At 67.1% G+C, this 112,034-nt stretch carries 98 protein-coding genes, 5 tRNA genes and 1 riboswitch (2 of these 104 cut by a window edge); of the genes, 55 read left to right on the forward strand and 48 right to left on the reverse strand.

Features of this window, described 5'->3' with window-relative positions; genetic code table 11:
• From Q8Z05_RS10995 to Q8Z05_RS11005, 3 genes are all read right to left on the reverse strand, one after another.
• Positions 1-372, reverse strand: partial view of a DUF6707 family protein gene (locus tag Q8Z05_RS10995; RefSeq protein WP_305939690.1) — the start only. 651 nt of this gene lie to the left of the window's left edge; 372 of the gene's 1,023 nt are visible here — the first part of the coding sequence; the start codon lies at positions 370-372; its stop codon lies off the left edge, out of view.
• A gap of 110 nt (positions 373-482) precedes the next feature.
• Entirely contained in the window at positions 483-1,022 is a 540-nt protein-coding gene (locus tag Q8Z05_RS11000) for an NUDIX hydrolase family protein (protein WP_028271117.1), read from the reverse strand.
• 69 nt (positions 1,023-1,091) lie between these two features.
• Complete coding sequence (locus tag Q8Z05_RS11005) at positions 1,092-1,808, reverse strand: VOC family protein (RefSeq protein ID WP_305939691.1); 717 nt, start codon at positions 1,806-1,808, stop codon at positions 1,092-1,094.
• Between the two features lie 93 nt (positions 1,809-1,901).
• Here Q8Z05_RS11005 and Q8Z05_RS11010 point away from each other — a divergent pair, with 93 nt between their 5' ends.
• Complete coding sequence (locus tag Q8Z05_RS11010; RefSeq protein ID WP_305939692.1) at positions 1,902-2,498, forward strand: YdeI/OmpD-associated family protein; 597 nt, start codon at positions 1,902-1,904, stop codon at positions 2,496-2,498.
• A 26-nt stretch (positions 2,499-2,524) separates the two neighbouring features.
• Here Q8Z05_RS11010 and Q8Z05_RS11015 read toward each other — a convergent pair whose 3' ends face one another.
• The 4 genes from Q8Z05_RS11015 to Q8Z05_RS11030 form a co-directional block, all read right to left on the reverse strand.
• Complete coding sequence (locus tag Q8Z05_RS11015) at positions 2,525-3,715, reverse strand: ABC transporter ATP-binding protein (RefSeq protein WP_305939693.1); 1,191 nt, start codon at positions 3,713-3,715, stop codon at positions 2,525-2,527.
• The gene (locus Q8Z05_RS11020; protein ID WP_305939694.1) at positions 3,712-5,304 is read right to left on the reverse strand and encodes an ABC transporter permease; all 1,593 of its coding nucleotides are present in this window, start codon (positions 5,302-5,304) and stop codon (positions 3,712-3,714) included. Before Q8Z05_RS11020 ends, Q8Z05_RS11015 begins: the two co-directional genes overlap by 4 nt.
• 40 nt (positions 5,305-5,344) lie before the next feature.
• Positions 5,345-6,400, reverse strand: a complete 1,056-nt coding sequence (locus tag Q8Z05_RS11025; protein WP_305939695.1) for an iron ABC transporter substrate-binding protein — start codon at positions 6,398-6,400, stop codon at positions 5,345-5,347.
• 164 nt (positions 6,401-6,564) lie between these two features.
• Positions 6,565-7,776 carry a glycoside hydrolase family 76 protein gene (locus Q8Z05_RS11030; protein WP_305939696.1) on the reverse strand — a complete coding sequence of 404 codons (1,212 nt, stop codon included), beginning with the start codon at positions 7,774-7,776 and terminating at the stop codon, positions 6,565-6,567.
• Between the two features lie 143 nt (positions 7,777-7,919).
• Here Q8Z05_RS11030 and Q8Z05_RS11035 point away from each other — a divergent pair, with 143 nt between their 5' ends.
• Both Q8Z05_RS11035 and Q8Z05_RS11040 read left to right on the forward strand, forming a co-directional pair.
• The gene (locus Q8Z05_RS11035; protein WP_305939697.1) at positions 7,920-8,762 is read left to right on the forward strand and encodes an SDR family NAD(P)-dependent oxidoreductase; all 843 of its coding nucleotides are present in this window, start codon (positions 7,920-7,922) and stop codon (positions 8,760-8,762) included.
• Positions 8,762-10,003, forward strand: a complete 1,242-nt coding sequence (locus tag Q8Z05_RS11040) for an acyl-CoA dehydrogenase family protein (RefSeq protein ID WP_305943538.1) — start codon at positions 8,762-8,764, stop codon at positions 10,001-10,003. The genes Q8Z05_RS11035 and Q8Z05_RS11040 overlap by 1 nt, the downstream gene beginning before the upstream one ends.
• Positions 10,004-10,081: 78 nt before the next feature.
• Here Q8Z05_RS11040 and Q8Z05_RS11045 read toward each other — a convergent pair whose 3' ends face one another.
• On the reverse strand, positions 10,082-10,906 hold the full coding sequence (locus tag Q8Z05_RS11045; RefSeq protein ID WP_305939698.1) for a DUF1684 domain-containing protein: 825 nt from the start codon (positions 10,904-10,906) through the stop codon (positions 10,082-10,084).
• A 197-nt stretch (positions 10,907-11,103) separates the two neighbouring features.
• Here Q8Z05_RS11045 and Q8Z05_RS11050 point away from each other — a divergent pair, with 197 nt between their 5' ends.
• The 3 genes from Q8Z05_RS11050 to Q8Z05_RS11060 all read left to right on the forward strand — a co-directional run bounded on the left by Q8Z05_RS11050 (position 11,104) and on the right by Q8Z05_RS11060 (position 15,368).
• Positions 11,104-11,784, forward strand: a complete 681-nt coding sequence (locus Q8Z05_RS11050; RefSeq protein WP_305939699.1) for an NADPH-dependent F420 reductase — start codon at positions 11,104-11,106, stop codon at positions 11,782-11,784.
• A 214-nt stretch (positions 11,785-11,998) separates the two neighbouring features.
• On the forward strand, positions 11,999-14,848 hold the full coding sequence (gene ppc, locus Q8Z05_RS11055) for a phosphoenolpyruvate carboxylase (protein WP_305939700.1): 2,850 nt from the start codon (positions 11,999-12,001) through the stop codon (positions 14,846-14,848).
• 214 nt (positions 14,849-15,062) lie between these two features.
• Complete coding sequence (locus Q8Z05_RS11060) at positions 15,063-15,368, forward strand: hypothetical protein (RefSeq protein WP_305939701.1); 306 nt, start codon at positions 15,063-15,065, stop codon at positions 15,366-15,368.
• A gap of 15 nt (positions 15,369-15,383) precedes the next feature.
• On the opposite strand, the gene Q8Z05_RS11065 is transcribed toward Q8Z05_RS11060, so the two are convergent.
• Both Q8Z05_RS11065 and Q8Z05_RS11070 read right to left on the reverse strand, forming a co-directional pair.
• On the reverse strand, positions 15,384-16,022 hold the full coding sequence (locus tag Q8Z05_RS11065; protein ID WP_305939702.1) for a DedA family protein: 639 nt from the start codon (positions 16,020-16,022) through the stop codon (positions 15,384-15,386).
• Between the two features lie 53 nt (positions 16,023-16,075).
• Complete coding sequence (locus Q8Z05_RS11070) at positions 16,076-17,020, reverse strand: RluA family pseudouridine synthase (protein WP_305943539.1); 945 nt, start codon at positions 17,018-17,020, stop codon at positions 16,076-16,078.
• 87 nt (positions 17,021-17,107) lie between these two features.
• Between Q8Z05_RS11070 and Q8Z05_RS11075 the strand changes: the two genes are divergently transcribed.
• A complete protein-coding gene (locus Q8Z05_RS11075; protein WP_305939703.1) occupies positions 17,108-17,740 on the forward strand; it encodes a winged helix-turn-helix domain-containing protein in 633 nt (210 codons plus the stop codon).
• Positions 17,733-18,425, forward strand: a complete 693-nt coding sequence (locus tag Q8Z05_RS11080; RefSeq protein ID WP_305939704.1) for an SRPBCC family protein — start codon at positions 17,733-17,735, stop codon at positions 18,423-18,425. Before Q8Z05_RS11075 ends, Q8Z05_RS11080 begins: the two co-directional genes overlap by 8 nt.
• A 115-nt stretch (positions 18,426-18,540) precedes the next feature.
• On the opposite strand, the gene yczR is transcribed toward Q8Z05_RS11080, so the two are convergent.
• Positions 18,541-20,031, reverse strand: coding sequence for a MocR-like transcription factor YczR (yczR, locus tag Q8Z05_RS11085; RefSeq protein ID WP_305939705.1), 1,491 nt, complete (start codon positions 20,029-20,031; stop codon positions 18,541-18,543).
• 61 nt (positions 20,032-20,092) lie between these two features.
• Between yczR and yczE the strand changes: the two genes are divergently transcribed.
• Complete coding sequence (yczE, locus tag Q8Z05_RS11090) at positions 20,093-20,749, forward strand: membrane protein YczE (protein WP_305939706.1); 657 nt, start codon at positions 20,093-20,095, stop codon at positions 20,747-20,749.
• Here the strand turns inward: yczE and Q8Z05_RS11095 are convergent.
• From Q8Z05_RS11095 to Q8Z05_RS11105, 3 genes are all read right to left on the reverse strand, one after another.
• Entirely contained in the window at positions 20,704-21,543 is an 840-nt protein-coding gene (locus Q8Z05_RS11095; protein ID WP_305939707.1) for an Fpg/Nei family DNA glycosylase, read from the reverse strand. The two genes, yczE and Q8Z05_RS11095, sit on opposite strands and share 46 nt — an antisense overlap.
• A complete protein-coding gene (locus tag Q8Z05_RS11100; protein WP_305943540.1) occupies positions 21,536-26,536 on the reverse strand; it encodes an ATP-dependent helicase in 5,001 nt (1,666 codons plus the stop codon). The genes Q8Z05_RS11095 and Q8Z05_RS11100 overlap by 8 nt, the downstream gene beginning before the upstream one ends.
• A 196-nt stretch (positions 26,537-26,732) precedes the next feature.
• Positions 26,733-28,235 carry an FAD-dependent oxidoreductase gene (locus Q8Z05_RS11105; RefSeq protein ID WP_305939708.1) on the reverse strand — a complete coding sequence of 501 codons (1,503 nt, stop codon included), beginning with the start codon at positions 28,233-28,235 and terminating at the stop codon, positions 26,733-26,735.
• A gap of 141 nt (positions 28,236-28,376) precedes the next feature.
• Here Q8Z05_RS11105 and Q8Z05_RS11110 point away from each other — a divergent pair, with 141 nt between their 5' ends.
• Complete coding sequence (locus Q8Z05_RS11110) at positions 28,377-28,847, forward strand: DUF4383 domain-containing protein (RefSeq protein WP_305939709.1); 471 nt, start codon at positions 28,377-28,379, stop codon at positions 28,845-28,847.
• A gap of 21 nt (positions 28,848-28,868) precedes the next feature.
• On the opposite strand, the gene Q8Z05_RS11115 is transcribed toward Q8Z05_RS11110, so the two are convergent.
• From Q8Z05_RS11115 to Q8Z05_RS11125, 3 genes are all read right to left on the reverse strand, one after another.
• Positions 28,869-29,501 carry a DUF4232 domain-containing protein gene (locus tag Q8Z05_RS11115; protein ID WP_305939710.1) on the reverse strand — a complete coding sequence of 211 codons (633 nt, stop codon included), beginning with the start codon at positions 29,499-29,501 and terminating at the stop codon, positions 28,869-28,871.
• A 100-nt stretch (positions 29,502-29,601) separates the two neighbouring features.
• On the reverse strand, positions 29,602-30,381 hold the full coding sequence (locus Q8Z05_RS11120) for a YcnI family copper-binding membrane protein (protein ID WP_305939711.1): 780 nt from the start codon (positions 30,379-30,381) through the stop codon (positions 29,602-29,604).
• A gap of 140 nt (positions 30,382-30,521) precedes the next feature.
• Complete coding sequence (locus Q8Z05_RS11125; protein ID WP_305939712.1) at positions 30,522-31,187, reverse strand: hypothetical protein; 666 nt, start codon at positions 31,185-31,187, stop codon at positions 30,522-30,524.
• Between the two features lie 458 nt (positions 31,188-31,645).
• Here Q8Z05_RS11125 and Q8Z05_RS11130 point away from each other — a divergent pair, with 458 nt between their 5' ends.
• A complete protein-coding gene (locus Q8Z05_RS11130; protein ID WP_305939713.1) occupies positions 31,646-31,984 on the forward strand; it encodes a hypothetical protein in 339 nt (112 codons plus the stop codon).
• A gap of 128 nt (positions 31,985-32,112) precedes the next feature.
• Here the strand turns inward: Q8Z05_RS11130 and Q8Z05_RS11135 are convergent, their stop codons facing one another.
• Complete coding sequence (locus Q8Z05_RS11135) at positions 32,113-33,486, reverse strand: aspartate aminotransferase family protein (protein WP_305939714.1); 1,374 nt, start codon at positions 33,484-33,486, stop codon at positions 32,113-32,115.
• Between the two features lie 26 nt (positions 33,487-33,512).
• Positions 33,513-35,000, reverse strand: a complete 1,488-nt coding sequence (locus Q8Z05_RS11140) for a CoA-acylating methylmalonate-semialdehyde dehydrogenase (RefSeq protein WP_305939715.1) — start codon at positions 34,998-35,000, stop codon at positions 33,513-33,515.
• Positions 35,001-35,121: 121 nt separating this feature from the next.
• Between Q8Z05_RS11140 and Q8Z05_RS11145 the strand changes: the two genes are divergently transcribed.
• The 5 genes from Q8Z05_RS11145 (at position 35,122) to Q8Z05_RS11165 (ending at position 42,324) form a co-directional block, all read left to right on the forward strand.
• Positions 35,122-36,807, forward strand: coding sequence for a PucR family transcriptional regulator (locus Q8Z05_RS11145; RefSeq protein WP_305939716.1), 1,686 nt, complete (start codon positions 35,122-35,124; stop codon positions 36,805-36,807).
• A 77-nt stretch (positions 36,808-36,884) separates the two neighbouring features.
• Positions 36,885-37,802 carry a LysR family transcriptional regulator gene (locus tag Q8Z05_RS11150; RefSeq protein ID WP_305939717.1) on the forward strand — a complete coding sequence of 306 codons (918 nt, stop codon included), beginning with the start codon at positions 36,885-36,887 and terminating at the stop codon, positions 37,800-37,802.
• Positions 37,803-38,188: 386 nt separating this feature from the next.
• Positions 38,189-39,595 (forward strand): MFS transporter, encoded by a 1,407-nt coding sequence (locus tag Q8Z05_RS11155; RefSeq protein ID WP_305939718.1) that lies wholly within the window; start codon positions 38,189-38,191, stop codon positions 39,593-39,595.
• 42 nt (positions 39,596-39,637) lie between these two features.
• The gene (locus tag Q8Z05_RS11160; protein WP_305939719.1) at positions 39,638-40,870 is read left to right on the forward strand and encodes a M20 family metallo-hydrolase; all 1,233 of its coding nucleotides are present in this window, start codon (positions 39,638-39,640) and stop codon (positions 40,868-40,870) included.
• Positions 40,867-42,324: an amidase gene (locus tag Q8Z05_RS11165; protein ID WP_305939720.1), complete on the forward strand. Its 1,458-nt coding sequence runs from the start codon at positions 40,867-40,869 to the stop codon at positions 42,322-42,324. Before Q8Z05_RS11160 ends, Q8Z05_RS11165 begins: the two co-directional genes overlap by 4 nt.
• A gap of 4 nt (positions 42,325-42,328) precedes the next feature.
• On the opposite strand, the gene Q8Z05_RS11170 is transcribed toward Q8Z05_RS11165, so the two are convergent.
• On the reverse strand, positions 42,329-42,919 hold the full coding sequence (locus Q8Z05_RS11170; protein WP_305939721.1) for an adenylate kinase: 591 nt from the start codon (positions 42,917-42,919) through the stop codon (positions 42,329-42,331).
• A gap of 378 nt (positions 42,920-43,297) precedes the next feature.
• Between Q8Z05_RS11170 and Q8Z05_RS11175 the strand changes: the two genes are divergently transcribed.
• Positions 43,298-44,074: a type 1 glutamine amidotransferase domain-containing protein gene (locus Q8Z05_RS11175; RefSeq protein ID WP_305939722.1), complete on the forward strand. Its 777-nt coding sequence runs from the start codon at positions 43,298-43,300 to the stop codon at positions 44,072-44,074.
• Positions 44,075-44,150: 76 nt separating this feature from the next.
• Here Q8Z05_RS11175 and Q8Z05_RS11180 read toward each other — a convergent pair.
• Positions 44,151-44,240: transfer RNA gene (locus Q8Z05_RS11180), tRNA-Ser, on the reverse strand.
• 105 nt (positions 44,241-44,345) lie between these two features.
• Between Q8Z05_RS11180 and Q8Z05_RS11185 the strand changes: the two genes are divergently transcribed.
• From Q8Z05_RS11185 to Q8Z05_RS11195, 3 genes are read left to right on the forward strand one after another with little or no spacing between them, the layout of a single operon-like run.
• Entirely contained in the window at positions 44,346-45,374 is a 1,029-nt protein-coding gene (locus Q8Z05_RS11185) for a zinc-dependent alcohol dehydrogenase (protein WP_305939723.1), read from the forward strand.
• A gap of 3 nt (positions 45,375-45,377) precedes the next feature.
• Positions 45,378-45,776: a 6-pyruvoyl trahydropterin synthase family protein gene (locus tag Q8Z05_RS11190; protein WP_305939724.1), complete on the forward strand. Its 399-nt coding sequence runs from the start codon at positions 45,378-45,380 to the stop codon at positions 45,774-45,776.
• Positions 45,777-45,783: 7 nt separating this feature from the next.
• Positions 45,784-46,911, forward strand: a complete 1,128-nt coding sequence (locus Q8Z05_RS11195; protein WP_305939725.1) for a glycosyltransferase family 4 protein — start codon at positions 45,784-45,786, stop codon at positions 46,909-46,911.
• On the opposite strand, the gene tadA is transcribed toward Q8Z05_RS11195, so the two are convergent.
• Entirely contained in the window at positions 46,904-47,410 is a 507-nt protein-coding gene (gene tadA, locus Q8Z05_RS11200; RefSeq protein ID WP_305939726.1) for a tRNA adenosine(34) deaminase TadA, read from the reverse strand. The genes Q8Z05_RS11195 and tadA overlap by 8 nt on opposite strands.
• A gap of 109 nt (positions 47,411-47,519) precedes the next feature.
• Between tadA and Q8Z05_RS11205 the strand changes: the two genes are divergently transcribed.
• The 5 genes from Q8Z05_RS11205 to Q8Z05_RS11225 all read left to right on the forward strand — a co-directional run bounded on the left by Q8Z05_RS11205 (position 47,520) and on the right by Q8Z05_RS11225 (position 50,575).
• Positions 47,520-48,251, forward strand: a complete 732-nt coding sequence (locus Q8Z05_RS11205; RefSeq protein ID WP_305943541.1) for a phosphatase PAP2 family protein — start codon at positions 47,520-47,522, stop codon at positions 48,249-48,251.
• A gap of 12 nt (positions 48,252-48,263) precedes the next feature.
• Positions 48,264-48,899 (forward strand): uracil phosphoribosyltransferase, encoded by a 636-nt coding sequence (gene upp, locus Q8Z05_RS11210; protein WP_018774274.1) that lies wholly within the window; start codon positions 48,264-48,266, stop codon positions 48,897-48,899.
• A 95-nt stretch (positions 48,900-48,994) separates the two neighbouring features.
• On the forward strand, positions 48,995-49,372 hold the full coding sequence (locus tag Q8Z05_RS11215) for a VOC family protein (protein WP_305939727.1): 378 nt from the start codon (positions 48,995-48,997) through the stop codon (positions 49,370-49,372).
• A gap of 45 nt (positions 49,373-49,417) precedes the next feature.
• A complete protein-coding gene (locus tag Q8Z05_RS11220) occupies positions 49,418-50,122 on the forward strand; it encodes an HAD-IA family hydrolase (protein ID WP_305939728.1) in 705 nt (234 codons plus the stop codon).
• A gap of 84 nt (positions 50,123-50,206) precedes the next feature.
• Entirely contained in the window at positions 50,207-50,575 is a 369-nt protein-coding gene (locus tag Q8Z05_RS11225) for a DUF7793 family protein (RefSeq protein ID WP_305939729.1), read from the forward strand.
• Between the two features lie 22 nt (positions 50,576-50,597).
• Here the strand turns inward: Q8Z05_RS11225 and Q8Z05_RS11230 are convergent, their stop codons facing one another.
• From Q8Z05_RS11230 to Q8Z05_RS11245, 4 genes are all read right to left on the reverse strand, one after another.
• The gene (locus Q8Z05_RS11230) at positions 50,598-51,503 is read right to left on the reverse strand and encodes a glycosyltransferase (RefSeq protein ID WP_371745854.1); all 906 of its coding nucleotides are present in this window, start codon (positions 51,501-51,503) and stop codon (positions 50,598-50,600) included.
• 127 nt (positions 51,504-51,630) lie between these two features.
• Positions 51,631-52,419 carry a hypothetical protein gene (locus Q8Z05_RS11235; RefSeq protein ID WP_305939730.1) on the reverse strand — a complete coding sequence of 263 codons (789 nt, stop codon included), beginning with the start codon at positions 52,417-52,419 and terminating at the stop codon, positions 51,631-51,633.
• Positions 52,419-52,596, reverse strand: a riboswitch (cyclic di-AMP (ydaO/yuaA leader). Its footprint overlaps the gene before it by 1 nt.
• Positions 52,597-52,743: 147 nt before the next feature.
• Entirely contained in the window at positions 52,744-54,276 is a 1,533-nt protein-coding gene (locus tag Q8Z05_RS11240) for a HAMP domain-containing sensor histidine kinase (protein WP_305939731.1), read from the reverse strand.
• 3 nt (positions 54,277-54,279) lie between these two features.
• On the reverse strand, positions 54,280-55,020 hold the full coding sequence (locus Q8Z05_RS11245) for a response regulator transcription factor (RefSeq protein ID WP_305939732.1): 741 nt from the start codon (positions 55,018-55,020) through the stop codon (positions 54,280-54,282).
• A gap of 138 nt (positions 55,021-55,158) precedes the next feature.
• On the opposite strand from Q8Z05_RS11245, the gene Q8Z05_RS11250 reads away from it, so the two are divergent.
• From Q8Z05_RS11250 to Q8Z05_RS11275, 6 genes are all read left to right on the forward strand, one after another.
• Positions 55,159-55,335, forward strand: a complete 177-nt coding sequence (locus tag Q8Z05_RS11250) for a hypothetical protein (RefSeq protein WP_305939733.1) — start codon at positions 55,159-55,161, stop codon at positions 55,333-55,335.
• A 531-nt stretch (positions 55,336-55,866) separates the two neighbouring features.
• On the forward strand, positions 55,867-56,739 hold the full coding sequence (locus tag Q8Z05_RS11255; RefSeq protein WP_305939734.1) for a winged helix-turn-helix domain-containing protein: 873 nt from the start codon (positions 55,867-55,869) through the stop codon (positions 56,737-56,739).
• A 168-nt stretch (positions 56,740-56,907) separates the two neighbouring features.
• Positions 56,908-57,111 carry a dodecin family protein gene (locus Q8Z05_RS11260; protein WP_305939735.1) on the forward strand — a complete coding sequence of 68 codons (204 nt, stop codon included), beginning with the start codon at positions 56,908-56,910 and terminating at the stop codon, positions 57,109-57,111.
• Positions 57,112-57,168: 57 nt separating this feature from the next.
• The gene (locus Q8Z05_RS11265) at positions 57,169-57,696 is read left to right on the forward strand and encodes a SixA phosphatase family protein (RefSeq protein WP_305939736.1); all 528 of its coding nucleotides are present in this window, start codon (positions 57,169-57,171) and stop codon (positions 57,694-57,696) included.
• A gap of 89 nt (positions 57,697-57,785) precedes the next feature.
• Positions 57,786-58,607 (forward strand): hypothetical protein, encoded by an 822-nt coding sequence (locus Q8Z05_RS11270; RefSeq protein ID WP_305939737.1) that lies wholly within the window; start codon positions 57,786-57,788, stop codon positions 58,605-58,607.
• 45 nt (positions 58,608-58,652) lie between these two features.
• Positions 58,653-59,741 carry an EamA family transporter gene (locus Q8Z05_RS11275; RefSeq protein ID WP_305939738.1) on the forward strand — a complete coding sequence of 363 codons (1,089 nt, stop codon included), beginning with the start codon at positions 58,653-58,655 and terminating at the stop codon, positions 59,739-59,741.
• A gap of 530 nt (positions 59,742-60,271) precedes the next feature.
• Here the strand turns inward: Q8Z05_RS11275 and Q8Z05_RS11280 are convergent.
• The 4 genes from Q8Z05_RS11280 to Q8Z05_RS11295 form a co-directional block, all read right to left on the reverse strand.
• The gene (locus Q8Z05_RS11280; RefSeq protein ID WP_305939739.1) at positions 60,272-60,889 is read right to left on the reverse strand and encodes a TetR/AcrR family transcriptional regulator; all 618 of its coding nucleotides are present in this window, start codon (positions 60,887-60,889) and stop codon (positions 60,272-60,274) included.
• Positions 60,886-62,922, reverse strand: coding sequence for a YhgE/Pip family protein (locus Q8Z05_RS11285; protein WP_305939740.1), 2,037 nt, complete (start codon positions 62,920-62,922; stop codon positions 60,886-60,888). The genes Q8Z05_RS11280 and Q8Z05_RS11285 overlap by 4 nt, the downstream gene beginning before the upstream one ends.
• On the reverse strand, positions 62,919-63,656 hold the full coding sequence (locus tag Q8Z05_RS11290; protein ID WP_305939741.1) for an ABC transporter ATP-binding protein: 738 nt from the start codon (positions 63,654-63,656) through the stop codon (positions 62,919-62,921). Before Q8Z05_RS11290 ends, Q8Z05_RS11285 begins: the two co-directional genes overlap by 4 nt.
• Before the next feature lie 152 nt (positions 63,657-63,808).
• Entirely contained in the window at positions 63,809-65,272 is a 1,464-nt protein-coding gene (locus Q8Z05_RS11295) for a dihydrolipoyl dehydrogenase family protein (RefSeq protein WP_305939742.1), read from the reverse strand.
• 139 nt (positions 65,273-65,411) lie between these two features.
• On the opposite strand from Q8Z05_RS11295, the gene Q8Z05_RS11300 reads away from it, so the two are divergent.
• The gene (locus Q8Z05_RS11300) at positions 65,412-66,140 is read left to right on the forward strand and encodes a FadR/GntR family transcriptional regulator (RefSeq protein WP_305939743.1); all 729 of its coding nucleotides are present in this window, start codon (positions 65,412-65,414) and stop codon (positions 66,138-66,140) included.
• A gap of 78 nt (positions 66,141-66,218) precedes the next feature.
• Here Q8Z05_RS11300 and Q8Z05_RS11305 read toward each other — a convergent pair.
• Positions 66,219-66,292: transfer RNA gene (locus Q8Z05_RS11305), tRNA-Arg, on the reverse strand.
• Positions 66,293-66,570: 278 nt separating this feature from the next.
• On the opposite strand from Q8Z05_RS11305, the gene Q8Z05_RS11310 reads away from it, so the two are divergent.
• Positions 66,571-68,403, forward strand: a complete 1,833-nt coding sequence (locus Q8Z05_RS11310) for a phosphoenolpyruvate carboxykinase (GTP) (RefSeq protein ID WP_305939744.1) — start codon at positions 66,571-66,573, stop codon at positions 68,401-68,403.
• A 176-nt stretch (positions 68,404-68,579) separates the two neighbouring features.
• Here the strand turns inward: Q8Z05_RS11310 and Q8Z05_RS11315 are convergent, their stop codons facing one another.
• From Q8Z05_RS11315 to Q8Z05_RS11330, 4 genes are all read right to left on the reverse strand, one after another.
• Positions 68,580-69,740, reverse strand: a complete 1,161-nt coding sequence (locus tag Q8Z05_RS11315) for a globin domain-containing protein (protein WP_305939745.1) — start codon at positions 69,738-69,740, stop codon at positions 68,580-68,582.
• A gap of 126 nt (positions 69,741-69,866) precedes the next feature.
• Positions 69,867-70,316, reverse strand: a complete 450-nt coding sequence (locus tag Q8Z05_RS11320) for an RrF2 family transcriptional regulator (protein ID WP_305939746.1) — start codon at positions 70,314-70,316, stop codon at positions 69,867-69,869.
• A gap of 20 nt (positions 70,317-70,336) precedes the next feature.
• The gene (locus tag Q8Z05_RS11325) at positions 70,337-70,807 is read right to left on the reverse strand and encodes a hypothetical protein (RefSeq protein WP_305939747.1); all 471 of its coding nucleotides are present in this window, start codon (positions 70,805-70,807) and stop codon (positions 70,337-70,339) included.
• Positions 70,808-70,816: 9 nt separating this feature from the next.
• Entirely contained in the window at positions 70,817-72,235 is a 1,419-nt protein-coding gene (locus Q8Z05_RS11330) for a phosphomannomutase/phosphoglucomutase (RefSeq protein WP_305939748.1), read from the reverse strand.
• 135 nt (positions 72,236-72,370) lie between these two features.
• On the opposite strand from Q8Z05_RS11330, the gene Q8Z05_RS11335 reads away from it, so the two are divergent.
• Positions 72,371-74,560 carry a RecQ family ATP-dependent DNA helicase gene (locus tag Q8Z05_RS11335; RefSeq protein ID WP_305939749.1) on the forward strand — a complete coding sequence of 730 codons (2,190 nt, stop codon included), beginning with the start codon at positions 72,371-72,373 and terminating at the stop codon, positions 74,558-74,560.
• 175 nt (positions 74,561-74,735) lie between these two features.
• The gene (locus Q8Z05_RS11340) at positions 74,736-76,181 is read left to right on the forward strand and encodes an MFS transporter (protein ID WP_305939750.1); all 1,446 of its coding nucleotides are present in this window, start codon (positions 74,736-74,738) and stop codon (positions 76,179-76,181) included.
• Here the strand turns inward: Q8Z05_RS11340 and Q8Z05_RS11345 are convergent.
• The 3 genes from Q8Z05_RS11345 to Q8Z05_RS11355 form a co-directional block, all read right to left on the reverse strand.
• Positions 76,178-77,818: a phytoene desaturase family protein gene (locus Q8Z05_RS11345; protein ID WP_305939751.1), complete on the reverse strand. Its 1,641-nt coding sequence runs from the start codon at positions 77,816-77,818 to the stop codon at positions 76,178-76,180. The two genes, Q8Z05_RS11340 and Q8Z05_RS11345, sit on opposite strands and share 4 nt — an antisense overlap.
• Positions 77,819-77,909: 91 nt before the next feature.
• Positions 77,910-77,997 (reverse strand) — tRNA-Ser (locus Q8Z05_RS11350).
• 101 nt (positions 77,998-78,098) lie between these two features.
• On the reverse strand, positions 78,099-80,402 hold the full coding sequence (locus Q8Z05_RS11355) for a prolyl oligopeptidase family serine peptidase (protein ID WP_305939752.1): 2,304 nt from the start codon (positions 80,400-80,402) through the stop codon (positions 78,099-78,101).
• A 61-nt stretch (positions 80,403-80,463) separates the two neighbouring features.
• On the opposite strand from Q8Z05_RS11355, the gene Q8Z05_RS11360 reads away from it, so the two are divergent.
• Positions 80,464-82,449 carry an FAD/NAD(P)-binding protein gene (locus Q8Z05_RS11360; protein ID WP_305939753.1) on the forward strand — a complete coding sequence of 662 codons (1,986 nt, stop codon included), beginning with the start codon at positions 80,464-80,466 and terminating at the stop codon, positions 82,447-82,449.
• Positions 82,450-82,716: 267 nt separating this feature from the next.
• Here Q8Z05_RS11360 and Q8Z05_RS11365 read toward each other — a convergent pair whose 3' ends face one another.
• From Q8Z05_RS11365 to Q8Z05_RS11375, 3 genes are all read right to left on the reverse strand, one after another.
• On the reverse strand, positions 82,717-87,297 hold the full coding sequence (locus tag Q8Z05_RS11365; protein ID WP_305939754.1) for an ExeM/NucH family extracellular endonuclease: 4,581 nt from the start codon (positions 87,295-87,297) through the stop codon (positions 82,717-82,719).
• Positions 87,298-87,670: 373 nt separating this feature from the next.
• On the reverse strand, positions 87,671-88,492 hold the full coding sequence (locus Q8Z05_RS11370) for a VOC family protein (protein WP_305939755.1): 822 nt from the start codon (positions 88,490-88,492) through the stop codon (positions 87,671-87,673).
• A 193-nt stretch (positions 88,493-88,685) separates the two neighbouring features.
• Positions 88,686-88,773: transfer RNA gene (locus Q8Z05_RS11375), tRNA-Ser, on the reverse strand.
• Between the two features lie 123 nt (positions 88,774-88,896).
• Between Q8Z05_RS11375 and Q8Z05_RS11380 the strand changes: the two genes are divergently transcribed.
• The 7 genes from Q8Z05_RS11380 (at position 88,897) to Q8Z05_RS11410 (ending at position 95,400) form a co-directional block, all read left to right on the forward strand.
• Entirely contained in the window at positions 88,897-89,880 is a 984-nt protein-coding gene (locus Q8Z05_RS11380) for an NAD(P)H-quinone oxidoreductase (RefSeq protein ID WP_305939756.1), read from the forward strand.
• Positions 89,881-90,013: 133 nt separating this feature from the next.
• Entirely contained in the window at positions 90,014-90,556 is a 543-nt protein-coding gene (locus tag Q8Z05_RS11385) for a PadR family transcriptional regulator (RefSeq protein WP_305939757.1), read from the forward strand.
• A 149-nt stretch (positions 90,557-90,705) separates the two neighbouring features.
• Positions 90,706-93,006 (forward strand): carbon starvation CstA family protein, encoded by a 2,301-nt coding sequence (locus tag Q8Z05_RS11390; RefSeq protein WP_305939758.1) that lies wholly within the window; start codon positions 90,706-90,708, stop codon positions 93,004-93,006.
• Between the two features lie 13 nt (positions 93,007-93,019).
• Complete coding sequence (locus Q8Z05_RS11395; protein ID WP_305939759.1) at positions 93,020-93,211, forward strand: YbdD/YjiX family protein; 192 nt, start codon at positions 93,020-93,022, stop codon at positions 93,209-93,211.
• Positions 93,212-93,390: 179 nt separating this feature from the next.
• The gene (locus tag Q8Z05_RS11400; RefSeq protein WP_305939760.1) at positions 93,391-94,014 is read left to right on the forward strand and encodes a bacterial proteasome activator family protein; all 624 of its coding nucleotides are present in this window, start codon (positions 93,391-93,393) and stop codon (positions 94,012-94,014) included.
• A 7-nt stretch (positions 94,015-94,021) separates the two neighbouring features.
• The gene (locus Q8Z05_RS11405; protein ID WP_305939761.1) at positions 94,022-94,477 is read left to right on the forward strand and encodes a hypothetical protein; all 456 of its coding nucleotides are present in this window, start codon (positions 94,022-94,024) and stop codon (positions 94,475-94,477) included.
• A gap of 77 nt (positions 94,478-94,554) precedes the next feature.
• Complete coding sequence (locus tag Q8Z05_RS11410) at positions 94,555-95,400, forward strand: aldo/keto reductase (RefSeq protein WP_305939762.1); 846 nt, start codon at positions 94,555-94,557, stop codon at positions 95,398-95,400.
• 62 nt (positions 95,401-95,462) lie between these two features.
• Here the strand turns inward: Q8Z05_RS11410 and Q8Z05_RS11415 are convergent, their stop codons facing one another.
• Together Q8Z05_RS11415 and Q8Z05_RS11420 are read right to left on the reverse strand one after the other, a co-directional pair.
• Positions 95,463-95,711 (reverse strand): hypothetical protein, encoded by a 249-nt coding sequence (locus Q8Z05_RS11415; protein ID WP_371745855.1) that lies wholly within the window; start codon positions 95,709-95,711, stop codon positions 95,463-95,465.
• 39 nt (positions 95,712-95,750) lie between these two features.
• On the reverse strand, positions 95,751-96,788 hold the full coding sequence (locus Q8Z05_RS11420) for a hypothetical protein (RefSeq protein WP_305939763.1): 1,038 nt from the start codon (positions 96,786-96,788) through the stop codon (positions 95,751-95,753).
• A gap of 78 nt (positions 96,789-96,866) precedes the next feature.
• Here Q8Z05_RS11420 and Q8Z05_RS11425 point away from each other — a divergent pair, with 78 nt between their 5' ends.
• Entirely contained in the window at positions 96,867-99,710 is a 2,844-nt protein-coding gene (locus tag Q8Z05_RS11425; protein WP_305939764.1) for a cation-translocating P-type ATPase, read from the forward strand.
• Here the strand turns inward: Q8Z05_RS11425 and Q8Z05_RS11430 are convergent.
• On the reverse strand, positions 99,660-100,952 hold the full coding sequence (locus tag Q8Z05_RS11430; RefSeq protein WP_305939765.1) for an MFS transporter: 1,293 nt from the start codon (positions 100,950-100,952) through the stop codon (positions 99,660-99,662). The two genes, Q8Z05_RS11425 and Q8Z05_RS11430, sit on opposite strands and share 51 nt — an antisense overlap.
• Positions 100,953-101,044: 92 nt before the next feature.
• Here Q8Z05_RS11430 and Q8Z05_RS11435 point away from each other — a divergent pair, with 92 nt between their 5' ends.
• The 4 genes from Q8Z05_RS11435 (at position 101,045) to Q8Z05_RS11450 (ending at position 104,336) form a co-directional block, all read left to right on the forward strand.
• Entirely contained in the window at positions 101,045-101,452 is a 408-nt protein-coding gene (locus Q8Z05_RS11435; RefSeq protein WP_305939766.1) for a hypothetical protein, read from the forward strand.
• Positions 101,453-101,566: 114 nt separating this feature from the next.
• Positions 101,567-102,658, forward strand: coding sequence for a hypothetical protein (locus Q8Z05_RS11440; RefSeq protein WP_305939767.1), 1,092 nt, complete (start codon positions 101,567-101,569; stop codon positions 102,656-102,658).
• Between the two features lie 21 nt (positions 102,659-102,679).
• Complete coding sequence (locus tag Q8Z05_RS11445; RefSeq protein ID WP_305939768.1) at positions 102,680-102,829, forward strand: hypothetical protein; 150 nt, start codon at positions 102,680-102,682, stop codon at positions 102,827-102,829.
• A gap of 1,315 nt (positions 102,830-104,144) precedes the next feature.
• Positions 104,145-104,336, forward strand: a complete 192-nt coding sequence (locus tag Q8Z05_RS11450) for a three-helix bundle dimerization domain-containing protein (protein WP_305939769.1) — start codon at positions 104,145-104,147, stop codon at positions 104,334-104,336.
• Between the two features lie 207 nt (positions 104,337-104,543).
• Here the strand turns inward: Q8Z05_RS11450 and Q8Z05_RS11455 are convergent, their stop codons facing one another.
• On the reverse strand, positions 104,544-106,205 hold the full coding sequence (locus Q8Z05_RS11455; RefSeq protein WP_305939770.1) for a phosphodiester glycosidase family protein: 1,662 nt from the start codon (positions 106,203-106,205) through the stop codon (positions 104,544-104,546).
• A gap of 561 nt (positions 106,206-106,766) precedes the next feature.
• On the opposite strand from Q8Z05_RS11455, the gene Q8Z05_RS11460 reads away from it, so the two are divergent.
• The 3 genes from Q8Z05_RS11460 to Q8Z05_RS11470 are packed head-to-tail and all read left to right on the forward strand — an operon-like array spanning position 106,767 to position 107,418.
• A complete protein-coding gene (locus tag Q8Z05_RS11460; RefSeq protein ID WP_305939771.1) occupies positions 106,767-106,970 on the forward strand; it encodes a hypothetical protein in 204 nt (67 codons plus the stop codon).
• Positions 106,971-106,976: 6 nt separating this feature from the next.
• A complete protein-coding gene (locus Q8Z05_RS11465; protein WP_305939772.1) occupies positions 106,977-107,162 on the forward strand; it encodes a hypothetical protein in 186 nt (61 codons plus the stop codon).
• A 10-nt stretch (positions 107,163-107,172) separates the two neighbouring features.
• Positions 107,173-107,418 carry a hypothetical protein gene (locus Q8Z05_RS11470; RefSeq protein WP_305939773.1) on the forward strand — a complete coding sequence of 82 codons (246 nt, stop codon included), beginning with the start codon at positions 107,173-107,175 and terminating at the stop codon, positions 107,416-107,418.
• Between the two features lie 387 nt (positions 107,419-107,805).
• Here Q8Z05_RS11470 and Q8Z05_RS11475 read toward each other — a convergent pair whose 3' ends face one another.
• Positions 107,806-108,237 carry a hypothetical protein gene (locus Q8Z05_RS11475; RefSeq protein WP_305939774.1) on the reverse strand — a complete coding sequence of 144 codons (432 nt, stop codon included), beginning with the start codon at positions 108,235-108,237 and terminating at the stop codon, positions 107,806-107,808.
• 280 nt (positions 108,238-108,517) lie between these two features.
• Here Q8Z05_RS11475 and Q8Z05_RS11480 point away from each other — a divergent pair, with 280 nt between their 5' ends.
• From Q8Z05_RS11480 to Q8Z05_RS11490, 3 genes are all read left to right on the forward strand, one after another.
• Entirely contained in the window at positions 108,518-108,826 is a 309-nt protein-coding gene (locus tag Q8Z05_RS11480; protein ID WP_305939775.1) for a helix-turn-helix domain-containing protein, read from the forward strand.
• Between the two features lie 139 nt (positions 108,827-108,965).
• Positions 108,966-109,346 (forward strand): hypothetical protein, encoded by a 381-nt coding sequence (locus Q8Z05_RS11485; RefSeq protein ID WP_305939776.1) that lies wholly within the window; start codon positions 108,966-108,968, stop codon positions 109,344-109,346.
• Positions 109,347-109,432: 86 nt separating this feature from the next.
• Positions 109,433-109,816 (forward strand): hypothetical protein, encoded by a 384-nt coding sequence (locus Q8Z05_RS11490; RefSeq protein ID WP_305939777.1) that lies wholly within the window; start codon positions 109,433-109,435, stop codon positions 109,814-109,816.
• A 246-nt stretch (positions 109,817-110,062) separates the two neighbouring features.
• Here Q8Z05_RS11490 and Q8Z05_RS11495 read toward each other — a convergent pair.
• Positions 110,063-110,135 (reverse strand) — tRNA-Thr (locus Q8Z05_RS11495).
• A 237-nt stretch (positions 110,136-110,372) separates the two neighbouring features.
• Here Q8Z05_RS11495 and Q8Z05_RS11500 point away from each other — a divergent pair.
• Positions 110,373-111,158: an HAD family hydrolase gene (locus tag Q8Z05_RS11500; protein WP_305939778.1), complete on the forward strand. Its 786-nt coding sequence runs from the start codon at positions 110,373-110,375 to the stop codon at positions 111,156-111,158.
• A gap of 48 nt (positions 111,159-111,206) precedes the next feature.
• Here the strand turns inward: Q8Z05_RS11500 and Q8Z05_RS11505 are convergent, their stop codons facing one another.
• On the reverse strand, positions 111,207-112,034 hold the 3' portion of the coding sequence (locus Q8Z05_RS11505; RefSeq protein WP_305939779.1) for an alpha/beta hydrolase. The gene runs 747 nt beyond the window's last position; only the last 828 of its 1,575 coding nucleotides appear in the window; its start codon lies beyond the right edge, outside the window; its stop codon occupies positions 111,207-111,209.

Raw genomic sequence — 112,034 nt, forward strand, 5'->3', positions numbered from 1 at the left:
CGCTGCGGCCGGTGTGGTGGCCGGCAGGGGAGGAACGACGACGGCGGGAGCCGCCGGGGCGGTGTCCTCACCGGCGTCGGGGTGATCCAGCAGCTGAAGCGGGGCGGCGGCCTCGGACGCTACGGAAACGGCGTCCTCCGGGCCCGTGCCGGGGCCGGCCACGAAGACCGTGGAGCCGGCCGCGATGCGCAGGATCCCGCCGCCGGTGAGGGTTGCAAGGACCACCGCCGGCGTGCCGAAATCGTCATCCTCAACAAGGACGCTCTGGACTTCGGCGGACCGTTCGCCGTCGGGAAGGAGGAGCAGGTGGCCGGTCTGCAGAGAGCCAGCCTGGAGCTCGCTGTAGTGCTGGGCGGCTGGGCGGTGGGTCATCGGGAGTCCTTAAGTTCTCTTGCGGTCCGCCCTACAGTCTACAAAGGACCCTGCCCGAAATCGGGGACGCCCGGGTTCCTTCGAGCGTCCCGCGCAACGGCCCTCGCGTCCTAGCTGCCAACCCCCGCGAACGCGAGCGCCTGCCGGACAAGCGCCCCGCGGCCGCCGCTGAACTCCAGCTGCACGTCCGGGCTCAGGACCTCCTCCGGGGTCATCCAGGTGAGCTCCAAGGCGTCCTGGCGGGGTTCGCATTCACCCGTGACCGGGATGATGTAAGCCAGCGAAACGGCATGCTGCCGGTCGTCGGTGAATCCGGTGTGGGACGGCGCCGGGAAGTATTCGGCCACGGTGAAGGGCACCGGGCTGATGGGAAGCTGGGGGAAGGCCAGCGGGCCGAGGTCTTTCTCCATGTGGCGGAGCAGTGCCGCGCGGATGGTCTCGCGGTAGAGGACGCGGCCGGACACGAGGGAGCGGACCATCGTGCCGTCCTCGTCGGCCTGCAGCAGCGTGCCCACTTCGTTCACGAACCCCAAGGGATCGAGGCGGACGGGTACGGCTTCCACGTAAACCATGGGAAGCCGGCCCCGGGCTTCGAAGAGGTCCTCGTCGGACAGCCAGCCGGGATTCGGGTCAGGGGTGCGCACGTTCATGCTTAAGTTCTACCCCATCCCTGCCCGAACCCCGCGCCGGACCGTCACACGCCCCGCAGTCAGCACCCGTCAGTGGCGCGAAGAAACCCAGAGCGCCGGGGCGTCCCCGCCCGCTGCATCGGGGCTGGCCACGTGCAGGGTCCGGCCGAAGGCCTCTTCCGTCATGGTCACCGTGATGCCCGCAGCCGCCAGCCGGTCCCGCAGGGCCGACAGTTCGCCCGTGTACTCAAATCCAAGCCCGGTCCGCGGAGCGCCGCTTGCGGGCCGCGCCATCAGCACCCCGCCGTTCTTGGCGGTGAAATCCGCGGTTTCGTCGTCATCCGGCACCGGCCGGAGCCGGGCGCCCATGTTCCGCAGGGTCTGCGCGGCCGCCTCGGCGTCCGGCGTGAACCAGACTTCGACGACGGCGAGTCCCGGATCGGCATCAGCGCACTGGGCGCCGTGGGCGGCTTTGTCGGCGAAGAAGCTGAAACCGTCCTCGCCGGTGATCCGGCAGGCGGCGCCGTGGTCGGCGTCGACCAGTTCGGCCGGCGACGTCCCGGACTCCGCACCGGCCTCGTTGGTGCGCCGGGCGAATTCGGCGAGGTCGCCCACTTCGACGCCGAACGACGTCGTGCCGTCTTCGGCGGAACCTGCCCCGGCGGCGTGCAGCGCCAGGCGGCCGGAACCGGAGTCGTACTCTTTCCACGGGCCGTCATCGACCGTCTTCACCATTCCCAGCTCCGTCAGGAGCTGCTCCCAGTGGTCCAGGCGGGACGTGAAATGGACGGGGCGGACACGCAACATTGGATCTCCTGGGCTGGTTGGCGGTGACAACGACGGCGACAAGGCCATGATGCCACGCCTTGAATAAGGAATCCCCGGTAGCAGAATGGTGCCATGGCCATCGAACTTGAGGAACTGCTGGTGAAGGATGCCGCCGAATGGCGCAGCTGGCTGGAACAACACCATGCCACCAGCCCGGGCGTCTGGCTCGTGCTGCACAAGAAGGGCGGCAACACCACGGAGCTGGACTACGAGGCTGCGCTGCAGGAGGCGCTGTGCTTCGGCTGGATCGACGGCCAGGGCAAAAGGCGCGACGACGACAGCTCCCTTCAACGGATGACGCGCCGCGGACCCAAGAGCGTATGGTCGGCGCGGAACGTGGACCGCATCGGCAAGCTTGAGGCTGCAGGCAGAATGACTTCCGCGGGCAGGGCCGCCGTCGAGGCTGCCAAGGCTGACGGGCGCTGGGAAGTGGCGTATTCCGGAGCAGCCTCCGCCGAAGTGCCGCCGGATCTTGCTGCCGCCATCGCGGCTGAGCCGCGGGCGCAGGCCATGTTCGATGTGCTGACGTCGGTGAACCGTTACGCCCTGATTTACCGCACCAACGCGGTCAAGCAGGCCGCCACCCGGGAACGGAAGATCCAAGGATTCGTGGAGATGCTCGCGCGCGGCGAAACGCCCTACCCGCAGAAGAAGCGCCCCGCCGTGTAGCGGGGCGCCAGACGGACCATCACGCGTCAGGCGCTGGCGTCCTCGTCCACCGGGAAAGCCACGGCTTCGCCCACCACGCGCAGGCAAAGCTCCATGCCCGGCCGCGCGATGGAGGCGTTCCAGTGCCGGATGGTGATCACTTCGCCGCCGCCCGGGAAGCGGTAGTCCGGGGTAGCCCCGGCTGCCAGTTCCGGCGGGACGGCCAGCTTCAGGCGCACTGTGGTTTCCGGCCCGAAGTAGTCCGTATCGACCACCACGCCGCGGATGGGTCCGTCCTCTGCAATACGGATCTGCTCGGGCCGCAGCATGAGCTGCACGCGGCCCTGGGCCGGGGGCCTGCGCACCGGAATGCCGCCGAGCGAACAGGTGGCGAGCGAGCCCTCCATCCAGGCGTCCAGAATGACGGCGTCGCCCAGGAACTCCGCGGTGGCGCGGTCCGCGGGGCGGGTGTAGACCACAAAGGGATTACCGATCTGCGCCAGCTTACCGCCGCGCATCACCGCCACCTGGTCCGCGAAGGACAGTGCCTCGGCCTGGTCATGGGTGACCAGGATGGTGGTCACCCCGGCTTCGTTGAGCACCTTGGCCACGGCGCGGCGCGTGGCCACGCGAAGGCCGGCGTCCAGCGCGGAGAAGGGCTCGTCCAGCAGCATCAGTTCCGGCTCGCGGGCCAGGGCGCGGGCCAGTGCCACGCGCTGCTGCTGGCCGCCGGAGAGCTGGTGCGGCCGGCGCTTGGCCATCGAGGGATCGAGGGACACCATTTCCAGGAGCTCACCCACCCGGGCCGCGACCTCGCGCCTCCCGCCGGAAAGGTGGCCGGCACTGAGGCCGAAGGAGATGTTCTGGCCCACGGTGAGGTGTGGGAACAGGGCGCCGTCCTGGGCCACGTAGCCTACATGGCGTTTGTGCGCCGGCACCCAGCTGCCCTCACCCGCCACCTTCGCGCCGTTGAGGGAAATGCTGCCGGTGTCGGGATGCTCGAAGCCCGCAATGAGGCGCAGCAGGGTGGTTTTGCCGGAACCCGAGGGGCCCACGATCGCGGTGGTGCCGCCCTTGGCCACGGACAGGTTGACGCCCCTGAGGACCGCCTGTGAACCGAAGTTCTTGGTGACGGCCTCGATCTCCAGGTGGTTGTTGGTGCTGGGCGCCACGGACGGGGCTATCCGCGGTTCCGGAAGCCTGGAGGGGGCATCACGCGAAGTGTAAAAGTCGGTCACTGTCCGGCCACTTTCTTGGACTGCTGGAAGAGAAGGTAGGTCATGGGGGCGGAGATCAGGATCATCAGCAGGGCATACGGTGCCGCGCCGGCGTAGTCGATCTCGCTGCTCTTGCTCCAGAATTCGGTGGCAAGGGTCCGCGTGCCGTTGGGGGAGAGCAGCAGGGTGGCCGTGAGTTCGTTGACGATGGCCAGGAACACGAGAGCGGCCCCGCCAGCCGCGGCCGGCGCCGTGAGCCGCAGGGTGACGCGGATGAAGGACACCAGCGGCGGCTTGCCCAGCGCCTGGGCGGCTTCGTCGAGTTCCTTGGGAGCCTGGGCCAGCCCGGCCCGGATGTTCACCAGCGCGCGCGGCAGGAACAGCAGCACATAGGCCGCGATGAGCAGCGCAGTGGTCTGGTAGAAGCCCGGCGCAACCCGGATGCTCACGGTCACGAAGGCCAGGCCCACCACAATGCCCGGCATGGAGCTGGTGACGTAGTTGGACAGTTCCAGCGCCTTGCTGAACCAGCCGGGGTGCCGTACGGCCAGGTAGGCCATGGGGAAGGCCACCACGGTGGTGGCCAATGCGCCGGCCAGGCCGTAGCCCATGGTCTGCAACAGCGCGGGAAGGAACTCGTCGGCCACCCAGATCTGCGTTCCGCCGGCGAAGATCCAGCGCAGCACGAACACCAGCGGCAGGCCGAAGGCCAGGGCCGTGAGGCACATCAGGAAGAGCTGGGAGGGAGCCTGGTAGGCGTGCAGCGGCAGCCGCAGCGCCCTGGCCTGCGCGCCCGAACCCACCCGCGCATAGCGCGCGGTTCCGCGGCTCCGCACCTCCGCCAGGAGCAGGATGAGGCAGAAGAACACCAGCACGCTGGCCAGCATGTTTCCGGCCGTGCCGTTGAACGTGGACTGGTACTGCACCATGATCGCGGTGGTGAACGTGTCGAAGCGGATCATCGCGAACGCACCGTATTCGGCCAGCAGGTGCAGGGAGACCAAAAGCGCGCCGCCCGTCATGGCGATGCGGAGCTGGGGGAGGACCACGCGGAAGAACGTGCGCCACGCGCCCAGGCCCAGCGACGCGGCGGACTGCTCGATCGCGGGGTCAAGACGGCTGAGCGTGGCGGCGGCGGGGATGTACACCAGCGGGAAGTAGGAGAGCGTGGCGATCAGGACGCCGGACCACAGCCCGCCCAGGGACGGAATGGCCGAAACCCAGGCGTAGCTGTTGACGAAGGCGGGGATGGCCAGCGGCGCAGCCAGCAGCACGGCCCACCACTTGTGCCCGCGGAGCGTGGTCCGTTCCACCAGCCAGGCTCCTCCCACGCCCAGCGCCACGCAGAGCGGCACCGTGATGGCCATCAGGAGCAGCGTGTTGAGGAGCAGTTCGCCGACGCGCTCGCGGAAGATCAGCCCGACGGCGGTGTCCCACCCCGTGGCGGCCGTCATCACGATGACGTACCCCAGCGGAATCAGCGAAAACAGGGCAATCAGGACGGCGATGACGGATACTGCGGAAACGCCGAAAGGCGGGCGGGGGCGCTTGCCCCTACCCGCCGTCGTCGTGCTTCCGGAAGTTTCCGGCGCCGCTAGGTCAATTGGCACAGTATTTCCATTTGACACTGAATTGCTTTGTTGGCACGGGTTACAGCAGTCCTGCCTTGGTCATCAGCTCGGTGACCTTTTCGGAATTGAGCTTTGCCGGGTCAACAGTGGGCGCCTGGAGTTCCGTCAGGGGAACCAGCTTGTCGTTGGCCGGGACGTCGGAGGCAATCGCGTACTCGAAGGAGTTGCCCTTCTGGAGGACTTCCTGGCCCTTCTTGCCGGTGATGAACTTCAGGAAGGACTGGGCTGCCGCCGCGTTCTTGGAGGACTTCAGCACGCCGCCGCCGGAGACGGAGACGAACGCGCCCGGGTCCTGGTTCTTGAAGTAGTACGGGGTGACGTTCTTGGAGTTCTCGCCGGTCTTGGCCTGGTCGCCGTAGTAGTAGTAGTGGTAGATCAGGGCGGCGTCCACTTCGCCGGCGTTGACGGCCTTCATGGCGGTGCTGTTGCCCTTGTACGCCTTGAAGTTTTCCTTCATGCCCTTGAGCCATTCCTCGGCTGCGGCTTCGCCCTTGAGCTCAAGGAGCGCGGAAACGATCGCCTGGAAGTCGGCACCGGACGGTGAAGCGGCCCACTTGCCCTTCCACTCCGGCTTGGCCAGGTCCAGCATGGACTTGGGCAGCTGGTCTTCGCTCAGCTTGGCCTTGTCGTACACCAGCACGGTGGAGCGGGCAGCGATGCCGGTCCACTTGCCCGTGGAGGGACGGTACTCTGCGGGCACCTGGTCGATGGTGGCTGTGTCCACGTCCGCGAAGAGGCCGGCGTTCTCAACCTGCGCCATTGCGGGGGAATTCTCGGTCAGGAAGACGTCGGCCGGGGAGGCTGCGCCTTCCTGGATGATCTGGTTGGACATTTCGGTGTCCGAGCCCTGGCGCAGGGTGACCTTCACACCGGTCTCCGCAGTGAAAGCGTCGATCCATTCCTTGGTGAGGCTTTCGTGCTGCGCGTTGTAAACCGTGATTTCGCCGGCATTGCTGCCGCCCGCTGCGGCGCTGCTGGCGGCCGGGGTGGAGCTTCCGGAGCCGCAGGCGGCCAGGCCGAGGGCTGCGGTGGCGGCGAGTGCGATTCCTGCCAGCGCGTTGGTGCGGATCTTCATGGGGGCTTCTTTCTGGAAAAAAGTCTTGGTGGACCGGAGTCCGCGTGAGGGGGAAGTTAGGGCATGCTCACTGCCAAAAACTGTAGGTTAGCCAAACCTAAGGAACCAAGCCGAAGCGGGCTTAAGTGATCAGGATCACATCAATTACGGAACTTTTACGTGACTTAATTACTGGCCGGCCGGACGGTGGCTGCCGCCTCGAGCACCATCCAGGCCTGGAGCTGGGTGGAAAGTTCGACGGCGGCGCCCGCCGGATACGACCGGCTCGCCGGTGTCTCGGCGAACACTGGGAACACCAGGTGCGCGCCGTGCCGTGCCAGCGGCTCCTCCTGATCCACGGCGCGGCGGCCGTCCCAGAGTGCCTGCGCGGTCTCCGTCACCAGGGCAGCCGCGGTGGCCCTGGTCCGGTCCGGGAGCCGTTGGTCCATGGCCGCCAGCGCCAGGTAGCGCGCCAATATCCCGGTGAACAGGCCGCCGTCGCCCGTTCCGTCGCAGCGGAGCACGGCGGCGGTCCTGCCGGACGCCAGGGTGGCGGGGCGCGTCAGGTTGCGGGCCACGGCATCCACCAGCGCGGCGGCCCGGTCAAGGTTGGCCGGGCCGCCCAGCTCCAGCAGCGCGCCGAGGACCGGGCCCTGGTTGTAGGTGTAGATGGCGGCTTCCAGCACCACCTGGCCGTCGGCGCCGATCCGCAGGCCGTCCTGGTACATGCCCTGGACGGGGTCGAACAGCTTCGCGTGGAGCCAGTCCACCAGCGCCTGTGCCCTGGCGGTGTTTCCGGTGCGGGCATAGTAGAGCGCTACGGGCGCGGTGGCGGGCGTGTTCTTGAAGTCCCGCTTCTTGCTCCAGAAAGTGCCGCCGCCCAGGTCATCCGTGGAGGCGGAATCGAACTGCAGTGTCAGGCTTTGCCGGATCCTGGCGTTGCGGCGGGCCCCCGGTTTTCGCGTCTGTTCGGCCAGTTTCTCCAGCCGGAGCGTGGACAGGGCGAGCCAGGCCATGTCGTCGTAATAGTTGTTGACCACCGTCAGGAAGTTGCGCAGCCGGATGCCGGTGACCAGCTGCGAGGCCAGCCGTCCGGCGCTGGGGCGGCTCCCGCCGTCGAACCTTGCAGCCCGCGCCAGCTCCCGTCGTCCGGCGTCCACCAGGCAGTCCACGTAGTGGGCCTGCCACCAGTAGTGCCAGGGCCGCATCAGGTTTTTCAGCCGGCTGGACGGGCGTTCGATCGCCGCAATGTGCGTTCCGGGGAGGAAGAACAGCCGCTGTCCGAACATCCTGGTCACGGACCGGGCGGCCTCGTCGGCGCAGGCGGACCAGTCGGTTGGTGCGGACGAGTCGGTTGGTGCGGACCGGTCCGCGGATCCGGCGTCGGGGGAGGTCATGCTGCCAGCCTAGCGGGCACTCCCTCGGCTGGCTCCCGCGGCTGGTCCCGAGGGTGTCCGCCGAGTGTGCGGTTTGCGCCCATTCCAGTTAACATTCATTAACTAGCGTTACGCCGGGTTCGGTTCCACATCAAGGAGGATGCATGGACATAAAAGGTACTGTCGCGCTCATTACGGGCGGAGCCTCCGGGCTGGGCGCCGCCACAGCGCGGCGCCTGTTCGACGCCGGCGGCTCGGTGGTGCTGCTGGACCTGCCGTCGTCCCGGGGCGAGGCATTTGCCGCGGAGCTGAACGGTGGCTCCGGTCCGGGCGGAACGGCCGGGGCCGGCGCGTCGGGTGGTGCCGGAGCCGGGACCGGCCGAACGGCCGTCTTTGTCCCTGCCGACGTGACCCGCGAAGACCAGGTGCAGGCCGCCGTCGACGCCGCCGTCGCCGTGGGACCGCTGCGTATCGTGGTGAACTGCGCCGGCATCGCCACCCCGGGGAAGGTCCTCGGCCGCGAGGGCGTGCTGCCGCTGGACACGTTCAACCGGGTCATCCAGATCAACCTTGTGGGCACCTTCAACGTGATCCGCCTCGCGGCCGCCGCCATGGCTGCCACCGAACCCGTTGTGACTGAACTGGGCGGGGCCGAGCGCGGCGTCATCATCAACACCGCATCCGTCGCCGCGTTCGACGGCCAGATCGGCCAGCCCGCCTACGCCGCGTCCAAAGGGGCGGTGGCAGCCATGACCTTGCCGATCGCGCGTGAACTGGCCCGGTCGCTGATCCGCGTGGTCACCATCGCGCCGGGCATCTTCGAAACCCCCATGATGGCCGGACTGCCGCAGGATGCACAGGATTCGCTGGGGAAGCAGGTCCCGCATCCGTCCCGGCTGGGCAAGCCTGCCGAGTATGCGAACCTGGCCGCGCACATCGTGGACAACGCCATGCTCAACGGCGAAACCATCCGCCTCGACGGCGCCATCCGGATGGGGCCGAAGTGATGCATCCGGTGACCCCGGGGCAGGAGGCCCCGGCCGCGAACGCGGCGGATTCCCTGCCCACGGCCGACTTCTTCGGGTTTGAGGCGCTGCTCAGCGAACGGGAGCGTTTGAAGCTGGCTGAGCTGAGGCAGTTCCTGGCGGCCGAGGTGGCGCCGTTCGCCACCGAGTGGTGGAACAACGCCGAGTTCCCGGCCCACATTCTGCCTAAGCTGGCTGCCCTGGAACTCAGCGCCCCTGCCCAGCGGGGCTACAGCCACCTGTTCGCGGGCCTCGTGATCGCCGAGATTACCCGGGTGGACACGTCCATCGCGACGTTCTTCCTGGTGCACCACGACCTCTTTGTGGAATCCCTCTACGGATTCGGTTCCGAGGAGCAGAAGGGCCGCCTGCTCGACGACGCCGCCAGCCTCCGCACCACCGGCGCCTTCGCGCTGACCGAACCGGAGCACGGCTCCGATGTGGCCGGTGGCATGGAAACGCGGGCGCGCCGCGTTTCCGCGGCAGCGGACGACGGCGGCGACTACTGGATCCTTAACGGAGCCAAACGCTGGATCGGCAACGGAACGTTCTGCGACTACATGCTCGTCTGGGCCCGGGACGAGGCTGAGGGGCCGGACGGGAAGGGCGCCATCCGGGGATTCATCGTGGACGCGAACCTCCAGGGCGTCAGCCGGAGCCGGATCGAACACAAGATCGCCCTGCGCACGGTGCAGAATGCGGACATCGTTTTCCGGGACGTGCGGGTGGCGGAGGCGGACCGCTTCGCCGGCATCGAAAGCTTCGAGGACACCAACGAACTGCTGCGGGGATCGCGGATCATGGTGGCGTGGCAGGCGGTGGGCCAGCAGCTGGCGGCGTTCGACGTCGCCCGGCAGCACGCCGTCGAACGCCAGCAGTTCGGCCGTCCGCTGGCCAAATTCCAGCTCATCCAGCAGCAGCTGGTCACCATGCTGGGCAACGCCGTGGCCAGCATGGGCATGATGGTCCGGATCGCCCAGCTGCAGCAGGAAGGCAGTGCGGACATGGCGCAGGTGGCGCTGGCAAAGTCGTACACGAGCGCCCGGATGCGCGAAACCGTGGCCATGGGGCGGTCCATCCTCGGCGGGAACGGGATCGTGTCGGACTTCCGGATGGCGAAGATCTTCGCCGACGCCGAGGCTATTTACACCTACGAGGGGTCGTTCGAAATCAACACGCTGATCGTGGGCCGCGCCGTCACCGGGGTATCGGCGATCGTCTGAGGAATCAGCGCGAACGGACACTTGGGGCCCTTCGGAACCGCCCGGGGCCGCAACTGTCCGTTCGCGCTCAGTTCGCGCTCAGCCGGCGATCATCGGGTCCTTTTCGCCGGCTTCGATCCGGTAGTCCAGGCTGTTGTTCTTCACCGGCATGGGGCATGTGCCGTACGGGGTGAAGGCGCTCGGGTAGTTGATGGCGCGGTTGAAGTCCAGGACCACTGTGCCGTCAGGGCGTGGCTTTGGCGTTGACACCTTGCGCCAGTCATCGGTCGAGTCCCCGTTGGTTTCGTCGTGGAATGTGACCGTCAGGGCGCCTAGCTTCTCCTCTTCGGCGTGCAGGTGGAACTCGTGGTCCTTCCCGGGCAGCCGGAACACCAGCTCGCCGACCGTCCGGTGCACGCCGTCCACCAGCGGGTTGGCGGTGCTGATCGGAACGTCCACCGGCTCCGGATAGGGGCGGAACTCGGCCTCGATCACCAGGTCCGGGCGGTAGTCAAAGGTGGGCACGCCGTCGAACTCCGTAAACACCGGCGAGCGGGAATCGCGGGTGCGGATGGCGTACTTGTCCGCCCGCATGGCGAGTTCCACCACCACCTGCTTGCCGTCACCGCCGCCGTACTGGACCCACATCAGCGATTCCTCATCGGCCAGCACCGCCGACACCGCGCCGTCCACGGCCTCGCCCGTTTCCACCAGCGTCAGCCCGTCCGCCGCCGTTGCGGTGAGGAACGCCGTCGTGCCGTCCGTGGACCAGAGCCCCGGGGCAAGGTCGACGGCGGCGGGCCGGCTTTCCAGCCACTGGAACGACGTGAGCGTCAACCAGCCGTATTCGCCGGCCAGCGCCTTGTTGCGGTTCGCGCGGAAACGGTTCCAGCGTTCCAGCTGGGCGTCAGGGGCAGTGTTCATGGGTCCTCCAAAGGGAAGTCTTTTGGCCCACCGTACAACCGCACGCCGCCCCGCAGCATTCCGCTCAGTTCGGGCGACGCCCACGCACCGCAGGTCGATTGCCGCCTTTTCGCCTGCCTGATACGGTCAAGCAACGCGTGCGGAATGCACGGCCAGACAGAGTTGTCGACGTCGACGGATTGCGGGAATTGATCGCCATGAAAATTGCTGTACTGGGAACCGGCACTGTGGGCCGGGCGATGGCCGGAGCGCTGGCGGGACTTGGCCATGAAATCGCCATCGGAACCCGCGACCCGCAAGCCACACTGGCCCGCACGGAACCGGACGCCATGGGGGCTCCTCCCTTCGGTCAGTGGCTCAAGGACCACCCGCATGTCCGCCTGGTTGCGTTTGCCGATGTCGCGGCCGACGCCGAGCTGGTCATCAACGCAACCGAGGGGGCGGGTTCCGTCGCTGCGCTTTCCGCCGCGGGGTCGGAAAACCTTGCCGGCAAGATCCTGGTGGATATCGCGAATCCGCTGGACTTCTCACACGGCATGCCGCCGACGCTTAGCCCCGTGAACACGGACAGCCTGGGCGAGTTGATCCAGCGGACGTTCCCCGAAGCCAAAGTGGTCAAGACCCTTAACACGATGAACGCGAACCTGATGGTTGACCCCGGACGCGCGGCCGGTGGCGACCATTCGGTATTCGTCTCGGGCAACGATTCCGAGGCCAAGCGTGAGGTGACCATGCTCCTTAAGAGCCTCGGGCACCAGGACGTGATTGATCTGGGGGACATCACCACGGCCCGCGGCGCTGAGATGCTCCTGCCCGTCTGGCTGCGGCTCTGGGGGGCGCTGGGGACGGCAAACTTCAACTTCAAGATTGCACGCTGAGCAGGGGCGAGGGCGTGGAGTTGGTGCTGACGGTGCGGGCCGGCGGGGCCTAATAAAACAGGCGCCGCCGCGGACGTCAAGGGCACGAACACTATCTGAGACAAATTCCCACGCCGCAGGGGTGCCGGGTAACATCCCATAGGAACACGTAACCCGGCTCACAGTATCCAGCGCAGTGTACGAGCCAAGTCCGAACCCTCGAAAGATAGTTTCCATGGCTGACACTGCAGTAAATCCAGGCTCCCATCTCGCGGGCACTGACCTCGCCAGCGCCGATCTGGCGTCCGAACTCCGGGCGGACGTCCGGCGCGTCTCCACGTTGCTGGGCGAATCGCTGGTCCGCCAGCACGGCCCCGAACTCCTCGACCTTGTGGAGCAGGTCCGCCTTCTGACCAAGGAATCCAAGGAAGCCGCCCGCGGCGGCGCTGATGCCACCGGACCCTGGAGCTCGCACGACGTCGTTGCCCAGGTCCGCGAACTGCTGGGCTCCCTGCCCATCGACCAGGCCACCGACCTGGTCCGCGCCTTTGCGTTCTACTTCCACCTGGCCAACGCCGCCGAGCAGGTCCACCGGGTCCGCGGGCTGCGGACGCGCCAGGAAAAGGACGGCTGGCTGGCCAAGGCCGTGGCGGAGATTTCCAGCCAGGCGGGTCCGTCCGTCCTGCAGGAAGTGGTCAACGAGCTGGATGTCCGCCCCATCTTCACGGCCCATCCCACGGAGGCCTCCCGCCGCTCCGTCCTGGACAAGATCCGCCGGCTTTCGGATGTCCTGGCGGTGACCACCGAGGAAGGCACCTCCGCCCGCCGGCGCCAGGACCGCCAGCTCGCCGAAGTGATCGACCAGATGTGGCAGACGGACGAGCTCCGCCAGGTCCGGCCCACCCCGGTGGATGAGGCCCGCAACGCCATCTACTACCTGAACAGCATCCTCACTGACGCCATGCCCGAAATGCTCTCGGACCTGTCCGAACTGCTGGAGGAGCACAGCGTCACGCTGCCGTCGCAGAAGGCCCCCATCCGCTTCGGGTCCTGGATCGGCGGCGACCGCGACGGCAACCCGAACGTCACCGCTGCTGTCACCCGCGAGATCCTGCAGATCCAGAACCAGCACGCCGTCCGCATCAGCATCGCCATGATCGATGAGCTCATCGCCATCCTGTCCAACTCCACTGCGCTGGCCGGGGCGGACCAGGAACTGCTGGACTCGATCGACACGGACCTGACCAACCTCCCGGGCCTGGACCGCCGGGTGCTGGAGCTCAATGCGCAGGAGCCGTACCGGCTTAAGCTCACCTGCATCAAGGCAAAGCTGCTCAACACGGCCAAGCGCGTCGGGGCCAATTCGTCGCACCAGCCGGGCCGGGACTACACGTCCACAGCCGATGTCCTCGCCGAGCTCGGTCTGCTGGAGAAGTCGCTGCGCAACCACCACGCCGGACTCGCCGCCGACGGTGCGCTCGCGCGCGTACGCCGCGCCATCGCCTCCTTCGGGCTGCACCTCGCCACCCTGGACATCCGCGAGCACGCCGATCACCACCATGACGCCGTCGGTCAGCTCATGGACCGCCTGGGCGGCCCCGGCCTGCGGTACTCCGAACTCAGCCGTGCGGAGCGCCTGGAAGTTCTGGGGGCGGAACTCGGGTCCCGCCGTCCGCTGTCCGGCCATCCGATTAAGCTCGACGGCGTCGCTGACGGCACGTACGACGTCTTCCGTGAGATCCGCCGCGCCCTGAAGACCTACGGCCCGGACGTCATCGAGACGTACATCATTTCCATGACCCGCGGCGCGGACGACGTCCTGGCAGCCGCTGTGCTGGCCCGCGAGGCGGGACTCGTCAGCCTCTTCGGAGATGCGCCGTACGCCAGGATCGGCTTTGCGCCGCTGCTGGAAACCGTGGAGGAGCTGCGGGCTTCGGCGGAGATCGTGGACCAGCTGCTGTCCGATCCGTCGTACCGTGAACTGGTGCGGCTGCGCGGGGACGTCCAGGAAATCATGCTTGGCTACTCGGACTCCAACAAGGAATCCGGCGTCATGACCAGCCAGTGGGAAATCCACAAGACCCAGCGGAAGCTGCGCGACGTCGCGGCCAAGCACGGCGTCCGGGTGCGCCTCTTCCACGGCCGCGGCGGGTCCGTGGGCCGCGGCGGCGGACCCACCTACGACGCGATCCTGGCCCAGCCGAACGGCGTCCTCGAAGGTGAAATTAAGTTCACCGAACAGGGTGAAGTCATCTCGGACAAGTACTCGCTGCCGGAGCTGGCACGCGAAAACCTCGAGCTGTCCCTCGCTGCCGTGATGCAGGGTTCCGCCCTGCACCGCACGCCCCGCACGTCCGAGGACGAGCGCGAGCGCTACGGCCACGTCATGGAGACCATCTCCGATGCCGCCTTCGCGCGGTACCGCTCGCTGATTGACGACCCTGACCTGCCGGCCTACTTCATGGCCTCCACCCCGGTGGAACAGCTCGGTTCCCTCAACATCGGCTCGCGTCCCTCCAAGCGCCCGGACTCAGGCGCCGGGCTGGGCGGGCTGCGCGCCATCCCGTGGGTGTTCGGCTGGACCCAGTCGCGCCAGATCGTGCCGGGCTGGTTCGGTGTCGGTTCCGGGCTCAAGGCTGCCCGCGAGGCCGGCAACACGGAACAGCTCGCGGAAATGATGGACCGCTGGCACTTCTTCCGGTCGGTGCTGTCCAACGTCGAAATGACCCTGGCCAAGACGGACATGGACATTGCCGGATACTACGTCTCCACCCTGGTGCCGGAGGAACTGCACCACCTGTTCCGCGCCATCCGGGACGAATACGAACTCACGGTCACGGAAATCCAGAACCTCACCGGCGAGCATGTGCTCCTCGACGCGCAGCCCACCCTCAAGCGCTCCCTCGAAATCCGCGACCAGTACCTGGACCCCATCAGCTACCTGCAGGTGGAACTGATGCGCCGCATCCGGGCCGAAGGTTCCGAGGACGGGAGCATGTCCGGGGCCGAGATCGACGAGCGGCTCCAGCGGGCCATGCTCATCACGGTCAACGGCGTGGCAGCGGGCCTCCGCAACACCGGATAACCCCCCGACGCTCTCTCACTTCCTGCGGGTTTTCATCAAACGCTCTCTCACTTCCTGATGGCAATTTCCGGACGCTCTCTCACCAGTGAGTGCGCTTCCGGAAATTTCCGTCCAAATATGAGAGAGCGTTTGGGTTTAAGCGGCCAAAAGTGAGAGAGCGTTTGGGTTTAAGCGGCGTGAAGTGAGAGAGCGTCCTGGGGCTAGGGTTGATGCCATGCCTTCGTTCCAGACCAGACTGAAAATCACCGGGCTGAAGCCTGGCAACGCCCCCGAGGCCGTCATGGCCGCCGCCGTCGAAGCCCTCGGAACAAGGCACCACGTCGAATCGAACCAACTGCAGATTGCAGGCGGCGTGCCCGAGCTGAACCTCCGCTTCCTGGTGGAGCCAACGGAGTACACAGGTGAGAACAGCCATGCGCGGGAGTCGGCCGCGATGATGCGCGACGCCGTCGAACGCGTTGCGGTGACGGGCTCACTGTTGGTGCTCCGACGCCGCCGCGGCCGCTGGGCTCCCGTCTAGCCGGAAGGTGCAGCGTCAGGCCGGCGTCCCTGCATCGGGGCGGGGGCCGCCGGGCTCGTCCACGGGCGACCGGCTGCCGCGGCGGCGGGTGACAATCATGCCTATCACCCCGCCGATCACCAGCCCGACGGCGACGCCGATCAGCGAGCTGGCCCAGAACGGCAGCTTGGTCGCGGAACCGGTGAAATAGCCGAGCCCCGTGAGATAGGTGGCCCAGAGGACGGCTCCGAGTGCGGCGCAGAAGCTGAACGCCCGGGTGGTGACGTCGGCGATGCCGGCGGCTGCCGACGTCGCCAGCCGTCCGCCTGGGATAAACCGCACGCCGATGATGGCTCCGTAGGTGGTGGAGCGGCCCGCCTTGGCGATAGCCGCATGGATGCCGCTGTGGAATTTGCGGCCCCACCGCCAGCGGTCCAGGACGTGGCTGAGCCGGCGCTTGAAGAGCTGGAACACCACCACGTCGCCGATCCACGAAGCCAACGCGGCCAGGAGCCCCACCAGCAGGTAGTTCGCGCGGCCTTCCGCGGAGAGTGCTCCGCCCGTGATCACCACCATTTCGGACGGGACGGGCGGGAAAATGGCGTCGCCAAGGACGATGGGGATGATCCAGAAATAGATCGCGGCGCCCCAGGTATCGGCATTGGCGAGGTCCATGGGCACAAGGTACCGCATTTTCGCGCCCGCGGATTGCCGGCCGTAAGGCAGGGCTAGGCCGGGGCCTCGCTGAGTTGGAGCCGGCTGCGGTACTCCACCGGCTGTTTGGTGATGGGGTCCACAAATCGGATCCCGCGGGCCAGGAGCTGGAGCGGCCTGGTGTAATCGTCCGGCGCCTTGTCCAGCAGGTCCGGGTAAAAAGCATCGTTCACAATCCCCAGCCCCAACGATGCCATGTGCACCCTGAGCTGATGGGTCTTTCCCGAGTGCGGCTCAAGCCGGTACAGCGCGCGCCGTTCCGGGGCACCCGCTGAAGTGCCGGCGTCGAACGTTTTCAGCAGTTCAATGCGGGTTTCCGCATTGGGTTCGCCGTCGACGACCTCCGCCAGCAGGTAGCTGCGGGACTTGGTCATGCGGTTCCGTACCACGACGGGAAAGTCGACGGCGGGATGTCCCGCTGCCGGTTCCGCGGCGGAGACGCACTCGTACTCCTTCTGGACCTGGCGCTTCTCGAACAGCACCTGGTACTTGCCCCGGGTCTCCGGGTTGGTGGAGAGCAGGAGGATACCGGCCGTCATCCGGTCCAGCCGGTGCATGGGGATCAGGTCCGGGAGGTTCAGCTGGTTGCGGAGCCGGACCAGGGCCGACTCCTGGATGTAGGTGCCGCCCGGGGTGGTGGGCAGGAAGTGGGGCTTGTCCACCACCAGGATGTGGTGGTCCTGGTGCAGGATGCTGAGCTCGACCGGCAGCCGCGTCTCCGGCGGGAGCGTGCGGTAGTACCAGATGAACGTGTGGTCCTCGAGCCTGGTGCGCCGGTCCAGGGGGATGCCGCCCTCACCCACGATTTCGCCGGCGTCGAACCGGTCCTCGATGCCCTGCGGGTCGATGTGGCCCCAGCGGTGCATCATGTAGTCCATTGCGGTGTCCCACGGCCCCTCGTCGGGTAGGCGCAGGCGGGTCGCGTTCACGCCGTCGCGCACGGGGAGGGGGGATTGCATCACCGGTCCATTCTACTTTGCCGGGATCGTGTACCGACGGAAAAAAAGTTCTTGACAAATAAAATTGTCGGTAACGATACTTAAACCATGTTGGACATCGAAGTGATCGAGGACCCGGCGGCGGCGGAAGCCTCCCTGGATCCCATCCGGACCCGCATCCTTCGGGAGCTTGCGGAGCCGGGCTCGGCCACGCAGCTCGCCGCGAAAGTGGGGCTGCCTCGGCAGAAGGTGAACTACCACCTCAAGGCTCTGGAGCGGCACGGCCTGGTGGAGCTTGTCGAGGAGCGCCGCAAAGGAAACGTCACGGAGCGCGTGCTGCAGGCCACCGCGGCGTCCTACCTCATTTCGCCCGTTGCCCTGGCGTCCGTGGCACCCGATCCGCACCGGTTTGCCGACCGGTTCTCGGCTTTCTGGCTGCTCGCGCTCGCCGGACGCATGGTCCAGGAAGTGGGGAAGCTCATCGCCGGGGCGGCCGCCGCGCGGCAGAAACTCGCCACCTTCGCGATCGACGGCGAAATCACCTTCCGCACGGCCGCGGACCGCGCTGCCTTCGCCGAAGAGCTCGGCGTTGCGGTCACCCGGCTCGTGGACAAGTACCACAACGACGGCGGGACGGCCGGGCGGAAGCACCGGCTCGTCGTCGCGCTTCACCCGGCACTCAAGGAACCACACAAAACCACCCCGCGCGGGGACAAGGAACAGGAGCAGGACAATGACTGACAACCGGAAATTCGAGATTGTTTACGACACCGAGCTGCCCGGTACTCCGGAGCGGGTCTGGGAGGCCGTCACCAAGGGCACCCCCGGCTGGATGTTCCCCACTGACCAGTGGCCGGATGTGAAAACCGTCGAGGAGTACCCGCAGCACCTCGTGTCGCGGATGGAGGGGCCGGACGGCCGGTTCAACCAGTTGGAGCATGTCCTGGAGCCGCTCGAGGGCGGGCGTGCCAGGCTGCACTACGTGCACAGCGGCATCTTCGCCGACAACTGGGACGAGCAGTATGACGGCGCCAGCAAGCACACGGAGTTCTACCTCCACACCCTGGGCCAGTACCTGCAGTACTTCGACGGCCGGCCCGTGGTGTTTACTGACATCCAGGGTCCCGCGGCTTCGCAGGTGCCGGACGGCTTCGTGCGGCTGAAGAAGGCGCTCGGCGTAGACATCGCGTCGCAGGGGGACACCTTTGATGTGGAGCTCGACGGCGTGGGGCGGCTGAGCGGCCAGGTGGACTTCTCCAACGAGAACTTCCTGGGCCTGCGGACCGCCGATGCCATGTACAGGTTCTTCGGCCGTAACGTCTTTGGCGCCCCGGTGGGCATGACCGTCCACGACTTCAGTGGTGGCGGGGACACCGAAGCCACGGCCAGGGCCTGGGGCGAATACCTCGGGAAGGTCTACGCGTAGGACCCGGCGACGCGCAAAGCGGCTGGCGACGCGCAAATTACCTGGCGCCCCTGGAATACCAGGGGCGCCAGGTAATTTGCGCGTCATGGGAGGTCCCCGCGCGTCAGGGGCAGCGCTAGGCGATGGCGACGGCGGGCGTGTGCCGGAGGCTGCGCCGGAGCTGGGGTGCGGCGTCGAGCTTTTCCTGGGCCGAGCGAAGGGCGAGCACTGCCGTCTCCAGTTGCTCGGGCGGCAGCGTGAAGGGGATGCGCAGGTAGTGTTCGAAGGCTCCGCCCACGCCGAACCGGGGGCCGGCCGCCAGCCTGACCCCGAAGTCCGGGCCGATGACGGTCAGTGCGGTGCTGATCGGAGCGGGGAGCCGGCACCACACGCTTAGGCCGCCGTCGGGCCGTTCCGCCTGCCAGCCGGGGAGGATGCGGCCGATCAGTTCAAGCAGCGCAGCACGGTTTTCGCGAAGGGCCGCCAGCCGGGCGGGAAGCGGCTCGTCGAGCGACCGGACCAGGTGTGCCGCCGCCAGCTGTTCCACCACGGCCCCGCCGAGGTCCATGGTGGTGCGGGTTGCGGAGAAGCGCTGAATTAGTGCGCTGCCTGCCCGGATCCACCCCGTGCGCAGGCCTGCCCAGTGCGACTTGCTCAGTGAGCCGATGGTGACCACCGCAGGACTGAAGGCGGCCAGCGGGGCCGTGCGCACGTCGTCGAGGTTCAGTTCGCGCAGCGTTTCGTCCACCACCAGCACCGTTCCTGCAGCGGACGCGGCCTGGACCAGCCGGCGCCGCTGGGGGTCGGTCATCAGCCGGCCGGTGGGGTTGTGGAAGTCGGGCACGACGTACGCCATCTTGGGGCGCTGCTGGGCCATGGCAGCTTCCAGTCCGGGCATGTCCCAGCCTGATCCGTGGGGGAGGGCTACCGGAACCGTGCGGGCTCCGCTGGCCCGGATGGCATCAAGTGCGTGCGGGTACGTGGGGTGGTCCACGAGTACCTTGTCCTGCCGGCCAGCCAGGGTGCGGAGCACGATGTTCAGGGCGTGCTGCGCGCCGGATGTCACCAGGATCTGGTCCGCCGTGGTGGGGACGCCGGCTGCCGTGTACCGCGCAGCGATCGCCTCGCGGAGGGGAGGAATGCCGATGGCGTCGTAACCGAAACCCGGAAGCAGCGCAGGGAGCTCGGTCAGTGCGGCGGCGAACGCTCGGTGCACCACCTCGCCGCTGGCCGGCAGGGACGCGTAGGCGAGGTCGAGCAGGCCCGGCGGCGGCGCCAGTCCCGGGGCGCCGGCCAGGGAGTTCGGGCTGATCAGCTCGGCGGCACCCGGCCCGGCTGCGCCCCCGGGCAGATGGCGGGGAATGCAGGTCCGGCCGCGGCTGCCCTGCCGGCTGCTGAGGAAACCCTGCTCCCGCAGTTCGGCATAGGCGGCCGTCACGGTGGTCCGGCTGACGCCAAGTGTGGCCGCCAGGGCCCGTTCGCTGGGCAGCGCGGTGTCCAGCGGGACGCGGCCGTCCAGGATGAGGAGGCGCACGACGTCGGCCAGCTCGCGGTACGCGGGCGCCGCGCCGAGGTTCCACCGGCCGAGGAGGCGTGCCAGTGCAGTGGGATTCAGGGAGCCGGACATGTAGCCAGTATCTCAAACTGGATATGGATTACAAGGCCAGTTTCAGCGGAGGATGGTTCCCATGATGACCCGCAGACTCCTTCAACTGTTCACCGGCCTGGCCATGTACGGCATCTCGCTGGCCATGTTCATCCGGGCCGGCCTCGGCCTCGACCCCTGGGATGTGTTCCACCAGGGCGTGGCCGGGAAGACCGGGCTCACCATCGGAGCGGTGGTGGTCATCGTCAGTTTCCTCGTCCTGCTTCTGTGGATTCCGCTGCGGCAGTGGCCCGGGTTCGGCACCTTGTGCAACGCCGTGCTGGTGGGCGTCTTCGCGGACATCGGCCTGGCGCTGATCCCGGAGTTCGCGCATCTCGGCGGCCAGATCGGGATGCTGGCCGGGGCGGTGCTGCTGAACGGGATCGCGTCGGCCTGCTACATCGGCGCACGCTTCGGCCCCGGCGCCCGCGACGGACTGATGACCGGGCTGGCTCGCCGGACCGGCTGGTCGGTGCGGACGTCCCGGACGGGAATCGAGATCGTGGTCCTGGCCGCCGGCTGGCTGCTCGGTGGATCGGTGGGCGTGGGAACCGTGGTCTACGCCCTGGCCATCGGACCGCTGGTGCAGCTGCTGCTGCCGTGGTTCACCGTGCCGGAGGCCGCGCGCGCGCCGGCACCCGGAGCAGGGGCGGGTCAGGCGGTTCCGGCCGGCAGCGGCTGGCAGGTGGGACAGAAGTAAATGTCCCGTTCCTCGGTGCCGGCAGCCTTGGCGAGCACGCCCCGGCGGATGGGCGTGCCGCATTTGAGGCACGGCTGGTGCTCGCGCCTATATACCCAGTATCCAGGCCTTCCGGCCATCCGGCCGACAGGCATTCCCCGCGGGTTGAGCACGGTGGTGCGCCGGCCAGGCCCCAGGTTGGCCTCCAGCAACTGCTTGGCGGTGGCCATCATGGCGGGCAGGTCCGTTACGTCAGCAACGGGCGCCGCGGGATGGATGCCGGACAGGAAACAGACCTCGCAGCGGTAGATGTTGCCGATGCCGGCGAGGTTGCGTTGGTCCAGCAGGGCCACGCCGATGGGAACGTCCGGCGCCGCACGCAGCCGCCGTTCAGCCTCCGCCACGTCCCAGTCCGGCCCCAGGAGATCCGGCCCGAGATGGCCGACGACGGAATCCTCGTCCGCGGTGCGGACTACTTCCAGGATTCCGAGGGAGAAGCCGACGGCGTCTGCCGTGGCCGTGCGCAGCACGCACCGGGCCGTGAAACCCGGTTTCCGCCAGCGGCCGCCGGGCGGGTAGACCTGCCAGGCCCCTTCCATTTTCAGGTGCGAATGAATGGTCAGCCGTTCGTCCGCCGGGCCTTGGAGCCGCATGAGCAGGTGCTTGCCGCGCGGAACCACTTCGTCGACTGTCCAACCCGCCAGCTTGAGGGTGGCGAACCGGGGCACACGGAAGTCGGAGGCCGTGAGCTGGTGTCCGGCCAGGGCGGCGTGCAGCTGCGCTGCCGCCCGCCAGACGGAATCACCTTCAGGCACGGATCCTCAGTCCTTTCGGAGTCGAATAGGCGCCGGCGTGGGTCAGGGCGGCGGCTGCCGGAGTGTCCAGGATGCCGTGGCCGTTGACTTTCTCCATGATCAGCTTGTCCACAGCGCCGCGTTTGACCACTCCCACCAGGGCTGCTGCTGCGGCGGCCAGCACCTCCGGGGCGTCGTCGAAGGCGAGCAGCGTCTTCCCGCCGCGTTCCACGTAGAGGGCCAGGGCGCCGTCGACCATCACCACCAGTGCCCCGGCCTTCCTGCCGGGCCGGTGGCCACTGCCTGCTTCGACGCTGAGCGCCGGCCACGGCAGCGCCGCGCCGTAAGGGTTGGCGGGGTCGGTGGCCGCAAGCGCCAGGGCAACCGGCTCCGGCTTGGCCAGCTGGGAATCCTCCGAATAGGACCGCAGCCGGTCCACCGTGGCCGGAACGGCAAACTGGGCAGCGCCCAGGTGTTCGATGAAGTAGCCGCGGCGGCACCGCCCGGCCTCTTCCAGCCTGGCCAGGACCTTGTACATCAGGCCGAATCCGCCCAGGATGTTCTCGGCCATGACGGAGCCGCGGGTGACCACGCCGTACCGGTCCAGGAGGAGTTCCGCTGTGGCACGGGCGTGGATGGTCGGATCCAGTTCCGGCGACGGCAGGGCGGACCAGCGGCCGGCCGCCAGCGGCGGAGTGGGGGCTGCCCCGGTGGCCGACCCGTAGCGCCCGCCGGTCAGTCCGGCAGATCCCAGCAGGCCCGTGCCGTGGGCGCGGCCCAGCCGGCTCATCCGGGGTGCGCGTGCCCGCGGAGCCCGGGCCACCTGCCGGTGTGCTGTGTGGCCGCCGGCGATCATGGCCCGGACGGGAGCGAACGTATCGCCGGTGATCCGGCCGGCCCACGCCAGGTCCCAAAGGGCCGCCACCACATCCTGGTCGCTCAGCACCGAGTCCATGCCGCCCGCGATGTCGGTCAGCTGGCGGAAGAAGTAGCCGCCGCCATTGTTCTGCAGGTGCTCCAAAAGCCGCCGCTGGGCGTCTCCCGGCTCGTAGTCCGGCGCGGGGTTCAGCGTGAGGTCGGCCGAGTCCGCGAGGTGCAGGCTCACCCAGCCGTCATTGCCCGGCAGGGCACCGGCACCGGACCAGAGGACCTCGCCGGCGGCCATCAGCTCATCCAGCATGGCGGGCTGGTAGTCGCTGACGCGGCTGGCGAGGATGAGGGGTTCCCACGCTGACGCCGGAACAGGCACACCCGAGAGCTGGTCGACGGCGGTGATGATGCCGTCCAGCCCGCGCAGGGCGGACTGGCCACGGCTCTTTCCGGGTGTCCGGACGTTCTGCCAGGCGGGCAGGAACCGCCCGTAGGCCGCCGCGTCCACGGGCTCGACTTCCGCCCGGAGGGCGGCCAGTGACCGGCGGCGGAGCTTCCGCAGGACCTCGGCGTCGCACCATTCACTGGTGCCGGCGAGGGCCGTGACCGAAACCGCAGGCTGTGCCTGGGGCTCTGCGGCGCCCGGTTCCGCGGCGTCGGGGGAGGGGGCCTCCCGGGGCGGCGGGGCGTGCGGGCGGAACTCGCCTTCCACCACGCGGCCGTCCGCGGCGAGCCGCTTGAGCGCCGTGCTAACGACGGCGACGCCGAGTCCCAGCCGGGCAGCGGCTTCCGTTGCGGTGAAGGGCCCGTGGGTGCGGGCGTAGCGGGAGACGAGGTCGCCAAGGGGGTCTGCCACAGGCTCGATGAACGCCAGCGGCACCCCCATGGGCAGCGGCACCCCGATGGCGTCCCGCAGGCGGGCAGCGTCCTCCACCGCCGCAAACCGCTCGACGCCGCCGATGTTGACCCGGAGTGCGCGGTTGGCCCGCTGCAACGCGGCGAGGTGGGCAGCCGCGTCCGCTACGGTCGCTTCCGCGGACTCGGCCGCAGCCGACTCGGCCCCGGCGGTTCCGGCGGGCTCCACCGCCGCGGGCTCCGCCACCGGGGCGGCGGGTTCCAGGCGCGCGGCAACTTCCTCGGGCGTCAGCGGGCCGAGGAGGCGCAGCAGGTCAGCGACGCCCTCCATGCCGCGGACCCGGCGGTCCGGAGCCAGCCGCTGCAGTTCGCGCTCGGTGGCTTCGATGACCTTGGCGTCCAGCAGTTCGCGGAGCTCCACGCGGCCCAACAGCTCATTGAGCAGGGTTGAATCCAGGGCAAGTGCGGCGGCCCGGCGCTCCGCAAGCGGGGAATCGCCCTCGTAGAGGAACTGAGCGACGTAGCCGAACAACAGGGACTTCGCGAACGGGGAGGGCTGCTGGGTGGTGGTCTGCAGGATCCGCAGCTCACGCCGCTCAATCGACGCTGCAATGTCCTTCAGCGCCGGGAGGTCGTAGACGTCCTGCAGGCATTCGCGGACGGTTTCCAGCACGATGGGAAAAGTGGGGTACTTCCTGGCCACGTCCAGAAGCTGGGCGGACCGCTGGCGCTGCTGCCACAGGGGCTGCCGCTTGCCCGGGTTCTGCCGGGGCAGCAGGAGGGCCCGGGCGGCGCACTCCCGGAAGCGCGAGGCGAAGAGGGCGCTGCCGCCCACCTCCGCCGTCACGATCTGCTCCAGTTCTTCTGGTTCGAAGAGGAACAGTTCGGCACCCGGCGGCTCGTCCTCCATCATGGGTACGCGCAGCACAATGCCGTCGTCGGCGGCCATCGCGGAACCGTCCATCCCGTAGCGCTGGTGCAGGCGCTGCCCCACGGCCAGGGCCCAGGGCGCGTGCACCGGCATGCCGAACGGGCTGTGCAGGACCACCCGCCAGTCACCCAGCTCGTCATGGAACCGTTCCACCACCAAGGTGGTATCGCTGGGGACCACTTCGGTGGCGAGCCGCTGTTCGGCGAGGTACTGGATCAGGTTGTTGGCGGCGAAATCGTCGAGACCGCTGGCCTTGCACCGCTCCGTGGCAGGGCCGACGTCGGACGCTGAAAGTTCGCGCACGAACGCGCCCAGGGCGCGGCCCAGGTCCACCGGCCGGCCCAGCGAGTCACCCTTCCAGAAGGGGAGCTTGCCCGGCTGGCCGAAGGCCGGGGACACCAGCACGCGGTCGTGCGTGATGTCCTCGATCTTCCAGCTGGTCGCACCCAGGGCGAAGACGTCCCCTACGCGGGATTCGTAGACCATCTCCTCGTCGAGTTCGCCCACCCGCCGCCCGCCCCTGGCGGCCGAGGCGCCCGGGCTGGCAGCCTTGCCCTCGGTGGAAGGCGACGCCGAGCCTTCCACTTCGGTGCCGATGATGTAGACGCCGAAGAGACCGCGGTCCGGAATGGTGCCGCCGGACGTCACGGCCAGCCGCTGCGCACCGGGGCGGCCTTCGATGGTGCCTGCGTTGCGGTCCCAGATGATCCTCGGGCGGAGTTCGGCGAATTCGTCGGACGGGTAGTGGCCGGCCAGGAGGTCCAGCGTGGCCTCGAACGCGGAGCGGGGGAGGGAGGCGAACGGCGCGGACCGGCGGACTGTGGAGAACCATTCCTCGACGTCGATGGAGCCCAGTGCGGTGGCGGCCACGGTCTGCTGCGCCAGGATGTCCAACGGGTTGGCGGGCACGCTGAGCCGTTCGATTTTGCCGCCCAGCATGCGTTCCACGGTGATGGCGGTGTGCACGAGGTCTGCACGGTGCTTGGGGAAGAGGACGCCCTGGGACACCTCGCCCACCTGGTGCCCGGCGCGGCCCACCCGCTGCAGGCCGCTGGCCACGGAGGGCGGCGACTCAACCTGGACCACCAGGTCCACCGCGCCCATGTCGATGCCAAGCTCCAGCGAGGACGTGGCCACAACACACCGCAGCCGGCCCGATTTGAGGTCGTCCTCGATCAGTGCCCGCTGGTCCTTCGACACGGAACCGTGGTGCGCCCGCGCCAGCACCGGGTCGGCACCGGCGGTGCTGCCTGCCTGGGCCATCATGTGCGCCGGTGTTGCCGTGGACGTCGGAGTGCCGCCCGCCGGTCCGCCGGCAGTCACCGCTTCGAAGTCCGGCGCCCCGGCGCCAAACTCGCCCCAGCCGCCTCCCGCGGCCACCAGCTGGCGTTCGGCATAGATTTCATTAAGGCGCGCAGTCAGGCGTTCGGCGAGGCGGCGCGAATTTGCGAACACGATGGTGGACTGGTTGGCCAGTACCAGGTCCACAATTTTCTCCTCCACATGCGGCCAGATGGACGCCTGCGGCTGCAGCCCCGAAGCAGGGCCGGAGTCGAAGGCGCCTGCTGCCCCCTGCAGATCGGACATGTCCTCGACCGGCACGGAAACCGTCAGGTCCCAGTTCTTCTTTGACGGCGGGGCCACGATTTCCACCGGGGCGGAACCGGCCAGGAACTGGGCCACAAGTTCCCGCGGTTCCACCGTGGCTGACAGGCCGATCCGCTGCGCTGGTTTGGGCAGGAGCGCGTCCAGCCGTTCCAGTGAGACGGCCAGGTGCGCGCCGCGCTTCGTTCCGGCGACGGCATGGACCTCATCCACGATGATGGTGTCCACCTCGGCCAGCGTTTCCCGCGCCCGGGACGTGAGCATGAGGAACAGGGATTCCGGCGTGGTGATGAGGATGTCCGGCGGGTGGCTGAGCAGCGCGCGGCGGTCCGCCGTCGTCGTATCCCCGGACCGGACGCCCACAGTGATCAGAGGGGCGGGCAGGCCCAGCCGTTTTGCTGTCTGGGTGATGCCGATGAGCGGCGCGCGGAGGTTGCGTTCGACGTCGACGCCAAGCGCCTTCAGCGGCGAAATGTACAGGACGCGCGTTTTCCGCTTGGGCGCCTTCGGTTTCCTGCCTTTGGCCGTATCAGGGTCCAGGCCGGGAAGTGCCTCAGGCTCGGAAGGATCGGCGGACTGGAGCCTGTCGAGCGCCCACAGGAAGGCCGCGAGGGTTTTGCCGGAGCCGGTGGGGGCGACCACCAGCGCGTGGGAGCCGGACGAAATGGCGTTCCAGGCGCCGTTCTGGGCGGGGGTGGGCGCGGAAAACGCGCCGAGGAACCACTCGCGGGTGGACTGGCTGAACCGGTCCATGGTCGGCGCGGCAGAAGGCCCGCCCGCCAGCGTCCCCGACGGTGCCTTGCCTGACGGCGTGCCGCCGGACGGTGTCTTATCCGACGCGCCGCCGGCGGGCTCCTTCCCCTGCATTCCTCCATCATGCCCTACGCCACTGACACGATTGGCGGCGCCCCTGGCGCTGCCGGCGGGTTCATGCCGGGCCGCTGCCGGGTCAGTCAATCTGCCGCAGATCGCGCGTGGCCGGCCCTTCCAGCACCGTCCCGTCGCTGCTGAAGCGGGAGCCGTGGAGCGGGCAGTCCCAGGATTTTTCGCTGTCGTTCCAGCGCACGATGCCGCCGAGGTGGGTGCAGACGGCGGACAGTGTGCAGCGGACGCCGTCCACCGTGGACACTGCCACAGGCTTCCGGCCGCGGCGGGACACAATGCCCGCACCTTCCGGGGGTTGCTCCCGGGCCTCATCCATGCGCTTGAGCCCCACCTGTCCCCAGTCCCTGGCCGCCGTAGCCGCAACAGCCGCATTGAGTGAGGCGGCGGACGCGGCTCCGGCAGGGGAGGTGACGCGGTGGTGGATGGTCTCTGCCCAGGGAAGCCGCGTGCCGAGGATATTAGCGGTGACATCCAGCGCGGCGGCCACGGAGTTGGTCATGCCCCACTTGTTGTAGCCGGTGGCGAAATAGACCCGCCCCCGCCCTCGAGGCAGCCTGCCGAAGAACGGCATCAGGTTGGTGGCCTGGTAGTCCTGGGCGGACCACGAGTGGGTGAGGCTGGCCCCAGGGAATTGTGCCGTTGTCCAGGCGATCAGGGTGTCGAGGTAGGCCTGTGTTGATCTGGCCCTGCCCACCGGGTGCCCGTTGCCGCCCACCAGGAGCAGCCGCCGGCCGTCGGCGGGGTAGTCGCGCAGGGACCGGACCGGCTGCTCAACGGATAGGAACATGCCGTCCGGGACGGCGGTTGTTCCGGGCAGTTCGAACGCCGCCGCATAGGAGCGCAGCGGCTTGAGCTTGGCGAAGTAGAGGCCCCGGTCCAGGACCGGTGTGCCCGTGGCCAGTACGACGTTCCGTGCCCGCACCGGCCCATGATCTGTCTGGATCCCCACGGGTCCGGAGCCCTGTGGTCCCCGGAGCCCGATCAGCCGCACCCCCGAAACGATGCGGCCGCCGTGCGAGCGGACGTCGTCCACCAGGGAATCGATGACTTCCAGGGGATGGATCTGGGCCTGCCCGCCGAGGCGGATCGCACCTTTGACGGGAAACGGCAGCCCGGGATCGTGCACGTACTCCGCAGCAAGCCCCGTGGCCTGTGCCGCGGCCAACTCCCGTCGGAGTACTTCGGTTCCCTGCGGGGAGGTGGCGTAGGAATAGGCATCCCGGTGCTGGAACGGCACGCCCCGGTTTGCCAGGTACCGGAGCAGCCAGGCCTGTCCCTCGCGGTTCATCTCGACGTAGGCAGCCACCACTTTTTCCGAGTACTGCCGCCGCAGCGCCTGCAGCACTGTGCCCTGCAGGAGGGAGACCTTCGCCGTGGTGTTGCCGGTTGTCACGGCGCCCGGGCTCCTGGCTTCGACAACCAGCACGGTCTGGCCGGAGCGGGCCAGGAGCAGTGCAGCCACCAGCCCGGTCAATCCGGCCCCTGCCACCACGGTGTCGAAGGTGCCGTGGGGAGTGAACTGGTCGCTGTGGAAGGCGTGGTTGCGGTCCAACCAGAGCGAGGTCATGGTCCTGCCTGCCTTTCCCCGATCCCGCGGGTCCCAGCCCCGCGCTCTCCGTTTCCGGGAGTCAGCGGCGGGACACCAAGGGAGTTGCTAAGTAGACTTATCATGTCATGAGCAGCGTGACCGGGGAACAGGAGCGGCACCATGAAAACAACCGAGGCCGCCAGCGCCGCATACGGCTTTCGGAAGAACGTCCAGAAATCGTCACTCCTGGTGGGGGTGGCGCTGTTCGTTCTCGGACTGCTGGGGTTTATTCCGGGCGCCACCGCGAACTACGGCTCGCTGGCATTCGCCGGCCACGGATCAGAGGCGATGCTCCTCGGCGTCTTCCAGGTGTCCGTGCTGCACAACCTCATCCACCTGCTGTCCGGGGTTGCCGGCGTACTTATGTCACGGCGTCCGTTGTCCGCCCGGAACTTCCTCATCGGTGCCGGGGTTTCCTACATGGTTCTGTGGACCCTCGGGCAGTTCCTGGCGCAGGACTCGCCCGTGAACATCCTCCCCGTGAACAGCGCAGACAACTGGCTTCACCTCATTCTGGGCATGGCAATGATCGGGTTCGGTGTGGCGTTCTCCCGCGATGCGCCCGCCAAGTTGCGGGAATCCCGGGTCTAAGGGCCTACCGGTCCAGAGTTCCTAGCGGGTGTGGAACGCGCCAATGGTCAGGAGCTCGATCGAGTCGTCGGTGCAGGCCGTGCGGGGCACAGCGAGGAACAGCGATGCGGTCTCCTCCGGCGGGTACACCCGGTAGCCGGCGGCCTGCGCGGTGGCGCAGTCCGGGTAGTTGCCCGCCTGCGTGTAGCGCATGTCCGCGGCTCCCGCCTGGCCGGGGGCAAGCAGCACGTCCGCGACGGGCGAGGCGCCGTCCTGCCGGGCCGGAGCGCCGAGGGGCTCACCGTTGGCGTCCGCGGTGAGCGAGACGCCCGGGAAGCCGCGCAGCAGGCAGGGTTCGGCGCCGGAGTTGGTGAGGATGAGCTGGGAATAGACGCTGCCGGCGGCGCCCCCGCCGGTGGCGTCCTGCGACACCGTCAGGTTGGCGGCCTTGCAGCGTGACGGACCGGCGGGCGCAGCGGACTGCGACGACGGCGGCGCGCTGGTTGGCGACTGGCTGGCGGGTGCGGAGGAGGCGGCTGTGGTGGTGGTAAGTGTGGCCGGTCCGGGAGTTCCCTGGGACTGCGGCTGGCTGGGACCGCAGGCGGTGAGCAGGAGGGCGGCGGCCGCGACCGCCGTCGTGATGGCAAATCCGTTTTTAGTTGGCTGAGACCTCATGGCTCAACCTTCACGCCCGCGGTTGCCTGAGTCAACGATGCCACGACCGCTGCCGCGGATTGATGCCCGGATTGTAATTTCCGGGCATCAATCCGGAGCACTACTTCCGGGGATCCGAAGCGTTGCCGGGAGCCGGGGCTTCGGCGGGCGTCCGGTTCCGGCTGCGCATCAGCGCGGCCCCGCCCAGGGCAAGTCCGCCGACGCCGGCCACGAGGCCTGCCCAGCTTCGCGCCTGTGCGCCGTCGTCGGACACGGAGCCGTTAACGGAGGAGGCCTGCGCAGTGCCGGCGGTTTCCGCTGCTGTATCGGTCGTTGACGCGTGGCTGCCGTGCCCGTCAGCGGCTGCGGCCGTGACGGTGAGCGACGGTGCCGGGGCCTTGAGGGAATGCGGGTCCTGGCCGTCCTTGGCGATCTCCGACCAGTCCGTCTGCCCCTGCTCGCAGTTTTGCAGGGTGGGGAAATGGAGGGTCTTGCCGGCGGTGTCGGGCAGCTTGACGGAGAGCACCAGGGCGTCGCGGAGTTCGGGCTTCAGCGGTGCCTTGGCAGTGTAGACGATCTGGCTGGTCCGCTTGGTGATGGTTGCGCCGTCCGCCAGCTTCTTCGGTTCCGGCAGCTGTTCCACGACCTTCTCCACGGTCCAGTTCGGGTTCACCGTGGGCTGGGCGTCGTTGAGTTCCCCGGGCAGCGTGATGGTCACTTTGGTGGTGCCGTAATCGTCGCAGCCATGCGGGATGCCGAAGGTGAGCAGCGCGTAGGCGTTGGCGTCGGTTTTGTCCGGGGTGACGCCCACGTGCGCGGAAGCGGCGGTGACGCCGGCGAGCATGAGGGCTGCGGTGCCGCCGGCCACCGCGGTTGCGGAGATGGCGCGGCGGAAGGACATGGGTGAGGACTTTTTCAAAGGAGGGCCTTTCAAGGGTGCACGTCGCGCAGGGGCGGTGCACAAAACAAGGGGGTGGTGTCCGGCTCCGGGCGGAGGCATGCCGGCAAGGGCGGGTCAGCTCGGGCGGGGCCGAGAAGGTGTCAGGAAAGTACGACGGCGGCGGGCGGGCCGCGCAGGCAGTCGGCCCTGAGGTTGCGCCAGGGCAGGGGAGCGGAATCCGCCGGCCAGCCGGCGGCGGCAGGCGCCGCCACGGCGTCGGGCATTGCCACTTCGGGGAGTTGCGCGAGGGGCCGGAGCCAGGCGGCGAGTGACCAGAGTGCTGCCTCGCCCTTGGCCAGCAACAGGGCGCACGAGAGGGTGGCCAGGGCATGTCCGGCCAACATCAGGCCTGCGGCCCAGGCGGAATCGAACAGGTGCAGGTGGACGGCCGCGCTGCCTCCGCCGTCCAGCGGGCCGCCGGTGAACGGCACGCCTGTCAGCGGGGCGAAGGCGGGGTGGTGCCCCGGGTACTGCCCGGCATCGACGGGCTGTCCCGGTCCGGCGGGCGGGCTGAAGGCGCTGAAAGCCTCGTGGAGGACCAGTTGGCCGGTGCCCAGGAGCGCAGCCATGGCGGCGAAGTTCAGTTTGAGCCGGGTGGCGGCAGTCGCTGCCATGCCGGTCAGCGCCAGGACGGCAGCCATGATACCGGGCGCCGGCAGTTCGCCGCCGCCAACGACGTGGGCTGCCGCTGCCAGCGTCACGATCATCGCGGCGACCATGGCCGCGCGGAGGGAATGGAAAGGAGCCCGGGCGTGATGGGTGCGCACGGAGTCCTCCCTCGGGATCGGTTCGTTGCCGGCTTGGTTCCGCGCGACCCTGCCAAAGCGTCGGTGGCCTAAGGCGGGGTGGCGGATCCCTGTAATTCTAACCGGGGAGCAGGGCCGGTCCGGCTAGTCCGTTTCGGGCCCGGAGCAGTAGTGGCAGTCATCCTCACAATGGGTGGAGCCATCCTGGTCCCAGCCTGCAGTGCTGGCCGCCAATTCATTCTGCGAAGTCACGTATGGTCCCCGTTGCCGTTCCTGAAGCCTGGTTGATTCCCGGTGCCGGCGGTAGGTAGTCAACGCCGACAGTGTTCATCTAAGCCGCCGGGCGTGAAAGCGCTCAATGGATGAAGGGCCGAGGGGAGACGGACAGGATTGTGCAAGCGCCCAGCTTCCCCCTATGCGGCACCCGGAGGCCGCCCTAGACTGCTGGCGTACGCTGCCACTATCCCCAGGAGAAGACCATGGACTATTCAGGTACGGGTAATGAGAAAGCCGTTGCGGCCAGCGAGCTCAACAGGACGCACATCGGGCACACCGTGAGCTTCCAGCCGGATGAATTCACGCTGGTGTTCGGCCGGATCGGGGCGATTGCGCGCAAGGAAGGCGGAGTGACCATCGCACTCGACGGCGTTGACGGAACGGCCGGCCTGCAGTCGCACTACAGCCTGCCGCCGGCGCAGAACGTCTACGTCCAGCCGGACATGCTCACCAACACGGAGTCCACCATCAAGGACCTCTTCGGGAAGGTCCAGGACAACCTGCGCGGCCATAAGGGAGACCAGCGTCCGGACGCTCCCTAACCCGGACGCTCCCTAACCCGGACGGACCCTAGCCCGGCGGTTTAGCGCACGCCAGTCACCAGCCGGGCCCGGGTTTCCGTCGGTAACGGAACCCGGGCCCGGCCAGCGGACGGCTGCCGCGGGAGCGGTCAGGCGATGGCCTGATCGGCGATGTCCAGGACGTCGTCGAGGATTGCCAGGCCGGCCTCGATGTCCTGCACGCTGGTGTTGCACGGCGGGACCACGTGGATCCGGTTGAAGTTGGCGAACGGCAGCAGGCCCTTGGATTTGCACGCCGCGACGATCTCGTTCATCACCGGGCTGGAGCCGCCATAGGGTGCCAGCGGCTCCCGCGTGCTCCGGTCCCTGACGAGCTCGATGGCCCAGAACACGCCGGTTCCCCGGACCTCCCCCACTGAGGGGTGCCGTTCGGCGAAGCCGGCCAGTGCAGGACCGATGACGGTTTCGCCCAGGAACGCGGCATGTTCCACGATGCCCTCGCGTTCCATGGTGTTGATCGTGGCGACGGCGGCTGCCGTGGCCAGCGGGTGTCCGGAGTACGTGAGGCCGCCGGGGTACGCGCGCTTCCCGAAGGTCGCGGCGATTTCGGGGCTGATGGCCACACCGCCGAGCGGGACGTAGCCGGAGTTGACGCCTTTGGCGAAGGTCAGCAGATCCGGAATGACGTCGAAGTGCTCGACCGCGAACCACTTGCCGGTGCGTCCGAAACCGGCCATGACCTCGTCCGCGATGAACACAATGCCGTACTTTGTGCACAGATCCCGGACGCCTTGCAGGTAGCCGGGCGGCGGCATGTAGATGCCGGCGGTCCCTGGAACGGATTCCAGGATCAGCGCCGCGATAGTGGCGGGCCCCTCCAAGCTGATCAGCTGCTCGAGGTGCTCCAGCGCGCGCTGGCTTTCCTCCTCTTGCGTGGTCGAGTGGAACGCCGTGCGGTAGAGGTAGGGCGGGAAGAAGTGGACGGTGCCCGTGCTGGCGGTGTCGCTGGGCCAGCGGCGGGGGTCGCCGGTGAGGTTGATAGCGAGCTGGGTGCCGCCGTGGTAAGAGCGGTAGGCGGAGAGGACCTTGTGGCGGCCGGTGTGGAGCCGGGCCATGCGGACGGCGTGTTCGTTGGCGTCCGCGCCGCCGTTGGTGAAGAATATCCGGTCCAGTTCCCCGGGCGTGCGTTCGGCGATGAGCCGGGCCGCTTCGGACCGGGCGTCATTGGCGTAGCTCGGGGCAATGGTGCACAGCTTTGCTGCCTGCGCCGCGATGGCGGCGACGACGGCGGGGTGCTGGTGCCCGATGTTGGTGTTGACCAGTTGGGAGGAGAAGTCGAGGTACTTGTTGCCGTCGCCGTCCCACACGTGCGAGCCCTCGGCCGCGGTGATGACCATCGGATCCAGGAGGTCCTGGGCGGACCAGGAGTGGAAGACGTGCTTGCGGTCCAGTTTGTAGGCGCGGCGGGCCGACCCGGCATCATCGGACAGGGGCAGGACGCCGCTTTCAATCGTGGAAGTCATGACTGTTCCTTTCGAAGGAGCGCCGGTCAGGCGTTCTGCGGGAAGCCGAGGTTGATGCCGCCGTGGCTGGGATCGAGCCAGCGGGACGTGACGGCCTTGCCGCGGGTGAAGAAGCCGACGCCCTCGGTGCCGTGGGCGTGGGTGTCGCCGAACAGTGAGTTCTTCCAGCCGCCGAACGAGTAGTAGGCCATCGGGACCGGGACAGGGACGTTGATGCCCACCATGCCCACCTCCACTTCGTTCTCGAAGCGGCGGGCCGCGCCGCCGTCGTTCGTGAAGATCGCGGTGCCGTTGCCGTACGGGTTGCTGTTGATCAGCTCGAGGGCCTGGTCATAGGTGTCCACCCGGACCACGGAAAGGACCGGGCCGAAGATCTCGTCCTGGTAGATGGACATGTCAGTGGTGACGTTGTCAAAGAGGGTGGGACCTACGAAGAAGCCTTCGCCTTCGGCGTCCGGGGAGATGGTGCGGCCGTCCACGACGATCGTGGCGCCGGCCGCTTCGCCGGCATCCACGTAGCCGGCAACCTTGTCCCGGTGCTGGGCAGTGACCAGCGGACCCATGTCACAGCCGCGCAGGCCGTCGCCGGTGCGCAGCGAATTGGCGCGCTGGGCAATCTTGGCCACGAGGTCGTCCGCGATGTCGCCCACGGCAAGAAGCGCCGAGATCGCCATGCAGCGCTCGCCGGCGGAACCGAAGCCGGCGTTGACCGCAGCGTCCGCCGCGAGGTCCAGGTCGGCGTCGGGCAGCACGATCATGTGGTTCTTGGCGCCGCCGAGGGCCTGGACCCGCTTACCGTGGGCAGTGGCTGTCTGGTAGACGTACTTGGCGATCGGCGTGGAACCGACGAAGGAAACGGCCTTCACGTCAGGGTGGGTGAGGAGGGCGTCCACGGCCACCTTGTCGCCGTGTAGGACGTTGAAGACGCCGTCCGGCAGCCCGGCTTCCTTCCACAGTTCGGCCATCCAGTTGACGGCCGTCGGGTCCTTTTCGCTCGGCTTGATGATGACGGTGTTGCCGGCGGCGATGGCGAGGGGGAAGAACCACATGGGGACCATGGCCGGGAAGTTGAACGGGCTGATGATGGCCACCGGGCCGAGGGCCTGCCGGACGGAGTGGACATCCACCTTCGTGGAGGCGTTTTCCGTGTAGCTGCCCTTGAGCAGGTGCGGGATGCCGCAGGCGAACTCGACCACTTCCTGGCCTCGGGTCACTTCGCCCAGGGCATCGTCGAGGACCTTCCCGTGTTCCGAAGTGATAATCGCGGCCAGCTCGTCCTTGCGGGAGTTGAGCAGCTCCCGGAACGCGAAGAGGACCTGCGTGCGGCGGGCGAGGGACGTGTCGCGCCAGGCCGGGAAGGCGGCTTTCGCGGCGGCGATGGCGGCGTTGCTGTCCTCGGTGCTGGCCAGTGCCACCTGCGCGGTGACTTTTCCGGTGGCCGGGTTGGTGACGGGCGCGGTGCGCTCGCCGACCGGGACGTAGCTGCCGTTGATCCAGTGCTCGACGATGTTCAAGGAATCTCCTCAGGTGGTGGCTTGTGGTCGCTTCATGCGTTGCGTCCAGTCTGTCGCCGGCCGACGGCCGCCATAAGGGGCGATGTGTAAAGGAAAACGTGACCGCCGTTACACTATGTAAATGCTGCCAACCCTCCGCACGATTCTGGGCCTCCCCGTGCTTCGCGCTGCCTCGCCGCAGATCCTCGGCGGCGCAGCCGGCCTCGATGCACCGGTGCGCTGGGTCCACGTCAGCGAGTTGCTGGACATTTCCAGCCTCCTCTCCGGCGGTGAACTGGTGCTTACCACCGGACTGGAGCTGGAGAAGGAGCCGGACGCCACGGCGTCGTTCATCCGTTCCCTGGAGGAGTCCTCGGCCGCCGGGCTGATCGTGGAACTGGTGGGGGAGCGGGGCCGCAGCCTGGCGGCGCTGCAGGCGGCGGCGAAGTCATGCACGCTGCCCGTGACCGTGGTGCAGCGGCGGGTGCGCTTTGTCGAGGTCACCGAGGTGGTGCACCGGATGATCGTGGCGGAGCAGCTCGAACGCGTGGAACGCGCCCGCGATGTCCACGAGGCGTTCACGGTCCTCAGCCTGGAGAGCGCAGGCACGGAGCGGGTGGTGGAGCAGGCTGCCGGGATGATCGGAGCGCCGGTGGTGCTGGAGGACCTGTCCCACCTGGTCCTCGCCTATTCGGCGCAGGGCCTTGCCACCACAGAGCTGCTGCATGACTGGGAGCGCCGTTCCCGGACCACGCCCTCGTCTGGGAGAACGGTGCGCACCGGGCCGGAGAACTGGCTGCAGGTTCCGGTGGGTGTCCGGGAGCAGCTGTGGGGACGGCTGGTCCTTCCGGTAACCCCGGACGACGAGGAGACCGCGGCCATGGTGCTTGAGCGCGCGGCACAGACCCTCGCCATCAACCGGCTCGCCGAACGGGACCGGCGGGAGCTCGGCCAGCAGGCCCAGGCCGGGCTGCTCAACGCGCTGCGGCACCCGCGGGGGCTCAGCGAAGCGGAAGCCCTGGCGCGCGCCGGCGCCCTGGGGCTGAAACGTTCGCCGCTCTATGTGCCGATCGTCTACCGCATGGGCGCGTCCGCGCCGGCTGCAGCAACATCCGATGCCGCACCGTCCCGCGATCCGCTCGCCGGCCAGCAGGAGGAACGCGCCCTCCTGGAATTACTGTCCAAGGTGGTCAAGTCCACGGCGGGCAGCGCGCTGACCGCCAGCATCCAGTCCGGGTCGGTGGGCATGATCCTCGCCCTCCCGGCGAAGCAGCTTGAGGACGCCACCCTGCAGCGGCTGGCGGACGCGCTGGCGGTGCAGGCGCGTGACGGTGGTCCGCAAGCAGCAGACGACGACGGCGCCCGCCGGCGGGGGGCAGCGGCACCGCCCTGGACCATCGGCGTCGGACGCCTGCGGACGTCCCTGCTGGAGGCAGCGGCGGGTATTGATGAGGCTGCCCACGTCGCCGAAACGGCGGCGACGCTGCGGGGCACTAAACCGTTCTACCGGGCCACCGACGTCCGGCTGCGGGGGCTGCTGGCCCTCCTGCGCAATGATCCGCGCGTCCAGCAGTTCGTGGAGTCCGAACTGGAAAGCCTGCTGCAGGCCGAGGCCCGGGGGAGCGCCGGGCACCTGGACCTGCTGGGCCAATACCTCGAATCCGGCGGAAACAAGGCAGCACTCGCACGGAGCGGCTACCTGAGCAGACCCACGTTGTATGCCCGGCTTGCCCGGCTGGAGGAGCTCCTGGCTGTGGACCTTGATGACGCCGAATCCCGGACCTCGCTGCACGTCGCCCTCCTGCTGCACCGGCTCCGGATGCCGTGATCCCGGCGCCACCCGACCACTCCCGACACTTCCCGACCCCGAACGCGGCGCGTGCCGCAGAATGCGAACCTTGACGGATGGCTAAGCCCTTTACCCTGACCCAGCTGCGGTATTTTGCGGTGGTAGCGGAGCTCGAAAACATGACGGCGGCCGCGGACCGGTTGCTGGTGACCCAGTCCACCCTGTCCACGGCCATGGCCCAGCTTGAAGCGAGCCTGTCCACCCAGCTGTTCGTGCGCCTGCGGACCAAGGGGCTGCGGCTCACGCCGACCGGCCGGCAGCTTGCCCAGGACATCAAGGTGCTGCTGGAGAACGCGGATTCGCTCTACGAATCCGCCCGCGGCCTGGCTGCCAGCCTGGTGGGTGAGCTCAAGGTCGGCGTGTTTGCCCCGCTGGCGCCCTTCAGGCTGCCCGCGATCCTCCAGACGTTCGAGGTGCAGCACCCGGGCGTTGAAGTGTCCTTCCTGGAAGCCGACCTGGCCAGCCTGCAGACGGCCCTGCTTGAAGGCCACTGCGACGTGGCACTGACCTACGGCCTCGGCCTGGGGCGCGGCTTCACGCACCAGGTGCTGGAACGCGTTCCGCCGCACGTGCTGGTCCATGCCGAGCATCCTGCCGCGGCGCGGCCCGAGAAGACCATTTCACTCAAGGAACTCGACGGCGAACCCTCCGTGGTGTTGGACCTGCCGCACAGCCGGGAGTACTTCGAGCAGCTCTATGTCATTGCAGGCGTGGTGCCAAACGTCCGCCACCGCTTTGCCGGGTATGAGACCGTCCGGTCATTTGTGGCAAAGGGGCACGGATACGCATTGCTGAATCAGCGGCTCCACAGCGATATGACCTATTCCGGGGGCAAGGTGGTGGCGTTGACGCTGACGGATAATTTCCCGCCCATCGAGGTGATGCTGGTCCGCCCCGAGGGAGTGCAGCCAACCCGGCGGGCGCTGGCTTTCGAGGAAACCTGCCTCAGGCTCTATGGGGCGTCCCGCAACTGACCCTGCATGGCCGGATACGCCGCCTTCGCGCGGCTATATCTCGCGGCTTCATCCCGTGGCTTTGGCATTGGCAAAATCGATCGATCTCCCAAAAACAATCAATTGGACAGATGTGAACGGGATCACACACAGTTGATGCAACCGGGTGGATCCGGGGATCCCCCAGCGGCGAAAACCCCGCAAACACGGCTTTGGCCGAAACCCCAAAGCGAGCTGACCATGTTGATCAAAGGAGATTCAATGGTTCCGAATCACACACAATGTGTCCGAAGCATGTCCGGACCGGTGTATCGCAGCAACAGTGCGGCAATGTCCGCGGAAAATTCTTCAAACTCCCGTAACGCGGCATCGGGTACCGGAAACACGGCGAACCTAGCGTGGCTCTCATGACCATCAACGACATCAAGAACCAGCCGCAGCCGGCCGCGGAGCCGGGCCCCAACACATCCTCTGTGGGCCCCGCCGGCCCCGGCACTGCAACCCTCGAGAAGGACACCGCCCGCCTCGGAACCGGGCAGCCAGGCACCACCAAGATGCAGAAGCGCGTTCTGCTGGGCGGAAGCATCGGCCAGTTCATCGAGTTCTACGACTTCACCCTCTACGGCCTTACCGCCGTGATTTTCTCGCAGCTGTTCTTCCCCGGCAGCAACCCCGTCGCTGCCCTGCTGGCCACCTTCGCCACGTTCGGCGTCGCCTTCGTGGTCCGGCCCATCGGCGGCCTGTTCTTCGGCGCCCTCGGCGACAGGATCGGCCGCCGCCGCGTCCTGACCATTACCCTGGTTGCCATCGGCGGCGCCACCGCCCTGATGGGACTCCTGCCCACCTACGGCCAGATCGGCGCCTGGGCTCCTGCCCTGCTGGTGCTCTGCCGCCTCGTCCAGGGCTTCTCCGCCGGTGGCGAATCCGTGGGTGCGCCGTCCTTCGTCTTCGAGCACGCCCCGGTCAACAAGCGCGGATTCTGGCTCAACATCACCATCGCCGCCACCGCGCTGCCCTCCGTGGTTGCCGGCACCATGATCCTGGTCCTCAGCCAGTCGATGCCCAACGAAGCTTTCATGGCGTGGGGCTGGCGCCTGCCGTTCCTCCTCGCGCTGCCGCTGGCACTCTTCGGCGTCTGGATCCGCAGCCGCACGGTGGAAAGCGACTCGTTCAACGAAGCGAAGGCAGCACGGACCAAGGAATTCAGCCCTGTCCGCGAGGCCTTCCGCGAGAACCGCCTCCGCATGGTCCAGGTCATCTTTGTGATGGGCCTGACAGCCATGGGCTTCTACTTCCTCTCGGCCTACTTCGTCTCCTACGTGCAGACCACCGGCCACCTCAGCCGCGAACAATCGCTCATGGTGAACGCCGCAGCACTGGCCCTCTACGCCATCCTCCTTCCGATCGGCGGCCGCCTCGGGGACCGCTTCGGCCGCAAGCCGATGCTCATCGTCGGCTCCCTCGCCCTCGCCATTCTGTCCGTGCCGAGCTTCATGCTGGTGACCAGCGGCAGCCTGCCCCTGGCCCTGCTGGGACAGTCCCTGTTCGTGGTGGCGCTCTGCATCTACGGCGGCGGTTGCTACACCTTCTTCGTCGAGATCTTCACCACCCGCACCCGCTTTACCTCGGCAGCCATCAGCTACAACGGCGCCTACGCCCTCTTCGGCGGCACCGCACCGTTCATCGGCACCGCCCTCGTCGGAGGAACCGGAGTGCCGCACGCGCCGGGCTTCTACATGGCGGCCGCAGCCGTCGTCGTACTCCTCCTGGTGCTGTTCACCAAGGTGCCCGAAACCCGCGGACGCATGGGCTAAGCCCCACCCGCCCTCTTCACAGCAATACACAAAGGACTTCCCATGACTTCTGCAGCTTTCCTCTCCGACTTCCACCACGTGGCCAGCATCGGGGCCACGCCCAACAACGGCGTCGACCGCCAGGCGGCCACGGCCGAGGACGCCCTGACGCGCGACTGGTTCGCTGCCTGGGTGCACGACGCCGGGTGGGAACTGCGCGTGGACGGCATCGGCAACATGTTCGGGCTGGTGGAGTGGACGCCGGGTGCTCCCTACGTGCTGATCGGATCGCACCTGGACAGCCAGCCGCTGGGCGGCCGCTTCGACGGCGCCTACGGAGTGATCGCCGCACTGCACGCGGCACGCTGGCTGGCTGCGGAGGTTGCGGAGGGCGGTGCATCGCCCCGCTTCAACCTCGCGGTGGTGAACTGGTTCAACGAGGAGGGCGGCCGGTTCGCACCGAGCATCATGGGAAGTTCTGTTTTCGCCGGCCTGCTGGAGCGGGAGCGGATGCTCGACGTCCGGGACCTGCAGGGCGTCACGGTCCGCGAAGCCCTGGATGGCATCGGATACCTGGGTGCCGCCGAGGGACCGGACGTGGCGGGCTACGCGGAGATCCACATTGAACAGGGCCGGATCCTGGAGCGCGAGGGCATCAACATCGGCCTGGTGGACAGCAGCTGGTACACGCAGAAGCTGGACATCGAGGTGCTGGGGGAGCAGTCCCACACGGGTGCCACCGCCATGGCCGACAGGCACGACGCGCTGGTGGCGGCATCGAAGATCATCCTGATGGTGCACGACGTCACTGGCGACTTCGAGGACGAGGCCCTGGTTTCCTCCGTGGGCCAGCTGACCCTGGAACCGAACTCCCCGATCGTGGTGGCACGCAGGGTGCACCTCGTGGCGGACCTGCGCTCGGGCGACCCGGAGATCGTCCAGGCCGCCCGGGCCACCCTGCTGGAGAAGATCGAGGTCCTGGCCCGCGAACACGACATCAAGGTCAACGTAAAGGACTTCGACATCCGCCCCATCCGCCGCTTCCCTGAAGCCGGCCTCGAGCTGGCCGACAAGGTCGCAGCCAACCTGGGGCTGTCCACCCGGCGGATCCAGACCATGGCCGGCCACGACTCCGTCGCGATGAACACGGTGGCGCCATCCGTCATGTTGTTCATCCCCAGCGTGGACGGTGTCTCGCACTGCGAACGCGAGTTCACCACGGACGAGGACATGGTGGCCGGCGTAGACATGCTGACCGGTGTGGCGCGGGAGCTCGTTGGCGGAGCGCTGGCGTGACGGAGCTGCACTACCTTGACGCCACCACGGCCCTGCGGCTCTTCCGTACCAGGGAGCTCTCCCCGGTGGAGCTGATGGAAGCCGTGATTGCACGGACCGAAGCCGTCAACGGGGAAATCAATGCCCTGACGGAAACGCTCTTCGAGGAAGCCCTGCCCGCGGCCCGGCAAGCGGCCGCCAAGTACGCCCGCGGCCGGGACATTACACCGCTGCTGGGCTTGCCGGTGGCCGCCAAGGAAAAGCACGGGCTCAAGGGCCGGCGGCTTTCGCAGGGACTCATGTCCCGGAAGGACGAGCTGGCTGCGGAGGACCACCCGGTCATCGACCGGATCCGGCGTGCGGGCGGCATTATCCACGCCCGCACCACCACGCCCGAATACAGCTGCGCCACTGTCACCCACAGTCAGCTGTGGGGAGTCACCCGAAACCCGTGGAACCTGCAGTTGTCGCCCGGAGGATCCTCGGGCGGTTCGGGGGCCGCACTGGCCGCCGGGCTGGCGCCGCTGGCCACGGCCTCGGACATCGCCGGTTCAACCCGGCTGCCGGCGTCATTCACGGGAACGGTGGGCTACAAGGCGCCGTACGGGCGGATCCCCGGACTGGCGCCGCTGTCCGCCGACCACTACCGCGGCGACGGGCCCATGGCCCGGACCGTCGCGGACACCGCCCTGCTGGCCAACGTCATGGCGGGAAGGCATCCGGGGGACCACACGTCACTCGCGGACTCGCCCGGGATGGCGGTCCCGGGACGGGAAACGCCCGACGGCGGGACTTCCGTCGCGGAGTCCGTCGCCGGGATGCGAATCGCCTTGTGCATCCGCCTGGGGAACTATCCGGTGGCGCCCGACGTCGAGGCCAACACCCGCGCCGTGGCAGCCGCCTTGCGGGACGCAGGAGCTGTCATTGAGGAGGTCGGGCTGCCGTGGACCACGGAGTCCATCAGCCGCACGATGTTCACGCACTTCGGCTACCTGCTCGGCCCGGCCATGGAGGACGAAACCCAAGGGACAACGGAACTCCTGGCACCCTACACCCGCCGCTTTATGGCGGACGCCCGGCGGGCGGCTGCAGAAAACCGCTACCTGGACGGCATCCGCGCCGAGACGCGCCTGCAGGCTGAGCTGGCCGCCGCGATGGCCGGTTTTGATGCCCTGATCTGCCCCGCGTCCGCCGTCGCGGCCCTGGATGCGGACGGCATGTACCTTGAGGGGATCGACGCCGGCGGGCTGCAGCTCGAGCACTACTGGCAGGGGCATATGACAGCGCCGTTCAACATCGCCAACCGCTGCCCGGTGCTGGCTGTGCCCAGCGGCATGGCGGACTGCGGCATCCCCACCGGCGTGCAGGTCGTGGGGCACCCCTACGACGACGCCACGGTGTTCACAGTTGGTTCGGCCGTGGAGGCGTTGCGGCCCTGGGCGGCGAGACGGCCGGACATTCTGGCGATGGCGTAGCGGCTCAGTCGGGCACAGTTGAAGGGAATGACTCCCGGAGTGCTGCGAGCAGTTGGTCGAAGACCTCGTCCTCGCTGCCCATGCCGTCCACGCTCAGGAGGATCCCGCGCGCTGAGTACATCTCGGCCACCGGCGCGGTCTCGCGGTAGTACAGCTTCAAGCGGTGCCGGATAACATCCTCGGTATCGTCGCTGCGTCCGGTCAATGTGGCCCGCTGGAGGACGCGGCGGACGAGTTCAGTATCGTCCGCCGTCAATTGCAGTGCCACATCCAGGGACTGCCCTAAGGCGGTAAGCATCGCGTCCAGTTCAGCCAGCTGAGAGGTGTTGCGGGGATACCCGTCCAGCAGGAAACCGTCCCGCACGTCGTCCTGGTCCAAGCGGTCACGCACCATGCGGTTTGTCAGGCCGTCCGGGACGAGATCGCCCCCGTCCAGATGCGCCTTGACGTCCCGACCCAGCGGCGTCAGGTTCTTCACATGTTCGCGGAAAACATCTCCGGTGGACACCCCGGTGATGCCCAGGTGCCGTGACAGGCGGTCCGCCTGGGTACCTTTTCCGCAGCCCGGAGGACCAATAATCAGCATTCGCAGCATCGAGTCCACTCCTTGGTGCTGTTGAAGGGTGTCCCTCCATGGTGTCCGGCGGGACGCGGCAGCACAAGGGAAGCGGTGCAGCGCCGGACCCGTAACCCAATTGTGAGCAAAGCCCGCGGCGATCCTGCGCTAACCCGGAGGCTGGGCGGGTAGCTTCGGTGCACCACTAGATGGAAGGTGTACCGAAATGACGATCACTGACTACTTCTCAGGCGTAGCCATCATGCTTGGATCCCTGATAGCCGCAGCGGGGCTATCAGCCGGGATCATCCGCGCCAGGTCCCACCACTAGGAGTCCAGGCAAGAGGGGACGGTGCTCCACCACTTACCGCCCACAAGGCTGGGCGTAGGGTGGAAGTCGGACGATAGGAGCATTTCATGAAGAAAATCCTCATGGTACTGACCAGCGTTTCCGAGATCGGCGATACCGGAGAGAAGACCGGCTACAACGTGGCCGAGGCGGCGCATCCCTGGAAGGTCTTCAAGGATTCAGGGCATTTCGTCGACTTCGCGTCCGTCCGGGGCGGCCAGCCCCCGCGCGACGAGGTGGACTCAGGCGATCCCATCCAGGTTGCCTTTACGGAGGACGAGACCACGCGCGCCGGTCTCTACAACACTGCCCGCGTCGACGTCGTTGATCCCGAACAGTACGACGCCGTCTACCTCGTGGGAGGCCACGGCACCATGTGGGACTTCCCCGACAGCGAAGGCTTGCAGAACCTCGTAGCCAGCGTCTACAACGCCGGCGGCGTGGTGGGCGCTGTCTGCCACGGGCCGGCCGGACTGCTGAACGTCGAACTGGCCAACGGCTTTCGGCTGGTCGAGGGCAGGAAGGTCGCTGCCTTCACCAACGACGAGGAGGTCGCCGCAGGGAAGGACAAGGTCATCCCGTTCTTCTTGGCAGACCGGCTTGAGGAACAGGGCGCCACGCACGTCTCCGCTGGTGTCTTTGAAGAGAAGGTCGTGGTGGACGACCGGCTGGTGACCGGCCAGAACCCGGCGTCAGCGGCCGGCGTCGCCAAGGAGATGGAGAAGCTCCTGGCAGAGGTCATCCACAAGGAAAAAGCCGAGGAACAGCACGATGCGGAGGCTCTGCGCGCCGAGAAGGACGCCGAGAAGAACGCCAAGAAGGCTGCCGCGGAGGCGGAGCACTAACGCCCGCAGCGGGCCAGCTTCCGGGCAAAGCAGAGGCCCCGGGTTTTCATCGAAGAAAACCCGGGGCCTCGCTCATTGGCGGTGACGGTGGGATTTGAACCCACGTTGGCTTTTACACCAAACAACATTTCGAGTGTTGCACCTTCGGCCGCTCGGACACGTCACCAACCTGAATAGGTTACCGGAGCAAGGCTCGCTTCCCCAAAACGAGGGCGCGCCGGGAACTAATGTCTTCCGCGGACACAGTGCGGGGACTAGATTCGTAAGCAAGATGATCACTTCCCAGCAGCACGCCCAAGCCCGCTCCCAAGCCAAGGCCTATTGGACCGTCGGCCACGAAAAAGGCGAGCTCCGCACCGAGGAGCTGTCCGCGCCGGGTCCCGGCGAAGCCTTGGTCCGTGCCCTGTACTCGGGTATCAGCAAGGGAACCGAGACGGTGGTCCACTGCGGCCACGTGCCGCCCAGGGTCGCGGAGCAAATGCGGGCACCCCTCCAGGAGGGCTCGTTCCCTTCGCCGGTGAAGTTCGGCTACCTGTCCGTGGGAATCGTGGAGGAAGGCCCCGCGGACTGGGTGGGCCGCACGGTGTTCTGCCTGCATCCGCACCAGGACCGCTACATCGTTCCGGTCGAGTCCCTGACGGTGGTCCCGGAGAACGTCCCTGCCCGTCGGGCTGTCCTCACCGGAACCGTGGAAACCGCCGTCAACGCGCTGTGGGAAGCCGGACCGCGCCTGGGCGACCGCGTTGCAGTGGTGGGCGCCGGGCTCGTCGGCGGCATGGTGGCCACCCTTCTGCGGACGTTCCCGCTGCAACGCCTCCAGCTGATCGACGTCGATCCCGCGAAGCGCGCCTTCGCCGACGCCCTTGGCGTCGAGTTCAGCCACCCCGACGACGCCCTCGCCGACTGCGACATCGTCATCCACTGTTCAGCATCCCAGGAAGGGCTCGAACGGAGCCTGCAGCTGGTGGGCGACGAAGGGGACGTCATCGAGATGTCCTGGTACGCCGACCGCAAAGTCACCATCCCGCTGGGGGAGGACTTCCACGCCCGTCGGCTTTCCATCCGCGCCAGTCAGGTGGGCGTGGTGGCCCGAGCCCGCCGCCACCGCCGGACCAACGCCGACCGCCTCGCGCTCGCTGTGTCCCTGCTCAGCGATCCCGTCTACGACACGTTCCTGACGGGGACGTCCCCCTTTGCGGAACTTCCCGCCGTCGTCCACGAACTGGCCGAAGGCCGGCGTGACGCGCTCTGCCACGTCATCGAGTACCCATCCGAAACCGCCGCCGAAGACAAGAGGTAACCGTTGTTCAGCCTGACCGTCCGCCGCCACTTCATGATTGCCCACAGCCTTCCCCGGGAAGCCTTCGGGCCCGCCCAGGGCCTGCACGGGGCCACCTTCGTGGCGGAGGTGACCTTCCGCCGTCGGACGCTGAACGACGACGCCATCGTCCTGGACATCGGCGCCGCCGGTGGGCTCATCGAAGAAGTACTGGCGGGCCTGAACTACAAGAACCTGGACGAGCACCCTGACTTTGCCGGGAAGCTGAGCACCACCGAGGCACTGGCGCAGTACATCGCCGAGGCCGTCGCAGCCAAGGTCCGCGGCGGCGTGGACGGCCGGGAGCTGGCCGGACTGGCTGTCACGCTCCGGGAGAACCCGGACGCCTGGGCGTCGTTCTCCCTTGACTTCGACGCCGAGTAGCGCGGCAGTGCCTGGGTCCGGAGGGGCTAGCCTGGCGGTCCGGCTGATCGTGCCGGGCAATGTGCGGCACAACTCCGGGGGAAATGCGTACAACGCCGCCCTGGCCCGCGGGCTCACCGGACTCGGGGCAGCGGTGGACATCCTCCCCGTTGACGGCCACTGGCCGGTGGGCAGCGGGGAAGAACGACGGCGGCTGGCCGGCGTGCTGCTTGAAGGTGGCCCCGAAGGGGCGGCCGGCGAACCGGTGACCATCGTGGACGGCCTGATTGCGCTGGGTGCGCCGCACGCTTTGGAAGAGGCCGCTGCGGCCGGGAAGCAGGCCTGGATCCTGGTGCACATGACCCTCCCGGAGCACCCGGACCTGGAGGGGCGTGCCCTGGCCGCCGCTGCAGGCGTCATCTGCACAAGTTCGACGGCGGCCGCCGAGCTCCGGTCCCGGCACGGTTCAGCGCCGAACGGTTCAGCCCCGATCCACGTAGCGCTGCCCGGCACCTCTGCCGCTCCACTGGCGGCAGGCTCCAGCCCACCCCACGTGGTGGCCGTGGCAGCCCTGCTGCCGAACAAGGACCAGCTCCTGCTGCTGGAGGCACTCGCCGGGATCAGGGATCTGCGCTGGACCGCCGCTCTGGTGGGTTCCGACTCCGCGGATCCGGCGTACGCGGACGCCGTCCGCGGCGCGATCATCCGGCTGGGGCTGGCAGACCGGGTCTCCGTTCGCGGGGAGCTCACCGGGCAGGCCTTGGAGGCGGAGTGGGACCGCGCGGATCTCAGCCTGCTGATTTCGCGGGCAGAAGCCTACGGAATGGTGGTCACCGAGTCCCTGGCCCGCGGAATCCCGGTGGTGGTGCGGGCCGGCACCGGCGCCGTCGAGGCGCTCGCAGCCGGATCGCCTGGCCGGTCAGAAGCTCCCGACGGCGGTGCAGCTGCCGACGGCGGTGCGGAACGCGCCCTGCCGGGCGCCGCCGTCGTGCTGGGCACGGACCCTGCGCCGCTGGAGGCTGCACTGCGTACCTGCCTTACCGACCCGGAGCTTCGCTCACGCTGGCGCGAAGCGGCCCAGGCCGCACGGAAACGGCTGCCGGGCTGGGACGCCACGGCCAGGATCGTGCTGGACGCCATCGCAGCGGCTAGCTGATCTGCCGGTGTCCAGCGAAGAAATCCCGGAGCAGCGTGGCACACTCCTGCTCACGGACTCCTGCGTAGACCTCCACCCAGTGGTTGAGGCGGCGTTCACGAAGAATGTCGAACACCGAGCCGGCGGCACCCGCTTTCTCGTCCCATGCCCCGAAGACCACCCGAGGAATCCGTGCCAGGACAATGGCTCCGGCGCACATGGCGCAGGGCTCCAGGGTCACCACAAGGGTGCAGTCCGCCAGCCTCCAGCCGTCACCTGGCGTACCGCCCCGGGCACCGATTTCCTGCAGCCGGGCGGCCGCCTCACGGATAGCCACCATTTCGGCGTGCGCGGTGGGGTCGCCGTGCGCCTCCCGTTCGTTCCTCCCGGTTCCCAGGACATCGCCGTCGGGACCGATGACGACGGCGCCGATCGGCACGTCCTCGGTGCCCAGCGCCCGCCGCGCTTCCGCGAGGGCAAGGCCCATCCACTGGGCATGGCGCGGCTCCGGGGAAGTCATGGCTCAATGATAGTTTCGAAGATACGGCAGGCGCAGGCAACGGATGAGCTTGGGAGACGACGTGAAGACCTTTACTGACCACTTCAACGATCGGTGGGGGCGGTGGGTCATGCCTTACGCGGCCCTCTGGATCACCATGCTGGTTGGCGGTGTGATCGTTGTGACCCTGGCGTTCCTGGGCGCCGAGGTCTACGACGACGTGGTGGACGAGGCCGGACTCGCCAACCTCGACAAGCCTGCGCTTGCGCTGTCAGAGGACCTGAGGACCCCGTGGCTGAATTCCGCCGTCACTGCCTTCACCAACGTTGGCGGCGGGATCGGCATGCCGATCGTCGGCAGCGTCCTGACGGCGTGGCTGACGTTCGCCGGACGCACCTGGCGCCCCCTCATCCTGGTGGGCGGTGCAGCGGCTGCTTCGGTCAGCGCCACCACGTTTGGCAAGAAGCTCGTTGGCCGCACCCGCCCCGACCATACAGACGCCGTGCCGCCCTACGAAGATTCGCCGTCGTTCCCCAGCGGGCATACGCTCAACACCACCGTCGTGATCGGGCTGGTGGTCTACCTGGCGTGCCTCCAGATCCAGCGGACCATTGCGCGGGTGTCCATGATCACGGCTGGCTCCCTGTTCATCATTGCCATGGGGCTGAGCAGGGTGTTCCTTGGCCATCACTGGCTGACGGATGTGATCGCCGGGTGGCTCCTTGGCCTCGCCTGGGTGGGCATAGTGATCCTGGCCCACAGGCTCTTCCACCACATCCGGCACCGCGAGCACGCAGGACCGGCGCCGACGTTCGACCACCCGGTACTCCGGGAGGAACCGGGTGCGCACCGCAGCGGGTGATAGTTTTGACGCATGCGCACACTCGTCGTGGACCACCCGCTGGTCGCTCACAAGCTAACCGTTCTGCGGGACAAAAACACCCCCTCCCCGGTCTTCCGGCAACTCACCGAGGAGCTTGTCACGCTCCTTGCCTATGAGGCCACCCGGGACGTCCGCACCGAGCCCGTCACCATCGAAACTCCCGTCAGCACAACAGTGGGCACCGCGTTCACCAAGCCCACGCCGCTGGTGGTTCCCATCCTCCGCGCAGGCCTGGGCATGCTCGAGGGCATGACCAAGCTCGTGCCCACGGCCGAGGTCGGCTTCCTGGGGATGGCCCGTGACGAGGAAACCCTGGACATCATCACCTACGCCGAGCGCCTCCCCGAGGACCTCACGGACCGGCAGATCTTCGTCCTGGACCCTATGCTCGCCACCGGCGGCACGCTGCGCGAAGCCATCAAGTTCCTCTTTAAGCGGGGCGCCTCGGACGTGACGTGCATCTGCCTCCTGGCCGCACCCGAGGGACTGGCCAAGCTTGAGGAAGAGCTCTCCGAGGCCAACGTGACCATCGTCCTGGCGTCCATTGACGAGAAGCTCAACGAGAAGTCCTATATCGTGCCCGGGCTCGGCGACGCCGGAGACCGCCTTTACGGCATCGCCGGCTAGTTTCCGGCTGACGCCGCCGGACGTCGCCGGCTGACGTCGCCGCCGGAGGCGGGCGCCTCTTCCCGTTTCCGGCGGCCGCAGCTAGCCTGTGGCCCATGGACTGGAAACTTGAACTGGTGTTCGTCCCGGTGTCCGATGTGGACCGGGCCAAGGATTTTTACGTCAACAAGGTGGGCTTCAACGCCGACTTCGACGAACGTCCCATGGATGGCATCCGCTTCGTCCAGCTGACCCCACCCGGCTCGGCCTGTTCCATCGCCATTGGCGAGGGCCTCAGTGATGCTCCTCCTGGCACTGCCCCCAACCTCCAGATGGTGGTGGGGGACATCCGGGCGGCGCACCAACAGCTGAAGGAAAACGGAGTGGACGTCAGCGACATCGACATCCAGGACTGGGGACACTTCGTCTACTTCGCCGATCCCGACGGCAACAAGTGGGCAGTCCAGTACCTGCCCAACCGCCCGAACGGCTAAGTCACACAATCCTCCGCCGCCGCCAGGTGGGGGAGGATGGAAGGCATGAGCTTTCATCCCGACGCCACCGCCCCGGCCGCCCGCGCATCATCCGCCGCCACCCTGACCGCGCGCGCAGTACTGTTCGACATGGACGGAACGCTGGTTGATTCCACGGCGATTGTGGAGCAGGTGTGGGGCGAATTCGCGGCCCGGTACGGCCTGGATATCGCCGAGATCCTCCGTACCTCGCACGGTGTCCAGGCCGGGGATACGGTGCGGCGGTTTGCGCCTCCAGGCACTGACGTTGTGGCCTTGACCGCCGAACTCGGCGCCATGGAGCGGGTTCGCACCGAAGGAATCGTCGCCCTGCCCGGCGCCGCTGAACTGCTGCGCAGCCTCCCGGTGGATGCCGTGGCGCTGGTGACTTCAGCGGACCGGATCCTGGCGGATATCCGGATGGGTGCCGCGGGCCTGGCCATGCCGGCCACCGCCGTCACGGCCGACCTTGTCACCCGGGGCAAGCCGCACCCGGAAGGCTACCTCCGTGCCGCCGAACTGCTCGGCGTGGACCCGGCCGATGCTGTGGTTTTTGAGGACGCTCCCGCAGGGATTGCCGCCGGACTTGCCGCCGGGATCCGGACCGTTGCCATCGGGACCAACACCGGTCCGTTGCCGGACGGCGTTCTGCACCTGCCCGATTACTCCGCGGTGTCCGTGGCAGTGGACGTGGACGACGCCGGAGCCAGGGCGATCCGCTTCCGGTTCTGACGGCTAAACGGCTCTTCGGTGGTCCGGCTCTGCTTGGTCAAGTACTCTCAGGAGGGACGGATGACTCTATCTTGGGGGGATAGGATGACCGAGATTCCAATTGACGGCGCCCGGGGCACCGTGGAACTGCGACACGGCGTTTTACATGTGCGGTGGATTCCAGACCTGGCCATCTGCGAGGAAGCGGCTGTGGCCGTCATGTCGGCCGTCAACGAGCTGAGCCGCGGGCGTTCGTTTCCGATGCTGGTGGACATGGCTGCGACGGCGTCCATGAGCCGCGGTGCCCGGCGTGTTTTTGCCCGTCCCAGTTCGGTGGCAAAGGTGGCGCTCCTCGGAGCATCCCCGGTGGACCGCACAATCGCCAACTTCTTCCTCGGTATTCACGCTCCTGCGGCTCCGACGCGGTACTTCACCTGTGCGAAGGAAGCCATGGGTTGGCTTAAGGAGGCTTAGGCGCTAAAACCAGCGATGGTGTTCACCGGGCCAGTCCCGAGCGAAGCGCTGCTACGGGAATGCGGCCGCCGGCCAGGTTCCGGGTGAGGCGGACGATGCCGCGCAGGTCGGCGAGGGCCGTCTGCACGAGATCCACGCCGGCGTCGGCAGCGCTTGCCCAGTCCACAGGGACCTCGTGCACACGGAGTCCGCATCGTTCGGCAAGGACAAGGAGTTCGGTGTCGAAGAACCACTCATCGTCCGCAGTGTAGGGAAGAATGTGCCGGCCAAGATCTGCGCGGATGGCCTTGAAACCGCATTGCGCATCGCTGAAACGTGCTCCCATCAGCACATACAGGAGAAGGTTGTAGCTGCGGGAAATGAACGCCCGCCAGCGTCCGCGGACCACCCGGGACGTCCGCGCCAGCCGGGTTCCAGCCGCCACATCCGAATGTCCGGAAAGCAGCGGAGCCACCAGCGGAGCGAGCGCGGCGAGGTCGGTGGAAAGATTCACGTCCATGTAGGCCAGCACGGGGGAAGGCGAGTCCAGCCACACAGTGCGCAGGGCGTTTCCCCGGCCCCTGGCGGACAGCCGGACAACCGCGACTTCACGGAGTTCCCGAGCCACACGCTCGGCGGCTTGGAGGGTGCCGTCGGTGCTGGCATTGTCCGCCACGGTAATCCGGAAGGGGTACGGAAAAGTGGCGAGCAGGTAGGCGTGCAGCCGCCTCAACGACGGCTCCACATCCTGTTGCTCGTTGAACACCGGGATGACCACATCCAGGACCGGGATGTCGGTTCCTGCTGCTGCCATGGCCCGTGTGTCAACAGGGGAACGGCGGATGGATCCCGGTCCGGGAAGCATCGGTGCCCTTTCGTGCGAGGCATCGACGGCGGCCCGCGGGTGCGGGCGCGGCAGGGTTCCCGTGGCCTGGTGTGTGAGCGTCATGGTTCAACAATGGGGCCGCTGCATTTGAAGGATTTAGGCCAAAGCTGTGCACCTGCTGTGGAGTTGCCGGAGGCCCCGAATCCGCATGGATTCGAGGCCTCCGGTAAAACGGGACAAGCCGGCTGGCTTAGTACCAGTTGTTGGCGTAGTGGAAGTTCAGGGCATCGCAGGGGGAACCGTACCGTTCCTTAACGTAGTTCAGGCCCCAGTTGATCTGCGTGCGGAAGTTGGTGCGGTAGTCCGCTCCGGCACTGGCCATCTTTTCGGCCGGCAGGGACTGGACAACGCCGTACGCGCCGCTGCTGGGATTGGTCGCCGTGGTCTTCCAGTCGGATTCCTTGGTCCACAGCGTGACCAGGCACTGCATCTGGTCGGCAGCCCAGCCGTAGCTTCCGAGCTGCGAAGCGGCATATGCCTGGGCCGCCGCGGGGTCGTCAACTGCAACGGGCGGTGCAGGGGCAGGGGCAGGCGCGGGTTCGGGAGCCGGTGCAGGGGCAGGCGCAGGTGCGGCTGCCTCCGGTGCGGCCTCAGGAGCCTCCTGCTCTGCCGTCTTTTCCTCTGACGATTGCGGAGTCACGCTGACGGAGGCCGGGGCTGGCATGGCGGATACCAGGATTTTTTCGAATGCGAGCTTCGACTCGATATCGGCCGAGGTTGATGCGCTTTCAGCACCTGAGGCCGATGTTGAGGGCGCTGTGGGCTCGGAAGCCTGGCCGGCGGCGCCGACACCAATCAGCACGGCGCAGGCCGTGGCCACTACTGCGGCCCGGCGGCCGGACCCCTGCAGGCCGGCGGTGAACCGGGACGGCGGGGATGCCTTGGTAGCCGGTTCGGCGCGGTGGCGTGACCGTGCCGCAGGCGCTGCAGCGTTGGCGGAGTTTGTATCAGGGCATACTTCTGGCGTGGATTCAGTCATGGTTGCCTCTCGATGCCGGCGGAGTTAGCTGTCGGGTTCGGATGAGGTCACACCCGGCCGCACGGAACTTCACGTGTCGGCTTCACCCCAAGGGCTGCTGCTGCAGCATGCCCGGAGACCTGGGTCCCCCGCCTCTGCCTGATCATGAGGAAATCCGGGTAGCGGCAGAGTTTGGCGTCCATCCGGATATGCGGCCCGAACGATGGCCGCACCCTAAAAACCGTACAGGAGATCGGCGCTTAAGTCACATTTCGGTAACGAGGATCACGTGTGCGGCGCGTTGACTTGCGCTGGAACTGACTGCGCAGCGCTGCCGGCGCGGGGCTAGGCTGCCGCAGGTTCGCCAGGGAGGCGCAACGCGAATTCCGTACGGCCCGGGCGGGAGTTCACCTCCACGGTGCCGCCGTGTGCCTCCACGATCGACTGCACAATCGACAGTCCAAGTCCGCTGGTTCCCTCGGCGGCCGCGGCCCCGCCAACACCAGGTGCCGATGCGGCTCCGGCCGGGCTGGTGCGCGCGGCGTCCGCCCGGGCAAACCTGGCGAAGACCCGGTCCACGAATTCCGGCGGGATCCCCGCCCCGTTATCCGTCACGGTCAGCACGGCACTGCCGTCGGCCGACCTCATCACCCCGGTGACCACCGTGGTTCCAGGGTCCGTGTGCTTGCGGGCGTTGGATAGGAGGTTGGCCAGCACCTGATGCAGCTGTTTGGCGTCCCCGCGGACCACCACGGGCTCATCGGGCAGTTCGAGCTGCCAGATGCGGTCCGGTGCCATGACCTTCTCGTCGCTGACAGTTTCCACCGCCAGCTGCGTCAGGTCCACATCGCTGATCTTGAGCGGCTGGCCTTCATCCAGCCGGGCCAGGAGCAGGAGGTCCTCCACCAGTGTGGTCATCCGTTCGGACTGGCTCTGCACCCTGGCGAGGGACTTCTTGCCGTCCGGGGTGAAGTCCTCGGTCATCCGCATGAGTTCCGTGTAGCCGCGGATGGCGGTGAGCGGCGTGCGCAGTTCGTGCGATGCGTCGGCCACGAACTGGCGCACCTTGGTCTCGCTCTGCTGCCGTGCCTCCAGGGCTTTGGCGACGTTGTCCAGCATGAGGTTCAGCGCGTGGCCCACGCTGCCCACTTCAGTTCCGGGATGGGCGTTCGACGGCGGCACGCGCACCGCAAGTGCCACCTCGCCGGCGTCGAGCGGCAGCTGGGAAACCTGCGTGGCCACTTCGGACAGCTGTTCGAGCGGTTTCATGGTCCGGCGGATCAGCACCGTTCCTGCCATGCCGATCAGGACCAGCCCGCCGAGGGAAACGAACACAAAGGTCCACACCAGTGAGCTGAGCGTGTTCTGCTTTTCGGCGAGGGGGAGGCCGGTGACGATCACATCTCCATACGGGGCTTCCACCGCCACCAGGCGGTAGGACCCGGTGGACAGGGTCCGGTCAACGGGCACTCCGTCGTGTTCGAGCGCCAACAGGACCTGGTCATCCGCGGGGGACAGGGATGCGCGGGTAGCGTCACTGGCCAGGAAGCCGGAACTGCTGACGTTCCCGTCATCGATGCGGGCGAACAGGGTGCCGATCCCCTGGCCCCGTGCATCCAGGGGATCGGGCCTGTTGCTGGGGTTGCCCTGCGGCGGACGGCCGAAATCACTGGACCGCCGGGATGCCTCCGTGAGCTGCTTGTCCAGCTGCTGCGTCAGGAACGAATCCATGGAGGCGTAGCTGAAGAGACCCACCGCCCCGCAAATGGCAACAAGCAGTGCCATGGCCACCAGGACCAGGCGGGTGCGCAGGTGCCAGGTCGAAGGATCAAGCCAGCGGCGGCGGTCGCGGCGGATTTCACCCGAGAGGGTGGGCACCGCTCAATCCGCCGGTTTGATGACGTAGCCCGCGCCGCGGACAGTGTGGATCATCGGCGGGTGCGTGGCATCCACCTTCTTGCGCAGGTAGGAAATGTAGAGTTCCACGATGTTCGCCTGGCCGCCGAAGTCGTAGTCCCACACGCGGTCAAGGATCTGGGCCTTGCTGACCACGCGCTTGGGGTTTTCCATCAGGTAGCGGAGGAGTTCGAACTGAGTGGCCGTGAGCTGCAGTTCCTCCCCGGCCCGGGTGACTTCGCGGGTGTCGATATTGAGCACGAGGTCGCCCACCACCAGTTCAGCGGTGTCCATGGCGGCCGCTCCGGAACGCTGGACCAGCCGGTGCAGGCGGAGGAGCACTTCTTCCATGCTGAAGGGCTTGGTGACATAGTCGTCCCCGCCGGCGGCCAGGCCGAGGATGCGGTCCTGGACGGCGTCCTTCGCAGTCAGGAAGAGCGCAGGCACCTCCGGCGCGAAGGCGCGGATCCTGGTGAGCAGCTCAACGCCGTCGAACCCGGGGAGCATCACATCCAGCACCAGGACATCCGGGCGGAACTCCTTGGCCAGTTTCACAGCTTCGGGGCCGTCCCCTGCGACAGCAACGGACCAGCCTGCCATGCGCAGGCCCATGCTCATGAGCTCGGAGAGGCTGGGTTCGTCGTCAACCACCAGGGCGCGGATGGGGGAGCCGTCCGGATGAGTGAGCTGGGGAAGGTTGTTAGTCATGGAGTGCGAAGTGGCCATGGGACAACTCTCCGATCTGCGGTTTAGCCGGCGCTATGGGGATCCTGTGGGCCAGCTGTGAATCCCAGCCTAGCGAGCTGGACGCACCCGCGGGCCCCCTTCCCGGCCGGTTCGGCTGCACTGGACTCGGATGTGGCGGTGAGCAATCAGCAGCAAAGGCGCCAGCAGGCTGGCGGAGCCTCCGCCAGCACCCTGACCGTGGCTGACATCGTGAGCGGCGCCAAGGTAAGAATCGTGGCCTCGAAGGACGCCGAGAGCTTCCCGGCCGAGTCCGTCCGGCTGGTGGCTGCGACGCTGACGGGCCAGTCCAACTGAGCCGGCCGGGCCGCGGGAGTGGAAATTTTTCCGTGAAGTCCGGACGGGGGCTGGACATGTGCCATAAGCGGGTACCGGCATTTCAGCAATACCCTTGCCGCTGAATTTTTGCCTTGGAAAACGGCAGCTGGGGAAAGAATATTCGGCAATGAGGAAATTCTGATCGATCGTTCTGAAAAACACCTGTTATTTTATTGGCATTTGAGAATCGTGATTTGAGCCACAATGCGGGATTTCGTCTCACGATGCGGACGATAGCGTCCATTGTTACTTGCAAGTTTTCATTGTTACGTTGCACACTTCAATTGTGAACAAGAACTCAACAGCACCTGCAGCCGCAGAATCCTGGACCAGCCCACCTGCTGGCGAAGACATGCGCTGTTGTCGAATGCACGCCTAACTTTCCTACCCCGAGAAGTTTTTAGGCATTCGCCCTTAGCCCAGCGTCGGGCGCCCCTCCCCAGATCTCATTGCGGGGAAAGACAGCATTCGAGCCGCGATGACGGCCATTCACATTGAGGTAAGCATTCCATGTCAGTTGCATCTGGATACGTCCACATCTCCGTCCGAAACGCCAACAAAGGCGGCCAGCCGTCCGGTCTCCGGCAGGGATTCGGTGCCCGCCCGGCGTTTGCTCCGGCAGCTCCCGGCAACAGCTTCCCTGCGCCCGGCTACGCGCCGCAGGGCTACAACCCGAACTCCTACGGCCAGCTCCGTGCCGTTCCCGCCGCCGAGTCCGCACCGCAGACGGAGCCCACCCCCGTGATTGCACCGGCCAACGGCAGCGCCGTCCGCCCCGTGGCGAACGAAAATGTTGCCCGTGGATTTGTCCTCTACATGGGCATTGACGAGGAAACCGCAGCAGCAGCCGGTACCTCCATTGCCAAGCTCGCCCAGGAAATCCGCGCTTACGCACAGTCCCTCGTCTCCGGCGCGGAGAGCTACGCTGCCGTGGCGGTTGCCCCTGCCAGCGCCCCGGGTACCGCGCTCGACGTCGTGCGGTCCACCTTCGGCGACCCCACCGTCAACTCCCGCCAGCGCACCGAAACCGCCCGCCTGCCCCAGCCGCAGGATCCCCGGCCGTCGGGCGTCCTCATCGACCTGGCCCGCCGCGAAGTGCACCTCGACGGCGAATCCCTGAACCTCACGTTCAAGGAGTTCGAACTCCTCAACTACCTCGTGGAAAACGGCACCCGTACCGTAGGCCGCGACGAACTGCTCGAAGGTCTGTGGCGCAACGCCGAAGAGGTTCCTAACGAGCGCACCATCGACGTCCACATCCGCCGCCTCCGCTCCAAGCTGGGCCGCCTCGCCAACACCGTCCGTACGGTCCGCGGCCAGGGGTACCGGTTCTACGAGCACCCGGAGGTTGTGGTCTGGGCCGCTCCGGAATACTCGATCTAGTCTTAGCTCCGCGTAAAAGCGCCCGTTCCCTTTCTTGGGGACGGGCGCTTTCGCTTTCGCAGCACGATCCCTCGGGGGTATGTGCCTCCGGCTTAGTTCCTATGGCCCTGTTGGCTCCATGTGGGGCGGCGTAGGCTCTGAGCGTCCATCCGACGATCAGGAGGAGCTATGTCTGTTGCACGTATTACCACCCTGAGTGCTAACTCGAAGACCTCGTTCGATGCTGCCATCAAAGAGGGGATTGACCGGGCCAATAAGACGTTGCGAAACGTCACCGGGGCGTGGGTCAAGGAACAGAAGATCGAAATCGCGGACGGCGCCGTCGTCGCCTGGCACGTCGTGCTGGAAGTGACCTTCGTGCTGGACGACTGACCCCGGTGCAGGGCGGCCGTGGCCCGGTGGCCAGGGCCGCCGCACTAGGATTGGTGCATGAGCGAGCATCACATCAGGCGGCTGGTCCTCATGCGGCACTCCAAGGCCGATTGGCCCGGGGGCGTGCCGGACCACGAGCGGCCGCTGGAAGAGCGCGGCCACCGCGAGGCGCCCCTCGCCGGCAAATGGCTGCGCAAACACGGAGTCGTTCCAGACTTCATTCTCTGTTCCAGCGCGCTCCGGACCCGGCAGACGTGCACGTGGGTGTGCGCGGAACTGGGCGACCAGGCCCCGACGCCGAAACTCGAGGACGGCCTCTACGGCGCGTCCGCGCTGCGCATGCTGACGGTGATCAACCACGTCCCGGACACCGTGACCACACTGATGGTGATTTCCCATATGCCCGGAGTGCAGGACCTTGCCATGCACCTGGCGTCACGCGATTCCAACCACGATGCCTACATGGACGCCGCCACAAGGTTTCCCACCAGCGGCCTGACCGTGCTGGAAACCGAAAAGACCTGGGCTGAGCTGGACGGCCAGGACGCCCGGCTCACGCACTTCAAGGTGCCGCGGGCGCACTAACGGCTTTCCCGCCGTCTTCATGGTCAGCGCGGGGTTTGTGATGTTTACTGGAGATATTCGTCGGCGGCCCAGGTTAGAAGGAGATCATCGTGGACTCAGGACAGCTTGTGGGGATCATTATCGGCGTTGTTGTGGTGGTTGCGATCATCGCAGCGGTGCTGTTCTTCAACCGGCGGCGAAAAGTGGAGGCGGACAGGAAGCGCGCCGCGGAAATGCGTGAAAAAGCCAAGGCAGACGAGCTTGGAGCTCGGGACCGCGAGGCCAAAGCCGCCCGTGCCGAGGCCGATGCCAAGCAGGCCGAGGTTGAGGCGGAACGGCTGCGCCGGGACGCCCGTGAGAAGCAAGCGGAAGCCGAACGCGTGCGGGCTGCGTCGCAGGAGCAGCTCCGCAAAGCCGATGAGGTTGATCCGGACGTCGTCACCGCCGACCGGCGCGACGTCGACGACCGCCATGACGCCGAGCGTGACACAGTCCGGCGCGACGCCGACCTGCACCACGCCGACCACCACCACGCCGAGCATGACGCCGACAGGCGCGTTGAGACTGCTCCTGCCCAGCCGCTGACGCGTGCAGAAGCCGGAACCCGCGGCCGCGGGGACAACGTTCCGGCCGCCGCTGCCCCCGGGACAGCTGAAACCCGCACTCCTGAAGCACACATCCCTGAACCCCACACCCCTGAAACCCGCACCGCACAACCGGGCACGACGGAACCGGGCACACCCCGGCAGCAGGACGACGCCGGCCGTGCCGCCTCCGAACGCACCGATGCTGAACACACAGCTGCTGAACGCACCGCTTCCGAACGCGAGGCTGCTGAGCGTGCTGCTGCCCAGCGCGACGCCGCCAAGCGTGACGCCGGTCCTGATCGCGGGGCGGACGGGGCTCCCGGAGAGCGCCCGCGGAACCTCTGAGCCAGCGTCCTCTGACGCGCAAGCCCTGAACCGGCAGCCCGGAGCGTGAACCTTCGCCATTCCGCCCTTGCGGTCCTCGTGGCCGTCCTGTGGGGCGCCAACTTCGTTGCGATCGACCTTGGCCTGCACGCCAACGGCACCGAAGTGCCGCCGATGCTCTTTGTCGCTATGCGCTTCGTGCTGGTGGTCTTCCCCTGGATCTTCTTCATCCGCAGGCCCGATGTCAGCTGGCGGGCCATCCTCGGTGTCGGCCTCTTCATGAGCGCCGGACAATTCGGCCTCCTCTACCTGGCCATGGCTCTGGGCATGCCCGCAGGGCTTGCCTCGCTGGTCCTGCAGGCGCAAGTGCTGCTGACCGTTCTGCTGGCGGCCGGAATCCTTGGCGAGCGTCCTAGCGGCAGGCAATTCGCCGGCGTCGTCCTCGGGGTGGCCGGACTCGCGGTGGTAGCGGTCGGCCGCAGCATGGTGGCGCCGGTCCTCCCCCTGATCATCGTCCTGGCGGCGGCGCTGTCCTGGGCTGCAGGAAATATCGTGGCCCGGCAGGCGAAGGCTTCCTCCGGACTGGGGCTGGTGGTGTGGTCGGGAGCCGTGGTTCCGCTGCCGCTCATCGGCCTGTCACTGCTGATCGACGGGCCGGCTGCCGTGGGCTCCACTCTGGCGGGACTGGAACTGGTGACCATCCTCAGCGCCATCTACACGGCCGTTCTCGGTTCGCTGGTGGGCTACGGAATCTGGAACTGGCTCCTGGGCATCTACCCCTCATCCGCGGTGGTCCCCTTTACGCTGCTTGTCCCGGTGGTAGGCATGACGACGGCGTGGCTGGTCCTGGGCGAGGTCCCTTCAGCGGCCGAGGTTGCCGGCGGACTCCTGCTGCTTGCCGGCGTGGCCATCGCCGTTCTCCGGCCCGGCAGTCAGGGCGCCACCCCTGGCCAGCGACGGTGGCATGCTCAACGCCGCGATGTGGCCTTTGCTGGCGACTTGGGCGACGGTTTGGGCGCAGACTTAGGCGCAGCGGACTTGGGAACAGGCCGGGCCGCACGCGCGGCGGGGGCCTTGGCCGTGGACGACGCCGATGCGGGCCGCTTGGCAGGGGCCCGGACGGCACCTGACGCGGACGCCGGAACCCGCCCGTAGGTGGTCCCCGCAGCCGCGCGGGAGCCCGGCCGGGCAACCGGCCGCCGGGCGGCGGTTCCGGGGCTGCGCCGTCCGGATCGGGTGCGTCCTGCCTGGCTCCGTCCGGATCGGAGCCGCTTACCGGCCGGCCACACAGCGCCCGCGAACAGAACCAGGAGCGTCCCCGCCCCGGTGACCGCAGCGAGGTAGAAGTAGATGTCCGAGTCCTGGGTGGTTACAGCCGCTCCCAGCGCATCCGGCGCCGCGGTGAAAGCCAGACCCCACATACGCAGGAACGCGATGGCGAAGCCGATGAACAGGCTGGTGCCGATGCCGCCCGTCAGCAGGGCAAGGTGGCGTCCCCGTGCCACCACCTGGATGACGCAGGCAAGGTAGCCCACGGCCACCGCCCCGAGGAACGTGAACAGCACGGCCTCTTCGAGCGTTATCGCGGTCAGCACCAGGAGCCCCGCGGCGGCACAGGCCGCTGCGATGGCTATCCGTCCGCTGTTACCCATGTGGCGCATGTGACTTATCTTCCCCGATGCGGGCTACTTCCGGACGTAGCCACGCATGATTGCCATAATGGCCGCGACGCTTTGTTCGCGGGTGCGTTCAGGGTTGTAGGTCTGGCGGTCCAGTCCCACCACGAAGCACGCGCCGAAGATGGCAGTCTCCAGGCTGCCCCGGGAGATGGACTCGTCGACGGGGTACCGGGCGGCCACGTCCTCGATGGCGGCGCCGATAACCTCCAGCAGGCGGCTCCGGAGCTCCGCGAAGGTATCCTGCCATTCACTGGGAATCCGCCAGTTCTCGCTGACCCAGAGCCTGGCAAACGACGGATATTCGGCCATGAAGTCCATCGCCTGGCCGATCATCGCGTCCATGGCGTGCAAAGGATCGGCGGAAGGATCCTGCACGCTCACCAGACGGGCGTGGAGGATGTCCACGCCATGGCGCAGCAGTTGGGCGATCAAATCGGACTTGCTGCCGAAGTTGTAATACACCGTCCCTTTCGAGACGCCTGCTGCGGCCGCGATCTCGTCCACGGTGACGCCGGCCGCTCCGCGTTGGCCAATCAGCTCCATGGAGGCATCGAACAGCTTCTGCTTCGTGGCATTGGTCCGGGCCGGCCGGAGCTTCTTTTCGCCGGCCTCCTGCATGCTCATACGGCGATCTCCGGTTTCAGGGACTTCAAGGTCCAGAACTTGTGCTTGTGGACGGCCAGCGTTGACAGCGCGGCCCCCAGCACAGTGTAGCCAAGCAGGCCCGCCACGGTGGGCAGGATCATGGACAGGTCCGCGCCGTAGATCAGGTGGCGCATGCCGGTCACCACGTAACCCATGGGGAGGACCTCGTGCACCACGTGCAGGGGCTGGGGCGTCGTCTGCCACGGGAACGTGCCGCCGGAAGAAACCAGCTGGAGCACCAGCAGGATCAGCACCACCAGCTTCCCCGGGGAACCGAGCAAGGCAACGATGCCCTGGATGATGGCACTGAACGCCATTGCCGCCGCCAGCATGAACAGCCACATCAGCACCGGGTGGGCGGGGTTGAGGCCGAGCGCCAGGTCCACCACCAGGGTGAGCAGGCTCGCCTGGATGACGGAGACGGCCAGGAAAGGCAGCCAGCCGCCGAGCGCGATCTTCCAAGCCGGCGCGTTGGAGGCCAGTGCCCGCTGGGTGACGGGCCGCATGGCCTGGATCAGCATGAAGATGCCGATCCAGAGCGCCAGGGTCAGGAAGAAGGGTGCCAGGCCTGCCCCGTAGGACCCGGCCTTCGCCTGTGAGACGTTGCTGACGGCCACGGGATCGGCCATGACCTGTGACAGGCTGCTCTTCTGGGCGTCATCCGGATGAGGCACCTGGCCGGCGCCCTTCGCCAGTTCGGAGGCCAGGGTGGCCGCTCCGGAAGCAGCCGTTGCGGCGCCGTCCTCAAGCTGCGCCGCACCGCCGTCGAGCGTCTTGGCTCCTTCGGCCAGCTTCGCGGTGCCGTCAACGGCGCTTTGCTCGCCCGCGGCCAAGGCGGAGGACCCGGTGCGGAGCTGGTCAGCGCCCGAGGACGCCTGGGAGATGGCGCCGGTCAGGGCGGGCGTGGCCGCCGCCAGCTTGGCCGCGCCGTCGCTCACGGCGGCCGAGCCGTCCGCCAGTTGCTGGATCTGCGCCGCGTCGGACTGAAGCTTGGCCTTGGCGTCGGCCACGGGGCCGGAGGCCGCCGCTGTGTCGAAGTCCGCCAGGATGCTGTCCGCCTGCGCCTGGGTGATGATCCCGGCGGCCATCAGCCTGCCGTTGGACTCCACCACCCGGTTGCGCAGGCCTTGGTCCGCCGCGTCCAATTGCCCGACGACGTCCTGCACCTTCGTGTTCAGCGTCGCGTTCCCGGCGGCCACCTGGGCGGCGCCTGCTGCCAGCTTTTGCGAATCGGCCGGCAGGGAAGCAGTCTTGTCCTCGAGCTGGCCGAGCCCGTCGCTGAGCCGCGCCGCACCGGCATCCAGCTGGCTGGCGCCGTCGCGCAGCTTGACCTGCCCCGCGTAGAGCTCGCCGGCGCCGGTGCTCAGCTGCGCGGTGCCGCCATGCAGGGTCACCGTGCCGTCATGGAGCTTGCTGACGCCGTCGGACAGCTGCCCGGCGCCGTCGGCCGCCTTGGCCATCCGGGTATGGATCGTGCCGAAACCGGTGAGCAGCTGGTTCGCGGTTTCCTGGCCCACTTCCTTGGCCACGCTTGAGTGGACGGCAGTGGTCAGCTTGTCCACGATAGTGCTCAGCAGGTAGTTGTTGGCGTCGTTCGTGGTCACGTTCAGCATGGCTTGGCTGGCGGCGTCGAAGCTGCCCGGGGAGACGAGGTTGGCGGAGAAATCCTTGGGGATCTTCAGGGCGAAGGCGTACTTTCCGCTGCTCACCCCCTGATCCGCCTCGTCGGCTGAGTCCACGGACTGCCAGTTGAACACGTGCCCGTCAATCAGGCTGTCCGCAACGTCCCGTCCGGCCTGCAGCCGCGCTCCGTCGCCGGAGGTGGCGCCCGTATCCTCCACCACCAGGGCGGCGTCGATCTGGTCCAGGTTGCTGTACGGATCCCAGTTGGCGTAGAGGTACACCGCGCCGTAGAGCAGCGGGACCATGGTCAGGGCAAGGATGGTCAGCTTGGGCAGCAGCCCGCCGGTCATGCGCTTGAGTTCGGAGCGGGCCAGCCGCAGCACAGTCACTTGGCATCCTCTGTTTCGGTTTCGGGGGTGGAGTTTTTGTCCACATCAAGGGACTCGGAGGCCGTTTTGCCCACGTTATCTGGACAAAAACTCCCGGGTGCGGGGGAGCGGGGAACGGCGTTGCCGATCACCGCGGCGGTGCCCGTCCAGTCGTCCGGGAGGGCAGCAACGGTGGCGACGACGGCGAGGGGCCGGCCGCCGTCGTACGCCAGTTCCTCGAGCCGCGGCAGCCAGTCCGCGGGATCCGCGCTGTGCCGGTCGGGGGAGTCCACCACGAGGAGGTCCGTGTGCGGGTTGGCGAGTGCCAGGGCTGTGAGCAGTTCGATGCGCCGGGCCGGGGCAAGCTGCTCGGTCCACAGGCCGGCGATGTCCTCGAACCGGTTGACCTTGAGCCACGGTTTGCTGGGCAGGGCGCCGCGGTAGCGCCGGGGGATCAGGGCGAGGTCTTCTGTCACGAGGTCCCGCACGCTCAGGTGCTGTTCGGGCTCATTGACCCCCGGGGCGTCCACGAGGGAACTGGCCAGCCGGAGGCCCCTGGTCTTCGGCAGGCCGTCCCAGAGGAGCTCGCCGGACGACGGTTTCATCCGGCCGCTGACGGTGAGCGCCAGCGCAGTCCGATGGTCCTGGCGGGCGCCGGAAACCAGCACAAGCTCGCCGCGCCGTGCCTGGAACGACGTGGGCGGGAGCAAATCATCCCGCCGGCCTTTCACATGAAGCTGTCGAACCGAGAGCATGGAAGCCTTTCGCAGTGGGTACTGCGTCAAGGCTAACTAAACTGACTGGTCAGTTCAAATAGATTGGAGTCGATGTGATCAACCAGTCAGGCCGAACGGGCACTTGAGGCCCCGAATCCGCGAGCGGCCTCAAGTGTCCGTTCGCGCTGTGCTTAGAGGCCGTACTCCTCGAGCAGGCGCAGCCACACCTCGCTGACGGTGGGGTAGGAGGGAACGGCATGCCACAGCCGGTCCAAGGGCACTTGGCCCACCACGGCAATGGTGGCGGCGTGGAGGAGCTCGGCCACATCCGGCCCGGCGAAGGTGGCGCCGAGAAGCACCTTCCTGTCCTCGTCCACCACCAGCTGGGCCCAGCCCTCATAGTGTTCGGAATGCAGTGACGACCCTGCCACGCTGATAGGGAGTTCCACGGAGGAGGCGTTGTAGCCGTCCTTTTCTGCCTGCTGGACGGACCTGCCCACGCTCGCCAGCTCGGGATCCGTGAACACCACGTTGGGCACGGCGTGGTCGTTGGCTGTCTGCGCGAAGCGGCTCCACGGCTCCGGCGTCCCGTGCAGCTCACCCTTGGCACGCGCCGCGATGGCATCTCCGGTGGCGCGCGCCGAGTACTTGCCCTGGTGCGTCAGCATGACCTTGCCAGCGGCGTCTCCCACGGCGTAGAGCCAGCCGCCGTTCCCGCCGTTCTCCCCGTCGATGCCTTCCACCAGGCCGGTGGTGTCCGTACGAAGCGGCGGCACCGGGCCGTCGCCCGTTCCGAGTCCCACTGTTTCAAGGCCCAATCCGCCAAGTGCGGGACGGCGGCCGGTGGCCACGAGGAGCCGTTCGGCCCGGACGGTCCCGCCGTCGGCCAGCTCGACGGCGAATGAACCGTCCCCATTCCGGCTGACCCGCTGCGTGCCGGAGTTGAGGCGGACGTCCACGCCGTCAGCCCGGAGGCCGGCCAACACCAGGTTCGCGGCATCCTCCGGGTACATGCTGAGCAGCCCGCGGCGGGCCACGAGCGTCACGGCCGAGCCCAGCCGGGCGAATGCCTGCGCCAGCTCGGTACCGGCCACACCGCCGCCGAGGACCGCCAGGCTCCCCGGTACGCTGCGTGCGGAGGTGGCCTCCCGGGTGGTCCAGTAGTCGAGCCCCGCCAGGCCGTCGACCGGCGGCACAGCGGGGGCCGAACCGGTTGACAGCACGACGGCGTGCCGCGCCGTGAGCTGGTAGCTGACCCCGTCCAGCCCGGCTACTTCGACCGCCCGCGGGCCGCTCAGCCGGCCACGGCCGCGGATCAGTTCGATCCCGGTGTCCTCCACCCATTTGACCTGGCCGTCGTCCTGCCAGTTGGACGTGAAGTAGTCGCGGCGCTTCAGGACAGCGGAGGCATCCAGGGTGCGGGTGACCGCTTCCCCGGCGCCGGGGACCGTCTGTGCGCCGTGGAGGGCAGTACCGGGGCGCAACAGTGCCTTGGACGGCATGCAGGCCCAGTAGGAGCATTCGCCCCCCACGAGCTCCGCTTCGACAAGAACCGCGGTCAGGCCGCCCTGGACCACGCGGTCCGCGACATTTTCCCCCACGGCTCCGGCACCGATCACAATGACATCGAATTCGCGTTCAACTCTGGCCGTCATGGCACCAGACTACGCCCGGCGCCGCGCCGGCAAACGCGTCCTGTTGTGCGGGGGAGCTTAACAGAAGGTGGGACATCCAATATTGTTGCTGTGACCCACTCCTCGCGCAGTGGCTCAGGACACTTGGTTAGGGGAACCCATGAGTACATCCGGCATAGCTTCACAGGCGCGGTTCAGTGCACAGGCCCGGCTCCGCGCGCTTCAGTCGGACATTATGGACCTCATCCTGGAGCGTGAGCTTGATGCGGGTGATCCGCTTCCCACCGAAAACGAACTGGCCGCGGCACTGGGCGTGGGACGCAATACCCTGCGTGAATCCCTCAAGGTCCTTCAGGCGCTCGGCGTTGTGGAAATCCGGCACGGATTCGGCATGTTTGTGGCGCCCAGCAACTTTGATGCACTGGCGGACGGCATGACGTTCCGCGGCAGGCTGTCGCTGCGCCACAAGGGCGATGAGGCCCTGGAGTTGGTGGATGTCCGGCAGGCGCTGGAATCGGGCCTGATCGGCGGGGCCATGGACTCGATGACTTCCAGCCAGCTGGCAGCAGTTGAGGAGTCCGTGGTCCGCATGGAGGAACTGGCAGCCGCAGGGCAGACGTTTGTGGAAGCGGACGCGGAGTTTCACCGGCGGTTGTTCGAACCGCTCAACAACGCACTGCTGGTCAGCCTGCTCGCCGTTTTCTGGAAGGTGTACCGGCAGATCAACGTGGAGGTCGGCGCTGGCGCCGAGGACCTTACCGAGACGGCGGCTGTGCATCGCGGGATCTTTGAAGCAGTGGCCGGCGGGGATAAGGCCCTCGCTGCTGAACGGCTCAACCGCCATTTCGACGGCATTCGTCATCGCATCTACGAAGTAATAGGGAAGTAGCCCGCGTGTGCGCGGTCCGCAACAAACTGAAACAAAAAAGATCCGCACCGGCGAACCGGTGCGGATCCTTTTCTATTGTGCGCCCAAAGGGATTCGAACCCCTGACCTTCTGTTCCGTAGACAGACGCTCTATCCAGCTGAGCTATGGGCGCATTCTCGGCTCCGGGAGTTTTTCGTTCACCCCCGAACCTCGAATTACTTTACGCGAGTTGGCGCGGAGTTCCAAATCGAACGGCATGTAATCTAGCCGACTAGACCGGTCTATGTGACCTTACTCACAAAAAGGGTCATTTTGGGGTCTCCAGTTCCTTGATTTTCCGCGGTTTTTGGTTTTCCGGCCTCGGGACATCCCATGTCTGACCCGAAATTTGCAGTGGTCTAGAGCCCTAGCATTTAGGACACACCACTGAACCCGAGGAAGGGAACCGCAATGGGCGATCTCGCACGACTGCCGCTGCTTGAGAAAGCACCCACCACACATGCTGGCCTGCTGGCATGGGTCGAAGAGGTTGCAGAACTTACCCAGCCGGACCGGATCCACTGGGTTGACGGTACGGAAGAGGAATACACCCGGCTCACGGACGAACTGGTCGACGCCGGAACTCTGACCAGGCTGAACCCGGAACTGTTCCCTAACTCGTTCGCCGCATTCTCCGATCCCGCCGACGTGGCCCGTGTCGAGGAGCAGACCTTCATCTGCTCCGAGAACGAGCGCGATGCCGGCTTCACCAACAACTGGATGGCACCGGCCGAGATGAAGCAGAAGCTTCGCGGCCTGTTTGCCGGCTCCATGCGTGGCCGCACCATGTACGTCATCCCGTTCGTCATGGGCCACCTTGACGCGGAAGACCCCAAGTTCGGCGTCGAGATCACCGACAGCGCCTACGTTGTAGCTTCCATGCGCATCATGGCCAACATCGGCACTGCAGTGCTGGACAAGATCACCGCATCGAATGCCTTCTTCGTTCCCGCCCTGCACTCCCTCGGCGCTCCGCTCGCTCCGGGCCAGGCGGACGTCGCATGGCCGTGCAACCCGGACAAGTGGATTGTCCACTTCCCGGAAGAGCGTTCCATCTGGTCCTTCGGCTCCGGCTACGGCGGAAACGCCCTCCTGGGCAAGAAGTGCTACGCCCTGCGCATCGCCTCCGTGATGGCCCGCGACGAGGGCTGGCTTGCCGAGCACATGCTCATCCTCAAGCTCACGTCGCCGGAGAAGAAGTCGTACTACATGTCCGCGGCCTTCCCCTCCGCCTGCGGCAAGACCAACCTCGCACTGCTGGACCCGACCATCGAAGGCTGGGAAGTCGAAACCCTCGGTGACGACATCACCTGGATGCGGATCGGCAAGGAAGGCGAACTGCGCGCCACCAACCCGGAGGCCGGCCTGTTCGGTGTTGCCCCGGGCACCGGCTGGGGAACCAACCCCAACGCCATGCGCGCCATCGCCAAGGGCCACAGCATCTTCACCAACGTCGCCCTCACGGACGACGGCGGGGTGTGGTGGGAAGGCATGACCGAGGACGTTCCGGCGCACCTTACCGACTGGGAGGGCAACTCCTGGACTCCTGATTCGGACAAGCCTGCCGCCCACCCGAACTCCCGCTTCTGCACGCCGATCTCGCAGATCGACATGCTGGCCGAGGAGTACTACAGCCCCGAAGGTGTGGAGCTTTCCGCCATCCTCTTCGGCGGCCGCCGCAAGACCACGGTTCCCCTGGTGACCCAGGCCCGTAGCTGGACCAACGGCATTTTCATGGGCTCCACGCTCTCCTCCGAGACCACGGCCGCAGCTGCCGGCCAGGTCGGCAGGCTTCGCCGCGACCCGATGGCCATGCTCCCGTTCATCGGCTACGACGCCGGCGACTACCTGAAGCACTGGATCAGCGTCTCAGGCAAGGCCAACCCGGAGCGCCTGCCGCATATCTTCCTGGTCAACTGGTTCCGCCGCACCGCCGACGGCGACTTCGCCTGGCCCGGCTTCGGCGACAACGCCCGTGTGCTCAAGTGGGCCATAGAGCGTCTCGAAGGCAAGGCCGACGCCGTGGAGACCCCGATCGGCTTCGTGCCGACAGGCGACTCGCTGGACCTCACCGGCCTGGATCTCACCCACGCCCACGTGGAAGACGCCGTCCGCGTGGACCGCGAGGAGTGGGACGCCGAGCTGGCCTCCATCGAAGAGTGGTACGCCAAGTTCGGAGACTCCCTGCCGGAGGCCCTGCGCGCCGAGCTCGAAGCCCTGAAGGAGCGCATGGCTGACCACTAGCAGTCAGCCGCAGCGAACAGCTATAACGACGGCGGCGCCGCACCTTTCCGGAAAAAGGTGCGGCGCCGCCGTCGTGCGTCAACACTCCCGCCATACTGCGAGTTTTTGTCCAGATAACGGGAGCAAATGGCCCCTCAAGTCGCTCTATCTGGACAATAACTCCGGGGAGGAGCGGATTAGGAAGCCAGCCAGATGTCCGGGCCGAAGACTTCGTAGTGGATCTTCGTTGCGGGGATGCCTGCGTTGATGGCCTCGTTGCGGATGTGCTTCATGAACGGAAGGGGTCCGCACAGGTACAGCGACGCGTTGGCGGGCAGGTCCACCTCACGCAACGACATAAAACCGGCGTTGGAACCGGCCTGGGGCTCTTCCAGCCAGAGCTGGAGGTCGGCACCCTCGAGGCGTTCGACGTCGTCCGTCATCTGCCCGCGCAGGGCCCAGCTGTCCAGGGTGCTTTCGGCGTGCAGCACCAGGACCCGGCGGTCGGATCCGGCCTCGGCGAGCGACCGCAGGATGGAGGCCGTGGGCGTGCAGCCGATGCCGGCGGAGGCCAGGACCACGGGGCCGTCGCCGTCCTTGAGCGTGATCTCGCCGTACGGGTTGGAGATCTCGAGGATGTCGCCAACCTCGACGCCGTGGTGCAGCACCGGGGATACCTCGCCGCCGTCGTCCAGTTTGGTGGTGAAGGTGCGGCTGGTGCCGGCGTCGTCCGAGAGGGAGTACTGGCGGACCTGGCGCAGGCCGTCCGGCAGCTGGACCTTGACGCTGACGTACTGCCCGGGGAGGGCGGCGGTGACGGGGGTGTCATCGGCCGGTTCCAGGGTGAAGGTCATGGCGCCGGTGCCGGCGGGTGTCTTGGCGGCGACCCGCCACGGGGTCCACATCTTGTCGTTGGCCTGGCTGGCGTAGAGGCCCTTCTCGATCTTGATGAGGGCATCAGCCATGAGCCAGTACACCTCAGTCCATGCCTCGGCGATTTCGGGGGTGATGACTTCCGCGAGGTCCTCGGCAATGGCGGCGAAGAGGTGCTCGTAGACCACCTGGTACTGGGGTTCGGTGATCCCCAGGGAGGCGTGCTTGTGGGCAATCCGGGAGAGCACGGTTTCCGGGAGGGTGCCGGGGTTGTTCACCAGGTGCGTGGCGAAAGCGGCGATGCTTCCGGCCAGGGCCTGCTGCTGGTTGCCTGAGCGCTGGTTGGAGCGGCTGAACAGACCGTCCAGCAGTTCCGGGTGGGCGGCGAAGAGCCGTGCGTAGAACTTGGGGGTGATGTCGCCGATGCGGGAGCCGACGAGCGGCAGGGTGGCCTCGATGACAGGGCGGGATTTGTCCGAGAGCATGTGTGACTCCTGAGGTAAGGGCCCGGGGCCTTCGTCCGGACCGCGATCAATACATGTATTTGAAATACGAGTATTTGTACCTCAGTTCTACACGTCGTAGAAAACATTTCCAAATTGGGGCGGGGCTCAGAGTCCGGGCCGGAGCCCGATCGCCTGGAACACCGGCTCCATCTGGCGCGTGCCGGGGAGGGTGGACACCACGATGTCGTCCAGCTCCCGGTAGAAGGCTTCCCGCGCACGCGCCAGGGCGCCGCGGAGCTTGCATTCGTTGATGAGTGGACAGTCGCCGTTCACGGAATGGCAGTCGGCCGGATCGGCACGGGTGTTCAGCTGCCGCAGGAGCTGGCCCACGGTGGCCCGGCGTCCGGCCGCGTTGAGCCTCGAACCGCCGTTGCGGCCCCGCTCGACGTCGATCACGCCAAGTTCGCGGAGCCTGGCCATGGCCTTGCTGACGTGGTTGTAGGGAGTGCCCACGGCGTCGGCGATGCTCTGGGTGGTCAGCAGGTTGCCGTCCGGCGCCGCCGACAGCACCATCATGGCGCGAAGGCTCACATCCGCAAAGGCGTTGATCTTCATGTCAGCAACCCACTGGAGGTCTAGTCCACCCAGATGGCGGGTTCGCTGGAATCAGCTGCAAGCTGGCCGAATTCCCATTCGCGTGACTCTGCGTTGGGTTCATAGGGCAGGACGGCGGCGAACACGGATCCGTCGCGGTGCTCGGCCGCGACGTGGATGGCATCCGTGTCCTCCTCCAGCAGGGTGATGTCACAGACCACGGCCGCGGCACGGAAATCGTCCCGGTTCTGCCGGAGCAGTTCGGTGAGGTCGCTGATCATCGTGTCGGCATCGAACTCGTCCTCGGAGCCGTCCTCGGCGTCAGCCGGCGTGACGGCGACAAGGCGCACCTCGCCGTCGTTTTCCACCACCAGGGCGAACGGCAGGAACCCGCCGTTGCGCCCGAGCTGTTCCTGTGCCGCGCCGACTCCGGTGCCCAGCAGGTTTTCCAGGTCGGTGGCCGTGGCTTCGGGCACCGAGTCCCGCCAGGAGGTTCCGGGAAGTTCAGTCATGCGGGGGGCCTAGCCGTTGACCAGGGCCAGCACGCGGTCCCGGATGCGTTCCATGGTTTCCCGGTCCGCGGCCTCGGCGTTCAGGCGGAGGAACGGTTCCGTGTTGGACGGGCGCAGGTTGAACCACCAGCTGCCGTCGCGGGCAGTGAAGGTGCTGCCGTCCAGCAGGTCGATCTCTACGTCTTCGCCGGCAAAGTCGGCGCGGACACGCTCCACGGCTGCTGCCTTGTCCTCAATTTCGGAGTTGATTTCCCCGGAGGACACGTACGGCTCGTACTCGTGGCCGAGTTCGGACAACGGGCGGTCCTGCTCGCCGAGGGCGGCCAGGACATGCATCGCGGCAAGCATGCCGGTGTCCGCGTTCCAGAAATCGCGGAAGTAGAAGTGTGCGGAGTGCTCGCCGCCGAAAACGGCGCCTTCCTCGGCCATCACTGCCTTGATGAATGAATGACCAACGCGCGTGCGGACCGCGCGGCCGCCGTCGTGCGCCACGAGTTCCGGGACGGCCTTGGACGTCAGCAGGTTGTGGATGATGGTGGGCGTTTCCTCCCCCTGCGCCTTGGCGCGCGCGATTTCGCGGCGGGCCACCATTCCGGTGATGGCCGACGGCGACACGGGGTTGCCCTTCTCGTCGATCACAAAGCAGCGGTCGGCATCGCCGTCGAACGCCAGCCCGATGTCCGCGCCGTGTTCGACGACGGCGGCCTGGAGGTCCAGCAGGTTTTCCGGCTCGAGCGGGTTGGCCGGGTGGTTCGGGAACGAACCGTCCAGTTCGAAGTACAGGGGGATGATGTCGAACGGCAGCTTGGGCAGGAGGGCGTCGCCGAGTACCGCGGGGGTGGTCAGTCCGGCCATGCCGTTGCCGGCGTCGACAACCACCTTCAGGGGGCGGGATCCCGTGAGGTCCACGAGCTTGCGGAGGTACTCGGAGTAGTCCTTCAGGACGTCGTGGACGCCGATGAGGCCGCGCTGGGCGGCGGCCGGGATGGATCCGGCGTGGAGGTAGTCCTCCGCGCGGGCCTGGATTTCCTTCAGGCCGGATTCCGAGGAGATCGGCTGGGCGCCGGCCTTGGACATTTTGATGCCGTTGTACTCGGCGGGATTGTGGCTGGCGGTGAACGTGGCACCGGCCGCGTTGAGTGCACCGCAGGCGTAGTAGAGCTCGTCGGTGGAAATGAGGTCCAGGAGCTGGACGTTGGCTCCGCGGGTGGCGGCACCGTTGGCGAATGCCTTGCTGAACTCAGGGGAGGAGGGGCGCATGTCCCCGCCCACCAGGACGGTCTGGCCCTCGAGGTTCAGGACGTCCACGAAGGCGGCACCTACGGCTTCGACGATTTCGGCGGTAATCGACTCGCCCACAATGCCACGCACGTCGTAGGCCTTGAACGATGCCGAAAGGTCAAAAGTCTTTGTCTGGTCGCTAGTCACGCGTTCCATCTTACGTTGAAGCGCAAAATGGCTGTGGAGGAGTAGTTGCGTTACGGCAGCGGCGCGCCGCGCGGCTTTCCACATGGCCGGATGCCCGACTTCCCGGCTGTCGGAGGGGGCTGGGATACTGAATCAATGGCCAATAACCAGAATGCTGCTGTCCTGTCCGCTTCCGCCGACCTCCCCGCGGGTGGGACGGGGACCCGGGACCAGGCGCTGGAGGTGCTGCGGGGACTCGTGGGACATCCGGAGGCCAGCTTCCATGACGGGCAGTTCGAAGCCATTGAGGCGCTGGTCGACGGCGGCCGCCGGGCCTTGGTGGTCCAGCGCACCGGCTGGGGAAAGTCGGCTGTCTACTTTGTGGCGTCGCTGCTGCTCCGGCGCCGCGGCGCCGGCCCCACCCTGATCGTTTCGCCGCTGCTCGCCCTGATGCGGGACCAGGTGGCGGCAGCGGCCCGGGCAGGCGTCCGTGCCGTCGCCATCAACTCCGCCAACCAGCTCGAATGGGACACTGTCCGCGAACAGCTCGCCGCCGACGAAGTGGACGTGCTGCTCGTTTCTCCGGAGCGGCTCACCAATCCTTCGTTCCGGGAGAACCAGCTGCCCGAACTGATCCGCCGCACCGGGCTCCTGGTGATTGACGAGGCACACTGCATCTCCGACTGGGGCCATGACTTCCGCCCGGATTACCGGCGCATCGCGGACCTCATCACCCAGCTGCCGGATACCGTGCCCGTGCTGGCCACCACTGCCACCGCCAACTCCCGGGTGGTCCACGACATCGAAGAGCAGTTGGGCGACGGTGTGCTGACCATCCGCGGGGCACTGGGCCGCGAATCGCTCCGGCTCGGCGTACTGAATCTTCCGGACTCCCGCGACCGGCTGGGCTGGCTGCTGACGCACCTGGCGGACCTGCCCGGCAGCGGCATCATCTACACCCTCACCGTCTCGGCGGCCGAGGATACTGCGCGACTGCTCGCCGAAGCTGGCCATGAGGTCCTCGCCTACACCGGCCGCACCGATCCCGCTGACCGGGAACGGGCGGAACAGCTCCTGAAGGACAACCAAGTCAAGGCGTTGGTGGCAACGTCTGCCTTGGGCATGGGGTTCGATAAGCCGGACCTGGGCTTCGTGGTGCACCTTGGCGCCCCGTCCTCACCGGTGGCCTACTACCAGCAGGTGGGCCGTGCCGGACGTGGTGCGGCCAACGCCGACGTCCTGCTCCTGCCGGGCTCCGAGGACCGCGACATCTGGCAGTACTTTGCCACGGCGTCCATGCCGTCGGAGGAAAAGGCCGCGGCTGTCCTCACGGCCCTGGCCGAGGCAGGCGCCGCCGTGTCCACCGTGGCCCTCGAGGCCCGCGTTGACCTGAGGCGCACACCCTTGGAACTGCTGCTCAAGGTTCTGTCCGTGGACGGCGCCGTGGAGCGGGTGGGCGGCGGCTGGCGCTCCACCGGCCAGCCGTGGACCTACGACGCCGAACGGTACACCCGCATTGCCGAGGCCCGTGTGGACGAGCAGGACTCCATGGTCATCTACCAGGACACGGCCGGTTGCCGGATGGAATACATCACCTCGGTCCTGGACGATGAGACAGCCCGTGCCTGCGGCCGCTGCGACAACTGCGCCGGGCGCTGGTTCCCCGCGGACATCTCCTCCTCGGCCACGGAGGCGGCCGGGCAGACGCTCAGCCGCGCAGGCGTGGCGCTGGAACCGCGGCTGCAGTGGCCCAGCGGGATGGACAGGCTGGGCGTAACGGTCAAGGGCAAGATCAAGCCGGAGGAAAGTCTTGCCGAAGGGCGGGTGCTGGCCCGCCTGACGGACCTCGGCTGGGGCGGTTCCCTCCGGGAAATCTTCGCCTCCGGCGCCGCGGACCGTGAGGTTGACCCCGCCATGCTGCAGGCCTGCGTCCAGGTGCTCCGGGAATGGGGTGCAGGAAACGGCCGCACCCCCGGCTGGAGCGGAGCCGGCCGCCCCGCAGCCATCGTGAGCATCCCGTCACGCAGCAAACCCGCCTTGGTCGACTCCCTGGCGCGCGGCATTTCCGGGATCGGCCGCATACCGTACCTGGGCCAGCTGCAGCTGGAACACGGCGGACCCGCCGGCGGACGCGGCGGCAACAGCGCCTACCGGCTGGCCGGAGTATGGGACCGGCTTGTGGTGGGACCGGAGCTTGAAACGGCCCTTGCCGGCATCCAGGGGCAGAGCGTCATGCTGGTGGACGACCTCACGGACAGCCGCTGGACGGTCACCGTGGCCGGGCGGGCACTGCGCCGGGCCGGGGCAGGGGCCGTGCTTCCCCTGGTGCTGGGACAGGCCGGCTAGGACAGCCCGGCCAGGACAGGCAGGCCAGGACAGCCCGGCCAGGACAGGCAGGCCAGGACAGGCCTGCCGGCACGGGCAAGAGCCGGACGGCGGGCTCGCGCGTAAGGGGCGGACTTATTCTGGCACCGCGCCAGGCCCGCCTATAGGATCGGCGAATGAGTCCAGGCCAGGAGCCATGAGCGAATCCCAGAGCAACGCCGCGGCGGCGGTCCGCCAGGAATGGCAGCCGCGGCTGGCCCTGCTGGTGGCGGCGACCTTCTTCATGGAATTCCTGGACGGTACGGTGCTGACCACGGCCATACCCAGTATTGCGGAAGATTTCGCCGTGGCTCCCGCGGACGTCAACATCACCATGACGGCCTACCTCATGACGGTGGCCATGGGGATTCCCGTGAGCGGATGGCTGGCCGAGCGCGTGGGCGCCCGGCGCGTCTTCTGTGCCGCCATCGCGGTGTTCACCATCGCCTCCCTGCTGTGCGCCCTGAGCCAGGACCTCACCATGCTCACCGTCAGCCGCGTCCTGCAGGGTGCCGGCGGCGCCATGATGGTGCCGGTGGGGACGCTCGTGGTGCTGCGCAGGACACCCAAGGAGGACCTGCTCCGGGCCACGGCCTACCTTGTGTGGCCAGGGCTGCTGGCGCCGGTGCTGGCACCCCTGGTGGGCGGCGCACTGACCACGTTCCTGTCGTGGCACTGGATCTTCCTGATCAACATTCCGCTGGGGCTGGCCGCCTTCGTTGCCGCCCTGAGGCTGGTTCCGCAGGGGGCGGGAGACCAGTCCCGCCGCCTTGACTGGCTGGGGCTCCTGCTGACAACGGCCGGAGTCGGTGCCCTGGTGGTGGGGCTCGAACTCGCCACTGCCCACCCCTCAGAACCTTTCGGGGCGGTCAGCGTGGCCGCCGGCTTCGTGTTCATTGCGGGAGCAGTCCTGTGGCTGCGGCGAGCCCCCAACCCCCTCTTCCAACTGAATGTGTTTGGCACCCGGACGTTCCGAGCCACGTCCACCGGCGGCTTCGTCTACCGCCTGACCATCAGCGCGGTGCCGTTCCTGCTGCCGCTGATGTTCCAGGACGGGTTCGGCTGGGATCCGCTGCACGCCGGCGTCATGGTGGCGGCGGTCTTCATCGGCAACATCGGCATCAAACCGGCAACCACGCCGCTCATCCGCAGGTTCGGTTTCAAGCCCGTCCTGGTCTTCGCCTCACTCGCGTCGGCCGTCACGTTTGCACTGTGCGCCCTGCTGGACGCCGGAACTCCGGAACCGCTGATTTTTGCCCTGCTGGTCTGCAGCGGAGCCTTCCGCTCCATCGGCTTTTCGGCCTACGCCTCCGTGCAGTACGCCGACATCATCCCCGGGCAGCTGCCGTCCGCCAACGCGATTTCGGCCACGCTGGTCCAGTTGGCGGCCGGCGCGGGCATCGCGGTCGGCGCCTTGTTCCTCCGGCTCTTCGCCGAACCAGGCGCTTTCGGGTCCGACCCCGTTGCCCCCTACCGGGGTGCGTTCGTGGCCATCGCGGTGCTGATGCTGCTCAGCACGGCGGACAGCCTGGCACTGCACCGCCAGGCCGGCGCCGACGTCAGCCGCGGGCGGTCCGCAGCCCCCAAAGCCGCGAACCCCTAGGATTCCGCCGGAACGCCGGGCGTCGCCGAGAACTGCGGCTCCGCCGCGCCCGCCTCCAGCACCGCCATGGCGGCGTTGTGGCCGCCAATGGCGCTGACGGCTCCGCCGCGCCGGGCTCCGGAGCCGCAGAGCAGGATCCGGGGATCGTCCGTGGCCACACCCCAGCGCCGGGCGGGAGTGTCCAGCAGGGCATCGTCCTCGGCGAACGGCCAGTCAAGGCCGCCGTGGAAAATGTTGCCGCGGGGCATGCCCACGGCGCGCTGGATATCCAGCGTTGTCTTCGTTTCGATGCACGGCGTGCCGCCCGTGCCGGTGAGCAGCAGGTCCTCGATCGGTTCCGCCAGCACAGAGTTGAGGGATCGTACGACGGCGGCCTGCAGCACCGCCCGCATCTCCTCGTTGTTTTCCGCAGTGATGAGCCTGTCCGGAACGTGAAGCCCGAAGACGGTCAGCGTGTGGGCGCCGGAAGCCTGCAGTTCCGGCGAGAGGATGGACGGATCGGTCAGCGAATGGCAGTAGATTTCGCAGGGCAGCGGGTCCGGGACGGTTCCCTTTTCGGCGGTAAGGTAGGCGTCGTCCAGCTGCGTCCACGTCTCATTGATGTGGAACGTTCCGCCGAAGGCCGCCTCCGGGCCGATGCTGCGGTCCAGCAGCCGGGGCAGGCGCTCGAGCAGGAGGTTCACCTTGACCTGGGAACCCTCGCGCCGGTGGTTGGGGTTCCCCGGCTCACCGCCGCCCGTGCCGCGCAATCTGGCCAGCACGGCAGGCGCCACGTTGGACAGCACCCACCCGGCCGAGGCGCAGCGTTCCCCGCCGTCATGTCGGTAGTCCACCGCTCCGCCGGGACGGATGCCCCTGACCTCGGCGGACGTCAGGATGGTGGCGCCGGCTTCGCGGGCGGCCCGTTCCAGCTCACCGGACACGGCCCCCATGCCGCCGATGGGAACATCCCAGTCTCCGGTCCCGCCGCCCAAGAGGTGGTACAGGAAACAGATGTTCTGCTGCAGGTCCGCGCTGTCAGCCCGGGCAAACGTGCCGATCAGGGCGTCGGTCAGGACCACGCCGCGCACCAGGTCGCTGTCCAGCCCGCGGGTAATGGCCTCGCCAAGCGGCCGCTCGATCACCGCTTCCCACACGTCACCCGCACCGGCGGCTTCGGCGAGTTTCCTGGCTTCGGAGCGGGTGGGCAGCGGCGAGGTCATTGTGGGCCACAGTGCTCCGGTGAGCTTCCGGCATTCCGCATAGAAGCGCTCAAAAGCCGCGGCCTCGGCGGCGGGGGCACCCACCGACGCGAAGGACAAGGCGGTGGCCTCCGCGTCCGCGTTGTCGATCAGGAGCCCGGTGCCGGGACTGCCCGGGTCCGGCGTGTAGGACGAGTAGCGGCGCCGTGCCAGTCGGATGCGCAGGCCCAGGTCGTCCATGATTTCCTGCGGGAGCAGGCTCACCAGGTAGGAGTACCGCGAAAGCCGGGCGTCGACGCCGTCGAACGCCTGGGCGGAAACGGCCGCTCCGCCGGCGTGGTCCAGTTTTTCCAGCAGCAGGACATCCCGGCCGGCCCGGGCCAGGTAGGCGGCGGCCGCCAGGCCGTTGTGCCCGCCACCGACAATGACCACGTCATGCTTACTGCTGCTCGCCATGGGGCCATCCTGCCACCCGGTTCCGCGTTTGGCCGGAAACGCAACGTGCCGGGGAACGCAAAAGGCCCCGGTCCAGGACCGGGGCCAAACGCGGAGACGGGGGGATTTGAACCCCCGGTGGAGTTGTGCCCCACACTTCATTAGCAGTGAAGCCCATTCGGCCGCTCTGGCACGTCTCCAATTGCTATTCCTAGCCCACCAAGGATACGCAGAACGGGCCATCCAGTGCAAAACGGTGGGAAAGGCCGTTCAGATTAGTGCAGATTCGGTGCCGGCGGTGCTAGCTGCCGGAGCGTCCCGCCAGGGAGCGCCACAGGAAGTGCTGGCTCCGGCTCTGCAAAGCGGCCGCCTGCCGGTTGTCCGAGGCGCCGGCATGTCCGCCTTCCAGGGCCTCGTGGAACCAGACGTTGGGGATGCCCATGGCCTGCATCCGGGCGGCCATCTTGCGGGCCTGCACGGGGCCCACGCGGTCATCGGAGGTTGCGGTCCAGATGAAGGTTTCCGGGTAATCCACGCCGTCGCGGAGGAGGTGGTACGGCGAGAACGTCCGGATGAACTCCCACTCTTCGGCAACGTCCGGGTCCCCGTATTCGGCGATCCAGGAGTAGCCGGCGGACAGCTTGGTGTAGCGGCGCATGTCCAGCAGCGGCACGCCGCAGGACACGGCACCGAACAGTTCCGGGTACCTGGTGAGCATGTTGCCCACCAGCAGGCCGCCGTTGGAGCCGCCCACGCAGCCGAGGCGTTCCTTGGAGGTGACTCCGCGCGAGATCAGGTCCCTGGCTACGGCTGCGAAGTCCTCGAACGCGCGGTGGCGCTTTTCCTGCAGGGCTGCGCGGTGCCACGAGGGTCCGTATTCGCCGCCGCCGCGGATGTTCGCCACCACGTAGACGCCGCCGCGGCTGTGGGCGGGACCGGCGTCGCCCTCGGGACCGCCCTCACCGGCATCCGGTGCGGTCGTTCGGCGTTCCAGCCACGCCCGGCCGATCGCTCCGCTGTAGGCCGGCGTGCGGGAGACCTCAAATCCGCCGTAGCCGGACAGCTGCGTGGGGTTCTGGCCGTCGAGCACCAGGTCCTTGGACGCCACCTGGAAGTACGGGACCCGCGTCCCGTCCTCCGAGACCGCGAAATGCTGCTGGACTTCGTAGGCGGAGTCGTCAAAATAGGACGGTGAGGTACGGACCACCTCGTGTGCGCTCACCACGTCGCCGTTGTCGCCGCGGCGCAGCGTCCCCCGGGTAAGCGTGCTGGGCGTGGTGAAGCCGGTGGCCACGAGCCAGAAGTCGTTCCCCGCGCCGGGGGATTCGCCTTCCGGTACGGTCACGCTGCCGCCGGTCCCGTCGTCGTTGTGCTCCTCGTCAACCTCGACGCTGTCGTCCTCGTCGTCGACGGCGAACGCGTTGACGTCATGCAGCGGCGGGCACGCGTCAAGGAGCGTGGAAGCCCAGGCGGAGCCGCTGCCGGGCCGTTCGGGGTCCAGGACGCGGATCTCGGAGGAGACGTCCCGCAGGAGGTTCAGGAGCAGGAAGTTCCGGGTCCAGCTCCAGGACTGCAGCGACGTGTGCGCATCCGGGGTGAACAGGACCACGAGGTCGCGGCTGCCGGCAAGGTAGTCCTCGAAGTTCGCGGCGAGCAGGGAGCCGGCGGGGTAGGTGCGGCCGTTGACGGCCCAGTCGCCCTGCGGCCGGAACAGCAGCCACTCACGGTGCACGCTCAGGTTTACGTCGGTGGGGGCGTCGATGGCAACCCAGGATCCGTCACGCAGCACGGACGTGCTCTTGTTGAAGAAGCTGATCCAGTCCATGGCGAAGGTCCGCTCAAACCCCGGGGTGGAATCATGGGCCACCAGCGCCATCATGTGGTCTTCCGGGATTTCGAACACCCGCTCGGCCGTCAACAGCGACCCGCCGCGGGCGAGCTTGACGGCGGTGCTGGCGTAGGACGACGAGGTCTTGGGCATGCCTTCCGCGGTGCTGGAGACCAGCAGCGTGTCCCGGTCCAGCCAGGAGGCGTTGCCCTTGGCAGTGGGCAGGTCGAACCCTCCGGCTGCCGGGTCCACGAACGTGCGGGTTTCGACGTCGAACTCCCGGTAGCGGTTGGCGTCGCCGCCGTCGGGGGAGAGGGCCAGCAGCGCCAGCCGGTGCGGTTCGCCGGGAGCGGGGCGCAGGAAGTTGGCGCCGTGGAACACCCACTCCTCACCTTCGACGGTGGCCAGCGCGTCGACGTCCAGCAGCACGTCCCATTCCGGCTGCCCGCTCTTGTAGCTCTCCCAGGACGTCCGGCGCCACAGCCCCTTCGGGTTCTGCCCGTCCCGCCAGAAGTTGTAGTACCAGTCGCCGTGCTTGCCCACCATGGCGATCTTGTCCGTGGAGTCCAGCACTTCCAGGATGCGGCCCTCGAGCCTCGCGTAGTCGGCGTCTTCAAGCAGGTCCTCGGTTCGGGCGTTCTGTTCACGGACCCAGGCCAGCGGTTCCTCGCCGTAGATCTCCTCAAGCCAGATATTCTCGTCAGTCGGTTCGGGCGCTTTCCCGGAGGCGGAAGAGGCGCCGGACACGGGCGGGTGATCAGCTGCTGTGGTGGTCATGCGCCCTACGAAACAGCATCGGCGCGCAGCTAGCAAGTCACATGCGGATACTCTGGAAGGCGTGGGCACATCGCAAAGCATCCGGACGGCAATCATAGGGGCCGGACCCCGCGGCACCAGTGTCCTGGAGCGGCTCCTGGCCAATTGGCGGCTCAGGAACCCCTCTTCAACCGGGTCTTCCGGACCGCAGAGCGCCGCGGGCCTCCCCGCCGCCGGCCTCCACATCGACGTGGTGGACCCGTACCCGGCCGGGCCGGGCCACGTGTGGCAGCCCGGCCAGTCCCGGCTGTACCTGATGAACACGCAATCGTTTTATCCCACGGTCATTCCCGAGGACCCTGAACTGGCCGCACCGGTGGCCGGCAGCACCTTCGAGAAATGGCGGGCAGCCCAGGCGCGCAGCCCCCACCCTTCGCTCACTGAGGACGAACGCCGGGAACTCGCCAGCCTCGGAGCCCGGGATTTTCCGAGCCGCGCCCTGTACGGCCGCTACCTCCGCGCCACCCTCGACGAGTTGCTCGCGCACCTTCCGGAGGGCGTCACCGTCCAGTTCCACCGCACCACCGCCACCGCCGTGCGGCCGGCAGGAGACGGAACGTTCGACGTCGAACTCGGGGACGGCGGGCTGCTCACCGTCAGTTCCGCGGTGCTGGCGCTGGGACACCTTGACGCCAGGCTCAACGCCGAGCAGCGCGAGCTCCACGCTGGCGCAAGCCAGCTGGGGCTCCTGTACGTGCCCCCGGCGGTTCCTGCCGACGTCGACTGGTCCGTGGTGCCGGCAGGCCAGTCGGTGCTGGTCCGCGGCATGGGGCTGAACTTCTTCGACGTGATGGGCCAGCTCACCGAAGGCCGCGGCGGGAAGTTCGTGGCAGCGGACGGCAACGGCACGGCCCGACTTGCGTACATCCCGTCCGGCGACGAGCCGGTGATCATTGCCGCTTCCCGGCGCGGGACACCGTACCGGGCCAAAGCCGACCTTGCCGGGTACTACCCGTCCGGTGTGACGCTCCGGTACTGCACCGAGGCTGCCGTGGGGCGGTTCGCGGCCGCGGGAATCACACCCGCCTTTGACCATGACCTCTGGCCCCTGCTCCAGCGGGACGCGCTCTGGGCCTACTACTCCACCCTGGTCCGGACCAGCCCGGACGCCGTCACCGAGCCCGAAGCCTTCCTGGCACTGCTCCAGGAAGCGATGCGGCCGCACGCCCACAGCGTTTCCCGCTGGGAAGCCGAAGCGGAAGCCCTGGTTGCGCGGCACGTGGCGCGCAACCAGCGACTGAACCTTCCCGGGCTGGCGGCACCCTTGGCGGGACGTAGTTTCGCTTCGCAGTCGGAGGTGGATGCCGCCGTCGTCGACTACCTGCTCGATGACGCCCGGCGCTCGGCGCTGGGGGAGGACGACCCCGTGAAGATGGCCATCGGGGCGCTGCACCACGGCCGGGCGGTGCTGAAATCGGCGGTGGCCGACGGCGGCATCACCGACGAGTCCTGGGTCGCCGGCCTGCGGGGCTGGTTTGAGTCGTTCGTCGAAGGGCTGGCCAGCGGCCCGCCGGCCATCCGGGCGGAACAGCTCGCGGCGCTCGCCCGGGCCGGAGTGGTGGGTTTCGTGGGACCGGACCCGAAGTTTTCGCTGGACCGGTCCGCCGGTACCTTCACGGCCGCATCCCCGTGGGTGCGGGACGGTGCGGTCCACGCGCATGCGATGATCGAGGCGCTCGCTCCCGCCAATAGGGTCACCGTCAACGTTTCCCCGGTGCTGGAGCAGCTCCTCGCCGACGGCCTGGTCCGGCCCCGGCTGATGATGACCGTGGAAGGGGCGCCGGTGGAGACCACAGGGCTGGATGTCAGCCCGCACCCTTACCGTCCGGTGGGCGCCAACGGATCCGTCACCGAGGGGCTGTATGTGCTGGGCCTGCAGCTGTCCGCCGCGCAGTGGGGCACGGCAATCGCCGCGGAAGCGCGGCCGCAGGACGGGCCCGTGTACCGCAGCGGCCAGCGCACGCTCCGGGACGCCGACGAGATTGCCCGCCACATCCTCGACCGCTGACCCTGCCGTCCCGCACCACCTGCGCCCCACCACGGACGCTCTCTCACCTCCTGCACCTTTTGGGGCGACGCTCTCTCACTTCCCGTCGCTTTTTCCCAGACGCTCTCTCACTTTCTTCGACGCAGTGAGAGAGCGTGGCAGGGGAACCGGCAGGAGGTGAGAGAGCGTCGCAGGGACACAAGAAACATGCCCCGCCTCCGGAGCCGGGAACCGCAAGGATTCCCGGCCCGGCGACGGGGCATGCTCATTCTCTGTCAGGCTGCGAAACTAGCCCTTCAGGCAGTTCTGGTATTGGAGCCAGGCCAGGCCGTACTTGATCCACCCCGCAAAGTCGTACCAGTTGGTGGGCGGTACGGGGGCTGTGCAGACCGGCGGGACGGGGCCGCTGTCAGCAACCTGCACCGCGGCCTTGACCACGGTCCCCGATTCAGCTGCGGTGAGCACCAGGGTGCCGGGGCCTGCCGCCGCACCGGCCGGGACCTTCACGTCCACGGTCGCGGCCCCGGCGGACACCGGGATGGTGCCGAGCTGGGTTACCGTGCCTGCAGCATCCGTGAAGGAGGCCGCCAGCGAGGTGTTGACCGGGCTGCCCAGCGACGTGAGATCCAGCTTGGAGACTGCCAGCGTGATGGAGTCACCAGCCTTGACCTCGGCCGCCGTGGTGTTCACCACGGCAACAGTGCGGCGGGCGAAGTCCGGCGCTGCAGGGTTGTGCTCCTGCAGGTACTTGATCCACGCATCACGGTCCACGAGGCCCGAGTCCTCGGTGCCGGCGCCCTCCTTGAAAATCCGGAAGTTGTCGCCGCCGGTTGCCAGGAAGCTGAAGGTGCCGATCCGGTAGGACTTGGCCGGATCGATGAGCGAACCGTTGACCCGGATGGACGTGATGCGGTCACCCGCGGCGCGCGCGGCGTCGTAGGTGTAGTTGACGTTCTTGGACAATCCCAGCTGCTGGTAGGCGCGGCTCGGGACCGTGCCGTCCGGGTTGGTCTGCCACTGCTGTTCCAGGAGCGTCTTGAACTGTGCCCCGGTCAGGGAGGTGGTCCAGAGGTTGTTCACGAACGGAAGCACGGCATTCGCCTCCGCGTAGGTGATGGTTCCGTCCGGCGCGAAGTACAGCTCGTTGCGCAGGCCGCCGGGGTTTACGACGCCGATTTCGGCGGCCCCGAGGTCAGGCGCCTTGAGTGCATCCACGAGTGAGTCGGCCACGAGGTTGCCGAGGGTCGATTCGTTCGCGCGGTCGTCACGGGACGCCGGGCTGGTGGCCGTGGCGGGCGTGAAGGCCGTGGTGATATCGGCGGTGACCTTGCCGACCGGCTGGTTTCCGATCACGGCGGCGTCGGCGATCGCCTTGTCAACGATCACCTTGACTGCAGCCACTCGCGGGTACTTGGCCACCAGGTCCGCGGCCGTCTCCGTGGTGGTGGGCACAGTGCGCTTGACGTTGCCGGCTTTGTATCCGGTGACCTGCATGCTCGCGGTATCCACTGTCAGCTGGATCTGGCCGATGAACTCGCCGTAGCTGCCGGTCTGGACGATGGGGCGGGTTTTGCCGGTCGGCTGGCCGCCGGCATCGAGGACCGGGGCATCCCACGCGTACTGCTTGTGCGTGTGGCCGGTGAAGATGGCGTCCACTTCGGGAGAGGTTTCGTTGACAAGCTTGGCGAAGGGGCCGCCGGCGGCGACTTCCTGCTCCAAAGTGGAACCGTCGGGTGTGCCGGACCCGGCGCCGTCGTGGTTTTCCACGATGATGACGTCGGCAAGCTTGTCGGCAGTGATCTTTGCGGCAACACGGTTGATCGCGTCAACGGGATCGCCGAAATCAAGCTCGGTGATGCCTGCGGGCGTGACCAGCGATGGCACTTCCTGGGTGACGGTGCCGATCACGGCCACCTTGACGCCGTTCATCTCCAGCACCGTGTATTCCGGCAGGGCCGGTTCCGTGGTGCCCTTCTTGTAGACGTTGGCGCCGAGGTACGGGAATTTTGCGTTCGTACCGCCCGCCACAACGCGGTCGCGCAGGTCCGCCCAGCCGCCGTCGAACTCGTGGTTGCCCACAGCGGAGGTGCGCAGCTCGAGGGCGTTCAGCACATCGATGGTGGGCTGGTCCTTGGCGACAGCCGAGGCGAACAGCGAGGCTCCGATGTTATCTCCGGCGGACAGGAAAGCGGTGGCCCCCGGCGCGGCGGCTTCCCGGAGCTTTTCGATGGTGGCGGCGAACAGGACCGTGTTGGAGTCGATGCGTCCGTGGAAATCGTTGATGCCCAGGAAGTTCAGGTCCGCGCTGGCAGGTGTGGCCGGCAGGTCAACGCCCACCACCACGGGATCGTGGTCGCTGGCCCGGAACTGGTCCGGCGCATAGTAGTTCGTCACATTGTTGTTATACCGGCTGTACTCCAGAGCAACGGACTCCACGGAGTTGATGTTCCAGATGTCGGCGCCGGTGACCACCGAGTTCGCGCCCGGCGAGGCAAGGACATGGTCCAGGGAACCCACCAGGCCGCCGAACAGGTAGGAGTGCTTGGCAGAGCCGTCGGCGTTCCGGGCCTTCTCGTCCTGGTTGACGTAACCGGCGGCCGTGAGGACGTTGAGGGGATCCTCCTTGGCGTACGCGTTGAAGTCGCCCATCAGGAAGACCTTGTCCGTGCCCGTCGAGGCCTGCAGGTCGTTGGAGAATGCGAGCAGCGACTTGGCCTGCTCGGTGCGGGCCAGGTTCGAGGCGCCCTGGCCCTTGTCAGTGTCTTCGGCAGTCGCGGCTGAGCCTTTGGACTTGAAGTGGTTGGCAATGGCGATGAACTTCTTGTCATCGGCCGCGCCGGCCGGCTTGAACACTTGGGCCAGCGGCTTGCGCGCTGTGGCGAAGGCCACGGTGTCGTTGTGGATGATGGATTCGCCCACCGGTTCCGCAACAGCCTTCTTGTAGATGAACGCGGTGCGGATCATGTCCTCGTCGGCCAGCGGGGGAGCGTTGGCAGGTGTGCGGACGTAGTCCCAGATGCCGGGCGTGGAAACGTTCAGGGCTTCCACCAGCTTGGCCAGGGCATCGTCGCGGTCCTTGCCGAACTGCGCGGAGTTCTCAACTTCCATCAGGGACACGACGTCGGCGCCGGACTTGCCAATTGCGGCCACGATCTTGTCCTGCTGGCGCTTGAGGTTCTCGGCGTTGGCGGCACCGCGGGCGTCACAGCCGCTCTTGACAGTGATGGGGTTGCCGTCACGGTCGGTGTAGAACGTGCAGCCGGTGAGCATATCGCCGGTGGTGGGGAAGTAATTCAGCACGTTGAAGGAGGCAATTTTCAGGTTGCCTCCGACGGCGGCAGGGGCTTCGGTACGGGTGGCGCCGAAGGTGGCCGGCTGGATGATGCCGGCGTTTTCCGGCGTCAGGTGGGTCAGCGGCTGGAACTTCCAGGAGTTGTTGGCGTAGCTGAGCACCACATCGGTCTGGAATGTCACCGGAGAACCGACGCGGACGGGGTCCGCGGTGGTCAGGTAGGGCAGCACCTGCGCCTTGGTGGCGGCGTCCTTGAGGAAGTTGGTGCTGGCGCCGTCGTCGAGCTTGATGCCGCGGGCGGCGTTGGCCGCCACGGTCGCCGTGTAATCGGCCGAGCCGTAAGGGGCGACGGCGGTGGGCTGTTCGAGCGGCGTGGTGCCTCCGGCAAGGCCGATTTCGCCGTACTGGTTCAGGGAGTAGTTGTCGGTGACCGTCACCGGGCCCTGGGGAGTTAGCAGCATGCCTTCGAGGGATTCTCGGAAGGCTTCCTCCGCAGGGAGGGTGAAGCCGGTGGATTTCACCTCCGGGGCGGCCTCGGCGAGCTTCTTCAGGCCGGCTGTATCCGCCACATTCACCTGGGTCATCCCGTAGAACTCACTGACGGAGCCGGTGACTTCGACATAGTCACCCACCGCGACGGAACCTACGGTTGCGGGGGAATACACAAAGATAGCGTCCGACGCCGTGTGGTTGGCCGGCGTCAGGTCGCCGCCGGTTCCCGGGGTCTGGAGGTAGAAGCCGCTGAAGCCGCCGGTGGGGAAGGCTGCGGTCACCTTGCCGCGGGTGGTTACGGTGGTGCCGATGAACGGGCTGGCTGCGCCGGATCCCTGGATCTCGGCGATGGTCCTGGCAGCAGGGGCCGGAGGCGGATCCACGGGGTCGGGGTCCACGGGACCCGGGTCTACCGTGCCGCCCGAAGCGGTCGGGCTGATCGTGGCACTGAGGGCGAAGTCTGCCGAGTTGCTGTTGCTGTCCGCAGCGTTGGAGCGGTTCAGGCTCTTGACGTCGGTGTTGCCTGAGGGGGCCGCGGCGGCCTGGGTTTCAAAGGTGTTGGACGCGCCGTAGCCCAGCAGGTCCGCAACGTTGGCCGGTTCGATCACCGAGCCGGTGGCAAGCGGACTGAGGGCAGCGGCCTGCTTTGCGAGGATCAGGGTTCCGGCGCTTCCGGAGGGGTTCAAGCCGGTAGCCACCAGGTCGGGCGCGGGCAGCTCCGGTGCCGTGGAGGTGGCGCTGTTGGTGGAGCCCTGGATCAGGTAGTGTCCCTTCGCCGGGATGCTGCCGTTGAGGGCCGCAACTGTCGTCGGCGATGCTGTGCCGGTGGCGGAGCGGTACTGGAGGGACCAGCCGTCCAGCGTTATCGGCGCGTCGGAAGTGTTGTACAGCTCAACGAACTTATGTTTGTAGGCCGCTCCGGAGCTGCCGCCACTGAGGTAGGCCTCGTTGATAACGACCGGAGACGTGCCTGCGGAGGCCGGCGAGACCTCCACTGCGAACGCCGGCACAGCTGCCAGCGGAGCTGCGATGAGCCCTGCCGATAACGCCGTGCCCAGCGCAATTTTCCATGGTGTGCGATTCATCCGCTCTAACTCTCATTAGGGTGCCCCGGGTAAGGGCTCGGTGGAATGTGTCCGGCGTTGTGGCGCGGACAAGGGCCCGGACTTTACTCCTGGTCAAGTAGTTTCCGGCACAGCAAAACAGAGTCGAATGAACGAGCGGTTGATTCAGCGTGCATTCTGCGAGACGTCCCCCAGCGAAACGTTCACCGCCGGCCACGGGGCGGCATCGGCCCGGTCACGGCGACAATATTCTGCGGCAGTGCTTTCATTTTGTGCGTATGCCGGCCCACCCCATGTGCCGGACATGCAAAAAGAATACCGGCCAGTAGCTCTGATGGAAGCGGCTGGCCGGTATTTCTTATATCAATTTACTTAAATGAAACCCGCGGGCGGTTTACGCGCCCGTGGTATCTCCCGAGGCGGTTGGATCTGCGGCGCCCTGACCGGTATCGGCCACGATCTTGAACATGGCCCCGGTGGGGTCGGCCAGGGTTGCCAGCCGGCCGAACGGGGTGTCGTCCGGCCCGTCGATCACCTTCGCGCCGAGGCCCACGGCCTTTTCAATCGAGGCGTCGGCGTCCTCCACCGCAAAGTAGATCTGCCAGTTGGACGGAACCTCGGCAGGCAGGTAGGCGGAGGCGTCCATGATGCCCGCTTTCGCGGCGTCCCCTGCTCCCAGTGTGGTGTAGCGGAACTCGGGGGTGTCGCTCATGACGTCGGTGTCCCAGCCGAACACGTCCTCGTAGAACTTGACGGCGGTGGGGTAGTCCTTGGTGTGAAGCTCGTGCCACGCGGCCGTGCCGGGCTCGGCCACGAGCTCGTAGCCGGTCATTTCGCGCGGCTGCCAGACGCCGATGGCCGCGCCGGTGGCATCACCGAAGATTGCCATGACCCCCTGCTCCGGGACGTCCATGGGCGGCATGAAGACCTGGCCGCCATGCTCGGTCACCGCGGCGGCAGTGGCGGCGGCGTCGTCCGAACACAGATAGGTTGACCAGACGTCCGGCATTCCTGCCTGGCTTTGGTCCTTCAGCATTATGCCGGCCACCGATTTGCCGTTCTTCGTGGCAGTGATGTAGCCGCCGTACTTTTCCTGGTCGCCGGCCTGGAAGTCCCAGCCGAACAGGTCGCCGTAGAACTGCCGGGCCTTGCCGGTGTCCGATGTCATGAGGTCGATCCAGCAGGGTGCACCGGGAGTGATGTCAGGGCTGGGCATAGTGGCTCCTGTCGGGTTCGCGGCACAGAACCGCGGAGGGGTTGGTCGGTGAAGACAAAGCAGACACTATTCCGGAGCACTGACACTTTCAATGGTCGCGGTTCCATGGCCGCGGTCCGAAGCTGACTGCAACGGGACTTAAACGGAGGATGCCCCCGGGTCCAGATGGTTCAGGACCCGGGGGCATCAATCGCGGAAGGTAAGAGATTCGAACTCTTGGTACGGGGTTACCGCACACTGGTTTTCAAGACCAGCTCCTTCGGCCGCTCGGACAACCTTCCTTACCGAGTAGTGTTTCATAGGCAGTTGGCTGCGACAAAAACCATCCGGAGTGTTTGCGGGCGGGCGTGGCCGCTGCACACTATTTTTTTGTGGCAGGAAGCAGCTAGGAATCGGGAGTTCTCATGAAGGCCGTCTACGTTAGCGAGGCCGGCGGGCCTGAGGTGCTCGAAGTGCGCGAGGCTCCGGATCCGGTTCCGGGCCCCGGCGAGGTGCTGATCGACGTCGTCGCCGCAGGCCTCAACCGTGCCGATGTCCAGCAGCGCCGGGGGTTCTACCCGCCGCCGCCCGGAGCGTCGGAGATCCTCGGCCTCGAAGTGTCCGGCCGCATCGCCGGCTTCGGCCCCGACGTGTCCAAGCCGTTTTCCGTCGGGGACAAGGTGGTGGCGCTGCTCGCGGGCGGCGGCTATGCCCAGAAGGTGGCGGTTCCTGCGGAACAGGTGCTGCGGATTCCCGACGGCGTGGATCTGGTCACCGCCGCTTCCCTCCCCGAGGTGGCGGCCACGGTTTACTCGAACCTGATCATGACGGCCCAGCTCCAGCCGGGGGAGACTGTCCTGATCCATGGTGCCACCGGCGGAATCGGCACCATGGCCATCCAGCTCGCCAAGGCCTTCGGCGCCAGGGTGGCCGCAACTGCCGGAACTGCGGAAAAGGTGGGTACCGCCAAGGCCTTCCTGGGCGCGGACATCGCCATCAACTACACCGAGGAGGACTTTCCCGAAGCCCTCCGTGCGCAGAACAACGGGCACGGCGCCGACGTCATCCTGGACGTGGTGGGTGCCAAGTACCTTCGGCAGAATGTCGACGCGCTGGCGGACTACGGGCGGCTCATCGTGATCGGCCTCCAGGGCGGCACCAAGGGTGAGTTGGACCTCGGGAAGCTCCTCAGTAAGCGGGCCGCCATCATCGGTACAGCGCTGCGTCCCCGCCCGGTCGCGGAGAAGGGCGTCATTATGAACGCCGTCCGTGAAGCCGTGTGGCCGCTGCTGGCCGACGGGCGCATCCGGCCCCTGGTTGCCAAGACCTTCCCGCTGGACCAGGTCCGTGCGGCCCACGGGTACTTCGACTCCGGCGACCATGTGGGGAAAGTCCTGCTGGTCATGTAGCACTAGTGGGCGGGTGATTGAATACCCAGTATTGCCCCGGCCGCGAAATCACGCTACTGTAATTCCATACGCGGTATGCACGCGTCTTGGGGGCGCGTGTATGCCGTCGTCTTATGCGACATCAGGGGGCAGCATGTCCATTCGTCATAGTCTCCTCGCCCTGCTCCAGGACAAACCCCGTTACGGGTACGAGTTGAGGGTCGAGTTCGAGGACCGCACCGGCTCGGCCTGGCCGCTGAACATCGGCCAGGTCTATACGACCCTGGACCGGCTGGAGCGGGACGGATTCGTCAGGAACGACGGCGGCGATGGCGAAGGCCACGTCGTTTACAGCATCACAGACTCCGGCCGGAGCGAAGTCACGGGCTGGTTCGGGGCTCCGGTGGGCCGCAGCAATCCTCCCCGGAACGAACTCGCCATCAAGCTCGCCCTCGCCGTGACCATTCCCGGCGTCGATGTCGGAGCCGTCATCCAGGCCCAGCGAGTCGCATCAGTGAAGGCGCTGCAGGACTACACCAAGTCGCGCCGCGATGCTTCCGCCAGCCAGCGCCGGGCGGATGTCGCTTGGCTGCTTGTGCTTGACTCGCTGATCTTCCAGACGGAAGCGGAGGTCCGGTGGCTGGACCTCTGCGAAGCCCGCATGGCGCAGCTGACGGCGCAGTCCACCCCTGGCTGACCCTCCGGATTTACACCGTTCAACGCTCCCGGCCGACCGTTCAGCGAGGCGCGCGGAACCACCCGTCTGAAAGCAGTATCCCTGCGTCCGGGGCATTGGTATGGTGCGAAGGGGAGATCACTTTTCAGCTGGGTTCTCGAGGAGGAGACATGGGCAAAATGCCGGATGGCAAGGCACGGACTGCAATATCGGAGGACGCGCTGAAGCCTGATCCAAACCTTCCGCCAACATCGGTGGACGAGGCGGTGCTGGAGGCCGAGGAACGCAAATGGACGCCTGCGAAGATCGCCATCTGGGCAGCAATCTCGCTGCTGGGCGGCGTGTCCTGGTTCATGCTGGCCATCATCCGAGGCGAAACGGTCAACGCGATCTGGTTCGTCTTCGCCTCCGTCTGCACGTACCTGATCGGCTACCGCTTCTACTCCAAGGTGATCGAACGCTACATCACCAGGCCGAACGACCGCCGTGCCACTCCTGCCGAATACAAGGCGGACGGCAAGGACTACGTCCGGACTGACCGCAACGTACTATTCGGCCACCACTTCGCCGCCATCGCAGGCGCCGGCCCGCTGGTTGGCCCCGTCATTGCGGCCCAGATGGGCTACCTGCCCGGCACCATCTGGATCATTATCGGCGTCGTACTGGCCGGAGCGGTACAGGACTACCTGGTCCTGTTCTTCTCCATGCGCCGCGGCGGCCGCTCGCTGGGCCAGATGGCGCGTGAGGAACTCGGCGTGATCGGCGGCACCGCCGCCCTGATCGCCACCCTGCTGATCATGGTGATCATCGTGGCCATCCTCGCCCTCGTCGTCGTGAATGCCCTGGGCGAGAGCCCGTGGGGTGTCTTCTCGGTGGGCATGACCATCCCCATCGCCCTCTTCATGGGTGTCTACCTGCGCTTCCTGCGGCCCGGCAAGGTCATGGAAGTTTCGCTGATCGGCTTCGTGCTGCTCATGGCCGCCATCATCGGCGGCGGCATCGTGGCGGAAACCGAGTGGGGCGCCGCGTTCTTCACCCTGGACAAGGTGACCATCGCCTGGGGCCTCATTGTTTACGGATTCATCGCCGCAATCCTTCCCGTCTGGCTCCTGCTGGCGCCCCGGGACTACCTCTCCACGTTCATGAAGATCGGCGTGATCGTCATGCTCGCGCTGGCCATCATTGTGGTCCGACCCGAAATCACAGTGCCCGCCTTCAGCGAATTCGCGAGCCGGGAGAACGGTCCGGTCTTCCCCGGAGCCCTCTTCCCGTTCCTGTTCGTCACCATAGCCTGCGGCGCATTGTCCGGATTCCACGCCCTGATTTCCTCCGGCACCACCCCGAAGCTGATCGAAAAGGAACGCCAGACCCGCCTGATCGGCTACGGCGGCATGCTGATGGAGTCCTTCGTGGCCATCATGGCCCTCGTCGCAGCCATCTCCATCGACCGCGGCCTGTACTTCGCCATGAACTCCCCGGCCGCCCTGACCGGCGGCACGGTGGAAACTGCCGCCACCTGGGTCAACAGCCTGGGCCTTGCCGGGGTGAACATCACTCCGGACCTTCTGGCGGAGACTGCCAGGAACGTGGGCGAGGAAAGCATCGTGTCCCGCACCGGCGGCGCACCCACGCTGGCCGTGGGCCTGGCCCACATCATGCAGCAGTTCATCGGCGGCACGGCCATGATGGCGTTCTGGTACCACTTCGCCATCATGTTCGAAGCGCTGTTCATCCTGACCGCCGTTGACGCCGGCACCCGCGTGGCCCGCTTTATGCTGCAGGACTCCATCGGCAACTTCATCCCGAAGTTCAAGGAGCACTCCTGGCGGCCGGGAGCCTGGCTTTGCACGGCCATCATGGTGGGCGCCTGGGGTGCGGTGCTCCTGATGGGTGTCACTGACCCGTTGGGTGGCATCAACACGCTGTTCCCGCTGTTCGGTATCGCCAACCAGCTGCTCGCGGCCATTGCACTGTCGGTCTGCCTGGCCATCGCGGCCCGCCGGGCGTCGTTCAAGTACCTGTGGATTGTGGCCCTTCCGCTGACCTTCGCGGCCGTCGTGACCATCACCGCCAGCTTCCACAAGATCTTCTCGCCGGTTCCGGCCGTGGGTTACTTCGCCAACAACGCGGCGTTCTCCAAGGCCCTGGCTGACGGGAAGACGGAATTTGGCACGGCCAAGACGGTTGCTGCCATGGAGGCCGTGGTCCGCAACACCATGATCCAGGGCTGGCTGTCGGTGATCTTCGTGGTGCTGAGCATCATTGTCATCATCACGGCCTTGGTGGCCACGATGAAGGCGTTCCGCAACGCGCGGGACGGCGTGGCCCACACCGACCACGAGGACCGGGCTGTGCCATCCCGGGCCTACGCGCCGTCGGGGTTCATCCCCACTCCCGCTGAACGCGAACTCATGGCCGAGTGGGACAAACTTCCCGCCGACCTGCGGCTCGAAAAGTCAGCACACCACTGATGCGGGGCCGGTCATGAACGCGATACTCGAAGGCTTCCGTGGCTTTGCCCGGTACTTCGGCGGAGTCATGGGTGCGGACGCATATGCGAAGTACCTGGAGCACCATGCGGCTTCAGGACACGGGCACGCTCCCATGACCGAACGCGAGTTCTGGCGGGACCACACGGACCGGCAGGACAGCAATCCCCAGGGACGCTGCTGCTGACGTGCCTGTGGTGCTCAACGGCTGCTGCCGCTGTGGAACACCTGCGCCTTTGAGGGCGCCGCCGGATCCGTAAGGTCCGACGGCGCCCTCGGCCGTTCCGGGACACCTTCCGTCACGGTCGGGGTCAACTGGGTTCACTGACTGGCGCCTGCGCTCGCGGCTCGTGAGAGTATGAAGCCATGAGCGATCCGAACGACACTCAGCCTGCTGTTGAGGACCCCGTAGAGGGCACCACCCTGGACAATGCGGCACCTTCCGGCCCGGCATTTAATCCCCAAGCCGCAGCCCGGCAGAAGGGGAGCAACCTCCAGGACCTGGTGGATGAGCCCGCCAAGGTGATGCGGATCGGCACCATGATCAAGCAACTGCTGGATGAAGTGAAATCGGCACCCCTGGACGAAGCCGCGCGCGGGCGCCTGGCAGCAATCCACGAACGCTCCATCAAGGAACTCGAGGACGGGCTGGCGCCCGAACTCGTCCAAGAGCTGGAACGGATCAGCCTGCCCTTTCCGGAACAGGCCACGCCTTCGGAGGCCGAACTGCGCATTGCCCAGGCCCAGCTGGTGGGCTGGCTGGAAGGGCTGTTCCACGGCATCCAGACCGCCATCGCCGCCCAGCACGCTGCCCGCGAACACGCCGCCGCGCAGAGGCAGCTGCGCCAGCTGCCGCCGGGGACGGTGATTGCGCCGGGTGTCGTAATTGGTGAGGACGGCGAGCCGCAGCGTGCCCGGGCACCGCATCCCGGCGCAGAGAAGCCGGGCACACCGGAAGATCCGGACCACGGTCCCGGCCAGTACCTCTAGGGTCCGCGTGGCATTCTTCGCAGCCGCCCGCCAGGGGCGCAAAGACGACGCCGAGCTCGGCAAAGGCCTGTGGCGGCGCGCCCACGACCGGTTCCTTCGCGGGCTTGACCGGTTCCACCAAGTGCTGGAGGGCGTGGAGGACGACGCACTGTATGCCGAGCTGGTGGAAATCGCCAACGATCTGGCCGGCCTCGCCGTGAGGGTCCGGATGGTGTGCGTCGAGGCCCAGCTGCAATCACCCAGCGACGGGCTGGACATACCAGGAGCGCTGGCGGGTGTTCACCGGTCGCTTTCCAAGGCAGGCAACTCCCTCGCCACCACGGCCGAGGCAGCGGCGATGCTTCGCCTCGCTGTCGGCCCCGTGCCGGTCGGGGCTGCCTCGGTCCGCCGCCGGGCGGAGTCGGTCTTCGAACAGATCGCCGACGCCGAACGCCGCCTTGCCGAGCAGCCGCGGGATTCCTAGCTATTCCCGGTTAAGCGCCTAGCTTAGCGGGCCGAATGTCGCTGGCCGGACGGTGCTGTGGTTGGCAGTATTGAGCAATGACTTTTTCTCCTGAACTGACTTTCAACGACGGCAACACCATTCCCCAGCTCGGCTACGGAGTGTGGCAGGTTGAGGACGACGTAGCGGAAAAGGTAGTGGTCCAGGCCTTCGAGGCCGGATTCCGCCACATCGACACCGCCAAGATCTACGGCAATGAAGCGGGCGTGGGCCGCGCCATCGAGCGCTCCGGGCTGAAGCCCGAGGACATCTTCATCACCACCAAGCTGTGGAACGCAGACCAGGGGTACGAGTCGACCCTCGCCGCCTTCGAGGCGTCCATGGAGCGGCTGGGCCTGGAAACCCTCGACCTGTACCTCATCCACTGGCAGCAGCCGAAGCAGGATAAGTACGTGGACACCTGGAAGGCGCTGATCGAGCTGCAGAAGCGGGGCCGGGTCAAGTCCATCGGTGTCTCCAACTTCACCACCGAGGGACTGCAGCGGATCATTGACGAGACCGGTGTTGTGCCGGCCATCAACCAGGTCGAACTGCACCCGTTCTTCAACCAGGCCAAACTGCGCGAATTCAACGCCTCCAAGGGCATCCTCACCCAGGCATGGTCCCCGCTGGGCCAGGGCGGGGAGCTCCTGGAGCACCCGGCCATCGCAGACATTGCAGCCAAGCACGGCGCCACACCCGCGCAGGTGGTCATTGCCTGGCACCTTGCCATCGGGAACGTGGTGATTCCGAAGTCAGTTACGGAGTCCAGGATCCGCGAGAACTTCGCGGCATTGGACGTCACCTTGGACGAAGCCGACATCCAGGCCATCAACGGGCTGGACCGGACTGCTGAAGGAGCCGGCCGCATCGGACCGGACCCGGCCGTTTCCGACTTCGCATAACAGCCAACTTCACCTGAACGGTCACCAGGCCCCGCACTCAGTGCGGGGCCTGGTGCGTTTCTTTAAGCAGCCAGCCGGCCCTGCTCCGCGGGCACGGTGTCGATGATGGCCCACCCGTCCTCGCCGGAAACCTGCCGGCTGGCGAACCGCTCCGCCTCCGGCAGGGAGTCGAACGCTTCCGTGCGGATCAGGCCGCAGTCGGTATCAAGATAGGTGACGTGGAATTCCCGGGGCTCCGAGGCGTCGCCGCCGAGGTTCACGTGAGTGGAACCGTGAGTGATTGCGTGGCCGGTGCTGAGGTTCTTGTCCATGAATCCAGTGTGCAACCGGCCTCTGACAGTAAAGGCCAGTCAGTCCGGCGTGTTGCGAAGCCGGAGCACTCTCTCCCTGGCCAGGTCCTCCGCCCGCCGACCTTTCTCCGCAGCCCGGGCCGCCAGCTGCCGCTGTGCGGCTGCGGACTCGCGCCGTCTCCTTGCCAGCTCGAACTCCTCGTCCACCGTCTTCAGCCGTGCACGGAGGTTCCGGGCTTCTTCGCCCAGCCGGGTCATTGCCTCCTCGGCTTCTTCGAACTCAGCTGTTCGTTGCCGGGCCTCTTCGGCTGCTGACTGGGCTGCTTCTTCCGCTTCGGCCAGGCGGGCCGCTGCCCGCTCGACGGCCGAAGGCGTGGGAGCCGGCCGTTTGGTCCCCACCGCCTCCAGGCGCGGCTTTTCCCCAGAATCCGCCGGCGATTCCCCGGCTGTCCGCTTGCCGCCCGCCCTAGCTGGCGCCGCCCAGCCGGCCTTCGGCCGCCGGGCATCCGCCGACCCCGAGACTTCCTTGGAAGGTTTTGCCGGCGCGCGGCTATCCGACGGCGGAACCGCCGGCAGGTTCAGGACGCCGGGAACCGCTACTGCTTCGTTCAGGTCAACCCGCTCCACGCCGTCGGCCGACAGCACCCGGACCAGGCGGCCGCTTCGAATGGCCGACGCCGCTCCTTGGTCCACCGTGGCTGCCCGCAGCGTCTGCTCAACTTCGGTGGCCACCGCGCCGCTGAGCCGGCGGCCGTGCTGCTCCGCCACTTCGCGGGCCGTGCCCATCACCCGCGCGAGCAGCTGCCGCCGCTCCTGCGAGAGCGAGCGGAGGGCGCCGGCGTCGAGCACTTCTTGCGCGCCGCGCATGGCGGTGCCAAGCTCAGCGAGTTCCGCCAGCGAGCCCGGTCGATGCACGGCCAGCATGTTGACGGCCCAGGCCGCCGCCGAGGGCTTGGGCAAGGCGCGGACCGCGTCGGCGAGTTCACGTCCGCTGTCCGCAGCAGCGGTTTTTGCCGCCACAGCCCGTGCCGCGACGAATCCCTCGAGCGGCAGCTGATAGAGCGCCGAGGCAATGTCCGCCAATTGTTGCTCTCCCATGCGAGCATCATAGGCCGTCGGCCCCTTGCGCCAGCCCGGCCGGTGAGCAAGGGTAGGAGGCATGTGGGTGGCAGAGGCATGACGAATACGCCTCGCCATGCGGCATTCCTTGACGCCCGCTCCTGGCATCTCCGCGATGCAGCGGAAGCCGTGGCCGCTTACGCCGTGGACCCCCTGACCGGACTGGACCCGGACGAGGCCGCCCGCCGGCTCCGGACCGACGGGCCCAACGAACTTGCGTCCGTGCCGCCGACGCCGTGGTGGCGAAGGATCCTGTCCCAGTTCCAGGACCCGCTGATCTACCTGTTGCTGGCCGCCATCGCCATTTCAGTCGTTGCCTGGGCAGTGGAAGGTGCCGAGGGCGTTCCGGTTGATGCTGTGGTGATCAGCGCCGTGGTCCTGTTCAATGCCGTGCTGGGCTTCGTCCAGGAAAACAAAGCCGAGACCGCCGTGGCGGCCCTGCAGGTCATGACCGCAGCCAACTCCACCGTCCTGCGCGGCGGCGAGCTGAAGATGGTGCCGTCTGCGGGCCTGGTCCGCGGCGACATCCTTGTCCTGGGCGAGGGCGACGCCGTGGGCGCGGATGCACGGCTGCTCACCGCCACCTCGCTTCGGGTCAGCGAGGCCTCACTCACCGGCGAAAGCGAACCGGTCTTCAAGGACCCGGGCACGCTGGCGGGGAACGTTCCGCTCGGTGACCGGTTGAACATGGTGTTCAAAGGAACAGCCGTCGCCCAGGGCGTGGGCAGGGCGGTGGTGACCGGAACGGCCATGGACACGGAAGTCGGAGCCATCGCCGGGATGCTTGAGCGGACCGTCGCCGAGCCCACGCCGCTGCAAAAGGAAATTTCAGGCGTGAGCCGGCTGCTGGGCACCACGGTGATCGTCATCGCCGTCGTCGTTATGGTCACAGTGGTGGCGGTTAACGGTGTCACGTCGATCAGCGATCTGGTGACCGTGCTGCTGCTTGGTGTCTCGCTGGCAGTGGCGGCTGTCCCGGAGGGGCTGCCGGCCATCCTTTCCGTGGTGCTGGCTTTGGGCGTGCAGCGCATGGCCCGGCGCAACGCCGTCGTCAAGCAGTTGCACTCGGTGGAAACACTCGGCTCCGCCACAGTGATCGCCTCGGATAAAACGGGGACGCTGACCCGGAACCAGATGACGGTAGGCCGGATCGTCACGGCCTCAGGGGAAATGGAACTCACGGGCGTCGGCTACCGGCCCGAAGGCCGGGCACGCCAGGCAGGCCGGGAGGACATCGACCCGGCGGTGCTCTTTGAAGCCGGCCTGGTGCTTGCCGGCGGAACCTTCGCGAACAACGCCCAGCTGACAGAGCACGACGGCGAGTGGGAGATCCAGGGGGACCCCACCGAGGCTGCCTTCCTCGTTGCCGCCCGCAAGCTCGAGGGCGTCACGGAGCGCGTGGGGGAGTATGAACGCCACGGCGAGGTGCCGTTCACCTCGGAGCGGAAGCTCATGTCCGCGGTGGCCCACCACAAGGAACTGGGCACCGTGTCCCTGGTCACCAAAGGTGCGCCCGACGTGCTGCTCGGGCGCTGCACGGGGCTGCAGGTGGGCGAAAGCGTTGTCCCGCTGGACGGTGTTCGCCGTGAACAGGCCCTTGCCGCGGTGGATGCCTTGTCCGCGCAGGCTTTCCGGACACTCGGCGTCGCCTACCGCCGGTACGGGGACGAGGACAGGCACGAACTCGAGGTGCTGGACGAGGCGGATGAGAGCACCCTGGTGTACCTCGGCGTGGTGGGCATCATCGACCCTCCGAGGGCGGAGGCCGCCGCCGCGGTGGCCGCTGCCCAGCACGCCGGAATCCGGGTGTTGATGATTACCGGCGACCACCCGCTCAGTGCGGCGCGGATTGCAGGCGACCTGGGGATTGCCAGGGCGGGGGAGCAGGCGGTTTCCGGCGCGGAACTCGATGCGCTGGACGAAGCGGGGCTGCGCGCCGTCGCCGCGTCCAGGTCGGTCTATGCCCGGGTGGCCCCGCAGAACAAGCTGCAGATCATCGATGCCCTCCAGGCGCAGGGCAACGTGGTGGCGATGACGGGCGACGGCGTCAATGACGCGCCGGCGCTGAAGTCCGCGGACATCGGCATCGCGATGGGCATCGCCGGGACCGAAGTGACCAAGGAAGCGTCCAAGATGATCCTGGCCGATGACAACTTCGCCACCATCGTCTCCGCTGTCCGCCAGGGCCGCATCATCTTCGAGAACATCGAAAAGTTCCTGCGCTACCTCCTGTCCTCCAACATGGGCGAGGTGTTCACCGTGTTCCTCGGCGTGGTTTTTGCCGGGGCCCTGGGCCTGGCCGGTGCCCCGGGCGAGGCAGTAGCGCTGCCCTTGCTCGCCACCCAGATCCTGTGGATCAACCTGGTGACGGATTCCGGTCCGGCGCTCGCCATGGGGGTGGACCCGGAAATCGACGACGTCATGGCGCGCAAGCCCCGCAGGACCAGCGAGCGGATCATCGGGCGCCGGATGTGGTTCGGGATCCTTTCGGTAGGCCTCGTGATGGGGCTCGCGTCCCTTCTCGCCATCGACATCTTCCTGCCGGGCGGGCTGGTGGAGGGCGACGAGTCCCTGCAGGTGGCGCGTACCGCCGGGTTCACCACCCTGGTGTTCGCGCAGCTGTTCAACGCGTTCAACTCCCGTTCCGAAACCTCCAGCGCGTTTCACCGCCTATTCGTCAACAAATGGCTGTGGGGTGCCGTGGCGCTCGCTGTGGTCCTGCAGGTCGCGGTGGTGGAAGTTCCGCTGCTGCAGCGGGCCTTCGGGACGGCGTCGATGGATGCCTACCAGTGGGGAGCATGTGTCCTCCTGGCATCGGCCGTCCTGGCTTTTGGCGAACTCCGCAAAGTGTCATTCAGGCTCCGGGGCGCGCGCCGGCTCGGGCGCGCGGCCGCGGTGTGACCGGACCAGCGTCGCAATCAGCAGCACCAGGGCTACGCCTTGCAGGGCCGCCACGGCGGCAATGAGCGCTGGAGGGGAGCCGTAGAGCGCCCCGTACAGGGCTCCGCCGGCGAGTGCGCCGGATCCTTCGAACGCGGCAAAGATACCGTAGGCGGTCCCTTGCCTCCCCGGAACCACCAGATCGGCCACCAGCGCCTTCACCGTGGAGTCCTGGATGCCGGTGGCTGCTCCCCACACCAGCACCCCGGCCAGCACCGGTCCCATGCCCGCTGAGAACGCCAGCACCGGGACCAAAGTGACCAGTAGTGGCAGGACCAGAAGCACAGCACCTCCCGCGCGATCGTAGGCATATCCGCTGGCGAGTGCTCCAAGGGCCGCTGCCGTCATGGCAGCTGCGTAGACGAGCGGGACGGCCGGGACGGGGACTTCAACCGCTGTCGTCAGATGGAATCCGATGACTCCGAAGGCCACCAGGCCGGCACTCCAGAAGAAGGCGGAGACGGCGAAAAGGACGAACACCGCAGAGAGGCGTTCCCTTGGCGTGGCGGCAGGACCGCTGGAGTCCGCTGCTCCCTGCGCCTCCAGCACGTCACGCGCGGCCCGCGGCCCGTGTGGTTCGGGGATGCGGCGCCGCATCCAGAAGAGGAGGGCCATGGCAAAGGCGCCGGGAACAGCCAGGACCGCGAAGGCCGGCCACAGTGCTCCGGTGGCCACGATGACGGCGGAGGCGATCAGCGGCCCCGAAAACGCTCCGGCAAGGTCAAGGGTTTTGTGCACGGCGAAGCCGCGTCCTCGCCCGACGGGCCCGGCAACGTCGGCCAGCAGGACGGTCTTGGCGGGGCTTCTGACGGCCTTGCCCACGCGGTCGCCGATGATGAGCACGGAGGCCAGCACCAGCCCGGCGGCACCGAGGGCAGGCGTCACGGCTAGCAAGGGAATGCACAGCGCTGTCAGGGCATAGCCGGCCAGTGTGAACGTCCAGTATTTTCCCGTGCGGTCCGCCCACGGCCCAAAGACCAGGCGGAGACCCTGGGCTGCGGCTTCGGCGCCGCCGGTGACCAGCCCGACCAGCAGGGCGGAGGCACCCAACTGGGCCAGGAGCGGGCCGGCGAGCGGGCGGGCGCCGTCGGACACCGCATCGACAGCCAGACTGACCAGACCGAACCTGATCACCATGCTCCACGGGGAGCCCGGAAGTGCCTCGCGGTGGCGGCCCGTGCGGTCGGGCGGGAGCTGTTCCACAGCCCCAGCGTTTCGGACTGCCCGCCGGAATTCAATAGCGACGGCGTGCGGAGGGCAGGCGCCCGCCGGCAGGCAGCGGATAAGATCGCAGGGTGACCAACTCACAGGGAGCGGAACGCTACGTCGTTCGCCGGTGGTGGAGGAGCCGGGCGCTGCCGTGGGCGGGCCTGGTGGGTGTTTCCATCATCCTGACGGCCATCTCTTTGGAGCGGACAATGTTGTCCGCCTATGAGCCCGTACCGGAGTTCGTGGAGCGACTGCGTGTGGGCAGGTTGTTGATGCTCGGTGGGTCGGCTGCGTCGATTGCAGCTGCCGTCTGGTCCCAGATCCGGCAGTATCCGCTATGGGTGACGCTGTGCGTTGCCGCCCCGGTGGCGCTCGTGGGCCTGGCCACGATGATCACCACGCCGCCATCCTTGATGCCGCAGATTATTGGTCTGTTCGCCCTGCCGGCGGCCGTGGCAGGGCTCATCGGAGGAGTCACCTTCAAACGCAGGTGACCGTGATGACGGTGACCAGGATGCCTGTGACCGGGATGCCTTCGAGGGGCGGATCGTGGCAGCCCGGTCCTTTTGACTCTGGGGCCCGGCACCGCGCACTGCCACACTGATGCGATGAGTGGTGAGCTGCCGGTGATTCCCCCGGGCGAACGCAACGTGGCCCCCAACCTGGCGCTCCAGGCTTTACTCGTGGCCGTGCTCGTACTGTTCCTCGCCGCATGCTCTCAGCCCGGGGCCCAAAACGGGCCCACGTCCTCAGGTTCGGGAAGCCCCGCCTGCGAGCTCATTACCCCGGAGATCGCGGCGAAGGCTATACCCGGCATCGTGCCTATGGGCCAGAACAGCCGGGCCAGGCCGTTCGGAACCAAGGCCTACCTGTGCACCTATTCGAGCAAGTCCGAGGCAGGCATGACGGCCCTGTCTGTGTCACTCACGTCGCCGGCCTCGGCCGCCGACATCGCCAAGGCGAAGTCGACGTCAGACTGCTCACCCGTCACGGGCATCGGCGACTTCGCATGCCTCCAGTGGACGGGATATTTTCGTGGTGAGGCCGGCGGCGCGTCCGCGAATGTCGTCCTGACGGCTGTCCGGGGGAACGAGACGCTCGAAATGCCCTATGTGGCGGGCCCGCCCATGGACGGGGCCGACGCCCCGGATGGAGACGCTATGGCCCGTGCGCTTACGCAGGCGGCAGTGGACGCCGGCTGGGGCAACGGGTCCACCCTCAGCGTCCCGGCGGCCCCGCCCGTGGGTCCGCCCGCCACCACTGACAACCCGGTGTGCGCCCTGTTCAGTCCCGACGAGGTCAGGCAGGCATTCGGGGCGAGCACCCAGCCTCAGATTCTTCCGCGTGAGGTCAGTTGCCGGTACACATTCGGAGACCTGGGCACACCGGGCCCCGACTCCCTCGTCTTCTCGGTCGAAGTCCTCAAGGGTGCAGCCCCGGCGCTGGGCGGTCCCGGCGGACGCGGCGAGCCGCTCGACGGCATCGGGGACAAGGCGTCCTTCACTATGACAACCGAGCCGGCGGGCCCGAAGTCACTCCGTCCGGCGGGCGACGTGCCCATCACGATCCTGTCCGTGTCAGCGGTAAGGGGCCGGAACCTGGCGACATTCACCGCGCAGGTCTTGATCGCGCCGGAGGGGCCAACGGCCGAGCAGACGAAGGATCAACTCATCACGCTGTTGCGCGGCGTCGAGTTCTGACGCTGCTCGGAGGTGCGGGCTATGCCCAGGAAGCCGATCATCCTGCTCGGTATCGACGGGGTCCTCAACCCGGTGGCGCGGGCCGACGCCGAAGCTCCGATCAGTGATCCGGTGGCTGGCCAGGATGGAAACGTCGGGCTGCGCGGACTGGGACTCAGTCGTGTGGATTGACGACGTGCTTGGGCAGGACGCGCGCAAGTGGGCACATGGATATGGGCAGCCGGTCCTCCTGGGGAGGCCGGTGCCGGACCAAGGCCTGAGCGCCATTCACGTCGTGGCAGTCGAGGTGTTCGTTGACCCCCCTTGTGTGCGGCCGTGCGGTCAACAGTAGTGCCCGGGGACGGGGCCAATGACGGACCGCGCGAAGTTGTCCGCACCGCACTCATCGCGTATGCCCTTGGCGTGGGCGATCTCATGGAAGAGGAGGTACTCGGTCAGTTGACCCGGAAGGATGGTGATAGCCGCGGCGACCTGCCCCGTGGCGGGGTCGAGATGGTACGAAGTGCATCCGTGCGCCCCTTCACAGCCAGGCGGCATCGACCCGATCCCCACATGGGTTCCGGCTGGAGGGTAAATCCCGTGCCTCGCCATCGTCGACTGAATCCAGTCCTGATCGGACGCCGGGGTCTCAAGCGCTTGCTGTTTTGCCGGTGAACGTTTCGGCGGTGCAGGTTCCGTGGAGACTTCGACGTTGTGGTTCGCCAGGTGGGCGTCCGGGTTAGCTTTGATCTGTGTCGGAGCGACAGTTGATTGCACACCGGGAAGGGGGCCCGGCACGGCGCAGCCGGTCAGAAGCAAGACGATAAGAGTGACGCTGAATCTGGGCATGGCGACATAGAAGTGTGGTGCAAGGGGCATTGGTTGGATTAGTCCTTGGTGATGAGAGTCAGGGCAACGAAGTCGCGAACACTGTCATTGCCGCGTTTAAGGTTACGGCAGCGTTGGATAACAACCGCATTCCGGGCTGGCTCCGGGTCATTGAGGGTGTCGCAACCTAAAACTGGAGGGAAGCCACCCCGCTGATCCGGGCCATTAAGAACCGGCTCTCGTAGTCGAATGTGGTGGGGCCGTACCTTGGTGCGGCCTCCGCAGTCGCACGCCGCTACCTGGACAAGGATGTGGAAGGCCTCCTGGGATGGATGAAGGAGAACGTCAACGGCGTGAAACCGGAGCCGGAGCCTGACACATCCTCGCCGGCCTGGGACTGTCAGTGCCCGGGAGCACCATGGAGCTATGACGGCTCCAACTGTTGAGGCCGCGATCCATTCCTGGGTGGAAGACCTCATCCGGTACACGGTGGTCCACTCCCGGACGGTCGCGGTCCTGTTCGTGGATACCCGGCCGGTGGACGCCATCGCCTTCCACCATGACCTCCTGGGCGCCGACGATGATGTCCGCAGGATGATGGGCAGGTGGCGGCCGCTAACCCCGCCCGGCGGAAAAATCCAGTCTTGTATCCGGGGATGGCCGGCCCGAAACTCTCCCAATGGGAGTCATCGAAGAATTGCGGGCGCTTGACCATGTAGTGGACCGGCTCGCCGAAAAGTACCCGGCGGTTCCGCGGCAACACATCGAAGACCTCGTCGAGCAGGAACACCGTTCCTTGGACACCGGCAGGGTCCGTGACTATGTTCCGATCCTGGTCGAACACTCCGTCAAGGACCGGCTAAGACGGTAGCTGCCCGAGTCCCGAGGCTTCTCCGCCCAGATACATGGAAGCCCCTACCCAGTGAAGGGGCAGGAGGCTTCCAGCGGCCTGGCTAGTGGTCCGCTTGTTGCCAGGGGAACAACGGGTCGCCGGTGGTGACAGGTGCTGTGTCCCGGCACTTCCGGGCGCTGATTGCGGTCGTGGGTGACGACTTCGCGGCGTCTGGGCCGTGCCGGGCTACGGCTTGCGGCCGGGGAGTACGAGAAGAGCGTCGCCAACCGGTCGTTCGCCAGTAGCGTCCGACGGGGAGTTCACGACCTGTCCATCCTGAACCATCGCGGTGGATCCGCCTCCGTCCAGGTTGATGGCGTTGACCATCCCAAGGGACCGGGCCACATCGGCGGATTCCTTGATACTCAGTCCCAGGCTGGTGGTCTGCCGGCCGTCGGCGGTGACCAATAGGGTGCGGCCCTGGGCGTCCACTCCGGCGATTGTGCGGGGGTTGCGCTTGTGGACCCAGCCGTAGAAGAAGCTATTGCTGTCGTTGTTGCGGACCATGCCGTCGCGCTTGGCGGTAACGTTCAGCTGGCCGTTCTGGACCAAGGTTGGCCCGCCACTTACGACGTCAGTGGTGGCGCCGGCCTTCAGTTCCTTGCCGTCTTCGTCGAGCACATCAGTGTCGACGCTCAGCTTGGCGCCCGGGACAGCCAGGGCCGCGAGCTTGTCCGCGTCCGCTCCAATGGCCTGCAGCGTCTGCCCGCCACCCGGTACCGCAGTGCCACGGGTGTGGTTGACCGCTGTGACGGTGCCATGGGCATCCAGGACGACCTCGAGTCCCTGCCCGGACGGGGTCGTGGGGCCGAACTCGGGGGTGAATGCGAGGATTTCGTCCGCGTCCGTGCAGGTGAAGTCGTGCAGCGGCAGGTTCGTCGGCGTATCGTCGGTGCCGCCGCAGTTGCGGATCAGCCCGGGCACCCGGTTGAGCCCGTCCAGGGGGAGTTCTGCGTTGCCCGGCGCGGTGACCGTGCCGTGCCAGTGCAGACGCTGGATGGAGGTGCGGTTCTTATCGATGACCAGGGAGGGCCGGTCCCCGACGGGTTCGCTGAGGACCTTTCCATCCTGTACCGCGGCTCCGGAGGGGTCGCCCGGGGCGCCTGCGGCGGGGTCCATGACGAAGTAGCCGCCGTTTGTTGCCGCGAGGGCGCCGGCGGCGGCGGCGAGTGAGCTGGTGGTTTCGCGGTCCTCGAGGTTCGGGCCGAATGAGGAAGTGAGGTTTCCGCGAAATTCCTTCGGGTCAATGGTCAGCACCTGCAGGTTCCAGGGGCCACGGTCATCCTCGCTGGAGCCCGCGTCGCCATCCCAACCGGTGTATATCACCGATGCCTTGTAGCCCGTGGCTTTGATCTGCTCGACAGTAGGGGAGCCCTCGGCTTTGGACCCGAACCGGCCCGCGCGCACCCGGTAGCCGAGGTCCCCGCCAGCGTCGGCCAGCTCGGGGGACTGGACGTGCTCAACCTTCGTAGGAACCCCGGCGGCACTGAGCTTGTCGGCAACCATCTGCGCCTGCGCCTGGGTGGACAACGCGGACGTGGGAGCATCGGGCGACGTCGACGGGATTGCCACTTCGACGGTCCAGAAGAAGTCCTGGTTAGGGGCACCCCGGGTGATTGTGGTCCGGGTAAGGCCCGGGGCCAGAGTGGTCACGTTGCGCATCTCGGGCAGGTCCTGCGCGCCCAGATCCAGGTGGGAAGGCTGAAATGATCGGGCGGTCTGCCGATCCAGTTCCAGAGCCGTGGGTGCCGCGGTGGAGGCGCCTGCTGGTGCCAGGAAGGCAACGGGGAGGGACACGGCAAGCGCGGTGATAACCGCACGGCGGTGACGATGATGGGGACTGATCATGGTTACCGACACTAGGGTGTTGCGGGGCCGGACCTATCACTCCGGGGACCACGTTAACTATGCTTTCGGCAAGTGTTCTCCCGCTGTTCTTCATGAGCCACCCCGAGTAGGCGATGCCGCCGGCGATGCTCAACTGGGCTGCAGCAATGAGGCCAATGACCGGAAGCCCCTCCGGGGATTCGCCCTTGGGTGTGAAGATAGCCAAGGCGGCGAGAGTCAGCATGGAGCCGATCACCGAGAATTTAACGACCCCCGGGTTGGTCTGGAGGGCATGCTCCACACGCGGAATGTCGGTGGCAGGCTTCGGAAGCTTCCGTGAGAACCGCACGCCCAGTGTCACGAGCCAGTCCAGGGCCGAGATGGCTGCACCAAGAATCATCATGAAGATGCCGCGCTCAGTCTCCCGAGCCTGTGGAGTTGCGCTGGGCCGTCCGCATGCATGCCGGCCAGAACTCTTGGTCAGTTTCAGAAGTCGGTCCACTCCAGCAAAGGGCTAACGCCCCTACTCCGCCCACATGTGTCGGTGCGATCATCTGAACTAAACAGCAAACGAGGATCCCCATGGCGAGCAGGAAAAGCGGACACGTGGACGCTGGTGCACCAACGGCCGGCGCTGCAGTGACCAGAGAGGCTGCAGACCGTGCCTACCGGCGGGCGTGGTGGTCTCTGGCGCTATACCCGCTGTCGTTCGGTGCTTCCTTCGGCATCGGTGAAGGCATCATCACAGTGCTCACGAACGACACCATCGCTGCGGAATTCTGGTAAATGCTGGTGGCTGTCATTCCGGCTCTCCTCGTGTTCGCGATCCCCGGCATCCTCTCGGTGGTCCAAGGGCGTAAGGCGATGAGGCTCGGGCGCAAGGACGGAAGAGTGCCGGCCATGATCGGGGCCGGCATTGCTGTCGGGTTCGTCTTGCTTAACGTTGCCTCGTATCTCTTCGGCCAGCCCGCCGGCTGAAGCCACCGTCGTGCTCGGGGCACTTGCTTTGGCTGCCACCGTGTTCACTTACGTGCTGAGCCTCAGCGAAAACTTCAACCCTCCCGGCTGGGTGCGGGCTGCGGGTCTGGTCTGGCTGCCCATCGGGTTCTTCGGTACTGCGTTCGCTTACATGGCTGCCCGCAAAGGGTCCGGGCGGCGCCGCGGCAGGATCGGCCTCACCCTTGCCGGCGTCGGGCTCGTCGCTTTTGTGGTGCTGCTGTTCATCGCCGGGTGACGACTTGGCCATGGAGGCGCTGGGTCCCGATGACTGACTGGTTGTCCGTTTCAGAAGTCGCCTGCACGAACCGCGGCCGGCGTTCGGGACTTTTAGGCGTCCGGCTGGGTCTCGGCTGGGCGGCATAGGCAAGCTTCGCTGGATCGATCACGCTGGGCCGGCCGATCCTTTTGCCTTGAGCAACATGACACTTCCGCGCAGGTTGCTGGCCGGAGGTGTCAGTGCCGTTGTCTAAGCGCGTGCCCCTGTGGGTTCTGAATGGATGCGGCGGAAGGCTGGTTTGGATGGAGTCGAAAATGAAGTTGTTCGCGCTGATCCCGCGCGCAGCGTTTCGAACCCCGGAAGTATGGGACTTGTGGGAGCCCCTGGTTAAGCCGCATCAATGAATTAGTCGAACTGACGTGTGGTGGGCTCGGGGGTTCCGCGTTCCGCGCGCAGACGTTTTGCCTTGGCTGCCACTCCCGTCATCCTCACGGCGTACAAGACGCCACCCACTCCGACGGCGGTCAGGAACAGGGCGCTCCACATGGGGTCTTGGCCCCTGCTGGTGGGGCCGGCCACCAGCAGGATGGAGAAGACTGCAACGGCAGCGAAGAAGACAGCCATCGCAAGGAAACCGCTGGCGGACCGCACCTGAGGGTGGGAACTGGCGGTAACCACTCCCAACTCATCCTTGGCGTAGCTGTGAAGCCTGCCCTCCACGGTGCGGAACAGGACCCTGTTGTCACCGCGTGCCAGTGCCTGTTCGTGGTAAGCGCGGACTTGGTCGTCATAGTTGGGGCCGCTACCCGTGTTGTTGCCTGGAATGCCGTTCTGCACGTGAGTCCTGTGGGTTCGATCGGATGTGGCCCAGCACCTGGCTGTCGGTGACACCCTGTCCTGGGCGGGTTGAGAGGGTGCACGATGCACTATCTAAGAGGCTAAAGCAAAAACGCCGGCCGTGTTTGACAGGAGCTTTCGATGAAGCTCGGACACGCACGCATTTCCACCTCAGACCAGGATGCCAGCATGCAGGTCGAGGCGCTCCGCCGGGGTGGATCCCGAGAGGATTTTCACCGACGAGCCCTCCGGGGCCAGGGAAGCGAAGGAGCGCCCAGGCATGAAAGCCCTGATGGATTACGCGCGCGACGACGAGGATGTCCACACCCAGAAGTTCGGCGTCCGGTTCGGGTCGGCGCCGATGGAGGAGGCGATTGCCAGGGACCGGGTGAACACAGCGCGCCAGCTGATGGCACAGGGCAAGACGGCGGCACACGCGGCCAAGACCGTCGGCTGGTCCAAAGCCACCCTCTACCGGTACATGAAGACCTACGACGGAGCTCTTGCACCCCGGGAAGCAATCCGGCCCAAGAGGGCAGCGGCTCGGTCGCGGTACGTCGAGAAGGACACTCTGCCGGCACGTGAATAATCTGGGCACAAGCGCGGTACGTTGAACGGGACGCCCGGATGCGCTGTGACTGCGCGTGGCCGAGGAAACCATCATTGGGGGAATTATGGTCTATCAGAACTATGCACCGCGGCAAGCATCGATGAAATGGGTTTGGTGGATGCTTGCGGGTATTGGCGCCCTGATCCTCGCCGTCATCACTACCGTTCTGGTTACTGCCAACCTCAGCGAATCAGCCAAAATCGAAAGGATGGTCTCAATAGCGGACGGCATCCCCGCCGCTGACTGGGAGCTCATGTCCTCCTCTGACCCGAAACACGACATCCTCTGCATCCCGTTTGACCAGTCCTGCCACAAATTGTCCCGGGCGTGGCAGGCGGCGGAGTCGGTGAACGTTGAGGAGTTGGCTGTTTCCACCGGATATGACCTGGAGGTGGGGACGGTCTACCGGCCGGACTGCGCTGAGGGCTGGGTGGACGGGGTGCACATCCGGCTCTGCGTTGACGGGTCGGAAATTGGCCTCAACATGTACGACCGATAGGTGCAGGGCGGACTCGCGTAGTACGAATCCGGGGGAACGAGATGTCACGTTTGAAGCTAGTTGCTGGAGCAAGCCTGGTGCTGGTTATGACTTCGTGCGCGAGGGCCTCCGTCGAGGAGATGGGACGCAACGCCATCCGCCAAGAGGCCGCCGAGGGCAAAGACTGGTTCACCCGGTTCACGGCAGCCACAGACACGACGAACAGGGACCTGGTGGCCTCCCGACTCGGAGAGCTCGGCGATAACCGCGACCCGTACGCCTTCGGCTGGGACCCCGACGGGAATTTCCACACCGATCACTACTACCGCGAGCACCTGACGACCAGCGGTGGATTCTGGGCAGAGCATCGAACGGTCAGTGCCTGCGTACGGTTCGAGGTGCACTTGGGTTCGGTGATTGCGACTTCCATCGACTGCCCCGACGGGCCTCCGTTCTCCGACGACACGGACGAATGGGTGGTGGTTTCATGAGCAGCGGCCTGCGCCTAGGTGGAGGCCTCGCGTGCGCGTTGGCTGATCTGCCCTGGGCCGTGCCCTGAGTTTTTCAAAGTGTAGGCAAGGCCCTCTGCCCACTCGGTTGGCGTCGCGTCCCCAATCATGGCCTCACAGGAGCGCCGAATCCGCTAAGGACGTATCTGCTGCGCAGCGTGCATCCGCTGAAACCAGTAAAAAACCCCGCATCATCGCCGAACCAGCGACAACACGGGGTTCTTCCCGAGCTTCCTATCAGAATCGAACTGATGACCTTTTCATTACGAGTGAAACGCTCTACCGACTGAGCTAAGGAAGCACCGCATAGAAACTCCCGGAAGAACCGGGCGGATCATGCAAGAGACAACTGTAATAGAGTCCCCTGTCCGGGTCAAAATGAGCGGTTCAGGACCCTGCCGGATGGCCGTGGCGGACGTTGTCTGGATGTTCACCCGGCCGTCGGTGCTGGTTTAGCAAGTCGTCCCGGAGCGCCTGCACTGTGGAACGACCAAACGCGGCCGCGTCGGCGGCTGCGTGCCAGCGAAGGGGCTTTTCCATGACTCCGGACACCGCGGACACGTCCGCACAAGCAGCCGCATCTGCCCTCGAAGCCGCACCCGCACTGCATCGCACGCCGGGGTCAGCCCAAGCGGACGCCGCGCATGACGTCGAGCTCGCCGTGCTGGCGATGGTGGGAACCACGGTGTTCGACGGCGGTCTCCTGGAGCGCGCCATGACCCGCACCCTGACTAACCAGGGCGTCGAGGAAGGCTCGGATCAGTTCGAACGAATGCTTCGTTACGCCAGGGACACCGCGGGCATGTCGAAGCTCGCTGTCTTCAGCCACCTGTTTGAGGACCGGACCCGTGCCGCCGCAGCCAACACCTTCTTCGAACGCTGCTGCGACGAGCTGATAGCGGACGGCATCATCCAGGCTGTTCCCGGCGCAGAGGACGCCATTGGCTGGCTCCGCGAGGCCGGGATCATGGTCTGCCTGGCCACCGGCTTCGGCCGCCACACCCAGAACGTGGTGCTGGAGAGCCTTGGCTGGATGGGTCTGGCGGACCTGAGCCTCTGCCCGGCAGACGCAGGGCGTGGCCGGCCGTACCCGGACATGATCCTCACGGCCGTCCTTGCCCTGGACGTGGACGACGTCCGGAAGGTGGCCGTGCTGGGGGACAGCTGCGCGGACATCCAGTCAGGGCTCCGGGCCGGCGCCACCACGGTGGCAGGCGTCCTGACCGGGGCGCACGGGGAGCAGGCGCTGCGCGCGGCGGGGGCAACCGCCGTCGTGCAGTCCATCCGCGATCTGCCAGTGCTGCTGGAGCCCCGGTCCGCCTAGCCCGTTACCACTACGCCTGTTACGCCAAGGAGGCCCCGGCCGCCTGTCCTAGCACTTCGTGTTGTCCGCGGGCGCCTCGCCGGTCAGGAGGTAGCTGTCCACGGCATCGGTGACGCAGGTGTTTGAGCGGCCATAGGCAGTGTGGCCCTCACCTTCCCACGTCACGAGGGATGCGTTGCCCAGCTGCTTGCGCAGGGCGCCGGCCCATTCCACGGGGGTCGCGGGATCGCCCGTGGTGCCCACCACCACAATCGGGGCCGAGCCGGAGTATTCCACGGGGGCCGGCGTGCGGGTGCTCTTGTAGGGCCAGTCCTGGCAGTTGGTGCCGCCGTAGGCGAAGAAGTAGCCCAGCGTGGGGGAATCCTGCCGCAGCTTCTGCTCTTCGGCCCGCATGGCAGCGGGGTCCGACACCATGGGGTAGTCCAGGCAGTTGATGGCGTTGAAGGCGAAGGCACTGTTGGACGTGTACTTGCCGCTCGGATCCCTGTCGGCGCCGAAGTCGGCCAGCCGCAGCATCGGTGACGGGTCGCCCTTGAGTGCCGAGTCCAGCGCCTGGGTCAGCAGCGGCCAGTTGTCGTCATTGTAGAGGGGCAGGATAAGGCCGCTGACGAACGCCGAACCCGTGACCAGCCGGCCGTCCTGTGCGCGCTGCGGATTGGCATCCACGGCCGCCACGACGTCGCGGATCTGCTGAACGCCGCTGTCCACGGTTCCGCTCAGGGGACAGCCGTCGTCCCCGAGGCACTTCTCCACGTAGGCGCGGATGGCTTTCTCAAACGCGCGGGCCTGGCCGCTGGTGAGCTCCTCGTTGCTGAGGGAAGGGTCCAGTGCGCCATCGAGCACCATGCGGCCGACGTTGTCCGGGAACAGCGAGGC

The sequence above is a fragment of the Arthrobacter oryzae genome (assembly GCF_030718995.1).
Taxonomy (GTDB): Bacteria; Actinomycetota; Actinomycetes; order Actinomycetales; family Micrococcaceae; genus Arthrobacter; species Arthrobacter oryzae_C.

What these genes read in the sequence shown, in the direction of transcription:
- Q8Z05_RS11000 (WP_028271117.1), bottom strand. Translation starts at nt 1,022, where the DNA reads ATGAACGTGCGCACCCCTGACCCGAATCCCGGCTGGCTGTCCGACGAG.
- Q8Z05_RS11005 (WP_305939691.1), bottom strand. Translation starts at nt 1,808, where the DNA reads ATGTTGCGTGTCCGCCCCGTCCATTTCACGTCCCGCCTGGACCACTGG.
- Q8Z05_RS11010 (WP_305939692.1), top strand. Translation starts at nt 1,902, where the DNA reads ATGGCCATCGAACTTGAGGAACTGCTGGTGAAGGATGCCGCCGAATGG.
- Q8Z05_RS11025 (WP_305939695.1), bottom strand. Translation starts at nt 6,400, where the DNA reads ATGAAGATCCGCACCAACGCGCTGGCAGGAATCGCACTCGCCGCCACC.
- Q8Z05_RS11030 (WP_305939696.1), bottom strand. Translation starts at nt 7,776, where the DNA reads ATGACCTCCCCCGACGCCGGATCCGCGGACCGGTCCGCACCAACCGAC.
- Q8Z05_RS11035 (WP_305939697.1), top strand. Translation starts at nt 7,920, where the DNA reads ATGGACATAAAAGGTACTGTCGCGCTCATTACGGGCGGAGCCTCCGGG.
- Q8Z05_RS11040 (WP_305943538.1), top strand. Translation starts at nt 8,762, where the DNA reads ATGCATCCGGTGACCCCGGGGCAGGAGGCCCCGGCCGCGAACGCGGCG.
- Q8Z05_RS11045 (WP_305939698.1), bottom strand. Translation starts at nt 10,906, where the DNA reads ATGAACACTGCCCCTGACGCCCAGCTGGAACGCTGGAACCGTTTCCGC.
- Q8Z05_RS11050 (WP_305939699.1), top strand. Translation starts at nt 11,104, where the DNA reads ATGAAAATTGCTGTACTGGGAACCGGCACTGTGGGCCGGGCGATGGCC.
- ppc (WP_305939700.1), top strand. Translation starts at nt 11,999, where the DNA reads ATGGCTGACACTGCAGTAAATCCAGGCTCCCATCTCGCGGGCACTGAC.
- Q8Z05_RS11060 (WP_305939701.1), top strand. Translation starts at nt 15,063, where the DNA reads ATGCCTTCGTTCCAGACCAGACTGAAAATCACCGGGCTGAAGCCTGGC.
- Q8Z05_RS11065 (WP_305939702.1), bottom strand. Translation starts at nt 16,022, where the DNA reads ATGGACCTCGCCAATGCCGATACCTGGGGCGCCGCGATCTATTTCTGG.
- Q8Z05_RS11070 (WP_305943539.1), bottom strand. Translation starts at nt 17,020, where the DNA reads ATGCAATCCCCCCTCCCCGTGCGCGACGGCGTGAACGCGACCCGCCTG.
- Q8Z05_RS11075 (WP_305939703.1), top strand. Translation starts at nt 17,108, where the DNA reads ATGTTGGACATCGAAGTGATCGAGGACCCGGCGGCGGCGGAAGCCTCC.
- Q8Z05_RS11080 (WP_305939704.1), top strand. Translation starts at nt 17,733, where the DNA reads ATGACTGACAACCGGAAATTCGAGATTGTTTACGACACCGAGCTGCCC.
- yczR (WP_305939705.1), bottom strand. Translation starts at nt 20,031, where the DNA reads ATGTCCGGCTCCCTGAATCCCACTGCACTGGCACGCCTCCTCGGCCGG.
- yczE (WP_305939706.1), top strand. Translation starts at nt 20,093, where the DNA reads ATGATGACCCGCAGACTCCTTCAACTGTTCACCGGCCTGGCCATGTAC.
- Q8Z05_RS11100 (WP_305943540.1), bottom strand. Translation starts at nt 26,536, where the DNA reads ATGGACCGGTTCAGCCAGTCCACCCGCGAGTGGTTCCTCGGCGCGTTT.
- Q8Z05_RS11105 (WP_305939708.1), bottom strand. Translation starts at nt 28,235, where the DNA reads ATGACCTCGCTCTGGTTGGACCGCAACCACGCCTTCCACAGCGACCAG.
- Q8Z05_RS11110 (WP_305939709.1), top strand. Translation starts at nt 28,377, where the DNA reads ATGAAAACAACCGAGGCCGCCAGCGCCGCATACGGCTTTCGGAAGAAC.
- Q8Z05_RS11115 (WP_305939710.1), bottom strand. Translation starts at nt 29,501, where the DNA reads ATGAGGTCTCAGCCAACTAAAAACGGATTTGCCATCACGACGGCGGTC.
- Q8Z05_RS11120 (WP_305939711.1), bottom strand. Translation starts at nt 30,381, where the DNA reads ATGTCCTTCCGCCGCGCCATCTCCGCAACCGCGGTGGCCGGCGGCACC.
- Q8Z05_RS11130 (WP_305939713.1), top strand. Translation starts at nt 31,646, where the DNA reads ATGGACTATTCAGGTACGGGTAATGAGAAAGCCGTTGCGGCCAGCGAG.
- Q8Z05_RS11135 (WP_305939714.1), bottom strand. Translation starts at nt 33,486, where the DNA reads ATGACTTCCACGATTGAAAGCGGCGTCCTGCCCCTGTCCGATGATGCC.
- Q8Z05_RS11145 (WP_305939716.1), top strand. Translation starts at nt 35,122, where the DNA reads ATGCTGCCAACCCTCCGCACGATTCTGGGCCTCCCCGTGCTTCGCGCT.
- Q8Z05_RS11150 (WP_305939717.1), top strand. Translation starts at nt 36,885, where the DNA reads ATGGCTAAGCCCTTTACCCTGACCCAGCTGCGGTATTTTGCGGTGGTA.
- Q8Z05_RS11155 (WP_305939718.1), top strand. Translation starts at nt 38,189, where the DNA reads ATGACCATCAACGACATCAAGAACCAGCCGCAGCCGGCCGCGGAGCCG.
- Q8Z05_RS11160 (WP_305939719.1), top strand. Translation starts at nt 39,638, where the DNA reads ATGACTTCTGCAGCTTTCCTCTCCGACTTCCACCACGTGGCCAGCATC.
- Q8Z05_RS11170 (WP_305939721.1), bottom strand. Translation starts at nt 42,919, where the DNA reads ATGCTGCGAATGCTGATTATTGGTCCTCCGGGCTGCGGAAAAGGTACC.
- Q8Z05_RS11175 (WP_305939722.1), top strand. Translation starts at nt 43,298, where the DNA reads ATGAAGAAAATCCTCATGGTACTGACCAGCGTTTCCGAGATCGGCGAT.
- Q8Z05_RS11185 (WP_305939723.1), top strand. Translation starts at nt 44,346, where the DNA reads ATGATCACTTCCCAGCAGCACGCCCAAGCCCGCTCCCAAGCCAAGGCC.
- tadA (WP_305939726.1), bottom strand. Translation starts at nt 47,410, where the DNA reads ATGACTTCCCCGGAGCCGCGCCATGCCCAGTGGATGGGCCTTGCCCTC.
- Q8Z05_RS11205 (WP_305943541.1), top strand. Translation starts at nt 47,520, where the DNA reads ATGCCTTACGCGGCCCTCTGGATCACCATGCTGGTTGGCGGTGTGATC.
- upp (WP_018774274.1), top strand. Translation starts at nt 48,264, where the DNA reads ATGCGCACACTCGTCGTGGACCACCCGCTGGTCGCTCACAAGCTAACC.
- Q8Z05_RS11215 (WP_305939727.1), top strand. Translation starts at nt 48,995, where the DNA reads ATGGACTGGAAACTTGAACTGGTGTTCGTCCCGGTGTCCGATGTGGAC.
- Q8Z05_RS11220 (WP_305939728.1), top strand. Translation starts at nt 49,418, where the DNA reads ATGAGCTTTCATCCCGACGCCACCGCCCCGGCCGCCCGCGCATCATCC.
- Q8Z05_RS11225 (WP_305939729.1), top strand. Translation starts at nt 50,207, where the DNA reads ATGACCGAGATTCCAATTGACGGCGCCCGGGGCACCGTGGAACTGCGA.
- Q8Z05_RS11230 (WP_371745854.1), bottom strand. Translation starts at nt 51,503, where the DNA reads ATGACGCTCACACACCAGGCCACGGGAACCCTGCCGCGCCCGCACCCG.
- Q8Z05_RS11235 (WP_305939730.1), bottom strand. Translation starts at nt 52,419, where the DNA reads ATGACTGAATCCACGCCAGAAGTATGCCCTGATACAAACTCCGCCAAC.
- Q8Z05_RS11245 (WP_305939732.1), bottom strand. Translation starts at nt 55,020, where the DNA reads ATGGCCACTTCGCACTCCATGACTAACAACCTTCCCCAGCTCACTCAT.
- Q8Z05_RS11255 (WP_305939734.1), top strand. Translation starts at nt 55,867, where the DNA reads ATGTCAGTTGCATCTGGATACGTCCACATCTCCGTCCGAAACGCCAAC.
- Q8Z05_RS11260 (WP_305939735.1), top strand. Translation starts at nt 56,908, where the DNA reads ATGTCTGTTGCACGTATTACCACCCTGAGTGCTAACTCGAAGACCTCG.
- Q8Z05_RS11265 (WP_305939736.1), top strand. Translation starts at nt 57,169, where the DNA reads ATGAGCGAGCATCACATCAGGCGGCTGGTCCTCATGCGGCACTCCAAG.
- Q8Z05_RS11280 (WP_305939739.1), bottom strand. Translation starts at nt 60,889, where the DNA reads ATGAGCATGCAGGAGGCCGGCGAAAAGAAGCTCCGGCCGGCCCGGACC.
- Q8Z05_RS11290 (WP_305939741.1), bottom strand. Translation starts at nt 63,656, where the DNA reads ATGCTCTCGGTTCGACAGCTTCATGTGAAAGGCCGGCGGGATGATTTG.
- Q8Z05_RS11295 (WP_305939742.1), bottom strand. Translation starts at nt 65,272, where the DNA reads ATGACGGCCAGAGTTGAACGCGAATTCGATGTCATTGTGATCGGTGCC.
- Q8Z05_RS11300 (WP_305939743.1), top strand. Translation starts at nt 65,412, where the DNA reads ATGAGTACATCCGGCATAGCTTCACAGGCGCGGTTCAGTGCACAGGCC.
- Q8Z05_RS11310 (WP_305939744.1), top strand. Translation starts at nt 66,571, where the DNA reads ATGGGCGATCTCGCACGACTGCCGCTGCTTGAGAAAGCACCCACCACA.
- Q8Z05_RS11315 (WP_305939745.1), bottom strand. Translation starts at nt 69,740, where the DNA reads ATGCTCTCGGACAAATCCCGCCCTGTCATCGAGGCCACCCTGCCGCTC.
- Q8Z05_RS11320 (WP_305939746.1), bottom strand. Translation starts at nt 70,316, where the DNA reads ATGAAGATCAACGCCTTTGCGGATGTGAGCCTTCGCGCCATGATGGTG.
- Q8Z05_RS11325 (WP_305939747.1), bottom strand. Translation starts at nt 70,807, where the DNA reads ATGACTGAACTTCCCGGAACCTCCTGGCGGGACTCGGTGCCCGAAGCC.
- Q8Z05_RS11335 (WP_305939749.1), top strand. Translation starts at nt 72,371, where the DNA reads ATGGCCAATAACCAGAATGCTGCTGTCCTGTCCGCTTCCGCCGACCTC.
- Q8Z05_RS11340 (WP_305939750.1), top strand. Translation starts at nt 74,736, where the DNA reads ATGAGCGAATCCCAGAGCAACGCCGCGGCGGCGGTCCGCCAGGAATGG.
- Q8Z05_RS11345 (WP_305939751.1), bottom strand. Translation starts at nt 77,818, where the DNA reads ATGGCGAGCAGCAGTAAGCATGACGTGGTCATTGTCGGTGGCGGGCAC.
- Q8Z05_RS11355 (WP_305939752.1), bottom strand. Translation starts at nt 80,402, where the DNA reads ATGACCACCACAGCAGCTGATCACCCGCCCGTGTCCGGCGCCTCTTCC.
- Q8Z05_RS11365 (WP_305939754.1), bottom strand. Translation starts at nt 87,297, where the DNA reads ATGAATCGCACACCATGGAAAATTGCGCTGGGCACGGCGTTATCGGCA.
- Q8Z05_RS11370 (WP_305939755.1), bottom strand. Translation starts at nt 88,492, where the DNA reads ATGCCCAGCCCTGACATCACTCCCGGTGCACCCTGCTGGATCGACCTC.
- Q8Z05_RS11380 (WP_305939756.1), top strand. Translation starts at nt 88,897, where the DNA reads ATGAAGGCCGTCTACGTTAGCGAGGCCGGCGGGCCTGAGGTGCTCGAA.
- Q8Z05_RS11385 (WP_305939757.1), top strand. Translation starts at nt 90,014, where the DNA reads ATGTCCATTCGTCATAGTCTCCTCGCCCTGCTCCAGGACAAACCCCGT.
- Q8Z05_RS11390 (WP_305939758.1), top strand. Translation starts at nt 90,706, where the DNA reads ATGGGCAAAATGCCGGATGGCAAGGCACGGACTGCAATATCGGAGGAC.
- Q8Z05_RS11395 (WP_305939759.1), top strand. Translation starts at nt 93,020, where the DNA reads ATGAACGCGATACTCGAAGGCTTCCGTGGCTTTGCCCGGTACTTCGGC.
- Q8Z05_RS11400 (WP_305939760.1), top strand. Translation starts at nt 93,391, where the DNA reads ATGAGCGATCCGAACGACACTCAGCCTGCTGTTGAGGACCCCGTAGAG.
- Q8Z05_RS11410 (WP_305939762.1), top strand. Translation starts at nt 94,555, where the DNA reads ATGACTTTTTCTCCTGAACTGACTTTCAACGACGGCAACACCATTCCC.
- Q8Z05_RS11415 (WP_371745855.1), bottom strand. Translation starts at nt 95,711, where the DNA reads ATGGACAAGAACCTCAGCACCGGCCACGCAATCACTCACGGTTCCACT.
- Q8Z05_RS11420 (WP_305939763.1), bottom strand. Translation starts at nt 96,788, where the DNA reads ATGGGAGAGCAACAATTGGCGGACATTGCCTCGGCGCTCTATCAGCTG.
- Q8Z05_RS11425 (WP_305939764.1), top strand. Translation starts at nt 96,867, where the DNA reads ATGACGAATACGCCTCGCCATGCGGCATTCCTTGACGCCCGCTCCTGG.
- Q8Z05_RS11440 (WP_305939767.1), top strand. Translation starts at nt 101,567, where the DNA reads ATGAGTGGTGAGCTGCCGGTGATTCCCCCGGGCGAACGCAACGTGGCC.
- Q8Z05_RS11445 (WP_305939768.1), top strand. Translation starts at nt 102,680, where the DNA reads ATGCCCAGGAAGCCGATCATCCTGCTCGGTATCGACGGGGTCCTCAAC.
- Q8Z05_RS11450 (WP_305939769.1), top strand. Translation starts at nt 104,145, where the DNA reads ATGGGAGTCATCGAAGAATTGCGGGCGCTTGACCATGTAGTGGACCGG.
- Q8Z05_RS11455 (WP_305939770.1), bottom strand. Translation starts at nt 106,205, where the DNA reads ATGATCAGTCCCCATCATCGTCACCGCCGTGCGGTTATCACCGCGCTT.
- Q8Z05_RS11460 (WP_305939771.1), top strand. Translation starts at nt 106,767, where the DNA reads ATGGCGAGCAGGAAAAGCGGACACGTGGACGCTGGTGCACCAACGGCC.
- Q8Z05_RS11480 (WP_305939775.1), top strand. Translation starts at nt 108,518, where the DNA reads ATGAAAGCCCTGATGGATTACGCGCGCGACGACGAGGATGTCCACACC.
- Q8Z05_RS11485 (WP_305939776.1), top strand. Translation starts at nt 108,966, where the DNA reads ATGCTTGCGGGTATTGGCGCCCTGATCCTCGCCGTCATCACTACCGTT.
- Q8Z05_RS11490 (WP_305939777.1), top strand. Translation starts at nt 109,433, where the DNA reads ATGACTTCGTGCGCGAGGGCCTCCGTCGAGGAGATGGGACGCAACGCC.
- Q8Z05_RS11500 (WP_305939778.1), top strand. Translation starts at nt 110,373, where the DNA reads ATGACTCCGGACACCGCGGACACGTCCGCACAAGCAGCCGCATCTGCC.